Source organism: uncultured Vibrio sp. (genome assembly GCF_947488985.1).
Taxonomy (GTDB): Bacteria; Pseudomonadota; Gammaproteobacteria; order Enterobacterales; family Vibrionaceae; genus Vibrio.
Map to the genome: position 1 here is coordinate 1 of NZ_CANLBV010000005.1, position 84,796 is coordinate 84,796.

79 protein-coding genes, 1 pseudogene, 1 riboswitch and 1 other annotated feature are annotated in these 84,796 nt (G+C 45.0%); of the genes and pseudogenes, 30 read left to right on the plus strand and 50 right to left on the minus strand.

The window, feature by feature from the left end; genetic code table 11:
• Positions 1 to 21: 21 nt before the first annotated feature.
• The 4 genes from Q1A70_RS01835 to pspA form a co-directional block, all read right to left on the minus strand.
• The gene (locus Q1A70_RS01835) at positions 22 to 1,086 is read right to left on the minus strand and encodes an efflux RND transporter periplasmic adaptor subunit (protein WP_299686397.1); all 1,065 of its coding nucleotides are present in this window, start codon (positions 1,084 to 1,086) and stop codon (positions 22 to 24) included.
• A gap of 157 nt (positions 1,087 to 1,243) precedes the next feature.
• On the minus strand, positions 1,244 to 1,630 hold the full coding sequence (gene pspC / locus Q1A70_RS01840) for an envelope stress response membrane protein PspC (RefSeq protein WP_299686399.1): 387 nt from the start codon (positions 1,628 to 1,630) through the stop codon (positions 1,244 to 1,246).
• Positions 1,623 to 1,856 (minus strand): envelope stress response membrane protein PspB, encoded by a 234-nt coding sequence (gene pspB / locus Q1A70_RS01845; protein ID WP_050652260.1) that lies wholly within the window; start codon positions 1,854 to 1,856, stop codon positions 1,623 to 1,625. The genes pspC and pspB overlap by 8 nt, the downstream gene beginning before the upstream one ends.
• 14 nt (positions 1,857 to 1,870) lie before the next feature.
• Positions 1,871 to 2,542 (minus strand): phage shock protein PspA, encoded by a 672-nt coding sequence (pspA, locus tag Q1A70_RS01850; RefSeq protein WP_299686403.1) that lies wholly within the window; start codon positions 2,540 to 2,542, stop codon positions 1,871 to 1,873.
• 272 nt (positions 2,543 to 2,814) lie between these two features.
• Between pspA and pspF the strand changes: the two genes are divergently transcribed.
• The 6 genes from pspF to Q1A70_RS01880 all read left to right on the plus strand — a co-directional run bounded on the left by pspF (position 2,815) and on the right by Q1A70_RS01880 (position 9,177).
• Entirely contained in the window at positions 2,815 to 3,837 is a 1,023-nt protein-coding gene (gene pspF / locus Q1A70_RS01855) for a phage shock protein operon transcriptional activator (RefSeq protein WP_299686405.1), read from the plus strand.
• Between the two features lie 101 nt (positions 3,838 to 3,938).
• On the plus strand, positions 3,939 to 5,561 hold the full coding sequence (gene sapA, locus Q1A70_RS01860) for an ABC transporter substrate-binding protein SapA (RefSeq protein ID WP_299686407.1): 1,623 nt from the start codon (positions 3,939 to 3,941) through the stop codon (positions 5,559 to 5,561).
• Complete coding sequence (locus tag Q1A70_RS01865) at positions 5,561 to 6,523, plus strand: ABC transporter permease subunit (RefSeq protein ID WP_299686410.1); 963 nt, start codon at positions 5,561 to 5,563, stop codon at positions 6,521 to 6,523. Before sapA ends, Q1A70_RS01865 begins: the two co-directional genes overlap by 1 nt.
• The gene (locus Q1A70_RS01870) at positions 6,510 to 7,397 is read left to right on the plus strand and encodes an ABC transporter permease subunit (protein WP_299686412.1); all 888 of its coding nucleotides are present in this window, start codon (positions 6,510 to 6,512) and stop codon (positions 7,395 to 7,397) included. The genes Q1A70_RS01865 and Q1A70_RS01870 overlap by 14 nt, the downstream gene beginning before the upstream one ends.
• Positions 7,397 to 8,398: an oligopeptide/dipeptide ABC transporter ATP-binding protein gene (locus Q1A70_RS01875; RefSeq protein WP_299686414.1), complete on the plus strand. Its 1,002-nt coding sequence runs from the start codon at positions 7,397 to 7,399 to the stop codon at positions 8,396 to 8,398. Before Q1A70_RS01870 ends, Q1A70_RS01875 begins: the two co-directional genes overlap by 1 nt.
• Positions 8,395 to 9,177, plus strand: coding sequence for an ATP-binding cassette domain-containing protein (locus Q1A70_RS01880; RefSeq protein ID WP_299686416.1), 783 nt, complete (start codon positions 8,395 to 8,397; stop codon positions 9,175 to 9,177). The genes Q1A70_RS01875 and Q1A70_RS01880 overlap by 4 nt, the downstream gene beginning before the upstream one ends.
• Before the next feature lie 261 nt (positions 9,178 to 9,438).
• Here Q1A70_RS01880 and Q1A70_RS01885 read toward each other — a convergent pair whose 3' ends face one another.
• On the minus strand, positions 9,439 to 9,828 hold the full coding sequence (locus tag Q1A70_RS01885; RefSeq protein WP_004734596.1) for a DUF2750 domain-containing protein: 390 nt from the start codon (positions 9,826 to 9,828) through the stop codon (positions 9,439 to 9,441).
• A gap of 141 nt (positions 9,829 to 9,969) precedes the next feature.
• Positions 9,970 to 10,875, minus strand: coding sequence for a manganese-dependent inorganic pyrophosphatase (locus tag Q1A70_RS01890; RefSeq protein ID WP_017630461.1), 906 nt, complete (start codon positions 10,873 to 10,875; stop codon positions 9,970 to 9,972).
• A 234-nt stretch (positions 10,876 to 11,109) separates the two neighbouring features.
• On the opposite strand from Q1A70_RS01890, the gene Q1A70_RS01895 reads away from it, so the two are divergent.
• The gene (locus Q1A70_RS01895; RefSeq protein ID WP_299686432.1) at positions 11,110 to 11,805 is read left to right on the plus strand and encodes a putative manganese transporter; all 696 of its coding nucleotides are present in this window, start codon (positions 11,110 to 11,112) and stop codon (positions 11,803 to 11,805) included.
• A 345-nt stretch (positions 11,806 to 12,150) separates the two neighbouring features.
• On the opposite strand, the gene torA is transcribed toward Q1A70_RS01895, so the two are convergent.
• From torA to Q1A70_RS01920, 5 genes and pseudogenes are all read right to left on the minus strand, one after another.
• Entirely contained in the window at positions 12,151 to 14,613 is a 2,463-nt protein-coding gene (gene torA, locus Q1A70_RS01900; protein ID WP_299686434.1) for a trimethylamine-N-oxide reductase TorA, read from the minus strand.
• A gap of 24 nt (positions 14,614 to 14,637) precedes the next feature.
• Complete coding sequence (gene torC / locus Q1A70_RS01905) at positions 14,638 to 15,819, minus strand: pentaheme c-type cytochrome TorC (RefSeq protein WP_299686436.1); 1,182 nt, start codon at positions 15,817 to 15,819, stop codon at positions 14,638 to 14,640.
• A gap of 49 nt (positions 15,820 to 15,868) precedes the next feature.
• Positions 15,869 to 16,051, minus strand: a complete 183-nt coding sequence (torE, locus tag Q1A70_RS01910; RefSeq protein ID WP_285408472.1) for a trimethylamine N-oxide reductase system protein TorE — start codon at positions 16,049 to 16,051, stop codon at positions 15,869 to 15,871.
• An 845-nt stretch (positions 16,052 to 16,896) separates the two neighbouring features.
• Positions 16,897 to 17,091: pseudogene (locus tag Q1A70_RS01915) on the minus strand (formate/nitrite transporter family protein); the annotation flags it as partial.
• Entirely contained in the window at positions 17,092 to 18,399 is a 1,308-nt protein-coding gene (locus Q1A70_RS01920; RefSeq protein WP_299686440.1) for an ATPase, read from the minus strand.
• Between the two features lie 260 nt (positions 18,400 to 18,659).
• Between Q1A70_RS01920 and Q1A70_RS01925 the strand changes: the two genes are divergently transcribed.
• The 3 genes from Q1A70_RS01925 to Q1A70_RS01935 all read left to right on the plus strand — a co-directional run bounded on the left by Q1A70_RS01925 (position 18,660) and on the right by Q1A70_RS01935 (position 20,517).
• Positions 18,660 to 18,890, plus strand: a complete 231-nt coding sequence (locus Q1A70_RS01925; RefSeq protein ID WP_299686442.1) for a TIGR02647 family protein — start codon at positions 18,660 to 18,662, stop codon at positions 18,888 to 18,890.
• A gap of 114 nt (positions 18,891 to 19,004) precedes the next feature.
• Complete coding sequence (locus tag Q1A70_RS01930; RefSeq protein WP_299686444.1) at positions 19,005 to 19,859, plus strand: NAD-dependent epimerase/dehydratase family protein; 855 nt, start codon at positions 19,005 to 19,007, stop codon at positions 19,857 to 19,859.
• Positions 19,852 to 20,517, plus strand: a complete 666-nt coding sequence (locus tag Q1A70_RS01935) for a YdcF family protein (protein ID WP_299686446.1) — start codon at positions 19,852 to 19,854, stop codon at positions 20,515 to 20,517. The genes Q1A70_RS01930 and Q1A70_RS01935 overlap by 8 nt, the downstream gene beginning before the upstream one ends.
• A 107-nt stretch (positions 20,518 to 20,624) precedes the next feature.
• On the opposite strand, the gene Q1A70_RS01940 is transcribed toward Q1A70_RS01935, so the two are convergent.
• On the minus strand, positions 20,625 to 21,203 hold the full coding sequence (locus tag Q1A70_RS01940; protein ID WP_299686448.1) for a thymidine kinase: 579 nt from the start codon (positions 21,201 to 21,203) through the stop codon (positions 20,625 to 20,627).
• An 85-nt stretch (positions 21,204 to 21,288) separates the two neighbouring features.
• Positions 21,289 to 22,674, minus strand: a complete 1,386-nt coding sequence (cysS, locus tag Q1A70_RS01945; protein ID WP_299686450.1) for a cysteine--tRNA ligase — start codon at positions 22,672 to 22,674, stop codon at positions 21,289 to 21,291.
• A gap of 190 nt (positions 22,675 to 22,864) precedes the next feature.
• Here cysS and Q1A70_RS01950 point away from each other — a divergent pair, with 190 nt between their 5' ends.
• From Q1A70_RS01950 to Q1A70_RS01965, 4 genes are all read left to right on the plus strand, one after another.
• Positions 22,865 to 23,359: a peptidylprolyl isomerase gene (locus Q1A70_RS01950; protein WP_010440028.1), complete on the plus strand. Its 495-nt coding sequence runs from the start codon at positions 22,865 to 22,867 to the stop codon at positions 23,357 to 23,359.
• Positions 23,360 to 23,447: 88 nt separating this feature from the next.
• Positions 23,448 to 24,182 (plus strand): UDP-2,3-diacylglucosamine diphosphatase, encoded by a 735-nt coding sequence (gene lpxH, locus Q1A70_RS01955; protein WP_299686453.1) that lies wholly within the window; start codon positions 23,448 to 23,450, stop codon positions 24,180 to 24,182.
• A 123-nt stretch (positions 24,183 to 24,305) separates the two neighbouring features.
• Positions 24,306 to 25,523: an EAL domain-containing protein gene (locus tag Q1A70_RS01960; protein ID WP_299686455.1), complete on the plus strand. Its 1,218-nt coding sequence runs from the start codon at positions 24,306 to 24,308 to the stop codon at positions 25,521 to 25,523.
• Positions 25,524 to 25,659: 136 nt separating this feature from the next.
• Positions 25,660 to 26,184 (plus strand): YchJ family protein, encoded by a 525-nt coding sequence (locus Q1A70_RS01965; protein ID WP_299686457.1) that lies wholly within the window; start codon positions 25,660 to 25,662, stop codon positions 26,182 to 26,184.
• A gap of 216 nt (positions 26,185 to 26,400) precedes the next feature.
• On the opposite strand, the gene hisIE is transcribed toward Q1A70_RS01965, so the two are convergent.
• The 9 genes from hisIE to Q1A70_RS02010 all read right to left on the minus strand — a co-directional run bounded on the left by hisIE (position 26,401) and on the right by Q1A70_RS02010 (position 35,662).
• On the minus strand, positions 26,401 to 27,051 hold the full coding sequence (gene hisIE / locus Q1A70_RS01970) for a bifunctional phosphoribosyl-AMP cyclohydrolase/phosphoribosyl-ATP diphosphatase HisIE (RefSeq protein ID WP_299686459.1): 651 nt from the start codon (positions 27,049 to 27,051) through the stop codon (positions 26,401 to 26,403).
• Complete coding sequence (gene hisF / locus Q1A70_RS01975; RefSeq protein ID WP_299686461.1) at positions 27,048 to 27,821, minus strand: imidazole glycerol phosphate synthase subunit HisF; 774 nt, start codon at positions 27,819 to 27,821, stop codon at positions 27,048 to 27,050. The genes hisIE and hisF overlap by 4 nt, the downstream gene beginning before the upstream one ends.
• Complete coding sequence (gene hisA, locus Q1A70_RS01980; protein WP_299686463.1) at positions 27,803 to 28,540, minus strand: 1-(5-phosphoribosyl)-5-[(5-phosphoribosylamino)methylideneamino]imidazole-4-carboxamide isomerase; 738 nt, start codon at positions 28,538 to 28,540, stop codon at positions 27,803 to 27,805. The genes hisF and hisA overlap by 19 nt, the downstream gene beginning before the upstream one ends.
• Before the next feature lie 43 nt (positions 28,541 to 28,583).
• The gene (gene hisH / locus Q1A70_RS01985) at positions 28,584 to 29,198 is read right to left on the minus strand and encodes an imidazole glycerol phosphate synthase subunit HisH (protein WP_299686465.1); all 615 of its coding nucleotides are present in this window, start codon (positions 29,196 to 29,198) and stop codon (positions 28,584 to 28,586) included.
• Between the two features lie 25 nt (positions 29,199 to 29,223).
• The gene (gene hisB / locus Q1A70_RS01990) at positions 29,224 to 30,312 is read right to left on the minus strand and encodes a bifunctional histidinol-phosphatase/imidazoleglycerol-phosphate dehydratase HisB (protein ID WP_299686467.1); all 1,089 of its coding nucleotides are present in this window, start codon (positions 30,310 to 30,312) and stop codon (positions 29,224 to 29,226) included.
• A 133-nt stretch (positions 30,313 to 30,445) separates the two neighbouring features.
• On the minus strand, positions 30,446 to 31,486 hold the full coding sequence (gene hisC / locus Q1A70_RS01995; protein WP_299686469.1) for a histidinol-phosphate transaminase: 1,041 nt from the start codon (positions 31,484 to 31,486) through the stop codon (positions 30,446 to 30,448).
• A gap of 9 nt (positions 31,487 to 31,495) precedes the next feature.
• Complete coding sequence (hisD, locus tag Q1A70_RS02000) at positions 31,496 to 32,797, minus strand: histidinol dehydrogenase (RefSeq protein WP_299686471.1); 1,302 nt, start codon at positions 32,795 to 32,797, stop codon at positions 31,496 to 31,498.
• The gene (gene hisG / locus Q1A70_RS02005; protein WP_299686474.1) at positions 32,797 to 33,693 is read right to left on the minus strand and encodes an ATP phosphoribosyltransferase; all 897 of its coding nucleotides are present in this window, start codon (positions 33,691 to 33,693) and stop codon (positions 32,797 to 32,799) included. Before hisG ends, hisD begins: the two co-directional genes overlap by 1 nt.
• 53 nt (positions 33,694 to 33,746) lie before the next feature.
• Positions 33,747 to 33,881: a sequence feature (His leader region), on the minus strand.
• Positions 33,882 to 34,069: 188 nt separating this feature from the next.
• The gene (locus Q1A70_RS02010; protein WP_299686476.1) at positions 34,070 to 35,662 is read right to left on the minus strand and encodes a Na+/H+ antiporter NhaC family protein; all 1,593 of its coding nucleotides are present in this window, start codon (positions 35,660 to 35,662) and stop codon (positions 34,070 to 34,072) included.
• A gap of 112 nt (positions 35,663 to 35,774) precedes the next feature.
• A riboswitch (Lysine riboswitch) is annotated at positions 35,775 to 35,952 on the minus strand.
• A 365-nt stretch (positions 35,953 to 36,317) separates the two neighbouring features.
• Between Q1A70_RS02010 and Q1A70_RS02015 the strand changes: the two genes are divergently transcribed.
• Complete coding sequence (locus Q1A70_RS02015) at positions 36,318 to 36,728, plus strand: H-NS family nucleoid-associated regulatory protein (RefSeq protein WP_299686478.1); 411 nt, start codon at positions 36,318 to 36,320, stop codon at positions 36,726 to 36,728.
• Positions 36,729 to 36,915: 187 nt separating this feature from the next.
• Here the strand turns inward: Q1A70_RS02015 and Q1A70_RS02020 are convergent, their stop codons facing one another.
• Positions 36,916 to 38,220 carry an inosine/guanosine kinase gene (locus tag Q1A70_RS02020; protein ID WP_299686480.1) on the minus strand — a complete coding sequence of 435 codons (1,305 nt, stop codon included), beginning with the start codon at positions 38,218 to 38,220 and terminating at the stop codon, positions 36,916 to 36,918.
• Between the two features lie 104 nt (positions 38,221 to 38,324).
• On the minus strand, positions 38,325 to 38,594 hold the full coding sequence (locus tag Q1A70_RS02025) for a hypothetical protein (RefSeq protein ID WP_299686482.1): 270 nt from the start codon (positions 38,592 to 38,594) through the stop codon (positions 38,325 to 38,327).
• 204 nt (positions 38,595 to 38,798) lie between these two features.
• Here Q1A70_RS02025 and mnmA point away from each other — a divergent pair, with 204 nt between their 5' ends.
• The 3 genes from mnmA to purB all read left to right on the plus strand — a co-directional run bounded on the left by mnmA (position 38,799) and on the right by purB (position 42,115).
• Complete coding sequence (gene mnmA, locus Q1A70_RS02030; protein ID WP_299686484.1) at positions 38,799 to 39,935, plus strand: tRNA 2-thiouridine(34) synthase MnmA; 1,137 nt, start codon at positions 38,799 to 38,801, stop codon at positions 39,933 to 39,935.
• Positions 39,936 to 39,983: 48 nt separating this feature from the next.
• Positions 39,984 to 40,601, plus strand: coding sequence for a high frequency lysogenization protein HflD (hflD, locus tag Q1A70_RS02035; RefSeq protein WP_299686486.1), 618 nt, complete (start codon positions 39,984 to 39,986; stop codon positions 40,599 to 40,601).
• Positions 40,602 to 40,744: 143 nt separating this feature from the next.
• A complete protein-coding gene (purB, locus tag Q1A70_RS02040; RefSeq protein ID WP_299686488.1) occupies positions 40,745 to 42,115 on the plus strand; it encodes an adenylosuccinate lyase in 1,371 nt (456 codons plus the stop codon).
• 309 nt (positions 42,116 to 42,424) lie between these two features.
• Here purB and htpX read toward each other — a convergent pair whose 3' ends face one another.
• Positions 42,425 to 43,288, minus strand: coding sequence for a protease HtpX (htpX, locus tag Q1A70_RS02045; RefSeq protein WP_299686490.1), 864 nt, complete (start codon positions 43,286 to 43,288; stop codon positions 42,425 to 42,427).
• 280 nt (positions 43,289 to 43,568) lie between these two features.
• Here htpX and Q1A70_RS02050 point away from each other — a divergent pair, with 280 nt between their 5' ends.
• Complete coding sequence (locus Q1A70_RS02050) at positions 43,569 to 43,736, plus strand: hypothetical protein (protein WP_299686492.1); 168 nt, start codon at positions 43,569 to 43,571, stop codon at positions 43,734 to 43,736.
• A 168-nt stretch (positions 43,737 to 43,904) separates the two neighbouring features.
• Here the strand turns inward: Q1A70_RS02050 and bioD are convergent, their stop codons facing one another.
• The 4 genes from bioD to bioB are packed head-to-tail and all read right to left on the minus strand — an operon-like array spanning position 43,905 to position 47,627.
• Entirely contained in the window at positions 43,905 to 44,588 is a 684-nt protein-coding gene (bioD, locus tag Q1A70_RS02055) for a dethiobiotin synthase (protein ID WP_299686494.1), read from the minus strand.
• Positions 44,585 to 45,388 (minus strand): malonyl-ACP O-methyltransferase BioC, encoded by an 804-nt coding sequence (bioC, locus tag Q1A70_RS02060; protein ID WP_299686496.1) that lies wholly within the window; start codon positions 45,386 to 45,388, stop codon positions 44,585 to 44,587. The genes bioD and bioC overlap by 4 nt, the downstream gene beginning before the upstream one ends.
• Positions 45,389 to 46,588 (minus strand): 8-amino-7-oxononanoate synthase, encoded by a 1,200-nt coding sequence (gene bioF / locus Q1A70_RS02065; protein WP_299686498.1) that lies wholly within the window; start codon positions 46,586 to 46,588, stop codon positions 45,389 to 45,391. It lies immediately after the preceding gene.
• The gene (gene bioB, locus Q1A70_RS02070; RefSeq protein WP_299686500.1) at positions 46,575 to 47,627 is read right to left on the minus strand and encodes a biotin synthase BioB; all 1,053 of its coding nucleotides are present in this window, start codon (positions 47,625 to 47,627) and stop codon (positions 46,575 to 46,577) included. Before bioB ends, bioF begins: the two co-directional genes overlap by 14 nt.
• Positions 47,628 to 47,785: 158 nt before the next feature.
• Here bioB and bioA point away from each other — a divergent pair, with 158 nt between their 5' ends.
• Entirely contained in the window at positions 47,786 to 49,063 is a 1,278-nt protein-coding gene (bioA, locus tag Q1A70_RS02075) for an adenosylmethionine--8-amino-7-oxononanoate transaminase (protein ID WP_299686502.1), read from the plus strand.
• Between the two features lie 129 nt (positions 49,064 to 49,192).
• Here the strand turns inward: bioA and serS are convergent, their stop codons facing one another.
• From serS to lrp, 5 genes are all read right to left on the minus strand, one after another.
• Positions 49,193 to 50,500 carry a serine--tRNA ligase gene (serS, locus tag Q1A70_RS02080; protein WP_299686504.1) on the minus strand — a complete coding sequence of 436 codons (1,308 nt, stop codon included), beginning with the start codon at positions 50,498 to 50,500 and terminating at the stop codon, positions 49,193 to 49,195.
• A 143-nt stretch (positions 50,501 to 50,643) separates the two neighbouring features.
• Entirely contained in the window at positions 50,644 to 51,933 is a 1,290-nt protein-coding gene (locus tag Q1A70_RS02085) for a replication-associated recombination protein A (protein WP_299686567.1), read from the minus strand.
• A 144-nt stretch (positions 51,934 to 52,077) separates the two neighbouring features.
• Positions 52,078 to 52,674: an outer membrane lipoprotein chaperone LolA gene (lolA, locus tag Q1A70_RS02090; RefSeq protein WP_299686506.1), complete on the minus strand. Its 597-nt coding sequence runs from the start codon at positions 52,672 to 52,674 to the stop codon at positions 52,078 to 52,080.
• Positions 52,675 to 52,749: 75 nt separating this feature from the next.
• On the minus strand, positions 52,750 to 55,947 hold the full coding sequence (locus Q1A70_RS02095; protein ID WP_299686508.1) for a DNA translocase FtsK 4TM domain-containing protein: 3,198 nt from the start codon (positions 55,945 to 55,947) through the stop codon (positions 52,750 to 52,752).
• 163 nt (positions 55,948 to 56,110) lie between these two features.
• Positions 56,111 to 56,605: a leucine-responsive transcriptional regulator Lrp gene (gene lrp, locus Q1A70_RS02100; RefSeq protein WP_017057048.1), complete on the minus strand. Its 495-nt coding sequence runs from the start codon at positions 56,603 to 56,605 to the stop codon at positions 56,111 to 56,113.
• A gap of 155 nt (positions 56,606 to 56,760) precedes the next feature.
• Here lrp and ald point away from each other — a divergent pair, with 155 nt between their 5' ends.
• Positions 56,761 to 57,888 (plus strand): alanine dehydrogenase, encoded by a 1,128-nt coding sequence (gene ald, locus Q1A70_RS02105; protein WP_299686521.1) that lies wholly within the window; start codon positions 56,761 to 56,763, stop codon positions 57,886 to 57,888.
• Between the two features lie 174 nt (positions 57,889 to 58,062).
• Here ald and Q1A70_RS02110 read toward each other — a convergent pair whose 3' ends face one another.
• Positions 58,063 to 59,271, minus strand: coding sequence for a methyltransferase (locus Q1A70_RS02110; RefSeq protein ID WP_299686523.1), 1,209 nt, complete (start codon positions 59,269 to 59,271; stop codon positions 58,063 to 58,065).
• A 208-nt stretch (positions 59,272 to 59,479) separates the two neighbouring features.
• Entirely contained in the window at positions 59,480 to 60,454 is a 975-nt protein-coding gene (gene cysB / locus Q1A70_RS02115; protein ID WP_299686525.1) for an HTH-type transcriptional regulator CysB, read from the minus strand.
• Between the two features lie 319 nt (positions 60,455 to 60,773).
• On the opposite strand from cysB, the gene Q1A70_RS02120 reads away from it, so the two are divergent.
• A complete protein-coding gene (locus Q1A70_RS02120; protein ID WP_299686527.1) occupies positions 60,774 to 61,538 on the plus strand; it encodes a DNA repair protein in 765 nt (254 codons plus the stop codon).
• 159 nt (positions 61,539 to 61,697) lie between these two features.
• Positions 61,698 to 62,453: a tRNA isopentenyl-2-thiomethyl-A-37 hydroxylase MiaE gene (gene miaE / locus Q1A70_RS02125; RefSeq protein WP_299686529.1), complete on the plus strand. Its 756-nt coding sequence runs from the start codon at positions 61,698 to 61,700 to the stop codon at positions 62,451 to 62,453.
• 107 nt (positions 62,454 to 62,560) lie between these two features.
• Here the strand turns inward: miaE and pyrF are convergent, their stop codons facing one another.
• The 11 genes from pyrF to Q1A70_RS02180 all read right to left on the minus strand — a co-directional run bounded on the left by pyrF (position 62,561) and on the right by Q1A70_RS02180 (position 73,909).
• On the minus strand, positions 62,561 to 63,256 hold the full coding sequence (gene pyrF, locus Q1A70_RS02130; RefSeq protein ID WP_299686531.1) for an orotidine-5'-phosphate decarboxylase: 696 nt from the start codon (positions 63,254 to 63,256) through the stop codon (positions 62,561 to 62,563).
• Between the two features lie 124 nt (positions 63,257 to 63,380).
• Positions 63,381 to 64,556, minus strand: coding sequence for a lipopolysaccharide assembly protein LapB (gene lapB, locus Q1A70_RS02135; RefSeq protein WP_299686533.1), 1,176 nt, complete (start codon positions 64,554 to 64,556; stop codon positions 63,381 to 63,383).
• A gap of 12 nt (positions 64,557 to 64,568) precedes the next feature.
• Positions 64,569 to 64,841, minus strand: a complete 273-nt coding sequence (locus Q1A70_RS02140) for a lipopolysaccharide assembly protein LapA domain-containing protein (protein WP_299686535.1) — start codon at positions 64,839 to 64,841, stop codon at positions 64,569 to 64,571.
• 128 nt (positions 64,842 to 64,969) lie between these two features.
• Positions 64,970 to 65,254 (minus strand): integration host factor subunit beta, encoded by a 285-nt coding sequence (ihfB, locus tag Q1A70_RS02145; protein ID WP_017060238.1) that lies wholly within the window; start codon positions 65,252 to 65,254, stop codon positions 64,970 to 64,972.
• A gap of 121 nt (positions 65,255 to 65,375) precedes the next feature.
• On the minus strand, positions 65,376 to 67,046 hold the full coding sequence (gene rpsA / locus Q1A70_RS02150; RefSeq protein WP_299686537.1) for a 30S ribosomal protein S1: 1,671 nt from the start codon (positions 67,044 to 67,046) through the stop codon (positions 65,376 to 65,378).
• A gap of 106 nt (positions 67,047 to 67,152) precedes the next feature.
• Entirely contained in the window at positions 67,153 to 67,833 is a 681-nt protein-coding gene (gene cmk / locus Q1A70_RS02155; protein ID WP_299686539.1) for a (d)CMP kinase, read from the minus strand.
• Positions 67,834 to 68,078: 245 nt separating this feature from the next.
• The gene (kdsB, locus tag Q1A70_RS02160; protein ID WP_299686541.1) at positions 68,079 to 68,834 is read right to left on the minus strand and encodes a 3-deoxy-manno-octulosonate cytidylyltransferase; all 756 of its coding nucleotides are present in this window, start codon (positions 68,832 to 68,834) and stop codon (positions 68,079 to 68,081) included.
• Positions 68,834 to 69,013 (minus strand): Trm112 family protein, encoded by a 180-nt coding sequence (locus Q1A70_RS02165; protein WP_299686543.1) that lies wholly within the window; start codon positions 69,011 to 69,013, stop codon positions 68,834 to 68,836. Before Q1A70_RS02165 ends, kdsB begins: the two co-directional genes overlap by 1 nt.
• Positions 68,994 to 70,001 carry a tetraacyldisaccharide 4'-kinase gene (lpxK, locus tag Q1A70_RS02170; RefSeq protein ID WP_299686569.1) on the minus strand — a complete coding sequence of 336 codons (1,008 nt, stop codon included), beginning with the start codon at positions 69,999 to 70,001 and terminating at the stop codon, positions 68,994 to 68,996. Before lpxK ends, Q1A70_RS02165 begins: the two co-directional genes overlap by 20 nt.
• 13 nt (positions 70,002 to 70,014) lie before the next feature.
• Positions 70,015 to 71,763 carry a lipid A ABC transporter ATP-binding protein/permease MsbA gene (gene msbA / locus Q1A70_RS02175; protein WP_299686545.1) on the minus strand — a complete coding sequence of 583 codons (1,749 nt, stop codon included), beginning with the start codon at positions 71,761 to 71,763 and terminating at the stop codon, positions 70,015 to 70,017.
• Between the two features lie 31 nt (positions 71,764 to 71,794).
• A complete protein-coding gene (locus Q1A70_RS02180) occupies positions 71,795 to 73,909 on the minus strand; it encodes a DNA internalization-related competence protein ComEC/Rec2 (protein ID WP_299686571.1) in 2,115 nt (704 codons plus the stop codon).
• 215 nt (positions 73,910 to 74,124) lie between these two features.
• Between Q1A70_RS02180 and Q1A70_RS02185 the strand changes: the two genes are divergently transcribed.
• Positions 74,125 to 74,637: a DUF2062 domain-containing protein gene (locus Q1A70_RS02185; protein WP_299686547.1), complete on the plus strand. Its 513-nt coding sequence runs from the start codon at positions 74,125 to 74,127 to the stop codon at positions 74,635 to 74,637.
• A 227-nt stretch (positions 74,638 to 74,864) separates the two neighbouring features.
• Here Q1A70_RS02185 and lolE read toward each other — a convergent pair whose 3' ends face one another.
• Genes lolE through lolC form a run of 3 tightly spaced genes read right to left on the minus strand, consistent with a single transcriptional unit; the run spans position 74,865 to position 78,003 of the window.
• Positions 74,865 to 76,109, minus strand: a complete 1,245-nt coding sequence (gene lolE / locus Q1A70_RS02190; protein WP_299686549.1) for a lipoprotein-releasing ABC transporter permease subunit LolE — start codon at positions 76,107 to 76,109, stop codon at positions 74,865 to 74,867.
• Entirely contained in the window at positions 76,110 to 76,802 is a 693-nt protein-coding gene (gene lolD / locus Q1A70_RS02195) for a lipoprotein-releasing ABC transporter ATP-binding protein LolD (RefSeq protein ID WP_299686551.1), read from the minus strand.
• On the minus strand, positions 76,795 to 78,003 hold the full coding sequence (gene lolC, locus Q1A70_RS02200) for a lipoprotein-releasing ABC transporter permease subunit LolC (RefSeq protein ID WP_299686553.1): 1,209 nt from the start codon (positions 78,001 to 78,003) through the stop codon (positions 76,795 to 76,797). The genes lolD and lolC overlap by 8 nt, the downstream gene beginning before the upstream one ends.
• Positions 78,004 to 78,230: 227 nt before the next feature.
• Here lolC and Q1A70_RS02205 point away from each other — a divergent pair, with 227 nt between their 5' ends.
• The 6 genes from Q1A70_RS02205 to tnpB all read left to right on the plus strand — a co-directional run bounded on the left by Q1A70_RS02205 (position 78,231) and on the right by tnpB (position 84,597).
• Complete coding sequence (locus Q1A70_RS02205; protein WP_299686555.1) at positions 78,231 to 78,800, plus strand: PilZ domain-containing protein; 570 nt, start codon at positions 78,231 to 78,233, stop codon at positions 78,798 to 78,800.
• A gap of 6 nt (positions 78,801 to 78,806) precedes the next feature.
• Positions 78,807 to 82,268 carry a transcription-repair coupling factor gene (gene mfd / locus Q1A70_RS02210; RefSeq protein ID WP_299686557.1) on the plus strand — a complete coding sequence of 1,154 codons (3,462 nt, stop codon included), beginning with the start codon at positions 78,807 to 78,809 and terminating at the stop codon, positions 82,266 to 82,268.
• A gap of 66 nt (positions 82,269 to 82,334) precedes the next feature.
• Positions 82,335 to 83,105: a peptidoglycan binding protein CsiV gene (locus Q1A70_RS02215; RefSeq protein ID WP_299686559.1), complete on the plus strand. Its 771-nt coding sequence runs from the start codon at positions 82,335 to 82,337 to the stop codon at positions 83,103 to 83,105.
• 152 nt (positions 83,106 to 83,257) lie between these two features.
• Complete coding sequence (locus Q1A70_RS02220) at positions 83,258 to 83,803, plus strand: GNAT family protein (RefSeq protein WP_299686561.1); 546 nt, start codon at positions 83,258 to 83,260, stop codon at positions 83,801 to 83,803.
• A gap of 132 nt (positions 83,804 to 83,935) precedes the next feature.
• Positions 83,936 to 84,247 (plus strand): IS66 family insertion sequence element accessory protein TnpB, encoded by a 312-nt coding sequence (locus Q1A70_RS02225; RefSeq protein ID WP_299686563.1) that lies wholly within the window; start codon positions 83,936 to 83,938, stop codon positions 84,245 to 84,247.
• Positions 84,244 to 84,597, plus strand: coding sequence for an IS66 family insertion sequence element accessory protein TnpB (gene tnpB, locus Q1A70_RS02230; protein ID WP_299686565.1), 354 nt, complete (start codon positions 84,244 to 84,246; stop codon positions 84,595 to 84,597). Before Q1A70_RS02225 ends, tnpB begins: the two co-directional genes overlap by 4 nt.
• The last annotated feature ends 199 nt before the right edge of the window (positions 84,598 to 84,796 follow it).

Below are 84,796 nucleotides of genomic sequence, written 5' to 3' on the forward strand. Positions count from 1 at the left end.
CTGCACAGTATTTAAGCTAATTTAGACGAAAAAAGTGCTCAAAAAGTCAGGTGATATTGGTTGAAAAAAGAGAAATTTTACAGCCTCAACGCCCGGTTCAAGGCCATGAACCCCTGAAGTCACAATGCGGTCTCCATCACTCAGCCCAGATACAATTTGACGTTTATCATCGATAACAATGGAAACGCTCTCAACAATGCCATCGTTATTAACACGCCATACAGAGACCTCATCGCCATTGGTCATCATTGCTGAGGTGGGTATTTTTGTGGCCGCTGCGAGTGCAGATACCAAATTAACCGTACCTGACATACCCGGTAAAATACCGACATCACTAGGTCTTTCCATGATCATAGTGACTTTATAAGAGCCTGTTTTTGGATCGGCTTCTGTATCCACTTCTTGAAAAGTGAGACTGTAAGAGTGCTCTGGAAACGCGTCGAATATCATGGTGGCATCGGTCTCAAAGCCTGATGAAAAACGGGTAATCAATTGATCAGGCAGTAAGAAAACCACTTTAAGGATCTGATTGGTTTGAATATTCATCACGCCTTGCTTCGCAGCGATATATTCGTGATTTTCAGCAGGGATGATAGAGATCGTTCCGTCATAAGGAGCGGCCAAAGTGGTATAACCTAGATTCGCTTTGGCTTGATTAAGCACCGCCCGCGCTGAGTTATGGTTGGCTTTGGCTTGGTCAAAATCTTGCTCAGAGACTACGCGATCTTTTCGCAGTTTGATTGACCGTTGATATTGAACATCAGCAAGTTTAAAATTCGCTCTCGCTTGTTTTTCAAGCAGTTGATACTCGTCGGGATTGAGCGTAGCGAGTGGATCACCTTTGGAAACATCTTGTCCTGATGTGACGTCGATGGTTTGCAATAGGCCTGGGACACGAAAAGCTAAAACGGCTTTATCACCCGCTTCGGTCGTCGCCGGAAAGTCTCGTTCAAAGGCATTGCTGCCCACAGAGACGGTAAAAAGTTTGGCGGGTCTGGATTCGGGTTCAGGGACCGGAGGGAGCTCCTTCCCACACCCTGATAACCCAGCTAAGGTCATCATAAGAACTGCGCAGGCTTTGTACATTATCGATCATCCATATCTATAAGTATTTTTATAACATAGATTACCCACATGCAACTTACCAGCTATCGCAAGATTTATTCCGGTAAAATTGCTAAAAAAAATAACGGCTTGGGATAAACTACCCAAGCCGTTATACGATACTTTTCCGATACTGAAATTACATCTTCTTAAATTCGCGGTCGACCTTGAAAGTATCAGAGGTCACATAAGCTTCCATATTGCGGACACTGGACTCTAACTTCTGGAAATCCCCCTCCAACGTGTCCAATAAAGACTCAGCCGTTTGTCCTTTTTCCCAAGGCTTTTGCTTCAACGTGTGCTCTTGTTTAGCCTTCATCTCATTGACATATTGAATAGGCTGCTTTTCCAGCATGAAAGTCAGCGCAATATACGCCAGCAATATCAGAAAGCTCCCACCAAGCAGCGCCGCAGATATCACCAGAATACGAACCAGCCAAACTTCTAGGCCAAAATAGTTCGCTAACCCTGCACATACACCTGATAGCTTGCCTTGAATGGGATCTCGATACAGATCTCTATTCATAGTTTCGTCTCCAGTTCGGCGACTCCGCGTCCAGTATTTTTTCTAGCGTTTTCACTCGGTCTTGCATGGATTCGGCTTGCGCAGAAAGCTTATGCAGACGTTGAAGATCTGTTTCTGAAAGACCATTGCTGGATTTCTTCTTGCTGCGGTAATGTAAGAATAACCATAGCGGCGCCACAAAGATTAAGAAGGCAATCAGTGGGCCTGCAATTAGAAAGGTTGACATGGGCTGCTCCTAAATTATTTATCGCGGTTTTCAACTTGTTGCTTCAATTTCGCCAGTTCTTTTTCAATGTCATCTTGCGCTTGTAACTCTGCGAACTCTTGATCCAGAGATTTTGCATTACCCGTTTTGGCGTAAACATCCGCTTCAGCTTCCAATTCATCCACTTTACGTGAGAATTGCTCAAACTTCGCCATCGCGTCGCTGGTTTTGCTTGAGTGCAGATGTTTTTGTACATCACGACGATTGCTTGCGGCATTATTACGGATCATTAGTGCTTGCTGCTTGGCGCGAGTTTCTTCGATTTTGGTTTCAAGCTTGCCAATCTCACGGGTGAGTTTTTCAATGGTTTCATGCACCAAAGTTTGCTCTGTATGAAGGCTCTTAATGATGTCTTCGAGTTTTTGCTTTTCAATCAACGCCGCTCTAGCTAGATCTTCACGCTGCTTGGTCAACGCCAGCGTCGCTTTATTTTGCCAATCTAGGATCTGTGACTCGATAGCTTCAACTTTACGCGCGAGTTCTTTCTTGTCTGCAATAGCTTTAGCCGAGTTCGTGCGAACCTCTACCAGTGTGTCTTCCATCTCTTGGATAATCAGGCGAATCATCTTTTCAGGATCTTCAGCCTTATCTAATAGTGAACTAATGTTTGAATTTACAATGTCTGCAAAGCGAGAAAAAATACCCATGGGAAACTCCTTAATGGCAGTGATAACAAATAGTTTTTAAATCGCCGTTTGGATTCTCAACCACCTGCTCACAAATTTACGTTTGTTGTTAAACCTGCCATAAGTAATCCAAGTTGCGTGCCAACTTCTTAGCTATTTATTATCAAAGAGTTACAATAACATGGTGATTATCCCAACCCATGCTATGATAAATTTAACCAAGTATTGGTAATTTTCACCACCACTTCCTCTGGAGAATGGCGACCAATACGCAAACCACACAAGGGCCCGTTATGCAGCAGAATCTTATTGGTGAATCTCCAAGTTTTCTCTCTGTTCTCGATAAAGTGTCTCAGTTAGCCCCAATCGAAAGACCCGTGCTGATCATTGGTGAGCGAGGGACAGGTAAAGAACTGGTCGCTCAAAGGCTGCATTACCTGTCAAAACGTTGGGATCAACCTTTGATTGCTCTAAACTGCTCAACACTGAGTGAAGGCTTAATTGACTCTGAGTTATTTGGTCATGAATCTGGCGCGTTTACTGGCTCTAAAGGTCGGCATCAAGGTCGCTTTGAAAGGGCGGAAGGCGGCACTCTGTTTCTCGACGAATTAGCGACGACCCCTCTAGCCGTTCAAGAAAAGCTCTTGCGCGTGATTGAATACGGCCAATATGAACGTGTGGGCGGACAAAAAGCACTAAGTGCAAACGTAAGATTGGTGTGCGCGACCAACGCTGACTTGCCTAATATGGCACAAAAAGGCGAGTTCAGACCCGACCTATTAGATAGGCTGGCATTTGACGTAATTACTATCCCGCCACTTCGCGAGCGCAAAGAAGACATCACGCTACTCGCAGAGCACTACGCGATCAAAATGTGCCGTGAATTAGAGCTAGAGTTGTTTGTTGGCTTTGCTCCTTCTGCTGTTGAAGCACTATTAGATTATTCTTGGCCGGGCAATGTGAGAGAGCTTAAAAATGTCATTGAGCGAGCTATCTACCAGCACGGTAAAAACCCATACCCTATTGAATCTTTAGTATTTAACCCATTTAAAAACGAATGGAATAATGAACAAGATTCGACACAAGACGTTGGCAATGCTCCGACTGACAACCATACTTCCTCTGATACTCCGTTTACTTTGCCGCTTGATTATAAAGCATGGCAAGAGCAACAAGACATCAAACTGCTTAATCAAGCCTTAAAACAGAGCAAGTACAACCAGAAGCAAACGGCAGAATTGCTGGGGCTAACCTACAACCAATTGCGAGGAATGGTGAGGAAATATGCGATTGTCGGGCAAGCCAACGATAAATAGCGGTCACTTAGGATTATTATTTGGAGCACAATCAATAAAATGTTAAATTATCCGGATCTTGAGGCTCTTCTAACACCTCGTTTCGACAAGTATTTCTTTTTATGAAAGCACTAATAAGACTATCACTAAGTATCTGCCTACTGAGCTTTTTAGCAGGGTGTAGTGAAAGTGTGGATCACACGGAAATCCGTGAAAATGGCTTCACTTATTGCGGTCAAGGTAACCCTAGCACCTTCAATCCTCAACTGGTTGATAGCGGAATTACATCAGAATCGCTAAGCCCTCAGATCTTCGATACATTGCTCACTCTTGATCCCATGACTTACCGACCAAAACAGAACTTGGCAACCCGTTGGTCTGTTAATAAATCAGGTACAGAATATACATTCAAACTGCGCCCAAATGTTGCGTTCCAGACGACAGACTGGTTCACTCCCACTCGTAGCATGAATGCACAAGATGTGGTCTTTAGCTTTGAGCGTGTTGTTAACAGTTCAAACCCATTTCATTATGTGGGCGGTGGTCTCTATCCATGGTTTGCAGGCATTGATTTCCAGAATCTGATTGTCGATATCAGCGCAGTTGACGACCTCACGGTGAAATTCCAATTAAGTCGCCCAGATAATTCATTTCTCAATAATATCGCTACCAGCTATGCGGTTATCCACTCAAAAGAGTATGCCAACCAGCTTATTGCTGCCGACGAAAAAAATGACATCGATTCTAAGCCAGTCGGCACTGGACCGTTCTACTTAGCTGAATACCAAATCAACGATCTCGTGCGCTTGAAAAAGAACCCAAATTATTGGAAGGGTGACGTACAAATGGACCAAGTTGTGTTCGACACATCACAGCGTGGAACGGGCACACTCGCCAAGCTTTTACGTAATGAATGCGACGTATTGAATTCTCCTATTTCAAGTCAAATTCCTGTCATTCAAGATCATGAAGAACTGATGATCACAGCGACACCAGCGGTCAATGTATCGTTTATCGCGATCAACACTGAGCACCCAGCACTGAGTGATTCTCGGGTTCGTAAAGCGCTCAACCTAGCGATCAATCGCCAGAATATTCTCGATTCTGTTTATTATGGAACCGGAACCAAGGCCTACACATTATTGCCTCCTACCTCTTGGGCGTACCCGAAAGACAATATTCAGGTTCGTTATGATCGAAATTACGCCATCGCGCTTCTGAAAGAGGCCGGGGTTGAGTCGGGGTTAGAACTTTCTATGTGGGTACCGTTAGAACCTAGAGCTTACAACCCAAGTCCGAGAAAAACCGCAGAGTTAATCCAATCGAATTTTGCCGATATCGGCGTCGAATTGAAACTCTATACAGACGATCGATTCGATCGTACGCAACTGTCTTCGATAGCCTCAACCGATCTACTGCTTACGGGTTGGATTGGCAACACCGGCGATCCCGATAATTTCTTACGTCCCCTGCTGTCTTGCGGTTCTGAACGCGCCGGATTGAACGTCTCTATGTGGTGCAATTCTGATTTTGATTTCCTTCTGGATCTCGCCTTAGAAATCAACCAACAAAGACACCGAGTAAACTTGTATCGTCAAGCGCAAAATATCCTGAATGAAGAGGTTCCCGTTATACCTCTCGCCCACGGAGTCCAGTTCCGCGTACACGATCGCTCGCTCACTGGCTTTAAGCAGAGCCCCTTCAATGCTCAGCCTTTTGATCAAGTCACAAGGGAGGTGCACTGATGTTTTGGTATACATTAAGACGGATAAACTTATTTGTGATTACGCTGGCGATTCTGACGTTAGTTGGATTCTCGCTACTTCGTCTTGACCAAACCTCACCTTGGGCAATTCAAGATTTTTGGCCCGGTTGGCTGAGTTATATCACAGAACTGTCGGCACTTAACTTTGGTTTAAGCAAGCACGGTGTGCCTATCATTGATGAACTGGCGGTGGTGTTTCCTGCAACTTTAGAACTGTGCTTCTTTGCTTTTGTACTGGCGTTGTTCATTGGTATTCCTTTTGGCACGATCGCAGGCATGAGACAAGGTAAATTTATCGATACCACCATATCGTTTACCTCAATGGCTGGTTACTCAGCACCAATATTTTGGCTGGCGCTAATGATGATCATGGTCTTCTCTCTGCACTTTGAGATGTTCCCTGTAGGCGGTCGATATGATCTACTTTACGAGATTGAGCATGTTACCGGCTTTGCGATGATTGATGCGTTCTTCTCTGAAGGTCAGTATCGATCGCACGCTCTGCAAAGTGTGATTGAACACATGGCGCTACCTTGCTTCGTCTTAGCGCTCGCACCAACAACGCAGGTTATCCGTCTGATGCGCTCCTCGGTGGCTGAAGTCATGAAGCAAAACTACATCCGCGCGGCGCGTATCAAAGGCCTATCAACCATAGAGATCGTCACACAGCACGTGTTAAGAAATGCGATACCGCCGATTATTCCTAAGGTCGGTATTCAGCTATCAAGTATGTTAACCCTCGCGATCATTACCGAGTCTATTTTTAACTGGCCGGGGATTGGACGCTGGTTACTGGATGCGCTTTCCAATCAGGATTACGTCTCAATTCAAGCGGGAGTTATTGTCATGGCAACGCTGGTTTTGACGGCAAATATTCTGTCCGATCTATTGGGCGCGACGATCAACCCTCTGGTAAGGAAGGAATGGTATGCTAACAAATAATGTCTACCAAGAAGAGCTGATCCCAACCCAGTTTGAGCGTTTCTGCCGCAGCTTTCGTGCCAATAACCTCGCGATGTTTGGGCTATGGTGTTTAGCTTTCATTATTCTTATCACCATCACTTCGCCTTGGTTGGCCCCGCATGATGCGCAAGAACAAACCGGTCATCTGCTGACCCCACCCTCTTGGGATCCAGCCGGAACCGTTGAATATTTCTTAGGTACTGATGATTTGGGTCGAGACATTCTTTCTCGTCTGATTATTGGCTCTCAGCTGACATTTGGTGCCGCCGTTGTAATTACCTTTATCGCAGCAGTCATCGGCTGTGTCATTGGCGTACTGGCGGGTATGACGCGGGGATTGCTATCAAGCACACTTAACCACTTGCTTGATACCGTCATGTCGATCCCATCGTTACTACTTGCGATTATCTTTGTGGCATTTCTTGGCTTTGGTGAGTTTAATATCTTGCTTGCCTTATGTTTAGCACTCATTCCACGCTTCATTCGCTCGGTGTATATTGCCGTTCACGCCGAAGTAGAGAAGGACTATATTCTCGCTTCTCGCCTCGATGGTGCCAACGACTTCTACCTATTATGGAACTCTATCCTCCCCAATATTCTTACTGTAATTGCACTCGAAGTAACACTGGCTCTGTCGGTTGCCATTCTGGATATCACCGCTTTGGGTTTCTTAGGACTCGGAGCTCAAGCACCGAGCACCGAATGGGGCTCCATCTTGGGTGACTCGGTTGAGCTGATTTACCTAGCACCATGGACAGTTACCCTACCCGGCCTCGCTATTATGTTTACAGTCATTGTGATTAACCTTGTCGGTGAAGGTGTTCGTCAAGCACTCAATGCAGGAATCGAATAATGCCGTTACTTGATATTCGACATCTCACCATCGAAATTGAAACGCCTCAAGGTCTGGTTAAAGCGGTAGATCGAATGAGTATTACCCTTAATGAAGGGGAAATTCGTGGTCTAGTGGGCGAATCAGGCTCAGGCAAGAGTTTGGTCGCAAAAGCGATCGTAGGGGTTTGTAAAGAAAACTGGAAGGTGTCTGCCGACCGGATGCGCTTAGGCAATATAGACCTACTGCAACTCACCCCGAAAGAAAGACGTCGCGTGATCACACGTGATATCGCAATGATATTCCAAGAGCCTTCAACCTGTCTTGATCCCTCCGAAAACGTGGGAAATCAGCTGATTGAAGCCATTCCTTCTCGTTCATTTGAAGGCCGTTGGTGGCAGCGATTTAAATGGCGTAAAACACAGGCGATTGCGTTACTGCATAAGGTTGGTATCAAAAACCACGCACGCATAATGGACAGCTACTCCTACGAGTTGACGGATGGTGAGTGTCAGAAAGTCATGATCGCGATGGCTATTGCTGCCAAGCCAAAAATATTGATTGCCGATGAGCCAACCAATGACTTAGACCCCATCACCCAATCTCAAATTTTGCGTTTGTTGAGTAGAATGAATCAGATCAATAACACGACCATCATTCTGATTGGCCATGATTTAACCACTATTACTCAATGGGCAAATCGCATTACCGTTATGTATTGTGGACAGTCTGTCGAGTCGGCTAACACGCAAAAGCTATTGGACGCGCCTAAGCACCCTTACACAGTCGCACTATTAAAAGCGATGCCAGACTTTAACGATTGGATCCCTCACAAAGAGAAACTGCAATCTTTGCCAGGGTCTATTCCACCGCTGCAACATCTTCCAATCGGTTGCAGGCTGGGGCCGCGTTGTCCATACGCACAAAGGCAGTGTGTTGAGATCCCTCACACCACAAGGCTCAAAAGCCATAAATTTAACTGTCACTTCCCTCTGAATATGGAGAAGAAAAAGAAATCATGAGTGCATTATTAGAAGTCAGTAAACTATCCAAAGACTTTACGACACGCTCTGGTCTTTTCCGTAAAAAAATCCATCAGGCGGTAAAACCTGTGAGTTTTACCCTTGAAGCAGGCCAAACCATTGGTTTTATCGGCCAAAATGGCTCAGGGAAGTCGACATTGGCGCGAATGCTCGCCGGCATGGTTGAACCTACTGGAGGCGAAATTCGAGTCAACGGTGAGAAACTCGAGCACAAAGACTATTCGACTCGCTGCAAGTTGATCCGAATGATCTTCCAAGATCCGAACACTTCGCTTAACCCACGCATTCAGATTGGTCGAATTCTTGAAGGTCCATTGAAGCGAAACACCAACATGTCACCAGAAGCACGGATACGTCGTGTGAAGGACACATTGTTGCGTGTAGGCCTACTCCCTGAACATGCTTACTTCTATCCGCAGATGCTCGCTGCAGGTCAAAAACAGAGGGTATGCCTGGCTCGCGCATTAATCCTTCAACCATCGATTATTGTTGCCGACGAAGCGCTGAATGGTTTGGACATGGCAATGCGCTCTCAAATCATAAACCTATTCCTAGAGCTGCAAGAAGAGATGGGCGTGTCGTTCGTCTACGTATCTCAACACCTTGGTATTGTTAAGCACATCACCGACAAGATCATCGTGATGCACGAAGGTAATGTGGTTGAAAGTGGTGAAACGGATCAAGTGCTGACCAACCCAACTCACCAAATCACTCAAAGACTGGTTGAGAGCCATTTCTCCAAAGCGCCAAACCACTAGACTGATTTCGTTTTTTCACTAGCCACTAAGAGGGATAACGCATGCTAACAAAAGCTTCAATGCTTCCCCTCTTGCTTGCGGTTGTTTCTTTTAATGCCGTAAGTACACCGCTGACTTGGCTAGATAAGTCTTTTGTCGAAAGCGCCTTTGTATCAGTTGATTGGGTACTAACAAAAATACGTTGGCAACAGCTTAGGTGGGATAATTGAATGATAGCGCTGCCTAAGAAAGGCAACGCTGACTTATGATGTAACGAGAAGATTAGCGCTTAGCAGCTTGCTTCTTCAGCTCGAAGTCGAACTCATCAGGGAACAGGATAACGCCTTCTTCTTGCTCGTTCGGGAATACAACGACAGCAAGTTCATCGTCTTCTAGACCGTTCGTCCAGCGACTGTGCCATTTGTTTAACGAGATAGACTCAGCTTTACACTCAGACCAATCGCCCGTTGCCCACGACTCCGCGAATTCTTGATTAGGCCATACTGGAACACAGTCTTCATCTTCTGTGTTTAGCATTACACAACCGTGTTCATCGGTTAAGATCCATACTTCACGGTTTGCCACGATTTCTTTCACACAGTATTTAAGGCGTTGCTCACCCGTATACTTATTAATCTCAGCGATTTTTTTATCGTCTAGCTGTGTAGTCATCTTAATTTCCTACGTTAGTCAGTAACTTTGTTCATTTTATGCTGAGTAGTATTAACTTCAAATATTTCTATTGAGAAGAAAGGCTACTTCAAAGAAAAACGCCTGCTAAATAAGCAGGCGTTTATTATTTAAGTGACTTGATTAAACAAGCTCACCTTGTAGCCAAGGCCAGCCTTGCTTCTTACGGCTTAGTGTATTTTCCATCATCAATACGCCGTCTTTCTCGTGCTTAACCAATTTCTCAGCCCACTCACCTTTGTAAAGAAGACGAGTTTGCGCAGTAGTGATGTCAGTTAGCATTACCGCAGCAAATGCTAGACCGTCTTTCTCACAACGCTCTTCAAGATCAGCTTCTAGAGCTTCGATCATGCCGTCTACTTGCTCAAGAGTTGCAAGCTCAACTTGACCAACAACAACATCGCGACCGTTGAATGGGTAGCCTTTAAGGTCTTTTTCTACTAGCTGTGCAGCAGATAGGCCTTCGATGTTTGTTTTAGCGATTAGAAGTGCTTTGATGAATGCATCAACGTCTTCTACACCTGCGATTTCAGCAAGTTCAGCAACCGCGTCTTTGTCTTTTTGAGTACATGTTGGAGATGCGAAACCAACGGTGTCTGAAAGAATTGCAGACATCATTAGCTTAGCGATTTGTTGAGAGATAGCGTGACCTTCAATCTTAAACATGTTGAAAAGTACAGTGTTTGTACAACCAACAGGCCAGATCCAAGCTTCCATTGGGTTTACTGTCATCACGTCGCCTAGACGGTGGTGATCGACAATACCAACGATCTCTGCATCAGCAACATCGTCTGGTGCTTGTGCGAGATCTGAGTAGTCAACTAGCCAGATTTTCTCACCAGCAACAGAAGTACGAAGCTCTGGCTTTTCAGCACCAGCGACTTCTAGAATGTGTTGAGTTTCGCGGTTGATCTCGCCTTGGCGAATTGGTGTCGCTTCCTCGCCACGAGCTTTAAGAAGCTCTGTTGCAACTAACGCACTACAAATACTGTCACTATCAGGGTTTTTGTGACCAACAACTAAAATCATGTTTCTTCCTATTACACTAACAATTATGACTCTACCTTTAGAGCCTCTCTTTATTAGCCATACTTTACCTCATTTTTTTAGATTGGTCATGTTTCCTAGGTTTAGCCAACAGTAACAATAGATAAAAAACAACAAATGTAATTGATAATTATTATCATTCGCATGTATTTATCTTCAGCCACTAATTTTGAGTAACACCTATGGATCGTCTAACCTCTTTTTTGCCAAGCAATCGTGCTTCGAAAACAACTCAGTTTTCACTGTCATTTAAACGACTGCCATTACCTATCTCTTAGCAAAGCCGCAGTTTCAAAAAAAGCGATCAATTTACAAGGTTACCTATGGTCTGTGCTGATTACTCCCGGCGCTGCGGTGGCTCTACTTGGTTCTTTTCAAGTGGACGTAAACGAGTTACTCGCGTTGCCTGAAATGTCGATGGAATGGGCGGGGACAATTTTATTGATTAGCTCGATGTTTCTATGGGGCCTCACTCGCGAAATTGAAGATTATAAATCAGCAGTAAGTGAAGATGAGAAATGTTTAGGCTCTCATCCACTGCAAAAAACCGCTCAAGACACCAACTTTGTGACAGCATGGGTTGTGGCTGCCTTTCTTTTCTTCGAATTTGGCTCTGTGCTAGCAAATGTGGATTTTACGACGCTATTCTCAAGTTGGGGGATCATGCTCCCCCTGGCGGGCGTGTTGATGGGTTTGCTACCTGGCTGTGGTCCACAATTATTGGTCACTAGCCTGTACCTATCAGGTGCGTTTCCACTTTCGGCTCAAGTAGGTAATGCGATTTCAAATGATGGTGATGCGCTATTCCCTGCAATTGCGATGGCACCTAAAGCAGCGCTCGTCGCCACCTTGTATTCGAGTGTGCCCGCTTTGATCTGTGCATACGGTTATTGGTTAATATTCGAACTTTAGGCTTAAGTTTCTATTCAAGGATCAAGTTTTTATCCAAGCTTTTCGCTAATCTCCATAGGTTTCTAACAGGCTGGTACTTTGTATCGGCCTTTTTGCTTTCGACGCCCCAAAGTCTTAAGAGATCCCCTTGAAAACACACTCTTCCTTTGCCCCAAGCTTTACCATATTGTTTCTGCAACTTATCTCAAGCCATACATTATAGTTCGCCCCTAAAAAGCCTTCAAAAACGCGACGACAAGACTTAATTAGAAACCTCAGACAGATATAAGAAATACAAAAAACCCCTGTAAGAACGCTTACAGGGGTTTTAATTCAAGCTTTAATCTTGATTCTCAAGTACAAGTCTTAAGAAACTTCGATTGGACCACCGAATGAAGTTACTGGAGGCAGTTTGCCTTGGAATTTCTCAAAGTCTACCAAACATGTGTTTGCTGACGTCGCTTGAGCGAGTTCAGACGTTCCGATATCTTGAGTTAGCGTGTTTGGATCGCCATAGGTATCTAGTGCGCCCTCTTTCTCGTTGAGCGGGCCGTACCAAGCACCTTCTTCGATACGAACAACACCTGGAGCATAGCTGTCCATTAGCACCGCACCTGCTAGCAGTTGACCACGATCATTGAACACACGCACTACATCGCCATCTTTAATGCCTTTCTTCTTAGCATCTGTAGGGTTGATATAGATTGGCTCACGGCCTTGTACCGCGTAAGTCGAACGCCACTCTTCAGATTCACACATCTGAGAGTGAAGGCGCTTATCTGGGTGACAAGATTGTAGCCAGTATGGGTGTTTGTCAGAACCTGGACCACCATGTGAACGTTCAGATTTCTCGAACCACATTGGGTGCTCTTGACAGTGCTCGTACCCCATGTTGCCAATGGTACGACTGGTGATTTCAATGAAACCAGAAGGTGTACCTAACGCGTTGATCTCAGGATCTTCACGGAATGAAGCGTGACGAGTCCAAGCCTTACCTTTACCAAAGTCTAAGAAACCTTTTTCCCAGAACTCGGCAAACTCAGGCATCTCGAAGCTGCCTTCGTTTGCGGCACGACATTCGTCATACAAAGATTTAACCCACTGCATTTCATCCATACCGCGCGTGTAATCGTCATAACGGTCCCAACGCTTAGTTAGGCTCGCCATGATGTCGAAGTCTGTCTTAGATTGGAACAGAGGATCGACTAGCTTATGCATTGCGATCAAGCCACGGCCAGAGTACGCGCCATAACCATCAATATCGTTTCGCTCCCACTGGGTACAAGCTGGAAGTACGATATCAGAGTGACGACACGTTGCCGTCCAAGCGAAGTCAACAGCAACGACCGTTTGCAGGCTCTTGAACGCTTTGCGCATCTTATTTCGATCTTGGTGGTGACTCCACGGGTTATTACCGCTGAATATCATCATCTTGATATCAGGCAGTGTGACCGTCGCGCCGTTTGCTTTGATCTTCTTACCCGGTTCAAGCAGGCTATCAACCCAACGAGCAACAGGAATGACACTGCTGTAGCCTTTGAAGTCAGTATTGGTGAATTTTGGTGTTTGCCCTTGATCAATATTCAATGGGAAAGAGCCTGGAGCGGCAAAACCAGTCGAGGAAATACCAATCCCTGAATAATGGTGACCATACGACACACCACCGCCAGGTAAACCGATTTGCCCGACCATGGCAGCAATGACTGCACACATCCAATATGGCTGTTCACCGTGCTCTTGACGCTGAATACTCCAACCAACCAAAATTTGCGTACGACCATTAACCAGCATCTTGGCGAAATCGCGAATCGAATCCGCGCTTGCGCCACAAATCGCCGCAGCCCACTCAGGTGTTTTCTCAACTCTATCTTTCGTTTCACCTTGAACGTACTTGATGAAATCTTCAAAACCTAGACAGTAAGTATTAATGAACTCTTTGTCGTAGAGTTCTTCATTATAAAGAACGTGCGCAACGCCCAACATAAACGGTACATCCGTATGTGGGTTGATGTACATCTGCTCATTCTCTAGATAACGGCCTGTTTTATTTTGAACAGGGTCAACAGAGACAACGTTGATCTCTTTGTTCGCTACTTTCTCTTTCAGCTGCTCTAGGTATTCGAAAGATTCGTGTGTTTCACATGTCCAGCCAACTTGCAGGTTCTTAACCGGATCGTTACCCCAAAGAATAATGTTGTCACTGTTTTCTAGGATCAACTCCCAAGAGGTACCTTGCGCGTAAACCTCCGTAGAACCTAATACGTAAGGCATGATCGTTTGACCTGCACCCGTAGAGTAATCGCCGATTTTACGAACAAATGAGCCATGTAGACCCACAGCACGCTGCATATGGTTAGTACAGCTGTGGAACTGGCCTGTTTGTCTCCAACCCGTTTGACCCGCATGCAAAGCCGACGGGCCGTAGTCTTTCTGAACGCGCTCTAATTCACGGTAGAAGAGATCAAGCGCCTCATCCCATGTCACACGGATGAAACGGTTGTTACCGCGAGAGTCGGCACTGTACTTGTGTTTTTTCAGCCAATCTAAGCGCACCATAGGGTAACGCACACGTGATGGACTGTAGATGATACCCTTAATTCCTTTCAACATTTCAGTAGGATGCTGATCGATTTCTAGAGGCTTAATCTCTTGCACTTTACCCGCGTAAACTCGAGCTCGGAATGCACCCCAGTGAGAACCTGAAACCTTCCATGTTCCCTCTGTTTCTGCTGCTGAAGCCGATGCCGACGCCAATAAGCTTGGGCCAATAACCGATGCCGCACTAGTCGTCGCGACACCTTTCAGAAAACTTCTTCTTGTAATTGCCATTGTGTTACTCCAATTGACGTCTTATTAGTGATGGCCTTCAGAAAAATCTGATGAGTGCTTCTGTAGATACTTAAGAACAAGCGCTTCTGTATCTGTATCGAAGTTAACGAATGCGATCATGCCATCTAGCATGCCTACCCAACCGTTAGCACTAAAGTGTGCTTCATCTGGCTGAGAGTGACACGTTGAACAGTTCGATTGGTAAGCTTGGCTTGCTGCACTCCAAATTGGAGCAAAGTCGCCGACCATAGACTCTTTCTTCATCCAAAGCGTCAGGTCTACTTCTTCCCAAGGAAGGCCCGTTAACTCATCTTCTTTTTTCTCACCAATAGTAATGCCTTCACTTTGAGAGACTTCTTTCGTCAAGATTGCAGTGGAGATATTCATACCAAAGTCTTCTTGGATCACTCGTCCGAAGCCTTTCGCTTTGCGCCAGCCATCGATCTTAACTTCGATCATATCGCCTTTCTCGCCAACAATAGCTACTTTACTTGCAGGGCTTAGTAGACCGGCTTCCACTTCTGCAGTTTCGTCGGTATACAGAGGTAGGTGGCGAATTGAAATGACATCATTACCTTCAGAGTAAGACGTACTGCCCGCCGTATTCTCTAGCTCACCAACGATACCACTTGCCGATTCCATATCTAGTGGAAGGTTGTGTGCGATACCTTTGTGACAGTCAACACAGCTTTGATCACGCTCTGCGGCGTTCTTCATTTGGATACGCGCTGTTGGGCGCATGTTTTCGAAATCCATTGAATCGTAGTTGTGGCAGTTTTTACATTCTAGAGATTTGTTCGAAGAGAAACGATCCCATTCATGCTTAGCCAATTCGATACGACGAGCTTCGAATTTCTCAGGTGTATCTAGGTCACCAAACACTTGAGCGAATACTTCTTTAGATGCTTGCATCTTACGAGCAATTTTTGCTGTCCACTCATGTGGAACGTGACAGTCAGGACAAGTAGCACGTACACCAGAAGTATTTTTCCAGTGAACCGTTTCTTGTAGTTCTACGTATACGTTGTCACGCATGGTGTGACAGCTTACACAGAACTCTTCTGTGTTTGTGTGTTCTAGAGCCGTGTTAAAACCGCCCCAGAAAATAACACCGGCGATAAAGCCACCCATCGTTAGCACACCAAGGCTGATGTGCACTGCTGGGCGTGTCATAGTGCGCCATAATTTAACTAAAAATGATTTCATGTTTAGCTCTCTCAAATGTTGATTTTAAAAAAGTTGTGACTAGAGGGCATTACATGCCGCCATGAGCACCAGGAGGTCCGAATACAAACACTTGTAGTGCCCAAACAATGAAACCGTAACCACCTACAAACGCCACACTTAATATTGGAAAGAGAACCACCGCAATGAAGAGGAAAGATTTCCACTCCAACGAGCGCTTTTCGCCAGTTTCAATTTTATTAACATCACTCATACATTTTGCCTATTTTGTATTTAGTAATTTCGAGTAACCCATTCTATGGGGTTAAAGTTCTTGAGTATCTAGCAACAGATCTTAGACCATACCTAAAGTAGGGTTCAATCAAATCTCCCGCTCCAAGCCTTACTAATCAATACTTTTTTGAGGTCATCCAAAGTTGTTTTTAGTTAAACAAAGTTATTAAAAAGTATTAACAAATATGAAGAATTAAGCATGCTACACGAATGTTAAAAAGCAACAAACGAACAACAAAAGCACGGCAATTTTTAACTTTTCAACTATTAAGTAGTAGTCAAAAAAGCGCAACTCAACCACTATTCTGTACCTTGTTTGTTAAATTGTTTCGCGTTTTTTTAGTCAGTCACATTGAAGATCAAATGCGATATTTGGCACTTTCAGAGAGGATGAGTAACGGGTGAAGTGAGAAATTATGCAATTCATTAGCCTTAACTCTGCATCTCTCTTGATAGACGTCATAAACGAAGAAGGCACTTACGAGGTTGGCCCGACGTCAGGCATCACGCTAGCCTATCTTGCAATTTGGTTACTCACTGAGTTTGCGACAGGTTATCCACAGAAATTGTGGATAACCAAAACAGAAATGATAGTTTTTTAATCACAATGGTTTAGCAAAAGAACAGTTGTCTTAAACTTTATTCAATTTAAAAGACATATACACACAGCTCGACTTTGGCATCAGGTATTTATAGCAAAGTCGAGCAAATAAAAGACAAAGTTTTCCACAAATAAAAAAACGGCCTGCAATGCAGACCGTCTGTCGAATATAGTAGATAAAATCAGTAGCACAACGTCACTATGTTAATCTCGTAAGTAGATTAGCCAATAGCTAGCGGTACTTGGTGCATATACGCGATACAGTGTTCATAACCCGCCGACACGAACATCGCAACAGGTAAGAGCAATACCAGAATTTTGTCGGTCAGGATTCGCCCACTGAAGGTCATCCATACCGCAATGTAGACCAATACATTACACATGATGCCTAGAATTACTGCTTGGAAAAAATGATTATATTAAACGGAAGGAACCATCACCTCCTCTGATGCTTGCTCTAAAGCCGCCTCTTCTAGGTCAGGGTCCACGGTCGTCGGCGTTACCCCTACATCACTTTCTTTGGTGATCTTCCCACCTAACGTTTTCAAGCTATCCACCAAGGCTTCTAAGCTCTTTATATGGGCATCACTCTTGGCTGTCTGCTGGTCTAAAAGCTCAATATACTTAGCCGCATCAGACAATTGCTGAGACTGCGTCTGATTTTCCCTCTCTAATTGAACAACTTTATCAGTCAGGGCATCGATCTCTAACGCCAATTGCTCGGTTTTATCTGAGCTTCTTAACGCTTTCACACTGGCCACAATTTTCTGAGACTGAAGGCGTAATCCGACATCGCGGTAATCTTGTTCATCAAGCGCTTGAGAAATACTCAGTAACTGGTTCTCTGCCTCCAATACAGATTGTTCGAATTTGTTGCCCTTCACACTCGCCAAAACCTTGACTTCATGAGCCACACTGCGCACGTGGTTCAATTCAAACTGAGCCGCATCAACAGCATCCTCAATGATCAATTTCTCACGCGGACTGGCTTGCACTTGCCTTTCTGCCAATGCGATCTGGGAAGCGGCTTTCGCAAACGTCAGAGGCGCAATGTCATCAAAGTCTTCATCTTCCAAGAACTCCAGCTCGTCTTGCAATGGTTCAATGTATTTCTTAAGCGCAACCTTTACCTCTAACACGCGTGCATTGTTGAGAAACACCACTTGTGCTTGCTGAGCATCTTCAAGCTCATCGACCAGCACATACTCAAACAATTCACTGTATTCTGAATACAACCGCTTATAGCCCGACGTAAACAGAGTGTCTGCACCAAGAGAATTTAGGTAATCCATTTGAACAATGGAGTCCGCAAGTACTCTGTCCGCCTTTTTCTTTAGAACTAAAATCGCCTCATAGTTTGATTTGATCTGCGCTATTTTTTCATCAAACGCTTCTGCATACGTTAAGCTTGAAAAAATGGAGTAACTCTTGGTTAATCGAGTCTCATCTTTGAGTAAGTAGGCATAAATACTTTCGGCATCATCCCATGTGTCTAGCATTTCATTGTAGTTCTCTGGAGCATAGAGAGATAACTTAGTATGGTCCGCAAGCTTAGCTTCCCATTTGCTGTGAGCACTTTGAACAGAATGAAAAGAACGGAGCTCTTCTGGAGAGGTATTATTTTGATTGTTTGTTGGGTTCGTGCCGGTCTGCTCTGAGGGTGTACTTTGACAACCTGAAATAGCCAATAGCATACTCACCACTAATGCTAATTTGTTCGCTCTCACTGATGCATGTCCTTTTGAATATCATATTAGCTGAATGCAATATACTTCTAGTCACACAATATATTACAACCACTTAGCAATAAACATCATTGATGATTTAAGCGAACATAAATCACCCAATCCAACAGAAATAGCCTCACCATACGATGATTAATTATTCAATTTGGGATCAGTTATCAATTCTATTTATTTGATGTTGCCTGACTTGAAAATGCGCACTAAGGTGAAGGTAGAGAACGTTATGAATATATAGGTTAATTATGAAGTACAACGCTGAACATATTGCTGATTTAAACCTCCTTCTACAATTTGATGTCAGTAGCTCGGCTACGGGTATTAAAGTTCATCAAGAAGCTACTCAAGAAACTCAAGACGCGGTTAAGCGACTATTTGAAAAGAACCTTTGTACTCAGCCCGACGGCGGTTATCTTACCGATGAAGGGATTGAAATTGCAGAGCGTGCAGACAAGTTACTGCGCGTGCTGAAATAAAGCACCTTGTTCTAGTAAAAACTCCACTTGCTTCGGCCGTGGAGTTTTTTCATTTTTGAACAAAGGTTTATTAGGCTTATTTTGAGCCTCTTTGCTTGCAGTTATGAGGAACACATGGCTTCTATATTTATCGTCGGTGCTGGATGGGTAGGCGCACCTTTATCTGAACATCTAGAGAAACATAATAACCAAGTGGTGGTCACGAAAACGACCCAAGCAGGGGCCGATGCCATTGGTAACGAACGCATTCCGTGTGAAGTCTTTAGCTTTGACTCATCGGAGCCTACTCACGCGGTTGAACGGCTCTACTCTCTTCTGCTTGATCATCATACTGAAATTGTTATCGGTAGCTTCCCGCCGGGCTTTAGGAAAGGCGCAGGGCAAGAATACGCGAGCTACTGGCAACAGCTAACCACTGCATGTAAAAAAGCGAATGTGAAGAAAATAATCATGATCAGCTCAACTACCGTCTACCCTACCAAACCCGGTATATTGTATGAAAAAGATGCATCGTTCGCGCTCTCAACCTCCGATAGCGAGCACGCAGCCTCATTTTCCAATAACGCCCGAATCATGCTACAAGCTGAGCAGTCAGTGATTGGTTGTGGTATCAACTACACCATTCTTCGTTTTAGTGGGTTAATTGGGCCAAGCCGTCACCCCTCAAGATTTGCAAGCAAATTGAAGCAAGTGAGCACTCAAGCGCCTGCCAATATACTTCATCTAGCCGACGCGATAGGTGCCGTCGATTTTGCGATCAGCCAGCTGCCTAACGAAGTGGTAAATGTAACCACACCACACACCGTAAGCAAGGCAGAATTTTACGCTGCGGCACTTAAAAGCGCGAGCAGTAGTGAGCCACTGCCGCCTGTGGTCGATACGCCAGACAAACAAATATCGTCCAAAAAGATTGTCGACTTGGGGTATTCGTTCAAATTTGAATCCACACTGGACGCCCTTGATGACTAAACAATCTACAAAGCAGAAAAACCCCAAGGTTAAGCTGCATCGGGCTATCGATACCTTGTGGAATTTTATGGCAATGAACCATAAGGTCGAACCTTCAGACTGTATTTTTGTGTTGTGCAGTAACGACACTCGCGTCGCGGAATACGCAGCCAAGCTTTATCACCAAAAAATCGCACCTTACATTATTTTTTCTGGCGGTGTTGGACGCTTTACACAAGGCACTTTTGAACGCTCGGAAGCGGAAACATTCGCCGCAGTTGCTCGTGACTGTGGCGTGCCAGACGCTGACATAATCCTTGAGAAACGTGCGACCAACTCAGGGGAAAATGTGCGCTTTACCTATGAGCTGCTAGCTGAGCGTGGGCTATCACCTAACAAGCTGACCTTAGTGCAAAAACCTTTTATGGAGAAACGCACCTACGCCACCTTTACCAAACAATGGCCTGATGCAACTTCACAGATAACCGTGACATCACAATGGCAAAATTGGGATGATTACTTTAACGAAGAGTTGCCGTTAGACATGGTATTAGGGGCTCTGATTGCAGATTATGAAAGAATTAAAGCCTACCCTGCTCAAGGCTTTCAAATTGAGATGCCCATCCCTGACGACGTTGACCACGCCTATCAAGCATTAAAGACGCTCGGTTTCGAATAAATCAAAAGCTCAACTTCGAATAAAGAAACGGCATAGGCTCAATAAAAAACGGTGACACTGGGCCACCGTTTTTTATTCGTTTTAGTAAGTTCAGCAAAGATAGGTACTTATTTACCTAGCGCTTCTTTGTAATGCAGGCGACAAACGGAAACGTATTTGTCGTTACCACCAATCGCTACTTGATCACCTTCAGCAATCGCTACACCATGCTCATCGGTACGAATCACCATGTTAGCTTTGCGCCCACAATGACAAATCGTTTTTAGCTCGACGAGCTTGTCAGCCCAAGACAGTAAGTAACGGCTACCTTCAAACAGCTCACCTAAGAAATCGGTACGTAAACCGTAACAAAGCACCGGAATATGCAGCTTATCAACCACCTCAGTGAGTTGGTAAACCTGCTCTTTCGATAAAAACTGGCACTCATCTACCAATACACAATGACGTTTTTCGATCTCGTTTAGCTCTTGGATCGCATCGAATAGGTTGGTATCACTTTTATAAAGCTGAGCTTCAGATTGCAGACCAATTCTTGAACTCACTTTGCCCGTCCCGTAGCGATCATCTAACGCTGCGGTAAAAATCACGGGGGTCATGCCACGTTCTTGATAGTTGAATGAAGATTGAAGGAGCGTTGTTGACTTACCCGCATTCATTGCCGAGTAATAAAAATACATCTGAGCCACAGAAATATTCCTGTTAAGTAAAAATTGAAGATAGAAAAAAGGGCTAGAAAAAAGGGCTGAATGAAAATCAGCCCTTTCCTAAGATTTACTTACGACGCCAAGTCGTACCTTCTGGGCCATCTTCTAGAACAATACCCAGTTCGTTTAGCTTGTCACGAGCAAGGTCGGCATTTGCCCAGTCCTTTGACGCACGAGAATCATTACGCAGTTTAATCAGCGCTTCGATTTCAGCGACTTCGTCATCGTTACCTGCCGCATCACCTTTTAAGAAAGCTTCTGGATCTTGGTGAAGAATGCCGATGATATCCGCCAGTTCACGCATCAATGCACCCAGTGCACTCGCTTTTTCGATGCTTTCCGTTTTAAGACGGTTAATATCACGAGCCATTTCAAACAGCACTGAATAAGCTTCAGGTGTGTTAAAATCATCGTTCATCGCTGTCGAGAAACGAGTCACGTACTCTTCACCACCAGCAGGTGCAGCGGTAAGGTCTAGGCCGCGAAGTGACGTATATAGACGCTCTAGTGATGCACGAGCTTGGTTTAGATTATCTTCGCTGTAGTTCAGCTGGCTACGGTAGTGACCAGACATTAGGAAGTAACGCACCGTTTCAGCATCGTAATGTGCCAATACGTCACGAATTGTGAAGAAGTTACCTAGTGATTTTGACATCTTCTCTTTGTCTACCATCACCATACCACTGTGCATCCAAGTATTTACATACTGAGTGCCGTGCGCGCAGCAAGACTGTGCGATTTCGTTTTCGTGGTGAGGGAACTGTAGATCTGAACCACCACCGTGAATATCGAAGTGGTTACCAAGAATAGAAGAGTTCATTGCTGAACATTCGATGTGCCAACCTGGACGACCCGGTCCCCATGGCGATTCCCAAGTAGGTTCGCCAGGCTTTGACATCTTCCAAAGAACGAAATCGAGTGGGCTACGTTTTGCTGATTCAATATCAACACGCGCACCAGCTTGAAGCTGGTCGAGGTCTTGCTTAGAAAGCTTACCGTATTCGTCAAATTTCTTTACTTCGAACATCACGTCGCCGTTGCTTGCCACATAAGCGAAACCACGTTCAATCAGCTTTTCAACAAGCTCGATGATTTCAGTGATGTATTCTGTAGCACGAGGCTCTACATCTGGGCGTTTCATATTCAATGCATCGAAATCTGCATGCATTTCACCAATCAAGCGCTCAGTTAAAGAATCACAAGACTCGCCGTTTTCGTTAGCGCGTTTGATGATCTTGTCATCGATATCAGTAATGTTACGAACGAAGTTCAAATCGTAACCAAGGTAACGAAGGTAACGAGTTACTACGTCGAAAGAAACGAACGTACGGCCATGACCAATATGACAGAGATCGTATATGGTTACCCCACAGACATACATACCGACTTTGCCAGCTGTAATTGGTTTGAATTCCTCTTTCTGTCTTGTGAGCGTGTTATATATCTTCAGCATGATCTCTATCTATTTTATGGATTAATCAAAAATAAGCTCGCAGTATAACAAGTCATACCTTAATAGGTAATCCCCCAAAGCAGGAATTACCTCAAACATCTGAGTTAAGTGAATGATTTGGTGATTTGAAAGTCCGCCAACATGCGCTAGAATTCGAACTTCATATTAAAAAGACAGTAAGGTAACAATCATGATCATCCTTCACACAAATTTTGGTGACATCAAAGTTCAACTTAACGAAGAAAAAGCACCAGAAACAAGCGCAAACTTTCTACAGTATTGCCGTGACGGTTTCTACGACAACACACTATTCCACCGTGTTATCGATGGTTTCATGATTCAAGGCGGTGGCATGACTTCTGGCCTTAAAGAAAAAACGACTCGCGCTACAATCAAGAACGAAGCAAACAACGGCCTAGCTAACAAAGTAGGTACACTTGCAATGGCTCGTACTATGGAACCACATTCAGCGAGCTCTCAGTTCTTCATCAACGTGAACGACAACTCTTTCCTAAACTTCCGTAGCGAAAGCCTAGACGGTTGGGGTTACTGTGTATTCGCAGAAGTTGTTGAAGGTATGGACATCGTAAACAAGATTAAAGGTGTTAGCACTGGTTCTATGGGTATGCACCAAGATGTACCTCTAGAAGAAGTGATCATCACTGGTACTACAATCGAAGCTTAATTACTCGCTTTCGGTTAATATTAATCATTACCATTGGTGAACCGATAAATCAGGATACAGGGAGCGAATCGCTCCCTTTTTTAGACCTATGAAAACATATTTTATATCAGATCTGCACTTAGCCCCGTCGCGACCAGACATCACAGATTGTTTCTTAACCTTCATGAAAAACGAAGCAGTAGAAGCGGATGCACTTTACGTATTAGGCGACCTTTTCGAGTTCTGGATTGGTGACGACGATAAGAGTGAGTTCGCGACTTCTATCCGCCAAGCGTTTATCGACTTAGTGAAAACAGGCGTGCCTTGTTACTTCACTCAAGGGAACCGTGACTTCTTAGTCGGCAAAAAATTTGGTAAGCAAACGGGCGTACAACTTCTCGACGAAGTTTCTACGATCGATATCTACGGGCAAAAAGCGGTGGTGTTGCATGGTGATACCCTATGTACTGAAGATATAAAGTACCTCGCCTTTCGCGAAAAAGTGCATCAACCATGGTTACAATGGGTCTTCAACCGAATTCCATTTTTCATCAAGAAGAAAATTGTTTCGAAGGTTCAATCCGATATCAAGGACGACAAGCAGACTAAGTCTTTAGACATCATGGACGTAACACAACAAGAAGTTGAAAATGTGATGGCGCAAAATAATGTAGATCTCATGATCCACGGCCATACTCATCGACCAGACATCCATACATTCAATGCTAACAATTGCACTAAAACCCGTATCGTACTTGGTGATTGGTACACGCAGGGTTCAGTTCTGGTATTCACTCCGCAAAGTTTTGAACTACAGAATCGTGAGTTTAGCAACCGCTTTTAACGTCACTTTTCACCTTTCACATTGATTATTATTGTCGGTCAGACTTTCTAAGATTGTAGATGGTAATTTTTCTCCAATTAGCTATTATCTCTGTATCAGAACTAAACCGAACACAATACGAAGTTGAAATATTCATATGTAGCGCGTCAGCCAATACTCGATGCTGACAAGAAAACCATAGGTTACGAGTTGCTATTCAGGGACGGCCCTAAGAACACTTTCCCTGAAGTAGAACCGGAACTCGCTACAAGCCGCTTGCTTTCTGATCACTTTCTATCAACTCACTATAATACCTTGGGTGATAAGCTTGGATTCGTTAACTTTCCCTATGCAAGCCTAATTAACTTAGTCCCTACTCTGTTCCCCAAAGAAAGCCTCGTGGTAGAGGTCCTTGAGGACTGCAAACCAACAGACGAATTGCTTGAGGCCATTAAAGTTATCTATGACGCCGGCTATACCATCGCATTAGATGACTTTGTGCCGACTAAATCTTGGAAACGCTTTTTACCTTACGTGTCAATCATCAAGTTCGATATTCGTTTGATCTCAATATCCAAAGCCTCTATGTTCATGAACTCTCTGAAGGGGCTAGACATCCAGTTTCTCGCTGAAAAGGTTGAGACTCACGATGAATACCAAGAAGCAAAAAGAGCAGGCTTTACTTATTTCCAAGGCTACTTCTTTAGCAAGCCTGAAATGATTCAAACCAGATCACTCAACCCTGCCTTTCTGACGACCGTGCAGCTATTGAAAGAGGTAGCCCACGATCCGATCGACTTCAGTGAGTTAGAGCGTTTGATTACACTTGATGTCACACTGTCGTACAAGTTGCTGACCTATGTGAACTCAGCAGGCGGTTCTGCGACAACCATCCGTTCATTCCGCCAAGCACTGATTTACCTTGGGGAGCAGAAACTGCGTAAATTTATCTCCCTCGTCGCAATTGCTTCAGCGAAAGAAGATAAACCCGACTCTCTATACGGGCTGGCGATTCTGAGAGCGCGTCAATGTGAGCTGCTTATCGAGAAAATGAACGTCAGAATAGAACCAGGTCAAGCATTTTTGATGGGCATGTTCTCTCTGCTTGATTCACTGTTTGACCAACCGTTAAATCAAGTGCTCGACTCGGTGCCTATCGATGAAGAGATCAAACAAGCTTTAATCCAAAGAAAAGGAATTTTGGGTGCCGTTTTAGCGATGGTGATTGCTTATGAGCAAGCTCGATGGGAGGAAGCAACACGCATTTGTAAACTGCTCAAGCTAAGTGAAGATCAACTCGGTAAAACCTACGACGAAGCCACTACTTGGGCGCAAGATTTGTTATCCCCCTCGTTAAAATAGTCCGTTTCACAGAACGAGTACGCTCCGTAAATATGAGCCAGTCGAAACTCGACTTTGGTAAGCGAACGTTTCTTGATAGACTTCTACGCATTCATTTATGGCCTCTTAATAGAGGTCATTTTTACAGGATCTGACTATGTCTTTATGCCCTTGCGGTAGCGCTAATACTTACCAACATTGCTGCGAGCCAGCGCACCTTGATCACCATACCGTTACGACCCCTGAGCAGTTAATGCGTTCTCGATATACCGCACATGTGCTTGGTCTAGTTGACTATGTTGTTGCGACTTACCACCCCAACTGTAATGCCCAAGCACAAAAACAAGGCATTACCGAATCCATCGACTGTGATTGGGCAGGCTTGGAAGTCATCAATACTACGGTAGGTTCGCACCAAGACGAAGGCTTTGTTGAATTTAAAGCTTACTTCAATGAAGACGGCGCGCAATACTGCATGCAGGAGCGCTCACGCTTTGTTCGTGAAAACGGCCTGTGGTTCTATATCGACGGTGAGTTCCCAGAGCAAGAAAACGAACATGAAGAGCTAACAGAGCCAGAGATAGATCCTCGCCTAAACCAAACCGTTAAGAGCTTCAAGATCGGCCGCAACGACCCATGTATTTGTGGTAGCGGTAAGAAGTACAAGAAATGCTGCGGATAAATCGCACGACGAGGAAGTCAGGTTAAGAGAAGATATTCCTGATGTCGCTTAGTCTCCTCGAAATGACAAAGATTGAGAGGTTGAATAGTACCACAGGGACTTAGAAATCTTGAAGCTTTAAAGCTCTGAGGCTCTTAAAACTAAAAGCCCCGTAAACATGGTTGTTTACAGGGCTTTTATCTATCTGTTACTTGGTTCGATTAATCTAAACAGAGTTTACTTATGACGCTCTTTCAATTTGTTGACCACATCGTTCATCGATAAGCCTTGATCTTGAAGAAGAACCATCAAGTGGTAAATCAAATCCGCAGATTCACACACTAATTCCGCCTTATCGCCCGACGTCGCCGCAAGCGCGACTTCAACGCCTTCTTCACCCACTTTTTGCGAAATACGCTTGGTGCCACGGGCATATAAACTGGCAGTATAAGAAGACTCAGGGTCTGCGTCCTTGCGGGCAGCCAGTAGCTGCTCAAGTTGATGAAGCCACACCATCTGTGTTTCTTCTTGCTTGTCTCCATCCCAACACGTTGTCGTCCCTGTGTGGCACGTTGGGCCAATGGGATTGACCTTAACCAACAAGGTGTCGTTGTCACAATCCAAGGAAATGTTTTGCAGTTGTAATACATTACCCGATGTTTCACCTTTGGTCCAAAGACGCTCTTTAGTACGAGAGAAAAACGTCACTTGACCAGTTTCACCTGTTTTCTCAAGTGCTGCTGGGTTCATGTAACCCATCATCAATACTTGGCTCGATTGATAATCTTGAACAATCGCTGGCACTAAGCCACCTACTTTCTCCCAATCAATACGCTCTGATAATGCGCCTACTTCTGTTTTTGATAAGCTTACAGGTTCTAAACTCACAGTCGCACCTCTACATCTTGTTGTTTTAAATATTGTTTAAGTTCACCAATATTGATGACTTGCTTGTGGAATACCGAAGCCGCAAGTGCTCCGTCCACGTTAGTCTTCTTGTAGGCTTCAGCAAAGTGTTCCATTGCGCCTGCACCACCAGATGCAATTAATGGCACATTACACACTTCACGAACCATGTTTAACTGATCGATGTCATAGCCGTTACGAACGCCATCTTGGTTCATCATGTTCAACACGATCTCACCAGCACCACGCTTCTGCACTTCCTGCACCCAATCTTTGGTTTCCCACTTGGTGGCTTTCGTACGTGCTTCATCGCCTGTGAATTGGTAAACCTGATACTTACCAGTTTCTTTATCGAAGTATGAGTCGATACCCACCACAATACACTGCACGCCGAATTTATCAGCAAGATCAGTGATCAACTGCGGATCTGCTAATGCAGGCGAGTTGATCGAGACTTTATCTGCACCAAATTCAAGAATTCGCGCTGCATCTTCTGCTGATTTAATACCACCAGCCACGCAGAACGGAATATCGATCACTTCTGCTACGCGCTTCACCCAGCTCTTATCCACCACACGACCATCACTCGATGCGGTGATATCGTAGAAAACTAATTCATCAGCGCCCTCTTCTGCATAGCGCTGTGCTAGCGGAACGATGTCGCCAATAATTTCGTGATTGCGGAACTGAACGCCCTTAACAACTTGTCCATCACGGACATCCAAGCAAGGGATTATTCGCTTTGCCAACATGCAAATGCCTCCTCTGCGGTAAACTTGCCATCAAGTAGCGCACGACCCACTATCACACCAGCAACACCGCTACCTTTAAGCGCTTCGATATCAGCAAGACTACCAATGCCGCCAGACGATTGGAATTGCACTTGTGGGTACTGCTTACAAAGATCAACATAGAGTTCTACGTTTGACCCTTCTAGCGTGCCATCACGTGAAATATCGGTACACAGAACGTGTTTAAGACCCACCGTGAGGTAGTCTTCAATGAGCGCTTCAATGGTCACGCCTGAATCTTCTTGCCAACCTGAAATCGCCACTTTGCGTGTGCCGCTTTCGTCAATGTTGATGTCCAGAGCCAGCACAATTTTTTCCGCGCCGTACTTCTCCATCCAACCTTTCACCAACTCAGGTTGCTTAACCGCTGTAGAACCAACCACAACGCGCTGTGCACCCGCTTCTAGTAGACCAACGACATCTTGTTCGTTACGTACGCCACCACCAATTTGGATGTTCGCAGGTGTGCTAGCAAGTAGCTTAGCAATCAAGCCTAACTGACGAGCCGTTGTGTCTTTTGCACCCGTTAAGTCAACAAGGTGTAGCCAACCAGCGCCAGCTTGGTGATACAGATTAAACTGCTCTGCTGGATCGACTTTGTATTCTGTTACTTGCCCGTAGTCCCCTTGAAATAAGCGAACAACTTGGCCTTCAATTAAATCTAACGCGGGAATAATCATTTACATTCCTTATATGGCAACGTTAACCGCTGCCTAATCCTTATTACAATTCCAAGAAGTTCTGAATCAGCTTAGAGCCAGCTTTCGACGAGCGCTCTGGGTGGAACTGAACACCATAATAGTTACCACTTTGCACTGCGGCGGTGAACGGATTACCGTAATCACATTGTGCGATTGTGTAGTCGCCCACTGGCATTGCGAAACTATGAACAAAGTAGAAGTACTCGCCCTCTTCAATATCTTTAAATAGAGGGTGATTAGGTGTTGCCGTGACGGTGTTCCAACCCATGTGTGGTAATGGTAAGTCGTCCGTTTCAAGTAAACGAACTTCACCATCACACAAACCTAGACATTCAACTAACTCGTCAGCCTTTTGGCCTTTCTCTTGAGACAGTTTGCCTAACAATTGCATACCTAAACAGATACCCAGCAGAGGCTTCTCTACTTGCCTCACAAGAGATACAAGGTCACGCTCTTGCAGGTTCTTCATTGCCTCACTTGCTGTACCTACACCGGGCAGGAAAAGCTTGTCGGCGGCAAGGACCACTTCTGGTTCTTTTGAAATCTCAACTGCGTAACCCAAACGTTCAATGGCAAATTTCACCGAAGAGACGTTAGCACACCCAGTATCAATAATGACGACTTTTTGATCTTTCATTGTTTTTTCCTTGCTAACGCTAGCTTTACAGAACGCCTTTGCTGCTTGGTAACTCATTACCTTCAACCTTGATTGCTTGGCGAAGAGTACGACCAAACGCTTTGAACAGGCTCTCAATGATGTGGTGATCATTATTACCGTCAGAAGAAAGGTGTAGCGTACAAGCCAATGTATCGGTTAAAGAGCGGAAGAAGTGAACCACCATTTCCGTTGAAAGATCACCCACTTGCTCACGGCTGAATTTAGCATCGAACTTTAGGTATGGGCGACCAGAAAGGTCTAGCGCACACTGAGCCAAACACTCATCCATTGGTAAACTGAACCCAAAGCGTCCAATACCACGTTTGTCACCTAGCGCATCTTTCAGAGCTTGGCCTAACGCAAGTGCTGTGTCCTCAACTGTGTGGTGGTCGTCAATGTGCAGATCGCCTTTCACAGTCAGGTTCATTTGGAAACCACCGTGCGTCGCAATTTGATCAAGCATGTGGTCGAAAAAGCCCATGCCGGTATCGATCTTATTACCACCGGTTTCATCAAGGTTTACCGCAACCTTGATATCCGTTTCTTTAGTCGTACGAACCACTTCAGCAACGCGCGCATTAACCGTCAGATCTTTAACTATCTGTGGCCAGTTCAGTGTGCCTTCAGTTTCTGCATCCGGACCATATTGAATACCGCGGATTGCCATGTTCTCAGCAAGTTGCAGATCCGTCATTCGGTCGCCAATGACAACAGAGTGTTGGAAATCGACCTTACCGCCCTGTAGGTACTCTTTAACCATACCCAGTTTAGGCTTACGGCAAGAGCAGTTGTCTTCGTCAAAGTGAGGGCAAATCAGTACGTCATCAAACTTAACGCCTTGAGATTCGAAGAATTCCATCATCATATTGTGTGGTGCATCGAAATCTACTTGTGGGTAGCTATCGGTGCCTAAACCATCTTGGTTAGTGACCATCACTAATCGGTAGCCAGCATCTTGCAGTGCAAGCAGGCTAGGAATCACTAAAGGTTCGAATTTTAGTTTGTCTAAACGGTCTACTTGAAAGTCGACTGGCGGCTCAACAATTAAAGTGCCGTCACGGTCTATAAAAAGTATTTTCTGTTGTTTACTCACTTGAACTTCCTTTTAATCTTAAATCTGGTGGTCTAGCTAAAAATCAAACGCTAACCCAAATATTTTATTAATTTGTCAGCCTGAGAATGAATCAAAATAAGGCGGGCAAATATCGTTTCTGGTGAGCCTTTCGTTACTGATAAAAGTTACGAATGAATCCAAGTGTCTTTTCGCACTCTTCACGATTACCAACACTAATACGAACACAATCTTCAATAGGCGAATTACGCAATATAATGCCTGTGTCCCATGCCGCTTTGAATAATTCGTCGCCGTTAGGGAATTTAACCAATAAGTAGTTACCCCAACCATCAAATACCGTTATTTGAGGTATGCTCAATAAGCCTGCTTGTAAATATGCTCGATTGGCATTCAAATCGAGAACCTGGAATTTAGCTCTGGCAAGGCCTTGTTCTGAAAGTGCTTGAACGGCGATATCAGCAACAGGGATTGGCACTGGGTATGGTGCAATCACTTTTAATAGAACATCAATCAGCTCTTGGTTCGCTAGCGTAAAGCCACAGCGTAAACCGGCTAATGCAAAAGCTTTGGACAAGGTACGAAGAATCGCTAGATTCGGGTATTGTTCAAGCAAATCAACGGTTGATGCTTCAGGGCAGAAATCGATATACGCTTCATCCATCACCACAATCGCTTTGTCTTGAGTCATTTCAAGCAACTTGATGATATCTTTCCGATTGACCAAATTACCAGTCGGGTTATTTGGGCTGCAAACAAACACCACTTTCACGTTGTCTAGTTGCGCTTCAATCGCAGGAAGATCCAGTTGCCACTCAGTGGTTAGAGGCACAACCTTGCGCTCAACACCAATCGTTTCGGCACTGATCGCGTACATACCGTAAGTCGGTGGGCAATAAAGAATAGCGTCTTGGTTTGGCTCACAGAAAGCACGGATCAGCAGCTCAATGCCTTCATCAGCACCGCGCGTGGTCAGGGTTTGCTCTGACTTCACGCCTGCGTATTGAGCGTAAGCATCAATCAACTCTTTAGGCTGACACTCACTGTAGCGGTTAAGGCGAGACAAATTTAGATTGTACTCGTTATCAAACGGAGATTCGTTGGCATTGAGCCATACGTCTCCACTGCCACCAATGCGTCGTGCAGACAAATAAGGAGTAAGCGCCTGAACTTGTTTTCTTGCTAACTTTTCCATGCCCATTCCTTATTTTGCTTGGTTTAACTTTTCAACTCGGATGGTAACAGCACGTTTGTGTGCGTCCAATCCCTCGGCTTCCGCCATAGTTACTACCGTTGGTGCTAGGCCTTTTAAGCCATCAGCCGTCAACTCTTGTACCGTCATACGCTTAGAGAAATCCGCCAAACCTAGGCTTGAATACGTCTTGGTATAGCCGTAAGTCGGTAATACATGGTTGGTACCCGATGCGTAGTCCCCGGCCGATTCTGGAGACCAGTCACCAAGGAAAATAGAGCCTGCATTATCAAGTAATGGCAGCAGTTCACGCGGATTCTTGGTTTGAACAATCAAGTGTTCCGGGCCATAGAAGTTGGAAATCGCAATAGCTTGAGTGATCGAGTCAGCAATGATGATTAAGCTTGATGCTAAGGCTTGCTGAGCGATGTCAGCTCGAGACAGCTCTTTCAGTTGCTTTTGAACCGCTTCTGTTACTTGATCAGCAACCACTGGCGATGGCGTTACTAGCACCACTTGAGAATCTGGACCGTGCTCCGCTTGACTCAGTAAATCGGCCGCAATGAAATCGGCATCAGCGGTTTCATCTGCAATCACCAACACTTCCGATGGGCCAGCAGGCATATCAATCGCGGCACCACGGAAGTCATTGCTAACTTGACGCTTCGCTTCAGTGACAAACGCATTACCTGGGCCAAAGATTTTATCAACTTTGGCCACACTCTCGGTACCATAAGCCATTGCTGCAACCGCTTGACCGCCACCAACGTTGTAAACTTCATCGATGTTACACAGCTTAGCGACATATAGGATTTCATCAGCAATCGGCGGAGGCGAACAAAGTACAACCTTGCGGCAACCTGCGATTTGAGCAGGCACACCTAACATAAGAACCGTTGAAGGCAGCGGAGCGCTGCCACCTGGAATATAAAGACCAACAGTATTAATCGCGCGTGTAACCTGTTCACACATAACACCAGGCTGTGTCTCAACCTTAATCGGTTGCGGTTTCTGAGCTTCATGGAACTTAGCTATATTGCTATAAGCTTGCTCTAACGCTTGCTTCATTTGTGGCGTTAAACGATCACACGCGTCTTCAATATCAGCCGAGTTCACTCGAATCGACTTTGGAGTCACACGGTCAAATTTTTCAGTCAGCTCTTTGAGTGCTGCATCGCCTTGATTTCGTACTTTTGCAATAACATCAGAAACAATTGCTGTGATGTTTGCACCTTCAGTAATAGCTGGACGCTCTAATACCGAGTCTTGCTGAGATTCACTTAAAGATTGCCAAACAACGGTTCTCATCGGCACTACCCCATCATTTTTTCGATTGGTAATACTAGAATCGAGCTTGCACCCAACTCTTTCAGCTGCTCCATCGTTTCCCAGAACAGGTTCTCAGTACTAACGAGGTGAACAGCGACTTTGTCTTTGTCTGTTGATAGAGGAAGGACGGTTGGATCTTCAGCACCAGGCAATAGTGCTTTAATGTACTCAAGCTGTGATACCGGTGCGTGCAGCATGATGTACTTCGACTCTTTCGCTTGTTGAACACCCTGCATACGAGTCAGGAGTTTTTCAATCAGTGCGGTTTTGTCTGCATCGAATTCACCTTCACGTTGGATCAGGGTTGCTTTTGATTGGAAGATAACTTCAGCTTCTTTTAGGCCGTTAGCTTCTAGCGTAGCACCTGTCGACACTAAATCAGCGATAGCATCAGCAAGGCCTGCACGCGGAGCAACTTCAACCGAACCGGTTAACATACAAGTGCTAAATTCAACACCCTGCTGATCCATATAGGCTTTAAGCAGTTGTGGGTAGGTGGTCGCGATACGTTTACCCGCAAGATCTTGTGGGCCAGAGTATTCTTCATCTTTGTTGATAGCGATAGAAAGACGACAACCACCGAAGTCTAAACGGCGCAGTGCCTTAAACTCTGACGGTTCGTTGAGAGCAACTCGGTCTAGACGAACTTCTTCTAGTTCGTTTTCACCGATGAAGCCTAAGTCAACCACACCGTCCATGATAAGGCCGGGGATATCATCGTCACGAACGAGTAACAAATCAATCGGCATATTCTGTGAATGAACAACTAAGCGCTCACCCATGATGTTAAATTTTACACCGCATTTTTTTAGTAGATCTTGGCACTCTTTACTTAAGCGACCTTTCTTTTGAATTGCGATTCTTAGGCGTTGTGTCTGCATTGCTGTATCCCTGTGCAAGTATTTGAATTTATTAATTATTTAAAAGCAATAAAACTAAAAAACCCTCGGAAGACTTTGTCATCCCGAGGGTTTAAATCTAAATTCTTTGACTTAACCTCCGGGAGAATCTTGCTCCCGGGTATGCGTAAATCTCCCCGAAAGATTAGATAGGGTGATGATGGTGATGAATTTTCATGACTAATTTACGCATATATATCAGCTCTTAAGTTGTTTGCTGTCTTGACTCCACACTAACTAAGCTCACATTCTTTTTCAACCATTTATTCGAACTTTTTTCACGAAATTTAAAATTTAATTAACGCGCACAAAAAAGGGAGGCAAACGCCTCCCTTTTCAATATTCAATCAAGTGATGATTAGCTTTTGCACGTCGCCATCTTACAACGTGAGAAATACGCCAATGCAAAACATACTGCTACAAAAGTGACAGATGCAGCGCCAAAGGCAATACCCGTTGATGATGTCATACCTAATGTGATGAAACCAACACACGAAACAAATGCCACAGACAGCGCATACGGCAGCTGAGTCGCTACGTGGTCAATGTGGTTACAACGAGCACCAGTAGAAGACAGAATCGTCGTATCAGAGATTGGAGAACAGTGGTCACCAAATACTGCACCCGCTAGAACCGCACTTAGCATTGGAAGAATTAATGCAATGTCCGATGCTGCAGCCATGTCACCCGCGATTGGTAGCATGATGCCGAACGTACCCCAAGATGTACCTGTCGAGAACGCCATAACGCCCGCTAGAAGGAACAACATAACCGGTAGCCAGTGGTAATCAATGCTGCCTGTTACTAGAGACGATAGGTAAGAACCCGTTTTCATGTCGCCGATTACAGAACCGATAGTCCATGCAAACACAAGAATCAGAATCGCACCAAACATAGAGCTTGCACCGATCCACATTGTTCTTACGATATCAGCCATAGATAGCTTTTGCTTGAATACTGTCGCTAGTGCTACTAGTAAACCGATAACACCACCGTAAACAAGAGACTTACCTACATCCGTGTTTTCGAAGGCGCCTAGAAGGTTGAATGCTTGACCATCAGCAGCCAGCGCTTGGCCACCTGTGTAAAGCATTGCAGCCACTGTCGCTACAATTAGCGATACGATTGGCATAACAAGATCAGAAACTGAACCGTTTTCGCTCTCTTCGATGTCTAGCTCTTCGTTTAGATCGTGGGCTTGCTTTTGATCGTTGTCGCCTTCAAAGCCACGGCCCTGAGAAGCTTCTATCTCATGCTCACGCATTTTACCTACGTCTAGGCTGAACCACGCAACAGCAAATACCATAAGCAATGCAAATACTGCATAGAAGTTCATAGGGATAAGACGAACGTACGCACCCAGAGCTGAATACTCTGTCACACCATGGCTCACCAAGATGCCACCAACGATGGTAATGATGTAAGCACCCCAGCTCGATGCTGGCATGATCACACACATAGGTGCAGCAGTAGAGTCTAGGATGTAGGCAAGCTTGGCACGAGATACGTAGAAGCGGTCTGTTACCGGGCGAGAGATCGCACCTACTGCCAAGCTGTTGAAGTAATCATCCACAAAGATGAATACCCCAAGAAAAGCAGCAAGCAGTTTAGAACCACGTTTACTCTTCACTCGAGACTGAGCCCATTCAGCGAACGCACGTGTACCACCTGACAAGGTTAACAGTGCTGTTGTCATTCCAAGAATAATAAGGAATGCAATAATGCTCATATTCCAAGTGTTAATTCCACCATCTTCGATGAAAACACCAGATGCTTGAGCAAACACGTAACTCGCTGCATTACCTACTGAAAAATCAGCAAGTAAAAAAGCGCCCATAACGATACCAAGGCCCAAAGAAACCAATACACGGCGGGTCAAAATAGCAAGGGTTAAAGCCACCAAAGGAGGAAGCAGAGATAAAGGCGATGTTGCAAAATCTATTAAATTCATGATCTTCAAAAACCAGTTTTTTATTTGGCTAGAGATCTACTGCAGACAAACTTGATAAGGCTTATCAAGTTCATGTTGAACTAAGCGAAAGGGAAGTGAACACTTCACCCAACCCTACAGTAGCGCTCCATAGTTTAAAATTAAGACTATGGCAGTGTTGTACCTATTGAATACAACCCCAGCAAATTGCTTAGATATACAATTTACTTCGGCAATCACACCTTTCATTCTCGCTCATTGGCATCACCCCAACGAAAACTACTTTTTATAATTGCACCTCTACGTGCGATAACATGATTAACCACTTAAACCAAAGTTTAACAACGAATTAACCAGCCTATCGCATCAGGTAGTCGCAATTGTACTTATCGAGAAAGGTAATGCAACATAAAATTCCAAAAAACACAGTTTTCATTCCTAAGAAAACCATTAAGAGAATAGTCAACATTTGCCAATTACTCCACTTGTCACATATCAATTACGTTAAGCCTAACGAATCACTATAAAAAATAGCAGGCTAAAAGAAGCATTTCCTTTTCAAGTATTCATCTCATTTTTATATTTAAATAAAAGTAACAACAAATACCATTTGTTTTATTCCTAGGCTCTGTTTATTATTAGGAAGATTATTTAGTTTACCTTGATGGAAAATATCATGTCTGAATTAACAAAAACTTTATTAAATATCCGCAGCCTTCGCGCATTCTCACGTGAATTAACTCTTGAGCAACTTGAAGAAGCATTAGAGAAGCTAACGATTGTAGTACAAGAGCGTCAAGAGTCTGAAGCAGAAGAACGTGCAGCTAAAGCTGAGCAAGAAGCTAAGCTATCTGCAATTGCAGAACAAATCGCGAAAGACGGAATTGATGTGGCAGATCTTATTGCTGCACTTTCTGGTGAAGCAAAATCAAAGGCAGCGAAACCGAAACGCGCTCCTCGCCCAGCGAAATACAAATACGTAGATACAAACGGCGACGAGAAAACTTGGACAGGTCAAGGTCGTACACCTTCAGCTATCCAAGCACAATTAGATGCAGGTAAATCTCTGGAAGATTTCGCTATCTAAATATCATTATTGTTTAGTGAATAATCTAACGATACGCTAAGCAATAAATCGAATACTTAAGTTGTCCTATATTTTATTTACGGCTTAAATATATTAAAGAAAAGGCTCCTTTCGGAGCCTTTTTGCTATTTACTGATCGGGTGTGATATTTGTTCAATAGAGAAATGTATTTGATAAGTAAAGTGGCTTACCTTTCCCAGTATGCCTCTTCTAAACTATCTTCTCTTTCAGGAAGACCTCGAGACAAACGCGGCGAATGCTGAACTAACACTTCGTAACTTGCGCGGTTAGAATATTTACAAACTTGTGAGAAAGAAGAGTACGTCAAGAACGAGTGTTGGTGCTTACTTGAATTTGGCACATTTTCTTTATGGTATTTATTCGCAGCCATATCATGTAATAAAGCCGATAACGCGGCATCACCTGCACCATTGGTATTTTTGATCTTTTCTGGACCACCCATATATGGCGCAATATGTGAATACACTTTGGTTGGATTTTCACACAGGTCTTTATGTGCAGGTCGGCTAAATTCAAAACGATTAAACTCAGCAATTGAGCCTGGAAGTAAAGGCAATGACGTTTCACGTTTCATTGCGTCTTCAGTGTAACCCGCCATAAAAAGCCCTACCGGCCCAGCGGTACATAACACTAAGTCTACCCACGCCAATGTTTTGTCTGACGCAGCAAGCGGATCGCTTTCCCCTGTTAAAGCTTCAGCCTCATCTTCATTCATGGCCACCACAGTAACGTGTTGCTCAAGAAAATCTATCCAGAACTCGGGATCGTCTTGAATCACAAACTTAGTACCTAACGTTAGAACAACAGGCACATCGTATTTCTTTGCGTATTCGATCGCTTTCATCGTGGCTGCGGGCATTGGGTCACCGGGCTTACAACGAACTAAATAAGCCGTTAACACTAAAGCAGACGCACTTTTAAAAATGTCTTCAGGGATACTATCAGGCTGTAGCTGGTTCATTTCTCCTTCGTTGATAGCGAAAGTACGTTCCCCATCTTCAGTGATTAATGCAAAGCAACGACCAATAGCGCCACCTACCCCTTGTAAATGGTTCAAGTCCATTCTGCTGGATGTATTACATAAATAGCGGTAACCATAACTGCCGATCTTAATATCTTGGCTCATGACACCTAACAGTGTTGAACGATCGTCCGCCAGCACTGAATAGTTGTGTAATGTATTACCAATTGTGCCACCAGCATATTCATTGGTGATCAGGCACTGTGATTTTAATTCTTGATATAGAGACTCAGCGACCTCGTCACCAATAACCAGAGAATGCCCCTTACTTAGCCCATACTTCTCAATAAGTTCAGAAGTCACTTTCGCTTCAATATCCACCAGGGTTTGGTCAATACCGATAATATGGGTGCGTGACATTTTTTTACTGATTTGTGCTTGGCTCACTAAAGGATCACGAGCGTGAACCGGAAAATAGTGCTTTGATTTACGTTGTCCAGGAAATTTCATAGGGCTAGCGTCTAAGTCAAGGGGAAATAGGTGGCGAATACTACCGCGCTATATTTAGCGCGGCAATCACTCAAACTATAGCAAACGTTTGCCGATCTGTTTTTTTATTCGCCTTCCATAAAGCTCAAGTCTGGAAGCATTTTTAGATGTTCTTCATAGCGTTTTTGATTGAATTCTGCACCGTTCTTCATGACATCAAATACTTCAATAGCCAGCGCACAGGCCATTGCTGCGATGGCGTCTTCACGTGAGGTTCCTGTCATCATTAAACGCATCAGCGTCTCTTTTACTTTCACTGGTTCGCCATCTTCAAGTTGGTTCTCAATGATCTCAATCAGCTCTTGTTCTTGCATAAATTCATTTTGTTCAGACATTTTTTTATCTCAGGTCTTGGATTTCGAGCGACTATGCCACATATACTTCTGACATCCTAGCGACTCACCTCGCTCTCATGCGATTCTCTAACAAAGCCAGTGCAGTATTTGTGCAATTGAAACTGTGATTCCGGTCTCGGATCTGTCACGGCGTTTCTGTTTCTGTTAGAATCTGCGACCAAGTAATAGTAACGGTGTTTAGACATGTCAGATATCAGCTCTGGAAACAGTGAAAAGAAAGTAATTGTCGGTATGTCCGGCGGTGTAGATTCGTCAGTATCGGCGTATCTTCTTCAGCAACAAGGCTATCAGGTAGAAGGCCTTTTCATGAAAAACTGGGAAGAAGACGATAACGAAGAATACTGCACGGCAGCTGAAGATCTTGCTGATGCTCAAGCGGTATGTGACAAACTAGGTATCCACCTGCACACAATCAACTTTGCTGCAGAATACTGGGATAACGTATTCGAATACTTTCTTGCAGAATACAAAGCGGGCCGCACGCCTAACCCAGATATTCTTTGTAACAAAGAGATCAAATTCAAAGCATTCTTAGAGTTTGCGGATGAAGTGCTAGACGCAGACTACATTGCGATGGGTCACTACGTTCGCCGCACTTTCCCGACTCAAGAAGAGATTGAAGCTGGTGTAAAACCAGAAATGCTGCGCGGTCTAGACAACAACAAAGACCAAAGCTACTTCCTATACACACTAAGCTCAGATCAAGTGGCACGCAGCCTATTCCCTGTCGGTGAATTAGAGAAGCCAGAAGTGCGACGTATTGCTGAAGAGCAAGACTTGATCACTGCGAAGAAGAAAGATTCAACCGGTATCTGCTTTATTGGCGAGCGCAAGTTCACTGAATTCCTAGGTAAATACCTACCAGCACAACCGGGTAACATCGAAACACCGGAAGGCCAAGTGATTGGTCAGCACCAAGGCTTGATGTACCACACATTAGGTCAACGTAAAGGTCTGCATATCGGCGGTACCAAAGGTGGCGGCGGTAATGAAGAACCGTGGTTTGTTGGTGAAAAAGACCTTAAACGTAATGTACTTATCGCAGTACAAGGTAAAGACCACCCTCTTCTAAAATCAGAAGGTTTGATCGCATCTCAACTTCATTGGGTAAATCGCACACCAATTACTGAAGTTATGACATGCACGGTAAAAACACGTTACCGTCAGACTGATATTCCTTGTACAATCATCCCAATTGATGATGAGAACATTAAGGTTATTTTTGATGAACCACAGATTGCTGTGACCCCAGGTCAATCAGCGGTGTTCTACCAAGACGACGTATGCCTTGGTGGCGGTATCATCGAAAAACGCATCTAACCTCATCAAACGAACGACAAACAATAGAAGACAACAAGGAGTTACTACGTGGCTAATACACTTTATGACCGTACTATTGCTTTCGCCGGAATTTGCCAAGCTGTGATTTTGGTTCAACAAGTAGCGAAAGACGGCTATTGTGATAAAGATGCCTTCGAAGCTTCACTCAATGCCATTCTAAGCACTAACCCAGCGAATACTGTGGGTGTATTTGGACGTGAAGCAAACCTAAAGCTTGGCCTTGAGTGCGTAGTAAAAGGTATCGATAGTACTCCGGCGGGTAGCGATATTACCCGCTACATCATCAGCTTAATGGCACTTGAGCGTAAGCTGGCTTCTCGTAACGATTCAATGTCACAACTTGGTGATCGCATTCAAACCGCAGAGCGCCAAGCTGAACATTTTGACCTGTTTGATGACCAGATGATCAGTAACCTAGCGAGTATCTACCTTGATGTAGTCAGCCCTATTGGCCCTCGCATTCAGGTTTCCGGGACGCCATCGATACTTCAACAAACATCGAGTCAGCATAAGGTTCGTGCGCTCCTTCTATCCGGGATTAGAAGTGCGGTATTATGGCGACAGGTGGGTGGCAAACGCCGCCATCTAATCTTCGGTCGTAAGAAGATGGTCGAGCAGGCTAAAATCCTATTAGCTCGAATGTAATTTATTAGCTCGCGCCTCGTCGCGAGCTTGTTTTTTGTATCAAGACAAGTCTCACGCAAACGATTGCGCAATGTGCGTGACAATTGAGATTGTTACTGGTATAAACCTCTCAAAATTTAGAAAACTCAATTTAGGAGAACACCATGGAACTGTCAGCATTGACTGCTGTTTCACCAGTAGACGGCCGTTACGGAAGTAAGACTATTGCATTACGCAGCATCTTTAGTGAGTTTGGCCTACTAAAGTACCGCTCTATCGTTGAAATTCGTTGGTTACAAAAGCTTGCAGCAACTGATGCAATCAAAGAAGTACCAGCGTTCAGTGCAGAAGCTAACCAGTTTCTTGATGAACTAGCCGCTAACTTCAGCGAAGAAGATGCTCTGCGTATCAAAGAGATCGAGCGCACGACGAACCACGACGTTAAAGCGGTTGAATACTTCTTGAAAGAGAAAGTTGCTGGCGTTCCCGAGCTTCACGCAGTGAACGAATTCATTCACTTTGCCTGTACGTCTGAAGACATCAACAACACATCTCACGCGCTGATGCTTAAAGAAGCTCGTGACACCGTGATTCTTCCAGAAATTCGTAATGTTATCAATGCTATCAAAGCGCTTGCGAACGAGTACCGTGACATTCCTCTTCTTTCTCGTACACACGGCCAGCCAGCTTCTCCTTCGACTATGGGTAAAGAGATGGCTAACGTTGCGTACCGTATGGAACGTCAATTCAAGCAAATCGAAAGCGTTGAGATCCTAGCGAAAATCAACGGTGCTGTAGGCAACTACAACGCTCACCTTTCTGCATACCCAGAAGTTGAATGGCACCAATTCAGCGAAGAATTCATCACTGAATCTCTTGGCGTAACTTGGAACCCGTACACAACTCAAATCGAACCTCACGATTACATCGCTGAGCTATTCGACGCTGTTGCTCGTTTCAACACAATTCTTCTAGACTTCGACCGTGACGTTTGGGGCTACATCGCTCTTGGTCACTTCAAGCAGAAGACTATTGCTGGCGAAATCGGTTCTTCTACCATGCCGCATAAAGTTAACCCAATTGACTTCGAAAACTCTGAAGGCAACCTTGGTCTAGCTAACGCAGTATTTAGCCACCTTGCACAAAAACTTCCAGTTTCTCGCTGGCAACGTGACCTAACTGACTCTACAGTTCTTCGTAACCTCGGTGTTGGTGTTGGCTACGCAATCATTGCATACACTTCAACTCTGAAAGGTATTAGCAAACTAGAAGTTAACCGTGAAGCGCTACTTGCTGAGCTAGACAAAAACTGGGAAGTACTGGCTGAACCAGTACAAACAGTAATGCGTCGCTACGGCATCGAGAAGCCATACGAGAAGCTAAAAGAACTAACTCGTGGTAAGCGTGTAGATGGCGAAGGCATGCGTGCATTCATCGACGGGCTTGAAATCCCTGAAGACGAGAAAGTTCGCCTGAAAGAGATGACACCAGCGAACTACATCGGTCAAGCAATCGAGCTAACTGACAAGCTGTAAGATTCGAGATTCGAGATTCGAGATTCGAGATTCGAGATTCGAGATTCGAATAAAATAATATGAGAAGGCTTCCCATGTGGAAGCCTTTTTGTTGCGTAAAACAAATGTCTCGAACAGTAGTACCATAAGTAAAGCAACAGCCGTCAATCAAACCTGACTTTTCCAACTAGCCTACCCCGTTCAAGTATTGTAAGTCGTGGTTAAACAAGCCCCCGTTCCTTTTCTTAAGCAGGAAGTACAAAAAAGGCCTCCCGAAGGAAGCCTTTAGAATACATATTGCCACTTAACAACAGCAGCTTGTATTTGAGATTACATATTACGTAAAGACGCAATACGCTTATCTAGTGGTGGGTGGCTCATTAGAAGCTCTGATAGAGAACGCTTACCATTGATACCAAACGCCATCATAGAGCCTTCCAGTTGTGGCTCATGGCTCACCTTTAGACGCTCTAACGCTGCAATCATCTTCTCTTTACCTACCAAGTGCGCAGCACCTGCATCGGCATGAAACTCACGATGGCGGCTGTACCACATGGTAATGAAGCTAGCTAGGAAACCAAATACCAATTCCAGCACCATAGATACACCGAAGTACACCATCATGTTGCTGCCGCCCTCTTCTTCGTTATCATTCGACGCAACAATGTTAGCAATGAAACGAGATAGGAAGATAACGAACGTGTTTACAACACCCTGCATTAACGTCATTGTCACCATATCACCGTTCGCGATGTGGCTAACTTCGTGAGCTAATACCGCTTCAGCTTCGTCACGTGTCATGTTGTGCAGCAGGCCTGTAGATACTGCAACCAAAGAATCATCACGCTTAGCACCTGTTGCAAAGGCGTTGATGTCTGGCGAATCATAAATCGCTACCGTCGGCATACCGATACCAACTTGTTGAGCTTGACGGCTTACCGTCTCCATCAACCAGTGTTCAGTTTCGTTGCGTGGGCTTTCAATGACCATACCGCCGACAGAACCCAATGCCATTTTCTTTGACATCATTAATGAAATGAATGAACCGCCGAAGCCAAATACCGCAGCCATCACCAATAACCCAGAGAGGCTACCGGGTTGCATACCTGTGACTGCGTATACAATATTAAGAACAACACTCAGTACCAATACAACCGCAAGGTTGGTTGCAAGGAACAACATTACTCGCTTCATTACTTATCTCCGCATGAAAGCTATTTTTATTAAACTTATTATTATAGACAAGGCAGACCGCACTTTATTCCAACCTTGAACAATTCTACTTACTTATACATATAGTCATAGATTAATAAAACAAGGTTAAGCATTAAATTGCAACATTTGATTACTGGCTAAATTCAATTTGTCATCGCCTATTAGACCTAAGTCGTATGGTTTACCACTAACGATCCGTTTAGAGTAGCAAATAGTCGAGGAATACATTAGCGAATTCATGAAACAAAAGGAAAGGATCATGGTTGAAGGTACTAACACTCAAATGGCTATCGATTTACTGTGCTGTCACCTAGGGATTACTGAAGAAGAAGCGAAAAAGCAGGTTGGGCCCCTAACACCACAAACGGCAAAGGCAGAAATCACAGAAACACAGCAAGCGCTCATGGGACTTACCAAAGAAAACTAATCCACGGCTTACTTATATCAAAGCGATAACTCAAAGACTTGTTGTTTATAACGTTATTCTTGTTTATGAACTTGCGGTCAATAAAGGCTTAACATAGCAAAAGGACTGCCAACTGGCAGTCCTTTTCGTATTCAGTATACGATACTGATGTATAAAGAGAACAGATTCTTAAAGAGAAAGCAGCGGCTTAACATCAATATACTTACCAATATTCTTCGACTTCGCTCTCGGTACGTATGGGATTTCCCCCAACTTTGGCGCACCTAGCTTATCTTCAAGCATCGCAATAATATCTGCGTAGTGCTCAGTACCTGGATTGATGCGGTTTGCAACCCAACCGACTAGGTTTAGGCCATCAGCACGAATCGCTTCTGCCGTTAATAAAGCATGGCTCAAACAACCAAGTTTAATACCCACTGTAAGTACTACTGGCAACTGCTCTTTTTTAACCCAGCTAGACAGATGTTCATCATCTGAAACCGGTACACGCCAACCACCAGCACCTTCAACTAACACGATGTCAGAGTTTTGCTTATGCTCTTCCAGCTTTGCAGATAATACGGCTTCATCAATCACCACACCGTCATGCTTCGCAGCGATGTGAGGCGATGACGGTAGCAATAATGCATACGGGTTTACGTCTTCGTAAGCAATATCTTGCGTCGCCGCTTCTTGAAGATGCAGCGCATCACTATTACGTAAACCTTCAGGGTATTTCTCACACCCTGCAGCAACTGGCTTATAACCAATTGTCGATAAATCTTGTGCGGCCAAAGCTTGAAGAATCGCTTTTGAAACCACGGTTTTTCCAACTTCGGTGTCCGTACCTGCAATAAATAATGCATCAATCATAATTGAATAACCCCTAAACAAACTTGATATGTTGCTGGTAAGAAACCTTGATGGTTTTTAAACTCTCGATATTCCCGCTCAACAAGCTGTAACATTCGACGGCTTGTTAAACCTTGTGAGCGACCACTCACGTGATTAGCACCGATCCCTTTAAGATCGCGCATCAGTTCAAACGCAGTGTCGTACCAAACGGTGATGGTGGGCAAGTCTAGATGATGACTGCTACAGCTAGATTGCGCTAACGCAATTTTTACCTGATTGATTGTAATAAAATGGTTAACGTGTTGATGTGTGTCAATTTTTGACCATGCACTTTTCAACTCAAACAGTGATCCATCAAGCAAAGTTGAAAAAATTATTCGTCCTCCATCACAAGTTACACGCTTCATTTCACTCAAAGGTAATGATAAATCGTCACACCATTGCAACGCTAGACTTGAAAAAACGATATCAAAGCTCGCATCGGCAAAAGGCAACTGCTCGGCGTCGGCTTCCTGATACAAAGTCACCGACGATCCACACCGCTGCTCAGCTTTTGCCAGCATTCCTACCGATAAATCAGCGCATACCACATCAGCACCACGCTGTAGCAACTGCTCAGAAAAATATCCAGTACCACAACCTAAATCAAGCACCTTAAAACCGGTAAGATCACTGGGTAATTTACCCAATAACCGATGGCCTACATCACGCTGAAACTCAGCGTGCTGATCATAAGTGGTTGCCGCTTTACCAAAGGCTTCAGCAATTGCACCCTTATCTTGGCCTGGGTAATTTTGCACTACTGCTTGTTGTGACATTTACTGAGCCTCTCTATTTGATGCTAAATTTGCATTAACGACTGGTTCGATATTTCGCTCGATTGCTTGGCGCAACGATTGGGTTAACTGAAGAATTTGCTCCTGACTGTGGCTGGCCGTTAAGGTAATTCGTAAACGAGCTGTTCCTGTAGGAATGGTTGGTGGTCTTATTGCAGTGACCCAAACTTGGTTACGCTTTAATTCTTCCGCTATCGATAATGCAGCTTGAGCATCGCCAATCACAAACGGCTTAATCGGAGTCTGAGTATCAATGAAACCTTTCACGCGGCTCATCTGCTCAGCATAGAGCGCGCCTAATTCCATAAGCTTCTCTCGACGCCACTCTTGCGTCTGAATCATCTGACAAGCGTGAGATAGAGCTACCGCTTGCGCAGGCGGCAGCGCCGTCGAATAGACATGATGGCGTGCAAACTGAGTTAAATAGTCACCTACATCAGCTGAACATAGAATCGCCGCTCCAGACAGACCAAATGCCTTACCAAAGGTCACCACCAAAATATCAGGGGAGATTTGTGCAGCACTGCAGCTCCCTGCCCCTTTATCACCTAATACGCCGATACCGTGGGCATCATCAACCGCCAACCAACTGTCGTATTGATGAGTTAGGTTAGATATCTGGCTGAGAGGCGCTTGGTCGCCATCCATGCTAAACACACCTTCTGTCACGACTAACGATGGTGGAGATCGGCTTAATAGCGACTCTAGATTCTGCGTGTCATTGTGCTTAAAGCGTTTCATGGTTGCAGGAGAAAGCATCCCGGCTTCAATCAAAGAGGCGTGGTTGAGCTTATCTTGCAATAGATAATCGTCTTTCTCGATCAGAGAAAACAACAAGGCTTGGTTAGCACTGAATCCCGAGCTAAAGAGGATGGCACGTTCGAAGCCAAGCCACTCACACAACTGAGCCTCTAAATTTCGATGCGCGGAACTAAAACCGGTGACCAGCGGTGATGCAGCACTGCCCGCACCATACTGAGCAAGCCCTGCCTGCCACACTTTCACCAACTCAGGATCGTTCGCTAATCCTAGGTAATCATTGCTCGAAAAATTAATGAAGTTAGCGCCTTCGTGAGCAAGAAAAGGCCCATTACTCTTATTAAGTACTTGAAGTTGACGAGTTAACCCCTGCTTACGACGCTCAGCAAGGGCATCTTTGATGCGAGATTTAAACAGTGGCATCGTAGAACATATCATCTTTGGTTGGACGAGCTGCAACGCGCTCCACCACTTGATCTAACAGTTCGTTTTCTTGAATTTCGTCGGGCTTTTGAGCCACTTGTTGGCTGTTGATACCCAACTTCTTAAACAGCTGCATATCCGTGTCTTCATCTGGATTTGGCGTCGTCAATAGCTTGCAGCCATAGAAGATCGAGTTCGCGCCCGCCATGAAACACATCGCCTGCATCTGTTCGTTCATATTCTCGCGACCTGCGGATAGACGAACCGCTGACATTGGCATCATGATCCGCGCAATCGCAATCAGCTTAATGAAGTCGAAAGATTCAACATCATCGACGTTTTCCATTGGTGTGCCTTTCACTTTTACCAACATGTTGATTGGCACACTCTCAGGATGAACCGGAAGGTTAGCCAATTCCACTAGTAGACCTGCACGGTCGTTGGTGCTTTCACCCATACCGATAATGCCACCAGAGCAGATCTTCATACCGGCGTCGCGTACGTGAGATAACGTATCTAAACGATCTTGGTAAGTACGAGTGGTGATGATGCTGCCATAGAACTCAGGAGACGTATCTAAGTTGTGGTTGTAGTAATCCAAACCTGCATCCGCTAACTCGCCGGCTTGATCGGGCGTTAACATACCCAACGTCATACAAGTTTCTAAACCCATCTCTTTCACACCCTTGATCATATCTGTCAGGTACGGCATATCGCGTTGTTTCGGGTTTTTCCATGCCGCGCCCATGCAGAAGCGAGTCGACCCCGCATTCTTGGCTTTTTGCGCCGCGTCCAACACACGCTCAACTTCCATCAAGCGCTCTTTGTCGACATCGGTTCGGTAATGGGCACTTTGAGGGCAGTACTTACAATCTTCGGGGCAAGCTCCCGTCTTGATCGACAAGAGCGTACTCACCTGCACGTGGTTATGCTCTTGATAGTGTCTGTGAACGACTTGAGCTTCAAACATCAAATCCATAAATGGCTTGTTAAGCAACGCAGTAACTTCAGCTACTGTCCAATCATGACGAACTTCCACGTGTCGATCCTTCCTATTATTAACGTTACATCTCTGTTGCAAGAATTTGTATTTATGCTTGGCTAGTCTACCGACAAGCGATAGACTGTCAACACATTGATAACAAGCAAAGTTTACAAGTGACCAATACTTGACCGCCAAATAAAATGGAACGCACTATGGATCTTGCCTTTGACCGCCAGCACATCTGGCATCCCTACACATCAACATTATCACCTCTGACCTGTTATCCCATTACCCAAGCAGAGGGGGTTTATCTAGAACTCGAAGGCGGAAAACGAATAATTGATGGCATGTCATCTTGGTGGTCGACCATACATGGCTACAATCATCCACAATTAAATGCCGCGGCCCACAGCCAAATCGACAAGGTTTCTCACGTTATGTTTGGTGGCATCACCCACCAACCTGCTATTGATTTGTGCAAGAAGCTCCTTAATCTAGCGCCGAGTAATTTAGAGCATGTATTTTTGGCCGATTCTGGTTCGGTCGCGGTAGAAGTGAGCCTAAAGATGGCGCTGCAGTATTGGCATGCTAAAGGCAAACCTCGTTCAAAGTTCCTAACATTAAGAGATGGCTATCACGGTGATACCTTCGCGGCGATGTCAGTGACCGATCCTGAAAACTCAATGCATAGTCTCTACAAGGGTTTTCTACCTGAACACATTTTTGCTGATTCACCGAAAGCAGGCTTTTGGGATGAGTGGGATTCAAGCGACATCGATAGCTTTCGAGAAAAACTCGCAGCGCATCATCAAGAGATCGCTGCCGTGATCTTAGAGCCTATAGTTCAAGGCGCAGGTGGAATGCGCATCTACCACCCTGAATACCTAACGCAGGTACGCTTGCTGTGCAATGAATTCAACGTCTTGCTGATCTTGGATGAAATTGCGACTGGGTTTGGCCGTACTGGCAAGCTATTCGCTTGTGAACATGCCCATGTTCAACCAGACATCTTATGCGTAGGAAAAGCGTTAACTGGCGGCTATATGACACTCTCAGCGACACTGGCTAGTAAAGAAGTTGCCGACACCGTATGTGGAGGCGAAGCGGGTTGTTTTATGCACGGACCAACCTTTATGGGGAACCCTTTAGCTTGCGCGGTCAGTGCAGCCAGCTTATCGATCCTAGAACAGGGGGATTGGCAACGTCAGACTCAACAAATTGAACGACTCTTTTCTGAGTTATTACCCGCTCTGACAAAGTATGAGCTTGTTAAGGACGTTCGCTGGCTAGGCGCTATTGGGGTGGTAGAAACCCACTACCCCGTCGATATAGAAACCATCCAAGCTCACTTTGTTGAGCAAGGGGTCTGGATTCGTCCGTTTGGCAAACTCATCTATATGATGCCTCCCTTCATCAGTGAGCCAGAACATATCATCCAGCTTGTTGAAGCAGTTGATAGCGCATTACGAGATAAGCGCTGCTTTCAATAATTTTAGCCTTAGTTTTAACAACTTTAATTGCAGCCGGTCTCACATCACTATTTTGTTTGGCTGAAAATAAAAAACCCAGCCTATTGGCTGGGTTCTATTATCAATCTGACTGTTGTGTCACCAGACGAATTAACCAATGTGCGTAACGCCGCCCATGTATGGCTGAAGTACGCTAGGGATAGCAATACGGCCATCCGCTTCTTGGTTGTTCTCAAGGATAGCAACCATTGTACGGCCAACCGCAAGACCAGAACCGTTTAGTGTGTGTACCAGCTCAGGTTTCTTCTCGCCTTTACGGCGGAAACGAGCTTGCATACGACGCGCTTGGAAATCCCACATGTTTGAACAAGAAGAGATTTCACGGTAAGTCTCTTGTGCTGGAACCCATACTTCTAAATCGTACGTTTTAGCTGCGCCAAAGCCCATGTCACCTGTACATAAAATCACTTTACGGTAAGGAAGCTCTAACAGTTGAAGTACTTTCTCAGCATGACCTGTTAGCTCTTCAAGTGCAGCCATTGAATCTTCTGGCTTAGTGATCTGTACTAATTCAACTTTGTCGAATTGGTGCATACGGATAAGACCACGAGTATCACGACCGTAAGAACCCGCTTCAGAACGGAAACATGGTGTGTGAGCTGTCATCTTAAGTGGCAGTTCAGCTTCATCAGTAATCGTGTCACGAACCATGTTCGTTACTGGCACTTCAGCAGTAGGGATAAGCGATAAAGTCTTAAGAGGTACGTCACTGACTTGCTCAGTTAGCGGGCTTGTATGGAACAAGTCTTCGCCAAACTTAGGTAGTTGACCAGTACCGTAAAGGCTATCGTGGTTCACTAGGTACGGCACGTACATTTCTGTGTAGCCGTGCTCATCAGTGTGAAGATCCAACATGAACTGAGCAATAGCGCGGTGTAGACGTGCAAATTTGCCTTTCATCACGATGAAACGAGAACCTGAGATCTTAACTGCGCTTGCAAAATCAAGACCGCCAGACATTTCGCCAAGATCAACGTGATCTTTCACTTCGAAGTCGTAAATCTTAGGTTGGCCCCAACGAGTCACTTCCACGTTATCATCTTCATCTTTACCCGCAGGTACAGACTCATCTGGCAGGTTTGGAATAGACATGGTGATCGTTTCTAGCTCAGACTGAAGCTCCGCAAGTGCTGCTTTCGCTTGGTCTAACTCTGCGCCTAAGTTGCCTACTTCAGCAAGGATACGCTCAGCTTCTTCATGGTCGCCTTTTGCTTTCGCTTGACCAATGGACTTCGATCGAGAGTTACGTAACGCTTGCAGTTCTTCAGTTTTCATCTGAAGGGACTTACGCTTTTCTTCAAGTTCACGAATTGTCTCTACATCAAGGTCGTAGCCTCGACGTGCTAATTTTGCCGCTGTTTCATCCAGCTCAGCTCGAAGTAATTTAGAATCCAGCATTGCTAATCCTATGCTTTAGTTATTTGAATATTCAGCAGATTGACTACTGAATCGGTACTAAACCTCTAAAATTGGTGCTATTTCAACCAATTTAAAGCGATTTAATTTGAATTTTATGACTAGGTAAAGATATCCAAAAAAGACTAATTTTCATAGCGTTTTTGTGGGCTTTTTGCGTCCAAATCCGCCAGATAATCTAGCTTCTCGCCAATTTTGGTCTCTAAGCCTCGTTTTGCTGGAAAATAGTATTGTTTCTCCCCCATTTCTGGTGGTAGATACTTTTCGCCAGCCGCATAGCCACCCGGTTCATCATGAGCATAGCGGTATTCTTGGCCGTAGCCCATGTCCTTCATCAAAGTTGTGGGGGCATTACGCAAATGATGAGGCACTTCATACTCTGGGAGATTGTGCGCATCCGTTAACGCTTGCTTCCAAGCTGTATACACCGCATTACTCTTTGGCGCGCACGCTAAATAAACCACAGCTTGCGCGATCGCACGCTCACCTTCAGCAGGACCAATACGCGTAAAACAGTCCCAAGCCGACATAGCCACCTGCATTGCTCTTGGATCTGCGTTGCCGATATCTTCAGAAGCAATCGCCAATAAGCGCCTTGCGATATACAAAGGGTCACAGCCCGCAGCAATCATTCTTGCTGACCAATACAGAGCCGCATCCGGATTTGAACCACGAATCGATTTATGAACAGCCGAGATCAGATCGTACCAAATATCGCCTTTGTTATCGAAACGAGCGACTTTCTCACCCGCCACCTCAGCCAGCAACTGCAAAGTGATCGCTTTCTCACCATTATCGTTGTCTTCTGCCATGTCATATAGCAACTCAAGGTAGTTGAGTGACATGCGAGCGTCACCGTTGACCAGTTCCGCGAGGCGATCTAACACATTGTCAGCAAAATCCGCCGACACGTCACCCAGTCCGCGCTGCTTGTCTTCAATCGCTTGACGGATCACCAGAGCAATATCATCGGTATTGAGCGAGGTCAGTTTGTACACTCGCGCACGTGACAACAAAGCGTTGTTCAGTTCAAACGAAGGGTTTTCTGTGGTCGCACCAATAAAGGTCACGGTGCCATCTTCAATATGTGGCAGAAAGGCATCTTGCTGGCTTTTATTAAAGCGATGGACTTCGTCGACAAACAGAATGGTTCTACGTCCCGCTTGTTTGTTTTCGCGGGCTTTTTCAATCGCGATACGAATGTCTTTCACACCAGAGGTGACAGCTGATACTCGTTCAACTTCTGCATTGGCATAATTCGCGGCCACTTCTGCCAGTGTCGTTTTCCCCGTGCCAGGAGGGCCCCATAAAATCATGGAGTGGATATGACCCGCCTCCAACGCTCTACGAAGGGGTTTACCTGGGCCTAATATATGTTGCTGCCCTATGTACTGTTCCACAGTTTCAGGCCTCATACGAGCAGCAAGGGGACGAAAGTCTTCGTCCCCTGCAAAATCTAAGCTGTAATTACTCAATTGCGATCTCTTGATTGGTTGATGGCAGCAATGACTTTCTACGCATTCGCCAACGACGTGCGTATTTCGAACTGCTTATTTCGATCAGTTTCTTTGGTCGTCGACCTCGACACCTTCAGGTGCCACAAAAGTAAAGCGGTCTGCCGCTGGCTTGCCTAAATCAACATTGCTAAAGGTAAACTCACCTTTTTGACCATCTTGTTCAATCACATCAAAGCCCTGAACGATGCCTTGCTCGGTGATGTTGATCTGGAAATCACCCTGATTAGAATCGACAGCGGTTGGCGTCAGCGTAAATTGGTTGCCCGCTTGCACGACATTGTAGTTATCCCAATCGCTCTCTTGGTTGCGAGTAAGCAGGACAAAAGGTGTTTGTGATGTCGCTTGTTCTTGCCAATAAATGCTCACTTGTTCAATGAACGGGCTGTAGTACCACAAGCTTTGTCCATCAGAAACCAACACGTTTTCATCAGGGAACGTGGTTTCCCAGCGGAACAAACTCGGGCGTGCTATCTCTACCGTGCCCCCACCTTCCATAACAACATCGCCATCTGGACTAGTCACAACTTGCTTAAAGTCGGCGCTAAAACCTGCGTTCAATGCCAAGCGGTTACTTAGCTCTTCTTTGGGAGAAGCAAACACTGAAAAGCTCATAAATAAAAGTGCGAATACTTTCTTCATCAATCATCCTGTTAAAACATAAGTCGGTCTTATTTTCGATTTGACCGACTTAATGGGTGTGAGTTCCTAGTGAAACTACTCTTTTGGTGGCGCTGGAGCCAAGACTTCTCGGTTACCGTTGTGCCCCGGAGCACTGACAATACCTTGTGCTTCTAGCTGCTCGACAATTCGTGCAGCACGGTTATAACCGATCTTAAATCGACGTTGTACACCTGAAACTGAACCACGACGCGAATGAACAACGTGCTCTACCACTTGATCAAATAGAGCATCAACCTCTTCATCGCCTTCCATCTTCTCGCCCGGGAGCAAGGTTTCTGGCGTTTGCTCACCGTTGGTTATCTCATCAATATAGTTTGGCTTACCACGCGCTTTCCAGTTATTAACCACCGCGTGTACGTCATCATCGGATGCAAACGCACCGTGGACACGGGTTGTATGACTAGAACCCGGTGGCAAGTAAAGCATATCACCCATACCAAGCAAGGATTCGGCACCACCTTGGTCAAGTATGGTTCGAGAATCCGTTTTAGTGGATACCGTAAACGCCACACGGGTTGGAATGTTGGCTTTGATCAGACCGGTAATCACATCCACTGATGGGCGCTGTGTCGCTAGGATCAAGTGAACACCAGCCGCACGCGCTTTTTGTGCTAAACGAGCGATTAATTCTTCAACCTTCTTACCCACTACCATGATTAGGTCGGCAAACTCATCGACAATCACCACAATGTAAGGCAGTTTCTCAAGCAGTGGCGCTTCAGGATCCATGCTGTCGCCCGGCTTCCAAAGTGGGTCGTGAATTGGGTGCCCCGCATCTGCTGCCATCTTAAGTTTGTCGTTGTAGCCCTTAATGTTACGCACACCGAGCGCTGACATCAGCTTGTAACGACGTTCCATTTCGCCGACACACCAACGCAGCGCATTCGATGCATCTTTCATGTCGGTAACCACTTCAGACAATAGATGTGGAATACCTTCATAAACTGACAGTTCCAGCATTTTCGGGTCGATCATGATAAAACGAACATCTTCAGGCGATGCCTTGTAAAGCATACTTAAGATCATTACGTTGACACCCACCGACTTACCAGAACCTGTGGTACCTGCAACTAGAACGTGTGGCATTTTAGATAGGTCGGCGATCACCGCTTCACCCGCGATGTCTTGGCCAAGCACCACTGTGGTTGGTGATTTCGCCTCTTGGAACTGAGAGCTCGCAACCACATCCGAGAAGAATACGGTTTGGCGACTCATGTTTGGCAGCTCTAAGCCAACGTAAGGTTTACCCGGTATGACCTCTACGACACGCACAGCCAATGCAGACAGTGAGCGTGCTAAATCCATAGAAAGACCAGAAATACGGCTTACTTTCACACCCGGAGCCAGATCGAGCTCGAAGCGAGTGATCACGGGGCCAGGGAAAATATCAACCACCTCCGCTTTGATCTTATAATCCGCGAGCTTAGATTCAACAAGACGAGCTATCGCCTCCAATGCGTCACGGTCAATAAAGGTTTCACGCTTTTCAGGGTGGAATAGCAAATCAAGCGTGGGCAATGGCTCTGCAGGTTTTGGTAAATTAACATCTTGCTGAACCAAAAACGGGTTCTGCGCTGCGGCCATATTAGCCTGCGCTTCAGAGACAATGCTTTGGAATGCGGCGACATCTTGATCTTGATGTAAAGGTTCCTCTTCCGTTACCTCTTCCCAAGGAAGATCAACGACAGGCTCTTCGCAGGTTTCAATAGGCGGCGTGAGAGGTTCTTGTTGGTAAGATGAAGGATTTAACTGTTCCGTAGTTTGCTCCTCCATCGATACCGATTCTAGCTCGGTCGGCGATGGTACACCTTGGTCTTCGACAGCATCCAAAGTGGTTGTCGGTACCGCTAGCTCGTCTTGAGTCGTTTGTTCTTGAACCACCACTGGTGATGCGTATAACGGTTCCAACTGGACCTCTTCTGTATCGAACTCAGTAGTCGTCGGCATTGCAGTAACCATTTCTGGCTGTTCGTCTTCAACATCAACAGGGGTTACCTGTGACTGTTCACTCTGCCTATACGATTCATTTTGAACATGTTGCTCGTTCTGCATATATTGCTGATACGCGATCTGAGACTCATGTGCGTCAGCCCGATCTTGTTGGGCAAGATCATCTTCATACATCGCGGCATTTTCTAATTGCTCAATGGTTGCATTCAACTGCTTTGAACGATCAAGACCCTCTGTCAAAGCATCTTCTGGTGCATGGTAGATAGGGGTTGATGAGATCGTATGCTCCGGAGCACCGCCATTCGACTGCTGAGATTGTTGATTCGCAGAGGTTTGTTGCTGAGTCGATATTTGTTGACGAGCAGAAATGTCTGGCTTGTCAGCAGCTTCTGCTGGCATATGAATATTGTATTGGCGCTTCGGCGATACGCTATTTTGTTGCTCTAGTTCAGCAGTATCGGACGGCTCGTTGATCGCAGAGAAGCTCATCGCAGGATCAAGCAGTTCTTGCTCGTTCGGCTCTTTATTACGCTCTAAAGCGGAAACATCATCATTAGTCAGCTGATGGCGAGCCTCTTCTAGCAGATCTCGGTCTGCCGACACCTTCAACTCCGGCTCGAATAACTCTTGATCTTGCCCACGAGCCTTGTTTACGGCTGAAGTAAACAGTTTAATCGCGCCCTCACCCAACCACTCGACAATACTTAGCCATGAAATACCGGTAAATAGTGTAAATCCCGCTCCCCACAAGAAAAGCAGCACCAACGTGCTGCCAAGCACATTCAGAGTTGGCAGTGCGAGGCTGGTTAATACGTCACCGACCACACCACCTGAAGAGAAGTACCAGATGTCGTCAAAGTTGATATCCGCTAGACCGCAACTCGTAAGAATTAGGATAGTCAGGCCAAGTAATCGAGTGCCCCACAGCATGAAGTCGATCTGCTCATCTTCATTACGTTTGCGGAATAATACCCATGCAGCGACCGTCACTAAGATAGGTAATGGGTAAGCCAAAGAGCCAAACACAAAGAAAAGGGTATCTGCCAGCCATGCGCCAACATAGCCACCCGCATTTTGAATGTCACCTCCCCACGCCGTTTGCGACCATGATGGATCAGCAGGGCTAAAAGTGAACAATGCAACGGCAAGTAAAATAGAGAAGAGAACCCCTAAAATCAGGCTGCACTCTCTGAGACGTTGAGAACCACTCAGACGAGGAGACTGAGGCTCTTCACTCGTTTTAATGATTGTTTCTACTTTATTACTGCTCTGCTTGAACATAAACCAACTTAATATTTGAACGGGATAAATACATCGCGATCAGCACTAGCCAATCGTTTCTATGAAACTACTGTTGATTTAACCATATCAAACCCAAAAACCCAATTCCAGAAAGCAAGAAAGCGGAACAAAAGTCCGCTTTCTTTCATATCATCAATTGTAATTAACGAGTTTTAATCACAAGTTGATTTGTTTGTTTCACTTCTTCCATGACAACGTAAGTACGAGTGTCGTTTACGCCCGGTAGACGAAGCAACGTATCACCCAATAACTTACGGTAAGCACCCATATCTGATACACGTGTTTTTAGGAGATAGTCAAAATCACCCGACACTAAATGACACTCTTGGATATCATCTAGCTTCTGAACAGCGGTGTTGAATTGTTCGAACACGTCTGGCGCACCACGGTTCAACGTAATTTCCACAAACACTAAAAGCGAAGCATCAAGATACTGTGGGTTCAGCAACGCTGTGTACCCATTAATGTAACCTTGACGTTCTAAACGACGAACGCGCTCAAGACATGGAGTTGGAGAAAGTCCGACTCGTTTTGAGAGTTCAACGTTTGAGATACGACCGTCTTTTTGCAACTCATTAAGAATGTTGCGGTCAATACGATCTAGTTCCTTGGACGGCTTCTTATAATTGTCTGCCATTTTTTATTCCACCTTATTACTTCCTTGCAAAAAAATATACTACAACTTCTTAATATTCAGTATCAAATTCTACCTTAACATACCTATACTAGATATTAATTCGACAGAATTACCCTATAAATAGATAAAACAACCAAAATAAATGAGGAGTCAGGATGATTATTGGCGTACCTAAGGAAATCAAAAACCACGAATATCGCGTTGGCATGACCCCAGCTAGCGTGAGAGAAGTCATCTCACACGGCCACCAAGTTTTTATAGAAACCCATGCCGGTACTGGCATCGGTTTTTCAGACGATGATTACATCGCTGTAGGCGCATCCATTCTTCCTACTGCTGCTAACGTTTTCGCGAAAGCAGAAATGATTGTAAAGGTTAAAGAACCTCAAGCTGTCGAGCGAGCTATGCTTCGTGAAGGGCAAATATTATTTACCTATTTACACCTTGCACCAGATTTTCCACAAACTGAAGAGCTTATCAAGAGCAAAGCTGTCTGCGTAGCCTATGAGACTGTAACAGATAATATGGGTCGCTTGCCACTATTAGCACCAATGTCTGAAGTCGCTGGTCGCATGTCTATTCAAGCAGGAGCACAAACACTGGAGAAATCTAACGGTGGTTGTGGCCTTCTTCTTGGCGGCGTACCCGGAGTCGAACCTGCAAAAGTGGTCGTTGTTGGCGGCGGCGTTGTTGGCGCTAACGCGGCACGCATGGCTGTTGGTCTTCGCGCTGACGTGACCATTCTTGACCGTAACGTCGATACACTACGCCGTCTGGATGAAGAGTTCCAAGGTCGTGCAAAAGTGGTTTATTCTACTGAAGACGCTATTGAGAAGCATGTTCTGGAAGCTGACTTAGTGATTGGTGCAGTACTGATCCCGGGGGCTGCAGCGCCTAAACTGGTGACAAAAGAGCACATCGCTAAGATGAAGCCTGGTTCAGCGGTGGTTGACGTTGCAATTGACCAAGGCGGTTGCTTCGAGACTTCTCACGCAACTACTCACGCAGAACCAACTTACATTGTTGATGACGTTGTTCACTACTGCGTGGCGAACATGCCAGGTGCCGTAGCTCGTACGTCTACTTATGCGCTAAACAATGCAACACTTCCTTACATTGTTAAGTTGGCGAATAAAGGCTATCGCGAAGCCCTTCTCTCTGATGAAGGCTTTTTAGAAGGTCTAAATGTCATCCATGGTAAAGTTACCTGTAAAGAAGTCGCCGATAGTTTCGACCTAGAATACGTCGATCCAGCTGACGCCATCGCCATGTTTAACTCATGATGTCGTGTTAACTGAACGTAATAATTTTCTCGTTAAAGCGTTCAGTTAATGGTGTACATATACACAACGAGCCAGTCCGATTTCGTCGTACTGGCTCGTTGCTTTTGTTCAAATATCGCTTCTGCCTAACCATGCTTTGATGGTCAGCACTGACTGTTTAGGGGAGAACTGACTTCAAGGCGTACTCTTGAACTTAACCCCGTGGATCAGCAAATTCCTCGGAGTGACACCACGCTCACAAAACTCTTCGATAGAGGTATCGTACCCCTGCTCTTGCAGGTAGATCGCGCGGTCCAACGCGAGCCATACCTCAAGCGGCCTTCTGAATACTTGTTGAACCAAGCTTAACTTTTCCATCTCCCAGAAAAGCGCTTCGCCTTGAACCAAATAGAAATCAAAATCAATATCTGAACCAAGCAATAACTCTTTCACTTGAGATGCCCAGCGGCAAAATGATTCAAACCCCTCAGCTAGCTCTGATTTTTTTATGCTCGGTACTGGGATGTATTCATTGATATTGAGTTCGGTTTTGAGCAATTGGCTAAAGCCTAGGCGATAACTCATCTCCAATTGGCGGTGTCTCTTAACTCTTTCACCGCCAGTAACAGTTTCTTGAAGCGGGATCCTTAAATCACTCTTGTTTAACGTTAATGCCGATGATTGGCCTAGGGAAGACATGGCTTGATACGCGTCATCCTGAATAAGATGATAACAACAAGGAGAAATCGTGACCGCTGGTAATCGATGTAATACCGACTTTTTCATCAGTTCAACGTGCAGATCGCCACAAGCATGCAGCGCGACAGCATGTTGCTGTGAGTTAAATACGTCATCGGCATCCGCTGAAAACGCATCGCCTTGAACAAAGTCCATCTCTAAACGTTGAGCATCCGCTATTTTTTGTCCACTTTCACACAAGGACTGTTGCCACTCGAAGCTAGTTACCTTGTGATTCGAGTGCTGAGATAAAATTCGCCCTAGAAAGCCCTTACCCGAACACCACTCAAGCCACTCTTTGCCATGGTGATGAGCCAATGCCGCCTCACCCATCGCAAGGATTTGCTGTAGCTTTCTACCCGGAATACCATCAGCAGTGCCACGTGGTAAATCTAACCCCATCAATGGCGTATTATCGAACTGAATATTTTGGTTGGCGGTCTCTAATTGTGGGATAAACCGAATCAGCTCGGCAATCAACTGTTGAGGTTGATCTTTTAAGGTTTGAATACTTTCAACGCTCAAGCCTTCTAACCAACCAACAAGTGGGCGGTTAACCTCAACCCAAGGCTGCTGGCGAGTTTGACATAGGTGAAAAGGCTCTGAACGCCAATAAACTTGGTGATCCAACAGAAATGAGTCGAGTGTTTTGAATCGTAAATGCATACTTCCCCCTATGGTGCGTGGATTGTAGGGGGAAGAGAAGGAAATGAAAAGGGGCGATACCCTTTCAAACTATCTAAAGCACTCAAACTGACTAAAGTATTCAAACTAATTAAAGAAGCGACTTGGCTATCAGTAAGATAGCAAGCCAGACTAAAACGACAAACGGCCTGACAACAGGCCGATAGCTATCGAGAAAAAACACTGAGACCTAGCGAACGGGCAGCTCGATATCTTTAAACATCTCTTCTATTTCATTATTTGATTTTAGAGAAATGGCTTGCTCAACCACTGGGCGAGTTAAATGAGGGGCAAAACGCTCCATAAAATCAAACATGTAAGAGCGTAGGAAGGTCCCCTTTCTAAAGCCAATGCTAGTCGTACTCGCACCAAACAGATGGCTCGCATCAATGGCAACCAAATCGGTATCTTGTGATTGGTCAATCGCCATACTTGCGATAACACCAACACCAATACCCATACGAACATAGGTTTTGATGACATCTGCATCCGTTGCAGTGAACACGACACGTGGTGTTAAACCAACTTTGTTGAAAGCGGTATCTAACTCTGAGCGCCCAGTAAAACCAAATACGTAAGTCACGAGAGAATAGGCAGCAAGATCCTCGATTGTAATATTTCGTTTTTGCGCCAAAGGATGCTCCTTTGTCACAACAATTGAGCGATTCCAATGGTAGCAAGGCAACATTATCGCATCTTGATACAGATGCAGCGCTTCCGTTGCAATAGCAAAATTCGCGGTTCCCTTAGCAACGGCTTCTGACATTTGACTTGGCGTGCCTTGGTGCATATGAAGTGAGACTTTTGGATAGCGCGCCGTGAAACCTTTAATCACATCAGGCAGAGCATAACGAGCTTGCGTATGAGTCGTTGAGATATTCAATGTTCCCATCTCTGGATGGGTATGCTCACCGGCTACCGCTTTAATACTTTCAACGCGCGCTAAAATCTCTTGAGAGATACGAATAATATCCTCTCCGGCTTGGGTTACCTGAGTTAGATGTTTACCACTACGCTCAAAGATCTGAATACCCAACTCATCTTCAAGCAATCTAACTTGCTTACTAATACCGGGCTGAGAGGTATATAAACTCTCTGCTGTCGCTGAAACATTTAGGTTATGGTTTACAACCTCAACAATGTACTTCAGTTGCTGTAATTTCATATCTAACCTCGTAATCCTTTACTCATTTTTGTGCTAACTTATTTGTAAACACAGCGTAGTTAACTCATCTAATATAATTATTAGTTATAACGCTTCAAGCTAAAAAATGACAGAAAAATTGAGCTTTTTGAAAGTAACAAACCAAGACTTGAAGGTACCTTTGCAACCTAGCCCTCATTCTCACCCATAATTGGCAAATTTTAATTGCCGATTACGCGCAACAAGAGATAATCAAATTTGCATTTACGAGTGCCGATACATAATGAAATCGTGTATCCTATTCAGTTAGCTATAGAAAACAACAAGCAGACACAAACATATGAATATTGGTTTAATTATTACCTTAGTCGCCATTCTTTTGGTGTTGGTTTTAGGTTACAACATCATGCTTCAATACAAAGTTAAGGTAGAAACCACGAAGAAGCAGGAAGCTTCTCGATATCTGACCATTATTGATGGAACAGAAGATCTGATTGGCAATGCTCACCACATGCCTTTTAGCCAAGACCTTCTTATATGCTTAAATAACCGAATTCTCGATGCACTTGAAAATATGTATCTACTCGACTCAAAAAACAAGCAGCTTCCGCAAAGGATAGATAGCGTAAAACAGCAAATCACTCAGCTAAAAGAGAACTACCAAGGTAGTGAGAGCGCAGCTTTCCGTGTTCCGAGTAGTGATAAGCAAGCGATCATGATGCTTAAGCTCGTTAAACGCCTCCGCGACACGATTCGTAATGAGCATAATAAAGGTCGTTTTGAAACTCAGGCTTATGTAGCAGAAAACGCGCGCCTAGAAACCATTCAAATCCGCATCAATATCGAAAATGTTATCAAGCGTGCGAACGATTCAATATCTCGCGGTCAGCCGGGAACGGCCATTCAATTGCTGCGCAAAGGTATTGATGCATTGGCGACCAAAAACGATTCATACTCGAATCAAGCGAAAGAGAAACTTCAGCAAATGTTGAGTGAACTGGATCAAAAACGCCAAGACAAGAACGCTCAAAATTTACAGCAAATGGAGTCTAAAGAGCGTGAGGACGACATGGACGCCCTCTTCGGCCAGAAGAAAAAATGGTAACGGTCTAACTCAATACTTAAAGGCCTCCTTATTGACATCAAATAGGTGGCCTTTCCCTCTCTGCCAGAGTAGTTGGCACGGTTGAATTTCCTTTCCCTGCATAGAGGGATATTATAAGCTGTAATAAAGTCCAATATTATCAATAAGCTTGCCCTGCCCATGTATCAAGAACTACTCACTCCAATCCACTCGTTCCTCAAAGCTGAAACGCCAGATTCATGGATAGATGAAGCCAAGAAGCCTGAAAACCTCCATATCATTCTACGTGATCACATGTTGTGCGAGCTCAAAGCGGCACAGAGTGCGTTATTCTTGATTCGTAAATATGCGGTTGATAAAGAGAGTGCTAAGCAGCTCAATGAGTGGATTTTACCCTACGAGCAATTTGCGTATCGCCGCATTGGAGACTTAGAGTCTCTGCGCGGTAAAAGCAATGTATCAAAGCAAATCACCGCCAAAAAAGGCTGTAATTATGGCACTGACCTAATCGATAAAATGGTACTTCTGATCAAAGAAGAATTGCATCACTTCTATCAAGTCATGGAATTAATGGAAAAGAAAAGTGTTATTTATCAACCTATTGAGGCGGGTCGCTACGCAAAAGGCTTGATCAAGCAAGTAAAAACTTATGAGCCAGATGCTCTGGTTGATAAACTTATCATCGGCGCTTTTATTGAAGCTCGCTCTTGTGAACGCTTCGCCAAATTGGCTCCTTTCTTGGAAGAAGATATGGAGAAGTTTTATGTGTCTCTACTTCGATCAGAAGCTCGCCACTACCAAGATTACCTCGAGCTAGCAGAGCAGGTCGCAGGGAAAGATATTTCAGAGCGTATTGCGCATTTTGCGAAAGTAGAAGCCGAACTTATCACTTCAGAAGACAGTGACTTCAAATTCCATAGTGGTGCTCCAGTTTAAGCGCCACACTGAGCATTCAGTCCAGTTAATACTAATCCAGACTACAAAATGAAGGCCAGCAACAATTTTCTGGCCTTCTTTATTCATATCTCGATCTAAATATAGACTTAAACTAGCGTACCGTTGATCTCTGCAAGTACAGCAGCAGGATCGACAGCTTGAGTAATAGGACGACCAATAACTAGGTAATCTGAACCTGACTCAATCGCTTTAGATGGCGTCATGATGCGCTTCTGATCGCCAACGTCGGCACCGACAGGGCGAATACCCGGGGTCACTAGCTTAAACTCTTGACCCAGTGCACCTTTAAGCAAAGAAGCCTCTTGAGCAGAGCATACCACACCGTCTAAACCTGAGTTTTTCGTTAGAGAAGCCAAACGCATCACTTGCTGTTGCGGCTCAAGATCTAAGCCGATACCCGCAAGGTCAGATTGCTCCATACTGGTTAATACCGTTACACCGATTAACAGCGGACGATCTTTACCATACGGTTCTAAGATTTCGCGAGAAGCGCTCATCATACGCTCACCGCCGCTTGCATGTACGTTGACCATCCATACACCCAACTCAGCCGCTGCACGGACGGCTTTTGAACATGTGTTCGGGATGTCATGAAATTTAAGGTCTAAGAATACGGAGAAGCCACGCTTATGTAACTCACGAACAAACTCAGGACCAAATAGGGTAAACATCTCTTTGCCCACTTTCAGGCGGCATGATGCAGGGTCAATACGATCGACAAAGGCTAACGCATCCGCTTGGTTATCATAATCCAATGCTACAATGATTTTTTGGTCGTTCATTACATTTCCTAACACAGTTAAATTACTAAAATTATTTATTCAGCCAAACAGGTGACAAATAACAATCATAAAAATGCAGCCCGAAAGCTGCAATCAATAATTTGGTCTAAAAATGACCATACCACTATTCGCCGTCAAGCCCACGAATAGGCTTGATCGTTCCCCACCCTTTACATGAAGGACAATGCCAGTACATTGAGTGGGTCGAAAAACCACATTTATGACAACGATAATGCGGCTTCACTTTTAATTGCTCACCAACCATGGATTGAAGCGTGGTTAAGCTTTCTTTGGCACGACCTTCCTCAGCTTCAGCAAGGTGGTAATCCATCAATCGATAGAAGCCTTTCATGGTTGGGTTTTTAACAAGCTGCTTTGTTAATAGCTCTTGAGCTGAGCCAAGATCTTCGTGATGAGCAACGAGTTGCGCTAACATCAGTTCTGCCGAAACACCCGCTTTCTTTTGGATGCAAGCTTTAAGAAATTCGACCAACTGCGCTTCTTGTCCAAGTTTGTGATAACACTCTGCCAGGGTTGGTAATACTTCACTAATAAAGTCAATGTCTTGATCAAGCACCGACTCTAAACAAGTAATGGTCTTTTGGTACTCTTCATTAGCTAAGTGAAACTTACCCAAAGCAATACTGGCACGGACACACTTAGGGTCTTCAGACAACGCCTTCTTAAAGTATTGAAGCGCTTTCGCACGATTACCATCAGCTTGTTCTTGCATCGCAAGTTCACACCAAAAATGCGCGACCGTCGCTCGCATTTTCATTTTTTTCTTACCGAGCTTAACTAAAATGTTTCCATAATGAATGGCTTTGTTCCACTCGCGCGTTTGCTGATAAATAGCAACGAGTTGCTGTAAAGCACCCTCTTTATGATCGGGCTCTTCGACTAATTGCTCGAAGATTTTTTCGGCGCGGTCAAGAAAGCCTGAAACCATATAGTCTTTCGCCAGCTGTTGCAGTGCGAGGTTTTTCTGATCGAGAGTGAGCCCCGAGCGAGAGATAAGGTTTTGGTGAATACGAATCGCTCGGTCAACTTCTCCTCTTGATCGGAACAAATTGCCCAAGGCCAAGTGAGTATCGATGGTTTCATTGTCGACTTGGAGTAACTCGATAAAGTGATCGACTGCCTTGTCAGATTGGTCTGACAGTAATAGGTTCAAACCCGTAACATACTGGCGGGAAATCTGATGGGATTGTTTTTGTTTTTCTTGCTGAGCATTACGATTACCCATATACCAGCCGTATGCAGCTGCAATAGGTAACAATAAGAACAGTAACTCTAACATCAAATATAGCCTTTAAGCTTTAGTGTCAGCAGCTACCTGCTTTGATTGCTTATTGAGTTGCTTCTTCAAGCGATGAATTTTCAACTGAGAACGCATATGCATGTTGCCAAAGACTAACCAAGCAAGGGCAAAACCCGATATAAAAACAACGCCTAGCAGACTGGATAGGTGGAAATCACCTTGTGCTAGCAAATAGTTGAAGTTCACGATCGTTTGGTTTTGAGAGCCTAAAGCCAATGCAATTAGGAAAAGTGCGATAACGGCGACTATTTTTATAATTTTCATAGTTCATCACTCATTGATTAGTTAACTGTACGATTATGCAGGAAAATTACTAATCAGACCACCATATTATGGTCATAAAAAAGCGGCATACACTACAGTATGCCGCTTTCTTGATTCCGATAAGTATACTACATTCCTGAGTTCACTCGTTCACGTAGCTCTTTGCCCGGTTTAAAGTGAGGAACGTATTTACCTTCTAACTCAACCTTGTCACCCGTCTTAGGGTTGCGTCCGACACGAGGTTCACGATAATGCAGAGAAAAACTGCCAAAGCCACGAATTTCGATTCGATCACCACTTTCTAGTGTTGAAGCCATGTGCTCTAAAATATCCTTTACAGCGTCTTCAATTTCTTTTGCAGAAAGGTGCGTTTGCTCAGCGCACAGTCTTTCAATCAATTCAGACTTAGTCATAGTTACCCTCGTTGGTTTTCTTTTTAGAAATTATAGACCTATCGGAAAAATAAGCAAAAAAAAAGGAGCCTTACGGCTCCTTTCTTGGCTAGATAGCTATAATTCTCTTAATGAGAAGCTATTATTCGCCTTTAGCAGCTTTGAATGCGTCTGCCATTGCGTTACCGAACGCGCCTTCATCAGACTTGTTCAGTGAAGCCATTGCTTCTTGCTCATCAGCTTCATCTTTAGCTTTGATAGATAGGTTGATTACGCGGTTCTTACGGTCTACACCAGTGAACTTCGCTTCAACGCTGTCGCCAACGCTTAGGATTAGAGATGCATCTTCGATACGATCGCGAGATACTTCAGAAGCGCGGATGTAACCTTCAACGCCTTCGATTAGCTCGATAGTAGCGCCTTTCGCGTCAACTGCAGTAACAGTACCGTTTACAAGAACACCTTTCTTGTTGTCAGCAACGTATGCGTTGAACGGGTCGTTTTCCATTTGCTTAACGCCAAGAGAAATACGCTCACGCTCTGCATCTACTGCTAGAACTACAGCAGAGATTTCGTCGCCTTTCTTGTATTCACGTACAGCTTCTTCGCCTGCAGCATTCCAAGAAATGTCAGATAGGTGTACTAGACCGTCGATACCGCCTTCTAGACCGATGAAGATACCAAAGTCAGTGATAGACTTGATCTTACCAGTAACTTTGTCGCCCTTAGCTTGCATTTCTGCAAATGACTGCCATGGGTTAGCTTTACACTGTTTCAGACCTAGAGAGATACGACGACGCTCTTCGTCGATATCAAGAACCATAACCTCAACTTCGTCGCCAACATTAACAACTTTAGAAGGGTGGATGTTCTTGTTAGTCCAATCCATTTCAGAAACGTGTACTAGACCTTCAACGCCTTCTTCGATTTCAACGAAGCAGCCGTAGTCAGTTAGGTTTGTAACACGACCAGAAAGCTTGTGACCTTCTGGGTAACGCTTAGCGATTGCTACCCATGGATCTTCGCCAAGTTGCTTAAGACCTAGTGAAACACGAGTGCGCTCACGATCGAACTTAAGAACTTTAACTAGGATTTCGTCACCAACGTTAACGATCTCTGATGGGTGCTTAACGCGCTTCCAAGCCATATCTGTGATATGTAGAAGACCGTCAACACCGCCAAGGTCAACGAATGCACCGTAGTCAGTAAGGTTCTTAACGATACCTTTAACTTCAGTACCTTCTTGTAGAGTTTCAAGAAGTTCGTCACGCTCAACACTGTTCTCAGATTCGATAACAGCACGACGAGAAACAACAACGTTGTTACGCTTCTGGTCTAGCTTGATTACTTTGAACTCTAGCTCTTTGTTTTCTAGGTGAGCAGTGTCACGGATAGGACGTACGTCTACTAGAGAACCTGGAAGGAAAGCACGGATACCGTTTAGTTCAACAGTGAAACCGCCTTTAACTTTACCGTTGATGATACCAACAACAGTTTCAGCTTCTTCACAAGCTTTCTCAAGTACGATCCAAGCTTCGTGACGCTTAGCTTTCTCACGAGAAAGTTGAGTCTCACCGAAACCATCTTCAACAGCGTCTAGAGCTACGTCTACTTCAGCACCAACTTCAACTTCAAGTTCGCCAGCAGCGTTCTTGAATTGTTCAGCAGGGATAGCAGATTCAGACTTAAGACCAGCGTCTACAAGAACGAAACCGTTCTCGATAGCTACTACAGTACCTTTAACGATGCTGCCTTGTTGGAATTCTGTTTCGTTTAGAAACTCTTCAAAGAGTTGAGCAAAAGATTCAGTCATTATTTAATCTTCAATAATTAAACGTCCATGGGTATCCTACCGCATGGGGTTGATAAATTCGCCAGTCATCATCCTTGCGACCAACGTTCTTGCCAGCTGAGTAGAATTACCCAACCAGTTTCGATTCAATATAGTGTAGTGCTTTTTCAACTACCTGTTCAATATTCATTGAGGTGGAATCAAGCACTAGAGCATCCTCTGCAGGGCGAAGTGGCGCCACTGGGCGATTACGATCTCGATCGTCTCGCTCTTGGATCTCGCTCAAAAGGTCGTCAAATCTAACATCTAACCCCTTCTGTTGCAACTGTTTAAGACGGCGACTCGCACGCTCTTCTGCACTTGCATCTAAAAATATTTTTGCTTCCGCTTTAGGAAACACAACCGTTCCCATGTCACGGCCATCAGCAACCAAACCAGGTGCTGCGCTGAATGCGCGCTGACGACGAAGTAGTGCTTCACGAACGCGAGGTAAAGCAGCCACTTTTGATGCCGCCATACCAGTCTCTTCTTTACGAAGTTCACCAGACACATCTTCGCCTTCTAAGATAACCTTCACTAAGTCACCTTCAGCAATAAATTGTACGTCTAAGTGAGTAGCAAGCGGTACTAAAGCATCTTCTGATTCAGTATCAACACCGTGGTGAATTGCCGCTAAAGCCAGTACGCGATAGATCGCCCCCGAGTCTAGAAGATGAAAGCCTAGCTTATCCGCTAGCAACATGCATAGGGTACCTTTACCGGCTCCACTTGGTCCATCAACCGTAATCACAGGGCTTTGAGAAGGCATCTTTTACTCCACGTTTCGTCGTAAGTTTTCATTCCGTACTAGCTGTTGGCCACTACTTTATAGGGGGCATATTATAAAGAAAAATTGAAACTCGAGCGAGGTAAATCTCAGATAATTCCATGTTGATGGTGGAATCATTAATGCAACTGGCTCAATATTCATTACCTTATACTATTCATGTATACATATGCCCCTTAGACAACCAAAAAGCCTCACGATAAGTGAGGCTTGAGGTGTTATTGCATCTAAGCGCTTAAACCAATAATGGCTCGAACGGCTTCTAGGTCTTCGGGGGTATCAACTCCAGCAGCTGGAGCTTCAACTGCAACGTCTACGTGAATTTTTTCCCCGTACCATAGCACTCGCAATTGCTCCAAGCACTCAATACGCTCAAGGGTACTAGGTTCCCAATTGATATAGGTGTTGATAAAACCTGCTCGGTAAGCATAGACACCAATATGACGAAGCAAAGGAAATTCAGCAGCAGTACCATTGTTGGCGTATGCGTCGCGATCCCAAGGGATAGTCGCTCGGCTAAAAAACAGGGCATAACCGTCTTTGTCGGTCACGACTTTCACAGCGTTAGGGTTAAACACTTCATCGGCATGAGTGATTTCGACACCTAACGTTGCCATCGGTGCAGTGCAGTTCGCAAGATTGTTCGCGACTTGATTGATGATTGCTGGCGGGATCAGTGGCTCATCCCCTTGTACATTCACGATAATATGATCATCAGGAATCTTCATTACATCAATCACTTCAGCTAGCCGCTCAGTGCCTGATTCGTGATTCGGCGATGTCATACACACGTCTGCACCGAATGCTTTGGCTGCTTTTTCAACTCGAACATCATCGGTAGCGATAATAACCTTGTCAGCACCCGCCTTCATCGACTGTTCGTATACCCATTGAATCATCGGCTTGCCACCGATGTCAGCGAGTGGTTTCCCTGGTAAACGACTCGATTGGTATCTTGCTGGTATAACAACCGTATAAGACATTACTTTCCCTCATCCATTGAAATAGTGCGAGCTTCGGGTTCAAGAAGAACTGGAATACCCTCTTTTATTGGGTAAGCTAGACGATCAATTTTACAAACAAGCTCTTGCTTATCTTTATCAAAAGTAAGTTTACCTTTACACACTGGGCAAGCAACAATCTCAAGCAGACGGTGATCCATAGTATTCCATAACCTCTTTTATTCTTTTTAAAATTTGCTGTTGCGAATCTTCATCAAACTGCGCAGAAACAGGAAGATACCACCAGTTATCTTGAGCATATTGTTCGCACTTTACAGCGTCTTTTTCTGTCATAATTATATTCATACCTTTGTTCGCTAAGGCGTGAAGTTCATCTTTGTCAAAATCTTGATGATCGGCAAAGCCCTGTGTGAAAACCACATCACCATCAAGATCGTCTAATGTTTTAAAGAAGCGTGGCGGGTGGCCAATGCCAGCAAAAGCCACCAGTTTTTTCAGCTCTGCTACCGATCTTTTCTGACCTGTCTTTAGATTAATCGCTTGGCTTGGTAACAAGGACATTGAAAGCTCTCGCCCTTGAGCTTTGCCACCATTATTAACCAAAAAATCCACATCATCGAGACGAGACACAGGCTCTCTTAGTGGGCCTAAAGGAATCAAACTCTCGCTACCAAAGCGTCTTGCGCCGTCGATAACCGCAAATTCAATATCGCGTTCAAGCGCATAATGCTGTAGCCCGTCGTCAGTGATGATGACGTTAACACCTTCGCTCAACAAAGCTTTGACCGCGTTTGCGCGTATAGGATCAACCGCTACTGGCGCGCCGGTTCGCTTTCGGATCAATCGAGGTTCATCACCAGAGTGTGCTACTGGCGTATTTTCATCTAATACCAGTGGATAGCTTGGCGCTTTGGCTCCATAACCTCGAGAAACGACCCCTGGCTTAAAACCGTTGGCTTGAAGCATTTCAACTAGCCAAATCACCACAGGCGTTTTGCCATTGCCACCGGCGGTAATATTACCAACGACAATCACAGGTAAAGGCGGGCGGTAGGTTTCTTTTTTACCCGACAGATAAGCTTCACGACGCTGACCACTGATCATCTTGAACAGCAAACTCAATGGCCACAATAGCGGCCAAAGAAGATACTTTAACGGATGATTGTTAAACCAAATCTTTTCAATCACAACAAGACTAATCCTATCCGCTGAACTGAATTCGGTGCAGTTGCGCATAAGCACCATCCAGTGTAATGAGCTCAGCGTGTGCCCCTCTTTCTACAATTTGACCGTCATCAACAACTAAGATTTCATCGGCTTGCTCAATGGTTGATAGCCTGTGAGCGATAACCAGTACTGTTTTATCCTTTTGTAACTCTTCAAGTGCTGATTGAATCGCTCTTTCTGACTCGGTATCTAGCGCAGATGTGGCCTCATCAAGGATCAAGACAGGTGCATCTCTTAATAGAGCACGTGCAATCGCAATACGTTGCCTTTGCCCCCCTGATAAACTCGCACCATTTTCACCAACGACTGTATCAATACCATTTTCCATACGTTCGATAAACTCACTGGCGTGAGCCAGTTTAGCAGCGTGTTCGATCTGCTCACGTGAATATTTTTCTTCTGCAGCGTACGCGATATTGTTCGCGACGGTATCATTGAACAGGTGCACATTTTGAGAAACAAGAGCAAAATGCTCACGTAGATTTCTCAATTCGTAATCACGAATATCGTGGCCATCAAGTTCAATTGAACCTGAATCGACGTCATAAAAACGCGTGAACAAATTAGCAATAGTACTCTTACCCGAACCTGAGCGACCAACCAGTGCGACAGTCTTGCCTTTCGGTATATTAAAGCTCACCTTATCAAGCGCCGGTTTCTCGGCACCCTCATAAGTAAATGTGACCTCTTTTACTGCGACATCGCCAATCACGGCTTCAGGCTTCAACGTGCCCTTGTTTTGTTCAGTATCTAAGTCCATCAACCCAAATAGAGTGGTACTGGCTGCCATACCGCGTTGGAATTCAGAAGTAACGTTTGTTAACGCTTTTAGCGGGCGCATTAGGCCAAACATCGCAGAGAACACAACCGTAAAAGTACCGGGAGTCAACTCAGCCTTAATAGAATCGACACTCGCGAGTACCAGAACTGCCACAATCGCCACCGACGCTATCATCTGGATGATCGGGTTCGCAGCGGCTTGAGCGGTCACCAATTTCATGCTCTGTTGACGCATCTGGTTGCTAACTTTATCAAAGCGGTGTTTTTCAAGCTCCTGCCCACCATAGGTAAGGACAACTTTATGCCCCTTTAGCATTTGTTCTGATGAAGAAGCAACGCGTCCCATACTGGTTTGCATATTCTTAGAGATTTTTCTAAATCGCTTCGAAACAATCGTAATGGCCCAAGCTACAACAGGGGCGACCACGAATAGCACCAAAGACAATTGCCAGCTGTTCCAAAACATCAGCGTCAGCAAGCCGATAATGCTTGCCCCTTCACGCACAATGCTGACTAACGCCTTACTGGTTGCAGCAGAGACTTGTTCAGAATCGTAAGTAATTCGAGACAGCAGAGCACCCGTCTGTTCTTTATCAAAAAAAGACACTGGCATATGCATAAAATGGCTAAATATTTTGCGACGAATTTTCATCACGACGTTGCCTGAAACCCAGCTCAAACAATAGGTTGACACAAAACCGCTGACACCACGAATGAACATCATGGCAAAAATAATGAGAGGAAGTGTACGTAGGAAGTCTGACTCAGCGCTACCAAAGCCTTCATCAAGCAGCGGCTTTAATAATGAAATCATATAAGTATCAGAGGCGGCATTGATAATAAGTGCAATAACCGCAACACCAAGGCCGGCCTTATACAGTCGAATATAAGTCCAAAGTCTTTTAAATGTGACCCAGGTAGTTTCATCTGTTTGAGTTGACATAGAATCGCTTCATTTTCTCACAATAATCTATCTATTCTACTCCCTTACGAAGCATCTGCCTATACCACTGCCAGCCTTGTTCTTCCCTAATCGTATGATATTTCCAACCTTCCCGAGTAACGGTGATGGTTATTTGTCCGCTTTCTCCTGTATCAAGCCAAGCGCTTCCTACTTGCTGATAGCGTTCAATCACCGATTCATTCGGAATTCCCCATTGATTACCTTTAGCTAATGATGCGATCGCTAACTGAGGTGAAACAGCCTTAACTAACTGCGTTGTAGACGATGAGCTGCTACCATGATGTGGGACAAGCATAATATCGCTGTTGAGTCGCTCACCTTGTCTGGCAAGCAACCACTCACTAATCAATTCAATATCCCCCGTGAGTAGCATCGAAAATGTTGAGTTGGGTTCAGAAATCCTAACGACACAAGAGTGTGGATTATACGCCCTCTTAACAGATTGCGGAGGCCATAAAACATCAAACTTCAAGCCTTGCCAATGCCACACCTCTCCCGCTGTACATTCTCTAATATTAACGCCTATTGGCGTATTAATGCGTTGACTGGCTCTTATCCATTTCGGCGTGTAATGAGTAAGCAGCGCCGAATAGCCACCGGCATGATCCGAATCAAAATGACTGATAATCACACCGCCGACTTCATTGATTCCCCTCAGGTTTAAGGTCGGAATTAACAAAGATTCGACAATCGAGCCTCCCGGCCATGCATTGCCAAGATCGTAAACGACAATCTGATTGTTCTTTTCTATCACTAACGAAAGGCCATGGCCGACATCCAAGATATCGATGGTAAACCTCCCTTGTGCATGTTGGTCAAACTCCCACCACAACACGAACACTGCGATGACCAGTGTCGATAGCACACGTTTAAGATAGCGACTAACAAAGATCATAAATAAAATGAGGGAGACAGATAATCCAATTGTAAACTCATCAACTTGAACCCAGAATCGCTCAGAAAAAGGAAGGCTAATAATCAGAGGTTCAAGCGACAAATCAACCAATATCCACAACGTTTTACTCAAGCCGCTGGCGAAAGCGGCTAACTCACTCACCGCAAACATCGAGCCGGAGAATAAACTGATAAACATTGCCAGAAACAGCAGTGGGATTGTGACCATCGATACCCAAGGTAAAAGAAGTAAATTGTAAAACAGCGAGACTAAACTCACTCCTTTGAAAAACAGCATCGACAAGGGTGCGATCAGCAACGTCAGCATTAATTGGGTTTTTATGAGTGTTGACACTCGACTCATGAGCGGGCGTTTTGAGGAAAATGAACCAAGATTCATTGCGATATAAAGAACGGCACCTAAAGCACCAAAGGACAGCCAGAAGCTACTCGACAATGCTGAAAAAGGCCAAACTAGCAGCACAATACATAAGCTCAATGCAACATACCGCACCAAACTGATACTTTGCCCGCGCCACAAGAAATAGCTCGCGATAACGCACATCACTAACGCCCTGAGGGTTGGTAAAGTAAACCCAGCACACCAGCTGTAAAAATAGGCAAGTCCTAAGCCGAAAAACGTGGGCAACCAAAGCAATGGCGGAAACAATAACCGAACTAGCTTCCCCCATTGATAGCCAATACCAAAAGCAATACCAATATGAAGACCTGAAATCGCCACCAAGTGGATCAAACCACTGCTTTTAAGTAAATCCCATCGTTCAGGCAAAATGAAATCTCGATAACCAAAACTCAAGGCTAAAATGAGATCACTGTTGGCCAGATTTTCTAAATAGCTAAGGCTGCTTGCAAACCACGTTGCTCGCCAGTGAGCAATCGAATGAATTCGATATCGAGTACCAGCTCGGTATGTGGCGTTCGCGACAATGCCAGAGCTAAACAGATGTTTTTCCGAATCAAAGCCCGCTTCATTCAACTTGCCCCAGACTGGTTTTATTGACACCGATAAATAGACATTATCGCCGAGCGTTAACTTGAAAGGAGTAAACAAACGCAATTTTATCAATGGCGGGAAGATTAATTTTTCGCCTCCAATTGATCTAGCTACTATTACACTTTCATAGCCGTGGCTATTTTCACTAAAAAGGCTAACAACCGATGCATTTATGGTAGTATTCTGCCCTGATTGGAACAATCGACTCGTTTGTATTTCAATCGCATTCCCTAGGCAGATAACTAGTATCAATGCTGTTGCTGGACCTCTTGCACACCGGAAAACGCTATAGTTTATTGATATAAAAAGTATCAATAACATGAACAGTGACCAAGCCCAATGAGGCATCACAGGCCAAAAGCTCGCTGACATAATTGTCACAGCAAATGAAATCAAGAACCAAGAGTTAAACAAGAGAGTAACTGCCTCCTATGCCAAGAAAGTTTATCAAACGATTTATGCCTGACCATGAGCTAATTAAGCGTCAGAAAGCATTGAGAGTTTTTGGCAATATGCTGTACAACCCTAACTTATGGTGTCTTAATCGTCGCTCGGCGGCTGGTGCCTTCGCAGTCGGGTTATTCATGGCGTTTGTCCCTCTACCCAGTCAAATGATCATGGCTGCTGGCCTTGCTATCGCATGCGGTGTAAACCTCCCATTAGCGGTGACTCTAGTTTGGATCAGCAATCCAGTGACCATGCCACTATTGTTCTACTTTGCTTATAAAGTCGGCGCGTTTGTCATGCGCGTACCACCTCAAGAGTTTCATTTCGAACTGTCTTGGGATTTCATATTGGCGCAAATGAGCACCATCGGACCGCCATTTTTATTAGGCTGTTTAATCTGTGGTCTTGTTTCAGCAATGATTGGCTACTTTAGTATTCGTGGGTTATGGCGTTACTCAGTAGTAAGAAGTTGGAAGAAACGACAAGCAAGGTACTGAACAATTTATCCTTGTTATTCAATCTACCCTTGTAAGCACTTGTCATAAAACGTACACAAGCAAAAAGTCAGAGCAACCACTGAACTCTGCCATATTGGTATGTAACCAAAGTCGCAATAAGTGTGAATTGAATTCAATAAAAAAGGATCCCTTGTGGGATCCTTTTTATATTGGTTGTCTTTTTATCGCTTGGAGAACGACTAACGACTTGAAGAGCAGCTCACTGGTTATTTCGAACTCAGTACCGAAGCGGGATTTAGCTTGGCGGCTCGCGAAGCTGGATACCATGTCGCTAGTAAGCTCAGCATAATTGCTGTACCTGAAACCACCATTACATCCGTCATATTCAGTTGCGAAGGCAGGAAATCAACAAAGTAAATATCGCCAGACAAAAACTGATGCCCGACTAACTTTTCGAGCCCTTTGATTAACGTGGTGAGATTGAGTGCTACTAACACACCTATCGCACTCCCGACTAAACTGCCTAGTACGCCAGAAAACACACCTTGCCAAACAAAGATGCGTTTCACGAGTCCGTCCGATGCCCCCATCGTTCTTAGAATCGCGATCTCTGATGCCCGGTCTTTTACAGCCATCATTAAGGTCGAGACAATGTTGAAACACGCCACACCGATAACCAATACCATGACTAGATACATAATGGTACGAACCAGTTGGATATCTCGATATAAGAAGCCAAACTTTTGCTGCCAGCTACGCAGGTACACATACACATCAAGCTGATTCCCCACCTCACGCACAATATCGTTCGCATTCAGCACATCGGTTACTTTTAAAGAGACTCCAGTTACCGCTTCGCCTAAGTTTGCATACACTTGAGCATCACCAATCGGGATCAACGCCAAACTGTGGTCTATCTGTCCATTTAAGGTCAACAAGCCAGCCACTTTAACTCGGACGCGCTTTGGTGCCTGAACCTTCACCGAGCCATTAACCGTTGGGATCATCAAGGTCAGATAATCCCCAACTTTCGCACCCAATACATTGGCGACACCTGAGCCCAAGATAATTTGCTGCTGCCCTGCCTTAAACTCGCTCCAAACTTGCTGATCGATAAAACTCGAGAGCCTAGATACTTGATGCTCTCGTTGCGGGTCAACACCTCGAACTTCAATGGCTTTAAGCTCTTTGCCCTTTTCAGCAAGCGCTGTAATTTTCACATAAGGTGCTGCCGCCACGACTTTGTCGTGCTTTACCGACTGCTCAATCACGTGCTCCCAGTCGGCCACAGGTTCATTTACGCCCTCAAATTCAGCATGAGGAATGACAGAAAGCACTCGGGATTCAAGCTCTCGCTCAAAGCCATTCATGGCAGATAAACCGATAATGATCACCGCAACGCCGACTGCAATACCAATCGTCGAAGACAAAGAGATGAACGACACCATCTTGTCTCGTTGTTTCGCACGGCTAAATCGGCCGCCGATCAATAGAGATAAAGAACAAAACACTTAGCTCTCCTCTTTTTCTACGTTGACCAGTAAACCATCTTGCATGTGAAGTTGGCGATCCATCTTACCAGCCAGTTCACCATCGTGAGTCACAACCAAAAAGGCAGTATCGTACTCACGATTCAATTCACGCATTAAATCATAAATAGAAAGTGCGGTGGTGTGGTCAAGGTTACCTGTTGGTTCATCCGCCAAAACCAAAGCCGGCTTATTCACCAATGCACGAGCAATCGCCACACGTTGCCTTTCGCCTCCGGAAAGTTCTGAAGGTCGGTGATCAACACGATGGCTTAACCCAACTTTATCAAGCAAACGCTGTGCTTCTTGTTTCGCTTTCGCTGGCTTTTCACCACCAATAAGCAGCGGCATTGCCACGTTTTCTAACGCTGAGAAATCAGAAAGAAGATGATGGAACTGGTACACAAAACCAAGGTGCTGGTTACGAAGCTTCGCCTGTTTATTCGAACTTAAAGAGGCTAAGTCCTGACCAAGGAAACTCACACTGCCTTCTGAGGCGTCATCTAACGCCCCTAAAATATGCAGTAAAGTGCTTTTACCTGAGCCAGAGGTGCCGATGATAGCTACTAGCTCACCCTTTTCGATTTCAAAGCTGACCCCTTTGAGTACCTCAGTATCTAACGAGCCTTCACGGTACGTTTTACGGATATCATTACATTGAAGAAAATTACTCATAACGAAGGGCCTCAGCAGGTTTCACAGACGATGCTCGATAAGAAGGGAATACAGTGGCAATCAGGCTAAGTGCAATAGCCAAAACCACAACAACAGCGATTTGAATTGGATTAATCATGATGGGTAATTGCCCTCCAAATGAGAACAGAGCAACGCCCATCACCTCTAAAATAGTATTCAAGTTCATAGCCAAGACAACGCCTAACACGCCACCCGATAGCGCGCCAATCACACCGCTACTTGCACCTTGAACCATAAAGATGCCCATCACTTGACCATCGCTCATGCCTTGGGTTTTAAGAATCGCGACTTCAGATTGCTTCTCCATTACCACCATAATCAGCGCAGAGATTATATTGAATGCAGCAACACCGATGATCAGCCCAAGCATCAAGCCCATCATGTTCTTTTCCATACGAACGGCTTGGAACAACTCGCCGCGCTGGTCACGCCAATCACTCCACAACCAGCCATCTGGCAACGGTTGATTTGATAGCTCCGCGACTTCAAACGGGTCATCAAAAAACAATCGCCAGCCTGAAATCGTGTCTGACTTATAGCGCATCAAGCGACCTGCATCTTGAATGTTGCTGACCATGAGCTGAGCATCAATATCCGAACCCGTATTAAAGATACCGGCTACGGTGAAATTTCGTTGGCTAGGAATACGCCCCAGTGGTGTGTATTGGCTAGCGCTGGTCACCATTAAACGAACTTTGTCTCCCATGGATACTTTCAAATCTCTCGCCAAGGTATGACCGAGAAACAATTGATACTGTCCAGCGTTGAGTGAAGACAATCGACCTGCCATCAAATGATGGTTAAGAGGATCATCTGAATTAGGTTCAATACCAATCAAAAGCCCAGCGGATAATTGAGCTGGACTCTGAACCACCGCCTCACTACGGACAATCGGCTCTACATGACCATTGAGCGACATTTGTCGTGCAAAGCTGGGCGCTTGTTCAGAAAGCGATGTCGATCCTCCTTGCTCATAAACCACCGCTTGAGGAAGAACGCCAAGAATTCGATCTTTTAACTGCGCTTCGAATCCGTTCATTACCGATAAAACAGTAATCAAAGACAACACACCAATGGTGATACCCGCTGTCGACATATAAGAAACAAAACGGCTAAAGCGATCACCTGAACGGCCTTTCAAATAACGCAGGCCAACAAACATAGAAATAGGATGAAACATACTTTGAACCATCAAAAAGGGATGCGGGTTAATGTAACGGGTATTGTGGTTACTGTGTAGTAGGAAATTGCAAATATAGAGTGAATTAACTCAATTAGTTAGGCCTAAAAAACAGAACCCCGCCAAATAGTGATGTTTCAAACAACTATTTGCGACTTTCAATTAACTGACCTTGATTACTGCGGCCACATAGCGATAATCAATAGATCACCTCAAGGAACTAACGCATGACAGAACAAGAGTTTTTCACCGTTCACCACAGCCTTGCTGCTAATATCGAGCCAATGGGAAGTCACTTCACTTTACCCTCACAAATTCAATTTGAATCAGAGATCCCAGCGCCGTTTGTGGTGGCCAGTGAATTTAGCCAGTTGGATCTGTTAGCCGATAGCGCTCGTGCAGAGCTGAAAAACAGTGACTTGAAGAGTGTCACCAGTTTATTGGATGCCCAAAACTCAAAATTAAACCTCTTGCTAAGCTTTATGCTATCCCAGCAAGATGAAGAAAAGTTTCGTACTCACACCTACTCATTCGGTGCGAGTCAGTTTTCCTGCTTTTCAAAAGAAGACATCGAACCGGGTCGCTTGGTAAAAGCCAAACTGTTCCTAGAACACCCTGCCGCAGCCATTTATTGCTATGCTGAGGTGTTTGCTAGCGAAGCGAAAGACTCAGGTTTTGAAATCAAATTTAAATATGCGCACCTTCGCGATACCGACCAAGATCTGCTCATTAAAGCGGCCCTTCATCAACAACAGAAACTCTTGCGTCAACGCTCTCTAGAACGAGATAACAAGTAAATTAACATGACCAAACAACCCATTTTTACCCTACCTACACTCAAAGGTGCCGGTGACAAAAAGTACATCGGTAACCTCATTGGTTCGTCTCTCGCGCTTGCTATAGCCAAACTTGCAGAGCAACACAACAGCCATACCGTATTGGCTGTTCCTGATCCACAAGTGGCGCTTAAGCTTCAATCTGAAATTGAGCAATTTACGGCTCATGAAGTCGCGTTATTCCCCGACTGGGAAACGCTGCCATACGATAGCTTCTCACCGCACCAAGAGATCATCTCAGATCGTATCGCGCGACTTTATGCACTGCCAACGCTAAAAAATGGCATTACGATCGTGCCAATCAGCACGCTATTGCAGCGTCAGTCGCCACGTGACTTTTTATTGCAACATACGCTGATGGTTAAAACGGGCGACCTGTACTCATTAGAGAAGCTGCGCCTTCAGCTTGAAAAGTCCGGCTACCGCTACGTTGACCAAGTGTTTGGCCCGGGTGAATACGCAAGCCGTGGTTCTATTCTTGATCTATTCCCGATGGGCAGCAAAGACCCGTATCGCATCGATTTTTTCGATGACGAGATCGATACCATCCGCACCTTCGATCCGGAGAACCAACGTTCTATCGAAGACATCGCTGAGATTCGACTGCTACCAGCTCATGAGTTCCCAACCTCGGAAACGGCGATTGAAGATTTCCGTATTCGTTGGCGTCAACAGTTCGATGCCCGCCGTGAGCCTGAATCTATCTATATGCAGGTTTCAAAAGGCACTTGGCCTGCAGGTATTGAATATTGGCAGCCACTGTTCTTCGACCATACTGAAACCTTATTTGATTATGTTGCCGATGAATCGCAGCTCTTGGTGCTAGGGGATATCGAAACCGCGGTTGATACTTTCCTTACTGATGTAGCTCATCGATACGAACAGCGCGGCGTTGATCCACTGCGCCCACTGCTGGCACCAGAACAGCTGTGGCTGAAAAAAGATGAACTGTTTGCGCACTTCAAACGAAAGCCACAGGTCAATCTGAGCGTAGATTCAATTGAAGAGAAAGCCGGCCGCACCAACCTTCCGCTTGTGTCTTTACCTGATCTCAGTGTTCAACATCAGAATAAAGAGCCACTCGCAAACCTAAGAAAGTTCACAGAGGCCTTCGACGGCAAAGTGGTCTTTTCGGTTGAGTCTGAAGGTCGCCGTGAAGCACTGAGTGAATTGCTTCGAGGCATCAAACTGCGTCCAAGCGAAAATGAAAATCTCGACGCAGCGATCAAGGACAAAAACAAATTCAGCTTGATACTCGGCTCTGCTGAGCATGGCTTTATCCACCAAGAGCAAAATATCGCTCTTATCTGTGAAAGCGACCTGTTGGGTGATCGCGTTGTTCAGCGCCGTAAGAAAGATAAAAAAAGCGTTAACAGCGACACTGTAATTCGCCACTTAGCGGAGCTTAAACCGGGTCAACCTGTGGTGCATATCGACCACGGTATTGGTCGCTACATCGGCCTGCAAACCCTCGAAGCCGGTGGCATGAAAACCGAATACGTGACGCTTGAGTATCAAAACGATGCCAAGCTCTACGTGCCGGTTGCCTCTTTGAATTTAATCGGCCGCTACTCTGGTGGTGCTGAAGATTCTGCACCGCTGCACAAACTCGGTGGTGAAGCGTGGCAAAAAGCTCGTAAACGTGCCGCTGAGAAAGTCCGTGATGTTGCAGCAGAGCTACTTGATGTTTACGCTAAGCGTGAGCTCAAACCTGGCTATAAATTTGCTCTCGACCGAGGTCAATACGCCACCTTTAAATCTGGCTTTCCGTTTGAAGAAACCGATGACCAAGCCATGGCTATCAATGCTGTAATGTCTGACATGTGCCAAGCCAAAGCCATGGATCGCTTAGTGTGTGGTGACGTTGGCTTTGGTAAAACCGAAGTCGCAATGCGCGCGGCGTTCGTTTGTACCGACAACAGTAAGCAAGTGGCGGTATTGGTACCCACTACCCTACTGGCTCAGCAACACTTCGAGAACTTCCGCGACCGTTTCGCCAACTTGCCGATACGCGTTGAAGTACTGTCGCGATTTAAATCAGCTAAAGAACAGAAATCAATCATGCAAGATGTCGCCGACGGCAAGGTCGATATCTTGGTGGGTACTCATAAGCTGCTTTCGAGTGATATTCAATTTAAAGACCTTGGCTTATTGGTTGTCGATGAAGAACACCGATTCGGTGTGCGCCAGAAAGAAAAAGTGAAAGCAATGCGCGCGGATGTCGATATCCTTACGCTCACCGCCACGCCAATTCCGAGAACGCTGAACATGGCAATGAGTGGTATGCGTGATTTGTCGATCATCGCCACACCACCCGCCCGCCGCTTATCCATCAAAACCTTCGTTCGCGAGAGTGATGATGCGATCGTTAGAGAAGCGGTGCTGCGTGAAATCATGCGTGGTGGTCAGGTTTACTTCCTTCATAACCAAGTCGACACGATTGAAAAAACCGCCGAATCACTGCAAAAATTGATTCCAGAAGCGCGTGTCACCGTGGCTCATGGCCAAATGCGAGAGCGCGAACTAGAACGCATCATGAATGATTTCTACCACCAGCGCTTTAACTTACTGGTTTGTACCACCATCATCGAAACCGGTATCGACGTACCGACGGCCAATACCATCTTAATGGACAGAGCCGATAACCTTGGTTTAGCGCAGTTGCACCAATTGCGTGGCCGTGTGGGGCGCTCTCACCACCAAGCTTATGCTTACTTGTTAACGCCGCACCCTAAAGCCATGACTAAAGATGCAATCAAGCGATTGGATGCGATTGCTTCTCTTGAAGACTTGGGCGCGGGTTTTACTCTCGCAACCCATGACTTAGAGATCCGTGGCGCAGGTGAATTATTGGGTGACGAGCAGAGTGGTCAAATCCAGTCGGTAGGTTTTACACTGTACATGGAGATGCTTGAACAAGCGGTAGAGGCATTGAAAGAAGGTCGAGAGCCATCGCTTGATGATCTGCTGCGTGAACAAACGGAGATTGAGATGCGTCTGCCTGCGCTATTGCCCGATGACTACATCCCAGACATCAATACGCGTTTGTCTACTTATAAGCGTATAGCAAGCGTGAGCGATGGCGACGAATTAGCGGAACTAAAAGTCGAGCTGATTGATCGCTTTGGAATCCTTCCTGACGCAACCAAAAACTTGCTGTCGGTTTCAGAGCTCAAGTTAGCCGCCGCGGCTATCAAAGCCAAGAAAATCGAGGCACACGATAAGGGCGGATTCTTAGAATTCTACCCAGATGCTGACATAAACCCAGCCTACCTTGTTAAACTGTTGCAATCTCAACCACAAAAGTTTTCAATGGAAGGACCAACTAAGTTCAAGTTTACGATTCCATTAGTCGACAGACGGAAACGAATCCAATTTGTGAGTGATTTATTGGGCGAATTCAGACAAAACCTGCTGCCTTCGGCTTAGAGTCGACCCAATTCTCAGTATCTATAAATTATCCAGCCGATAGGTCGGCTGGAAGACGGAGTAAAAATGAAAAGACTGATCCCACTGCTACTATTGTTCGTTTCACTGCCAACTTTGGCGCAGAGACAATTTGATATAGAAGTGATCATTTTTAAGCGCGCGGTTGATGCAGAAAAGGTGAACGAGTCTTGGCCAAACACCCAGCCTGATATTTCACTTGAGCGCGTTGGTTCATTTCAAGATGGTCAATACCGAGCAAGTAAAGGCGTAGAGATGTTGCCTAGAACGGCATACGAGCTCACCCCTCAGAAAGATAAATTGAACAAGCATGCAGGCTTTGAAGTACTGATGCACACTGCTTGGCGCCAAGGTGACCAAGGTAAGCGCGCTGCACCTGTTTTCCACATTCAAGCAGGTAAAGACTTCTCCAAAGATTTCAATGCTGATGGTTCTGAGAAAGGCAGCATGACCGCAGCAACAGCTGATGGCTTCCAAGAAGAGAGCATTGATAAGCCGCTATACGAATTAGACGGTAAGCTACAGATCTACGTTCAGCACTATTTATACGCTGAAACTACATTAGATTTGAAAGCACCAAGCGTTCGTGAGGTCACTTTACAAGACCAAGCAATTGAACTTGATTCTCCAGTGAGTGGGGCGGAAAACAACGTTCAAGTGGGTAATCTCACCGAAATTTCTCCGACGGTTGAAGTCGAAGAGTTCCTAAAAAGCTACCGAATGGACCAAAAACGTCGTATGCGCAGTACCGAGACTCACTACCTTGACCACCCGCTGCTTGGCATGGTGATTCAAGTACGTCGCGTGGAGCAAGAGTAACAACCTCGATTCTCATCAATGCAGAGCAAGCACTGTATATAGAGTTAGCATTGCCCTATGCTTTATAACGTCCTCCACTGTGAGGGCGTTTTCTTCTATCGTGCTTATGTTTGGATCCTTGCCTATTATTTTCCCCTTATTTGGTACTTGCTATGATCCCTGACTTTCAAATCAATACCCACAACCTCAGCCTCAAAATTATTGAAACCTCAGATGCTTCGGAGTTTTCTCGATTGATTCAATCTTCACCTAGCTTGTTGCCATGGATTGATTGGTGTCACGATCAATTTTCGATCGTCGAAGCGGAGAAGTTCATCGTGGCGACCCGATTAAACTGGGTTAAAGCCGATGCGTTTGGCTTTGGTATCTTTGAGCGAAAAAGCAATAAGTTGGTCGGTATGGTCGCTATCAATGAGCTTTATCACACCTTTAACATGGCCAGTTTAGGGTATTGGGTTGGTGATGAGTTTCAGCGACAAGGGATCGCCCGCGAAGCCATGTTGGCTTTATTTGAATTTTGCTTCGCACAGCTAAAACTAACGCGCTTAGAGATTGTCTGTGATACCGCGAATCTACCAAGCCAAAAACTGATAGAGAAGTGTGGAGCCGAGCGAGAAACCATTGCCAAGAATCGATTTATATTTAACGGAAAACCGAAAGATGGCGTGGTTTATTCTGTGCTACCTCCAACTTCTTAACAGCGTCAATTACTTCGTAACCTGCAATAGCACACAGGCAACACGATCAAAAGTAAGCGCGTCATAAACCCCGCATTCTAATCGCCTAGCGCGAAGAATAAGATCAAGTCTCCAACCATAAGGAGATTTGAAATGGGAAAACGACGCACCAATCAAGAATGGCAAACGCTTATCGAGCAATCTGAATCGAGTTCACTGTCGACACTCGCGTTTTGTAAGCTCAATGAACTCAATCCCTCAACGTTCTATGCCAAGCGCCAGCAACTCAATAAAACGGACATATCTCTAGGCTTTATCCGAGCTGAAGTCGTCGAAAAGACAACAAAGTATCAAGCTCAAGTAGCAACGGCTAACATGACGCTGCTAGTCAATGATGTTGAGCTGAGCATTCCACAAGGCACGCCAGCGGTCTATCTCGCAGAACTCATCGGTGCGCTATCATGAAACGTATGCTCAGCGCTCCAGAGGTTTATCTATATCGTGACAGCGTCGATTTTAGAAAGTCGATCAATGGTCTTGCTGCGATTATCGAAAGTGACACCGACTTACCCTTGGCAAGCGGCGCACTGTTCCTGTTCACCAATAAACAGCGTGACAAAATCAAGGTATTGTACTGGGATAAAACTGGCTTTGCTCTTTGGTATAAACGCCTCGAAAAAGCCAAGTTCAAGTGGCCATCAAAAGAGAAAAATGAGGTGTTTACCCTAACTCAATTCGAGCTTGATAGACTGCTTTCTGGCTTCACGATTATCGGCCATAAACCCGTTCGAATAAACGATTTCACAATGACTTAATCGATAATAAAGCCTTATCCACCAAGCGTTAACGGCATGACTTTAGGCCGTGTTGATCTTTCGAGCTGATTTTTGCAGCGAGTTGCTGGACATTTATACAAGGCAGAGGCGTCGATGTGTAACTAGCCTACATGAGAAGCCGATAACGTAGTAGAAATGCCCAGCAAACGCTGCCCGAAGGGTTCGGCTAAAAGCGTTT

What these genes read in the sequence shown, in the direction of transcription:
- Q1A70_RS01930 (WP_299686444.1), top strand. Translation starts at nt 19,005, where the DNA reads ATGGCTTCTATATTTATCGTCGGTGCTGGATGGGTAGGCGCACCTTTA.
- mnmA (WP_299686484.1), top strand. Translation starts at nt 38,799, where the DNA reads ATGTCAGATATCAGCTCTGGAAACAGTGAAAAGAAAGTAATTGTCGGT.
- sapA (WP_299686407.1), top strand. Translation starts at nt 3,939, where the DNA reads ATGAAAGCACTAATAAGACTATCACTAAGTATCTGCCTACTGAGCTTT.
- Q1A70_RS01865 (WP_299686410.1), top strand. Translation starts at nt 5,561, where the DNA reads ATGTTTTGGTATACATTAAGACGGATAAACTTATTTGTGATTACGCTG.
- torA (WP_299686434.1), bottom strand. Translation starts at nt 14,613, where the DNA reads ATGGCAATTACAAGAAGAAGTTTTCTGAAAGGTGTCGCGACGACTAGT.
- Q1A70_RS02165 (WP_299686543.1), bottom strand. Translation starts at nt 69,013, where the DNA reads ATGGATCACCGTCTGCTTGAGATTGTTGCTTGCCCAGTGTGTAAAGGT.
- Q1A70_RS02015 (WP_299686478.1), top strand. Translation starts at nt 36,318, where the DNA reads ATGTCTGAATTAACAAAAACTTTATTAAATATCCGCAGCCTTCGCGCA.
- ald (WP_299686521.1), top strand. Translation starts at nt 56,761, where the DNA reads ATGATTATTGGCGTACCTAAGGAAATCAAAAACCACGAATATCGCGTT.
- Q1A70_RS01885 (WP_004734596.1), bottom strand. Translation starts at nt 9,828, where the DNA reads ATGACTACACAGCTAGACGATAAAAAAATCGCTGAGATTAATAAGTAT.
- Q1A70_RS02225 (WP_299686563.1), top strand. Translation starts at nt 83,936, where the DNA reads ATGGGAAAACGACGCACCAATCAAGAATGGCAAACGCTTATCGAGCAA.
- lrp (WP_017057048.1), bottom strand. Translation starts at nt 56,605, where the DNA reads ATGGCAGACAATTATAAGAAGCCGTCCAAGGAACTAGATCGTATTGAC.
- lolD (WP_299686551.1), bottom strand. Translation starts at nt 76,802, where the DNA reads ATGAGTAATTTTCTTCAATGTAATGATATCCGTAAAACGTACCGTGAA.
- cysB (WP_299686525.1), bottom strand. Translation starts at nt 60,454, where the DNA reads ATGAAATTACAGCAACTGAAGTACATTGTTGAGGTTGTAAACCATAAC.
- miaE (WP_299686529.1), top strand. Translation starts at nt 61,698, where the DNA reads ATGTATCAAGAACTACTCACTCCAATCCACTCGTTCCTCAAAGCTGAA.
- Q1A70_RS01950 (WP_010440028.1), top strand. Translation starts at nt 22,865, where the DNA reads ATGATCATCCTTCACACAAATTTTGGTGACATCAAAGTTCAACTTAAC.
- Q1A70_RS01835 (WP_299686397.1), bottom strand. Translation starts at nt 1,086, where the DNA reads ATGTACAAAGCCTGCGCAGTTCTTATGATGACCTTAGCTGGGTTATCA.
- lolC (WP_299686553.1), bottom strand. Translation starts at nt 78,003, where the DNA reads ATGTTTCATCCTATTTCTATGTTTGTTGGCCTGCGTTATTTGAAAGGC.
- bioC (WP_299686496.1), bottom strand. Translation starts at nt 45,388, where the DNA reads ATGTCACAACAAGCAGTAGTGCAAAATTACCCAGGCCAAGATAAGGGT.
- Q1A70_RS01890 (WP_017630461.1), bottom strand. Translation starts at nt 10,875, where the DNA reads ATGATTTTAGTTGTTGGTCACAAAAACCCTGATAGTGACAGTATTTGT.
- torE (WP_285408472.1), bottom strand. Translation starts at nt 16,051, where the DNA reads ATGAGTGATGTTAATAAAATTGAAACTGGCGAAAAGCGCTCGTTGGAG.
- Q1A70_RS02010 (WP_299686476.1), bottom strand. Translation starts at nt 35,662, where the DNA reads ATGAATTTAATAGATTTTGCAACATCGCCTTTATCTCTGCTTCCTCCT.
- lapB (WP_299686533.1), bottom strand. Translation starts at nt 64,556, where the DNA reads ATGTTAGAGTTACTGTTCTTATTGTTACCTATTGCAGCTGCATACGGC.
- hisH (WP_299686465.1), bottom strand. Translation starts at nt 29,198, where the DNA reads ATGAAAGATCAAAAAGTCGTCATTATTGATACTGGGTGTGCTAACGTC.
- Q1A70_RS01880 (WP_299686416.1), top strand. Translation starts at nt 8,395, where the DNA reads ATGAGTGCATTATTAGAAGTCAGTAAACTATCCAAAGACTTTACGACA.
- pspC (WP_299686399.1), bottom strand. Translation starts at nt 1,630, where the DNA reads ATGAATAGAGATCTGTATCGAGATCCCATTCAAGGCAAGCTATCAGGT.
- hisC (WP_299686469.1), bottom strand. Translation starts at nt 31,486, where the DNA reads ATGGAAAAGTTAGCAAGAAAACAAGTTCAGGCGCTTACTCCTTATTTG.
- Q1A70_RS02140 (WP_299686535.1), bottom strand. Translation starts at nt 64,841, where the DNA reads ATGAAAATTATAAAAATAGTCGCCGTTATCGCACTTTTCCTAATTGCA.
- bioA (WP_299686502.1), top strand. Translation starts at nt 47,786, where the DNA reads ATGGATCTTGCCTTTGACCGCCAGCACATCTGGCATCCCTACACATCA.
- cysS (WP_299686450.1), bottom strand. Translation starts at nt 22,674, where the DNA reads ATGCTGAAGATATATAACACGCTCACAAGACAGAAAGAGGAATTCAAA.
- Q1A70_RS01875 (WP_299686414.1), top strand. Translation starts at nt 7,397, where the DNA reads ATGCCGTTACTTGATATTCGACATCTCACCATCGAAATTGAAACGCCT.
- pspB (WP_050652260.1), bottom strand. Translation starts at nt 1,856, where the DNA reads ATGTCAACCTTTCTAATTGCAGGCCCACTGATTGCCTTCTTAATCTTT.
- Q1A70_RS02120 (WP_299686527.1), top strand. Translation starts at nt 60,774, where the DNA reads ATGAATATTGGTTTAATTATTACCTTAGTCGCCATTCTTTTGGTGTTG.
- Q1A70_RS01935 (WP_299686446.1), top strand. Translation starts at nt 19,852, where the DNA reads ATGACTAAACAATCTACAAAGCAGAAAAACCCCAAGGTTAAGCTGCAT.
- bioF (WP_299686498.1), bottom strand. Translation starts at nt 46,588, where the DNA reads ATGCCACTGTTTAAATCTCGCATCAAAGATGCCCTTGCTGAGCGTCGT.
- Q1A70_RS02185 (WP_299686547.1), top strand. Translation starts at nt 74,125, where the DNA reads ATGCCAAGAAAGTTTATCAAACGATTTATGCCTGACCATGAGCTAATT.
- torC (WP_299686436.1), bottom strand. Translation starts at nt 15,819, where the DNA reads ATGAAATCATTTTTAGTTAAATTATGGCGCACTATGACACGCCCAGCA.
- Q1A70_RS02020 (WP_299686480.1), bottom strand. Translation starts at nt 38,220, where the DNA reads ATGAAATTTCCTGGACAACGTAAATCAAAGCACTATTTTCCGGTTCAC.
- htpX (WP_299686490.1), bottom strand. Translation starts at nt 43,288, where the DNA reads ATGAAGCGAGTAATGTTGTTCCTTGCAACCAACCTTGCGGTTGTATTG.
- lpxH (WP_299686453.1), top strand. Translation starts at nt 23,448, where the DNA reads ATGAAAACATATTTTATATCAGATCTGCACTTAGCCCCGTCGCGACCA.
- hisF (WP_299686461.1), bottom strand. Translation starts at nt 27,821, where the DNA reads ATGTTGGCAAAGCGAATAATCCCTTGCTTGGATGTCCGTGATGGACAA.
- Q1A70_RS02085 (WP_299686567.1), bottom strand. Translation starts at nt 51,933, where the DNA reads ATGAGGCCTGAAACTGTGGAACAGTACATAGGGCAGCAACATATATTA.
- Q1A70_RS02110 (WP_299686523.1), bottom strand. Translation starts at nt 59,271, where the DNA reads ATGCATTTACGATTCAAAACACTCGACTCATTTCTGTTGGATCACCAA.
- hisA (WP_299686463.1), bottom strand. Translation starts at nt 28,540, where the DNA reads ATGATTATTCCCGCGTTAGATTTAATTGAAGGCCAAGTTGTTCGCTTA.
- Q1A70_RS02095 (WP_299686508.1), bottom strand. Translation starts at nt 55,947, where the DNA reads ATGTTCAAGCAGAGCAGTAATAAAGTAGAAACAATCATTAAAACGAGT.
- pyrF (WP_299686531.1), bottom strand. Translation starts at nt 63,256, where the DNA reads ATGAACGACCAAAAAATCATTGTAGCATTGGATTATGATAACCAAGCG.
- Q1A70_RS02025 (WP_299686482.1), bottom strand. Translation starts at nt 38,594, where the DNA reads ATGTCTGAACAAAATGAATTTATGCAAGAACAAGAGCTGATTGAGATC.
- lolA (WP_299686506.1), bottom strand. Translation starts at nt 52,674, where the DNA reads ATGAAGAAAGTATTCGCACTTTTATTTATGAGCTTTTCAGTGTTTGCT.
- msbA (WP_299686545.1), bottom strand. Translation starts at nt 71,763, where the DNA reads ATGTCAACTCAAACAGATGAAACTACCTGGGTCACATTTAAAAGACTT.
- cmk (WP_299686539.1), bottom strand. Translation starts at nt 67,833, where the DNA reads ATGCCTTCTCAAAGCCCTGTGATTACGGTTGATGGACCAAGTGGAGCC.
- pspF (WP_299686405.1), top strand. Translation starts at nt 2,815, where the DNA reads ATGCAGCAGAATCTTATTGGTGAATCTCCAAGTTTTCTCTCTGTTCTC.
- bioD (WP_299686494.1), bottom strand. Translation starts at nt 44,588, where the DNA reads ATGATTGATGCATTATTTATTGCAGGTACGGACACCGAAGTTGGAAAA.
- Q1A70_RS01965 (WP_299686457.1), top strand. Translation starts at nt 25,660, where the DNA reads ATGTCTTTATGCCCTTGCGGTAGCGCTAATACTTACCAACATTGCTGC.
- Q1A70_RS02205 (WP_299686555.1), top strand. Translation starts at nt 78,231, where the DNA reads ATGACAGAACAAGAGTTTTTCACCGTTCACCACAGCCTTGCTGCTAAT.
- mfd (WP_299686557.1), top strand. Translation starts at nt 78,807, where the DNA reads ATGACCAAACAACCCATTTTTACCCTACCTACACTCAAAGGTGCCGGT.
- Q1A70_RS02220 (WP_299686561.1), top strand. Translation starts at nt 83,258, where the DNA reads ATGATCCCTGACTTTCAAATCAATACCCACAACCTCAGCCTCAAAATT.
- Q1A70_RS01925 (WP_299686442.1), top strand. Translation starts at nt 18,660, where the DNA reads ATGAAGTACAACGCTGAACATATTGCTGATTTAAACCTCCTTCTACAA.
- purB (WP_299686488.1), top strand. Translation starts at nt 40,745, where the DNA reads ATGGAACTGTCAGCATTGACTGCTGTTTCACCAGTAGACGGCCGTTAC.
- serS (WP_299686504.1), bottom strand. Translation starts at nt 50,500, where the DNA reads ATGCTGGATTCTAAATTACTTCGAGCTGAGCTGGATGAAACAGCGGCA.
- hisG (WP_299686474.1), bottom strand. Translation starts at nt 33,693, where the DNA reads ATGCAGACACAACGCCTAAGAATCGCAATTCAAAAGAAAGGTCGCTTA.
- rpsA (WP_299686537.1), bottom strand. Translation starts at nt 67,046, where the DNA reads ATGACTGAATCTTTTGCTCAACTCTTTGAAGAGTTTCTAAACGAAACA.
- Q1A70_RS02215 (WP_299686559.1), top strand. Translation starts at nt 82,335, where the DNA reads ATGAAAAGACTGATCCCACTGCTACTATTGTTCGTTTCACTGCCAACT.
- pspA (WP_299686403.1), bottom strand. Translation starts at nt 2,542, where the DNA reads ATGGGTATTTTTTCTCGCTTTGCAGACATTGTAAATTCAAACATTAGT.
- ihfB (WP_017060238.1), bottom strand. Translation starts at nt 65,254, where the DNA reads ATGACTAAGTCTGAATTGATTGAAAGACTGTGCGCTGAGCAAACGCAC.
- tnpB (WP_299686565.1), top strand. Translation starts at nt 84,244, where the DNA reads ATGAAACGTATGCTCAGCGCTCCAGAGGTTTATCTATATCGTGACAGC.
- Q1A70_RS02050 (WP_299686492.1), top strand. Translation starts at nt 43,569, where the DNA reads ATGGTTGAAGGTACTAACACTCAAATGGCTATCGATTTACTGTGCTGT.
- Q1A70_RS01870 (WP_299686412.1), top strand. Translation starts at nt 6,510, where the DNA reads ATGCTAACAAATAATGTCTACCAAGAAGAGCTGATCCCAACCCAGTTT.
- kdsB (WP_299686541.1), bottom strand. Translation starts at nt 68,834, where the DNA reads ATGTCTTATACGGTTGTTATACCAGCAAGATACCAATCGAGTCGTTTA.